Annotated in this window: 95 protein-coding genes (1 of these 95 running past the window's edge); 50 read left to right on the top strand and 45 right to left on the bottom strand. The window is 40.0% G+C overall.

Annotated elements, in window-relative coordinates; genetic code table 11:
- Nucleotides 1–314: 314 nt before the first annotated feature.
- Nucleotides 315–5,480 carry a S8 family serine peptidase gene (locus ACSSVW_RS00005; protein WP_454178562.1) on the bottom strand — a complete coding sequence of 1,722 codons (5,166 nt, stop codon included), beginning with the start codon at nt 5,478–5,480 and terminating at the stop codon, nt 315–317.
- 377 nt (nt 5,481–5,857) lie between these two features.
- Here ACSSVW_RS00005 and ACSSVW_RS00010 point away from each other — a divergent pair, with 377 nt between their 5' ends.
- The 5 genes from ACSSVW_RS00010 to ACSSVW_RS00030 all read left to right on the top strand — a co-directional run bounded on the left by ACSSVW_RS00010 (nt 5,858) and on the right by ACSSVW_RS00030 (nt 9,506).
- Nucleotides 5,858–6,742, top strand: coding sequence for a MipA/OmpV family protein (locus tag ACSSVW_RS00010; protein WP_421420036.1), 885 nt, complete (start codon nt 5,858–5,860; stop codon nt 6,740–6,742).
- Nucleotides 6,739–7,137 carry a DUF3019 domain-containing protein gene (locus ACSSVW_RS00015; RefSeq protein WP_421420037.1) on the top strand — a complete coding sequence of 133 codons (399 nt, stop codon included), beginning with the start codon at nt 6,739–6,741 and terminating at the stop codon, nt 7,135–7,137. Before ACSSVW_RS00010 ends, ACSSVW_RS00015 begins: the two co-directional genes overlap by 4 nt.
- Nucleotides 7,138–7,848, top strand: coding sequence for a response regulator transcription factor (locus ACSSVW_RS00020; RefSeq protein ID WP_421420039.1), 711 nt, complete (start codon nt 7,138–7,140; stop codon nt 7,846–7,848).
- Nucleotides 7,841–9,055 carry a sensor histidine kinase gene (locus ACSSVW_RS00025; protein ID WP_454178563.1) on the top strand — a complete coding sequence of 405 codons (1,215 nt, stop codon included), beginning with the start codon at nt 7,841–7,843 and terminating at the stop codon, nt 9,053–9,055. The genes ACSSVW_RS00020 and ACSSVW_RS00025 overlap by 8 nt, the downstream gene beginning before the upstream one ends.
- Nucleotides 9,056–9,170: 115 nt before the next feature.
- Nucleotides 9,171–9,506 (top strand): hypothetical protein, encoded by a 336-nt coding sequence (locus tag ACSSVW_RS00030; protein ID WP_421420042.1) that lies wholly within the window; start codon nt 9,171–9,173, stop codon nt 9,504–9,506.
- A 196-nt stretch (nt 9,507–9,702) separates the two neighbouring features.
- Here ACSSVW_RS00030 and ACSSVW_RS00035 read toward each other — a convergent pair whose 3' ends face one another.
- The 3 genes from ACSSVW_RS00035 to ACSSVW_RS00045 are packed head-to-tail and all read right to left on the bottom strand — an operon-like array spanning nt 9,703 to nt 13,394.
- Nucleotides 9,703–10,689 (bottom strand): HupE/UreJ family protein, encoded by a 987-nt coding sequence (locus ACSSVW_RS00035; RefSeq protein WP_454178564.1) that lies wholly within the window; start codon nt 10,687–10,689, stop codon nt 9,703–9,705.
- On the bottom strand, nt 10,686–11,555 hold the full coding sequence (locus ACSSVW_RS00040; protein WP_454178565.1) for a peptidylprolyl isomerase: 870 nt from the start codon (nt 11,553–11,555) through the stop codon (nt 10,686–10,688). The genes ACSSVW_RS00035 and ACSSVW_RS00040 overlap by 4 nt, the downstream gene beginning before the upstream one ends.
- A 9-nt stretch (nt 11,556–11,564) precedes the next feature.
- A complete protein-coding gene (locus ACSSVW_RS00045) occupies nt 11,565–13,394 on the bottom strand; it encodes a DUF3604 domain-containing protein (RefSeq protein WP_036972394.1) in 1,830 nt (609 codons plus the stop codon).
- 363 nt (nt 13,395–13,757) lie between these two features.
- On the opposite strand from ACSSVW_RS00045, the gene ACSSVW_RS00050 reads away from it, so the two are divergent.
- From ACSSVW_RS00050 to ACSSVW_RS00060, 3 genes are read left to right on the top strand one after another with little or no spacing between them, the layout of a single operon-like run.
- Nucleotides 13,758–14,453 (top strand): HupE/UreJ family protein, encoded by a 696-nt coding sequence (locus ACSSVW_RS00050; protein ID WP_454178566.1) that lies wholly within the window; start codon nt 13,758–13,760, stop codon nt 14,451–14,453.
- A gap of 21 nt (nt 14,454–14,474) precedes the next feature.
- On the top strand, nt 14,475–15,005 hold the full coding sequence (locus ACSSVW_RS00055) for a hypothetical protein (RefSeq protein WP_454178567.1): 531 nt from the start codon (nt 14,475–14,477) through the stop codon (nt 15,003–15,005).
- 52 nt (nt 15,006–15,057) lie between these two features.
- Nucleotides 15,058–15,393, top strand: coding sequence for a DUF6488 family protein (locus ACSSVW_RS00060; RefSeq protein WP_454178568.1), 336 nt, complete (start codon nt 15,058–15,060; stop codon nt 15,391–15,393).
- Between the two features lie 518 nt (nt 15,394–15,911).
- Here ACSSVW_RS00060 and ACSSVW_RS00065 read toward each other — a convergent pair.
- From ACSSVW_RS00065 to ACSSVW_RS00105, 9 genes are all read right to left on the bottom strand, one after another.
- Nucleotides 15,912–17,618 (bottom strand): hypothetical protein, encoded by a 1,707-nt coding sequence (locus ACSSVW_RS00065; RefSeq protein ID WP_454178569.1) that lies wholly within the window; start codon nt 17,616–17,618, stop codon nt 15,912–15,914.
- A complete protein-coding gene (locus ACSSVW_RS00070) occupies nt 17,602–19,338 on the bottom strand; it encodes a hypothetical protein (RefSeq protein WP_454178570.1) in 1,737 nt (578 codons plus the stop codon). Before ACSSVW_RS00070 ends, ACSSVW_RS00065 begins: the two co-directional genes overlap by 17 nt.
- 280 nt (nt 19,339–19,618) lie before the next feature.
- Complete coding sequence (locus ACSSVW_RS00075; RefSeq protein WP_454178571.1) at nt 19,619–19,993, bottom strand: cation transporter; 375 nt, start codon at nt 19,991–19,993, stop codon at nt 19,619–19,621.
- A 39-nt stretch (nt 19,994–20,032) separates the two neighbouring features.
- Nucleotides 20,033–20,389 (bottom strand): cupredoxin domain-containing protein, encoded by a 357-nt coding sequence (locus ACSSVW_RS00080; RefSeq protein ID WP_454178572.1) that lies wholly within the window; start codon nt 20,387–20,389, stop codon nt 20,033–20,035.
- Between the two features lie 11 nt (nt 20,390–20,400).
- The gene (locus tag ACSSVW_RS00085; protein WP_454178573.1) at nt 20,401–22,644 is read right to left on the bottom strand and encodes a heavy metal translocating P-type ATPase; all 2,244 of its coding nucleotides are present in this window, start codon (nt 22,642–22,644) and stop codon (nt 20,401–20,403) included.
- 142 nt (nt 22,645–22,786) lie between these two features.
- Nucleotides 22,787–23,302 carry a DUF411 domain-containing protein gene (locus ACSSVW_RS00090; RefSeq protein WP_454178574.1) on the bottom strand — a complete coding sequence of 172 codons (516 nt, stop codon included), beginning with the start codon at nt 23,300–23,302 and terminating at the stop codon, nt 22,787–22,789.
- Between the two features lie 10 nt (nt 23,303–23,312).
- Nucleotides 23,313–23,801, bottom strand: coding sequence for a YybH family protein (locus ACSSVW_RS00095; RefSeq protein ID WP_074988538.1), 489 nt, complete (start codon nt 23,799–23,801; stop codon nt 23,313–23,315).
- 22 nt (nt 23,802–23,823) lie between these two features.
- Complete coding sequence (locus tag ACSSVW_RS00100) at nt 23,824–24,729, bottom strand: copper resistance D family protein (RefSeq protein ID WP_454178575.1); 906 nt, start codon at nt 24,727–24,729, stop codon at nt 23,824–23,826.
- A 15-nt stretch (nt 24,730–24,744) separates the two neighbouring features.
- Nucleotides 24,745–25,152 (bottom strand): copper resistance CopC family protein, encoded by a 408-nt coding sequence (locus ACSSVW_RS00105; RefSeq protein WP_454178576.1) that lies wholly within the window; start codon nt 25,150–25,152, stop codon nt 24,745–24,747.
- A gap of 226 nt (nt 25,153–25,378) precedes the next feature.
- On the opposite strand from ACSSVW_RS00105, the gene ACSSVW_RS00110 reads away from it, so the two are divergent.
- The 3 genes from ACSSVW_RS00110 to ACSSVW_RS00120 all read left to right on the top strand — a co-directional run bounded on the left by ACSSVW_RS00110 (nt 25,379) and on the right by ACSSVW_RS00120 (nt 29,095).
- Nucleotides 25,379–26,065 (top strand): heavy metal response regulator transcription factor, encoded by a 687-nt coding sequence (locus tag ACSSVW_RS00110; protein WP_421420059.1) that lies wholly within the window; start codon nt 25,379–25,381, stop codon nt 26,063–26,065.
- Nucleotides 26,055–27,455, top strand: a complete 1,401-nt coding sequence (locus tag ACSSVW_RS00115) for a heavy metal sensor histidine kinase (RefSeq protein ID WP_454178577.1) — start codon at nt 26,055–26,057, stop codon at nt 27,453–27,455. The genes ACSSVW_RS00110 and ACSSVW_RS00115 overlap by 11 nt, the downstream gene beginning before the upstream one ends.
- A gap of 341 nt (nt 27,456–27,796) precedes the next feature.
- Nucleotides 27,797–29,095, top strand: a complete 1,299-nt coding sequence (locus ACSSVW_RS00120; protein ID WP_454178578.1) for a methyl-accepting chemotaxis protein — start codon at nt 27,797–27,799, stop codon at nt 29,093–29,095.
- 699 nt (nt 29,096–29,794) lie between these two features.
- On the opposite strand, the gene azu is transcribed toward ACSSVW_RS00120, so the two are convergent.
- From azu to ACSSVW_RS00155, 7 genes are all read right to left on the bottom strand, one after another.
- Complete coding sequence (gene azu, locus ACSSVW_RS00125) at nt 29,795–30,250, bottom strand: azurin (RefSeq protein WP_454178579.1); 456 nt, start codon at nt 30,248–30,250, stop codon at nt 29,795–29,797.
- A 327-nt stretch (nt 30,251–30,577) separates the two neighbouring features.
- Nucleotides 30,578–31,384, bottom strand: a complete 807-nt coding sequence (gene nagB / locus ACSSVW_RS00130) for a glucosamine-6-phosphate deaminase (protein ID WP_454178580.1) — start codon at nt 31,382–31,384, stop codon at nt 30,578–30,580.
- The gene (locus tag ACSSVW_RS00135) at nt 31,372–32,256 is read right to left on the bottom strand and encodes an ROK family protein (protein WP_454178581.1); all 885 of its coding nucleotides are present in this window, start codon (nt 32,254–32,256) and stop codon (nt 31,372–31,374) included. Before ACSSVW_RS00135 ends, nagB begins: the two co-directional genes overlap by 13 nt.
- Nucleotides 32,257–32,261: 5 nt before the next feature.
- Complete coding sequence (locus ACSSVW_RS00140) at nt 32,262–32,963, bottom strand: N-acetylmannosamine-6-phosphate 2-epimerase (RefSeq protein WP_055022397.1); 702 nt, start codon at nt 32,961–32,963, stop codon at nt 32,262–32,264.
- 14 nt (nt 32,964–32,977) lie between these two features.
- The gene (locus ACSSVW_RS00145) at nt 32,978–35,323 is read right to left on the bottom strand and encodes a sodium:solute symporter (RefSeq protein WP_454178582.1); all 2,346 of its coding nucleotides are present in this window, start codon (nt 35,321–35,323) and stop codon (nt 32,978–32,980) included.
- A 141-nt stretch (nt 35,324–35,464) separates the two neighbouring features.
- Entirely contained in the window at nt 35,465–36,169 is a 705-nt protein-coding gene (locus ACSSVW_RS00150) for a transcriptional regulator NanR (protein ID WP_054562596.1), read from the bottom strand.
- A gap of 82 nt (nt 36,170–36,251) precedes the next feature.
- Nucleotides 36,252–37,217 (bottom strand): DUF4862 family protein, encoded by a 966-nt coding sequence (locus tag ACSSVW_RS00155; RefSeq protein WP_454178583.1) that lies wholly within the window; start codon nt 37,215–37,217, stop codon nt 36,252–36,254.
- A 139-nt stretch (nt 37,218–37,356) separates the two neighbouring features.
- On the opposite strand from ACSSVW_RS00155, the gene ACSSVW_RS00160 reads away from it, so the two are divergent.
- From ACSSVW_RS00160 to ACSSVW_RS00225, 14 genes are all read left to right on the top strand, one after another.
- Entirely contained in the window at nt 37,357–38,133 is a 777-nt protein-coding gene (locus ACSSVW_RS00160) for an alpha/beta hydrolase (RefSeq protein ID WP_454178584.1), read from the top strand.
- A gap of 165 nt (nt 38,134–38,298) precedes the next feature.
- Nucleotides 38,299–41,205, top strand: a complete 2,907-nt coding sequence (locus ACSSVW_RS00165; RefSeq protein WP_454178585.1) for a TonB-dependent receptor domain-containing protein — start codon at nt 38,299–38,301, stop codon at nt 41,203–41,205.
- 123 nt (nt 41,206–41,328) lie between these two features.
- Entirely contained in the window at nt 41,329–42,429 is a 1,101-nt protein-coding gene (locus ACSSVW_RS00170) for a cyclically-permuted mutarotase family protein (RefSeq protein ID WP_454178586.1), read from the top strand.
- Nucleotides 42,430–42,611: 182 nt separating this feature from the next.
- Nucleotides 42,612–44,864: an exo-alpha-sialidase gene (locus tag ACSSVW_RS00175; protein ID WP_454178587.1), complete on the top strand. Its 2,253-nt coding sequence runs from the start codon at nt 42,612–42,614 to the stop codon at nt 44,862–44,864.
- A 202-nt stretch (nt 44,865–45,066) separates the two neighbouring features.
- Nucleotides 45,067–47,901 (top strand): TonB-dependent receptor domain-containing protein, encoded by a 2,835-nt coding sequence (locus ACSSVW_RS00180; RefSeq protein WP_055022404.1) that lies wholly within the window; start codon nt 45,067–45,069, stop codon nt 47,899–47,901.
- A gap of 55 nt (nt 47,902–47,956) precedes the next feature.
- The gene (gene nagA, locus ACSSVW_RS00185) at nt 47,957–49,087 is read left to right on the top strand and encodes an N-acetylglucosamine-6-phosphate deacetylase (RefSeq protein WP_454178588.1); all 1,131 of its coding nucleotides are present in this window, start codon (nt 47,957–47,959) and stop codon (nt 49,085–49,087) included.
- A 12-nt stretch (nt 49,088–49,099) separates the two neighbouring features.
- Nucleotides 49,100–50,020 (top strand): dihydrodipicolinate synthase family protein, encoded by a 921-nt coding sequence (locus ACSSVW_RS00190; RefSeq protein WP_454178589.1) that lies wholly within the window; start codon nt 49,100–49,102, stop codon nt 50,018–50,020.
- 14 nt (nt 50,021–50,034) lie between these two features.
- Nucleotides 50,035–51,567: a sialate O-acetylesterase gene (locus ACSSVW_RS00195; RefSeq protein ID WP_454178590.1), complete on the top strand. Its 1,533-nt coding sequence runs from the start codon at nt 50,035–50,037 to the stop codon at nt 51,565–51,567.
- 344 nt (nt 51,568–51,911) lie between these two features.
- On the top strand, nt 51,912–52,319 hold the full coding sequence (locus tag ACSSVW_RS00200) for a CRISPR-associated ring nuclease (RefSeq protein ID WP_454178591.1): 408 nt from the start codon (nt 51,912–51,914) through the stop codon (nt 52,317–52,319).
- Nucleotides 52,320–52,405: 86 nt separating this feature from the next.
- Nucleotides 52,406–55,102: an AAA family ATPase gene (locus ACSSVW_RS00205; RefSeq protein ID WP_454178592.1), complete on the top strand. Its 2,697-nt coding sequence runs from the start codon at nt 52,406–52,408 to the stop codon at nt 55,100–55,102.
- A 10-nt stretch (nt 55,103–55,112) separates the two neighbouring features.
- Nucleotides 55,113–56,399 carry an McrC family protein gene (locus ACSSVW_RS00210; RefSeq protein ID WP_454178593.1) on the top strand — a complete coding sequence of 429 codons (1,287 nt, stop codon included), beginning with the start codon at nt 55,113–55,115 and terminating at the stop codon, nt 56,397–56,399.
- Nucleotides 56,400–56,947: 548 nt separating this feature from the next.
- Nucleotides 56,948–59,464: a hypothetical protein gene (locus ACSSVW_RS00215; RefSeq protein WP_454178594.1), complete on the top strand. Its 2,517-nt coding sequence runs from the start codon at nt 56,948–56,950 to the stop codon at nt 59,462–59,464.
- 79 nt (nt 59,465–59,543) lie between these two features.
- Nucleotides 59,544–60,518, top strand: coding sequence for a helix-turn-helix transcriptional regulator (locus ACSSVW_RS00220; RefSeq protein WP_454178595.1), 975 nt, complete (start codon nt 59,544–59,546; stop codon nt 60,516–60,518).
- A gap of 63 nt (nt 60,519–60,581) precedes the next feature.
- Complete coding sequence (locus ACSSVW_RS00225; RefSeq protein ID WP_454178596.1) at nt 60,582–61,682, top strand: cell division protein FtsZ; 1,101 nt, start codon at nt 60,582–60,584, stop codon at nt 61,680–61,682.
- Nucleotides 61,683–61,753: 71 nt separating this feature from the next.
- Here the strand turns inward: ACSSVW_RS00225 and ACSSVW_RS00230 are convergent, their stop codons facing one another.
- Nucleotides 61,754–62,116, bottom strand: coding sequence for a hypothetical protein (locus tag ACSSVW_RS00230; RefSeq protein WP_454178597.1), 363 nt, complete (start codon nt 62,114–62,116; stop codon nt 61,754–61,756).
- 381 nt (nt 62,117–62,497) lie between these two features.
- On the opposite strand from ACSSVW_RS00230, the gene ACSSVW_RS00235 reads away from it, so the two are divergent.
- Nucleotides 62,498–62,752, top strand: a complete 255-nt coding sequence (locus ACSSVW_RS00235) for a YfhL family 4Fe-4S dicluster ferredoxin (RefSeq protein ID WP_421420121.1) — start codon at nt 62,498–62,500, stop codon at nt 62,750–62,752.
- A gap of 64 nt (nt 62,753–62,816) precedes the next feature.
- Here the strand turns inward: ACSSVW_RS00235 and ACSSVW_RS00240 are convergent, their stop codons facing one another.
- Together ACSSVW_RS00240 and ACSSVW_RS00245 are read right to left on the bottom strand one after the other, a co-directional pair.
- The gene (locus ACSSVW_RS00240; RefSeq protein WP_036972356.1) at nt 62,817–63,068 is read right to left on the bottom strand and encodes a TIGR03643 family protein; all 252 of its coding nucleotides are present in this window, start codon (nt 63,066–63,068) and stop codon (nt 62,817–62,819) included.
- Between the two features lie 45 nt (nt 63,069–63,113).
- Nucleotides 63,114–63,998 carry a LysR substrate-binding domain-containing protein gene (locus ACSSVW_RS00245; RefSeq protein ID WP_454178598.1) on the bottom strand — a complete coding sequence of 295 codons (885 nt, stop codon included), beginning with the start codon at nt 63,996–63,998 and terminating at the stop codon, nt 63,114–63,116.
- Nucleotides 63,999–64,100: 102 nt separating this feature from the next.
- Between ACSSVW_RS00245 and ACSSVW_RS00250 the strand changes: the two genes are divergently transcribed.
- The 3 genes from ACSSVW_RS00250 to ACSSVW_RS00260 all read left to right on the top strand — a co-directional run bounded on the left by ACSSVW_RS00250 (nt 64,101) and on the right by ACSSVW_RS00260 (nt 66,531).
- Nucleotides 64,101–64,730 (top strand): NAD(P)-dependent oxidoreductase, encoded by a 630-nt coding sequence (locus ACSSVW_RS00250; RefSeq protein ID WP_118845147.1) that lies wholly within the window; start codon nt 64,101–64,103, stop codon nt 64,728–64,730.
- 62 nt (nt 64,731–64,792) lie between these two features.
- Entirely contained in the window at nt 64,793–65,815 is a 1,023-nt protein-coding gene (locus ACSSVW_RS00255) for a Kelch repeat-containing protein (protein ID WP_454178599.1), read from the top strand.
- Nucleotides 65,812–66,531, top strand: coding sequence for an SIR2 family NAD-dependent protein deacylase (locus ACSSVW_RS00260; protein WP_454178600.1), 720 nt, complete (start codon nt 65,812–65,814; stop codon nt 66,529–66,531). The genes ACSSVW_RS00255 and ACSSVW_RS00260 overlap by 4 nt, the downstream gene beginning before the upstream one ends.
- Nucleotides 66,532–66,571: 40 nt before the next feature.
- Here the strand turns inward: ACSSVW_RS00260 and ACSSVW_RS00265 are convergent, their stop codons facing one another.
- From ACSSVW_RS00265 to ACSSVW_RS00300, 8 genes are all read right to left on the bottom strand, one after another.
- Nucleotides 66,572–68,167, bottom strand: coding sequence for a carboxylesterase/lipase family protein (locus ACSSVW_RS00265; RefSeq protein ID WP_454178601.1), 1,596 nt, complete (start codon nt 68,165–68,167; stop codon nt 66,572–66,574).
- A gap of 179 nt (nt 68,168–68,346) precedes the next feature.
- Nucleotides 68,347–69,342, bottom strand: coding sequence for a DUF4382 domain-containing protein (locus ACSSVW_RS00270; protein ID WP_074988705.1), 996 nt, complete (start codon nt 69,340–69,342; stop codon nt 68,347–68,349).
- A 280-nt stretch (nt 69,343–69,622) separates the two neighbouring features.
- On the bottom strand, nt 69,623–70,138 hold the full coding sequence (locus ACSSVW_RS00275; RefSeq protein ID WP_180311718.1) for a GNAT family N-acetyltransferase: 516 nt from the start codon (nt 70,136–70,138) through the stop codon (nt 69,623–69,625).
- A 4-nt stretch (nt 70,139–70,142) separates the two neighbouring features.
- A complete protein-coding gene (gene astB / locus ACSSVW_RS00280) occupies nt 70,143–71,486 on the bottom strand; it encodes an N-succinylarginine dihydrolase (RefSeq protein WP_454178602.1) in 1,344 nt (447 codons plus the stop codon).
- 49 nt (nt 71,487–71,535) lie between these two features.
- A complete protein-coding gene (locus tag ACSSVW_RS00285; protein WP_454178603.1) occupies nt 71,536–71,766 on the bottom strand; it encodes a helix-turn-helix domain-containing protein in 231 nt (76 codons plus the stop codon).
- A gap of 395 nt (nt 71,767–72,161) precedes the next feature.
- The gene (locus ACSSVW_RS00290; RefSeq protein WP_454178604.1) at nt 72,162–73,781 is read right to left on the bottom strand and encodes a methyl-accepting chemotaxis protein; all 1,620 of its coding nucleotides are present in this window, start codon (nt 73,779–73,781) and stop codon (nt 72,162–72,164) included.
- 576 nt (nt 73,782–74,357) lie between these two features.
- Nucleotides 74,358–75,368 carry a zinc-binding alcohol dehydrogenase family protein gene (locus tag ACSSVW_RS00295; RefSeq protein ID WP_036972344.1) on the bottom strand — a complete coding sequence of 337 codons (1,011 nt, stop codon included), beginning with the start codon at nt 75,366–75,368 and terminating at the stop codon, nt 74,358–74,360.
- 93 nt (nt 75,369–75,461) lie between these two features.
- Complete coding sequence (locus tag ACSSVW_RS00300) at nt 75,462–75,893, bottom strand: MarR family winged helix-turn-helix transcriptional regulator (protein ID WP_036972343.1); 432 nt, start codon at nt 75,891–75,893, stop codon at nt 75,462–75,464.
- 121 nt (nt 75,894–76,014) lie between these two features.
- Here ACSSVW_RS00300 and ACSSVW_RS00305 point away from each other — a divergent pair, with 121 nt between their 5' ends.
- Nucleotides 76,015–76,443: an organic hydroperoxide resistance protein gene (locus ACSSVW_RS00305; RefSeq protein ID WP_036972342.1), complete on the top strand. Its 429-nt coding sequence runs from the start codon at nt 76,015–76,017 to the stop codon at nt 76,441–76,443.
- A 38-nt stretch (nt 76,444–76,481) separates the two neighbouring features.
- Here the strand turns inward: ACSSVW_RS00305 and ACSSVW_RS00310 are convergent, their stop codons facing one another.
- Genes ACSSVW_RS00310 through ACSSVW_RS00320 form a run of 3 tightly spaced genes read right to left on the bottom strand, consistent with a single transcriptional unit; the run spans nt 76,482 to nt 81,655 of the window.
- Nucleotides 76,482–78,452, bottom strand: coding sequence for an alkyl/aryl-sulfatase (locus ACSSVW_RS00310; RefSeq protein ID WP_180311714.1), 1,971 nt, complete (start codon nt 78,450–78,452; stop codon nt 76,482–76,484).
- A gap of 25 nt (nt 78,453–78,477) precedes the next feature.
- A complete protein-coding gene (locus ACSSVW_RS00315; RefSeq protein ID WP_180311713.1) occupies nt 78,478–80,196 on the bottom strand; it encodes a GMC family oxidoreductase in 1,719 nt (572 codons plus the stop codon).
- Nucleotides 80,197–80,221: 25 nt separating this feature from the next.
- A complete protein-coding gene (locus ACSSVW_RS00320; protein ID WP_421420142.1) occupies nt 80,222–81,655 on the bottom strand; it encodes a coniferyl aldehyde dehydrogenase in 1,434 nt (477 codons plus the stop codon).
- Between the two features lie 106 nt (nt 81,656–81,761).
- On the opposite strand from ACSSVW_RS00320, the gene ACSSVW_RS00325 reads away from it, so the two are divergent.
- The 6 genes from ACSSVW_RS00325 (at nt 81,762) to ACSSVW_RS00350 (ending at nt 89,533) form a co-directional block, all read left to right on the top strand.
- The gene (locus tag ACSSVW_RS00325; protein WP_036972338.1) at nt 81,762–82,772 is read left to right on the top strand and encodes an AraC family transcriptional regulator; all 1,011 of its coding nucleotides are present in this window, start codon (nt 81,762–81,764) and stop codon (nt 82,770–82,772) included.
- An 84-nt stretch (nt 82,773–82,856) separates the two neighbouring features.
- Nucleotides 82,857–83,210 (top strand): metalloregulator ArsR/SmtB family transcription factor, encoded by a 354-nt coding sequence (locus tag ACSSVW_RS00330; protein ID WP_036972337.1) that lies wholly within the window; start codon nt 82,857–82,859, stop codon nt 83,208–83,210.
- 13 nt (nt 83,211–83,223) lie between these two features.
- Nucleotides 83,224–84,225, top strand: coding sequence for an ArsJ-associated glyceraldehyde-3-phosphate dehydrogenase (locus ACSSVW_RS00335; protein ID WP_065978938.1), 1,002 nt, complete (start codon nt 83,224–83,226; stop codon nt 84,223–84,225).
- Nucleotides 84,226–84,234: 9 nt separating this feature from the next.
- Entirely contained in the window at nt 84,235–85,452 is a 1,218-nt protein-coding gene (arsJ, locus tag ACSSVW_RS00340) for an organoarsenical effux MFS transporter ArsJ (RefSeq protein WP_036972334.1), read from the top strand.
- Between the two features lie 89 nt (nt 85,453–85,541).
- Nucleotides 85,542–87,665, top strand: a complete 2,124-nt coding sequence (locus ACSSVW_RS00345) for a methyl-accepting chemotaxis protein (protein WP_065978940.1) — start codon at nt 85,542–85,544, stop codon at nt 87,663–87,665.
- 350 nt (nt 87,666–88,015) lie between these two features.
- Nucleotides 88,016–89,533: a DUF3360 family protein gene (locus ACSSVW_RS00350; RefSeq protein ID WP_036972331.1), complete on the top strand. Its 1,518-nt coding sequence runs from the start codon at nt 88,016–88,018 to the stop codon at nt 89,531–89,533.
- Between the two features lie 62 nt (nt 89,534–89,595).
- Here ACSSVW_RS00350 and ACSSVW_RS00355 read toward each other — a convergent pair whose 3' ends face one another.
- Nucleotides 89,596–90,120, bottom strand: coding sequence for a hypothetical protein (locus ACSSVW_RS00355; protein WP_065978941.1), 525 nt, complete (start codon nt 90,118–90,120; stop codon nt 89,596–89,598).
- Between the two features lie 51 nt (nt 90,121–90,171).
- Between ACSSVW_RS00355 and ACSSVW_RS00360 the strand changes: the two genes are divergently transcribed.
- Entirely contained in the window at nt 90,172–90,531 is a 360-nt protein-coding gene (locus tag ACSSVW_RS00360) for a DUF1294 domain-containing protein (protein ID WP_036972329.1), read from the top strand.
- A gap of 38 nt (nt 90,532–90,569) precedes the next feature.
- Here the strand turns inward: ACSSVW_RS00360 and soxR are convergent, their stop codons facing one another.
- Nucleotides 90,570–91,031 carry a redox-sensitive transcriptional activator SoxR gene (soxR, locus tag ACSSVW_RS00365; protein ID WP_036972328.1) on the bottom strand — a complete coding sequence of 154 codons (462 nt, stop codon included), beginning with the start codon at nt 91,029–91,031 and terminating at the stop codon, nt 90,570–90,572.
- Nucleotides 91,032–91,108: 77 nt separating this feature from the next.
- Between soxR and ACSSVW_RS00370 the strand changes: the two genes are divergently transcribed.
- From ACSSVW_RS00370 to ACSSVW_RS00380, 3 genes are read left to right on the top strand one after another with little or no spacing between them, the layout of a single operon-like run.
- The gene (locus ACSSVW_RS00370) at nt 91,109–91,573 is read left to right on the top strand and encodes a flavodoxin family protein (RefSeq protein WP_421420152.1); all 465 of its coding nucleotides are present in this window, start codon (nt 91,109–91,111) and stop codon (nt 91,571–91,573) included.
- 48 nt (nt 91,574–91,621) lie between these two features.
- On the top strand, nt 91,622–92,146 hold the full coding sequence (locus tag ACSSVW_RS00375; protein ID WP_421420154.1) for a DsrE family protein: 525 nt from the start codon (nt 91,622–91,624) through the stop codon (nt 92,144–92,146).
- On the top strand, nt 92,146–92,766 hold the full coding sequence (locus ACSSVW_RS00380) for a GDSL-type esterase/lipase family protein (RefSeq protein WP_454178605.1): 621 nt from the start codon (nt 92,146–92,148) through the stop codon (nt 92,764–92,766). Before ACSSVW_RS00375 ends, ACSSVW_RS00380 begins: the two co-directional genes overlap by 1 nt.
- Nucleotides 92,767–92,820: 54 nt before the next feature.
- Here ACSSVW_RS00380 and ACSSVW_RS00385 read toward each other — a convergent pair whose 3' ends face one another.
- Nucleotides 92,821–95,079 carry a TonB-dependent receptor gene (locus ACSSVW_RS00385; RefSeq protein WP_180311705.1) on the bottom strand — a complete coding sequence of 753 codons (2,259 nt, stop codon included), beginning with the start codon at nt 95,077–95,079 and terminating at the stop codon, nt 92,821–92,823.
- Between the two features lie 260 nt (nt 95,080–95,339).
- Here ACSSVW_RS00385 and ACSSVW_RS00390 point away from each other — a divergent pair, with 260 nt between their 5' ends.
- From ACSSVW_RS00390 to ACSSVW_RS00405, 4 genes are all read left to right on the top strand, one after another.
- Nucleotides 95,340–96,347, top strand: coding sequence for a LacI family DNA-binding transcriptional regulator (locus ACSSVW_RS00390; RefSeq protein WP_065978945.1), 1,008 nt, complete (start codon nt 95,340–95,342; stop codon nt 96,345–96,347).
- Nucleotides 96,348–96,455: 108 nt separating this feature from the next.
- On the top strand, nt 96,456–97,706 hold the full coding sequence (locus tag ACSSVW_RS00395) for an MFS transporter (RefSeq protein WP_180311704.1): 1,251 nt from the start codon (nt 96,456–96,458) through the stop codon (nt 97,704–97,706).
- 9 nt (nt 97,707–97,715) lie between these two features.
- The gene (locus tag ACSSVW_RS00400) at nt 97,716–99,224 is read left to right on the top strand and encodes a trehalase family glycosidase (RefSeq protein ID WP_454178606.1); all 1,509 of its coding nucleotides are present in this window, start codon (nt 97,716–97,718) and stop codon (nt 99,222–99,224) included.
- Nucleotides 99,225–99,442: 218 nt separating this feature from the next.
- Nucleotides 99,443–100,648, top strand: coding sequence for a sugar efflux transporter (locus tag ACSSVW_RS00405; protein WP_454178607.1), 1,206 nt, complete (start codon nt 99,443–99,445; stop codon nt 100,646–100,648).
- A gap of 65 nt (nt 100,649–100,713) precedes the next feature.
- On the opposite strand, the gene ACSSVW_RS00410 is transcribed toward ACSSVW_RS00405, so the two are convergent.
- Both ACSSVW_RS00410 and ACSSVW_RS00415 read right to left on the bottom strand, forming a co-directional pair.
- Entirely contained in the window at nt 100,714–103,113 is a 2,400-nt protein-coding gene (locus ACSSVW_RS00410; protein WP_454178608.1) for a TonB-dependent receptor, read from the bottom strand.
- A gap of 152 nt (nt 103,114–103,265) precedes the next feature.
- The gene (locus ACSSVW_RS00415) at nt 103,266–104,486 is read right to left on the bottom strand and encodes an MFS transporter (protein ID WP_074988710.1); all 1,221 of its coding nucleotides are present in this window, start codon (nt 104,484–104,486) and stop codon (nt 103,266–103,268) included.
- Between the two features lie 138 nt (nt 104,487–104,624).
- On the opposite strand from ACSSVW_RS00415, the gene gtfA reads away from it, so the two are divergent.
- Nucleotides 104,625–106,097: a sucrose phosphorylase gene (gene gtfA / locus ACSSVW_RS00420; RefSeq protein ID WP_065978950.1), complete on the top strand. Its 1,473-nt coding sequence runs from the start codon at nt 104,625–104,627 to the stop codon at nt 106,095–106,097.
- On the opposite strand, the gene ACSSVW_RS00425 is transcribed toward gtfA, so the two are convergent.
- Nucleotides 106,094–107,125 (bottom strand): LacI family DNA-binding transcriptional regulator, encoded by a 1,032-nt coding sequence (locus ACSSVW_RS00425; protein ID WP_036972316.1) that lies wholly within the window; start codon nt 107,123–107,125, stop codon nt 106,094–106,096. The genes gtfA and ACSSVW_RS00425 overlap by 4 nt on opposite strands.
- A 128-nt stretch (nt 107,126–107,253) precedes the next feature.
- Between ACSSVW_RS00425 and ACSSVW_RS00430 the strand changes: the two genes are divergently transcribed.
- On the top strand, nt 107,254–107,916 hold the full coding sequence (locus ACSSVW_RS00430; protein ID WP_036972315.1) for a YoaK family protein: 663 nt from the start codon (nt 107,254–107,256) through the stop codon (nt 107,914–107,916).
- 1 nt (nt 107,917) lies between these two features.
- On the opposite strand, the gene ACSSVW_RS00435 is transcribed toward ACSSVW_RS00430, so the two are convergent.
- Nucleotides 107,918–108,826, bottom strand: a complete 909-nt coding sequence (locus ACSSVW_RS00435) for an AraC family transcriptional regulator (RefSeq protein ID WP_036972314.1) — start codon at nt 108,824–108,826, stop codon at nt 107,918–107,920.
- A gap of 162 nt (nt 108,827–108,988) precedes the next feature.
- Here ACSSVW_RS00435 and exaC point away from each other — a divergent pair, with 162 nt between their 5' ends.
- Entirely contained in the window at nt 108,989–110,509 is a 1,521-nt protein-coding gene (exaC, locus tag ACSSVW_RS00440; RefSeq protein ID WP_074988712.1) for an acetaldehyde dehydrogenase ExaC, read from the top strand.
- Between the two features lie 124 nt (nt 110,510–110,633).
- Complete coding sequence (locus ACSSVW_RS00445) at nt 110,634–111,119, top strand: GNAT family N-acetyltransferase (protein WP_421420169.1); 486 nt, start codon at nt 110,634–110,636, stop codon at nt 111,117–111,119.
- 446 nt (nt 111,120–111,565) lie between these two features.
- Here ACSSVW_RS00445 and ACSSVW_RS00450 read toward each other — a convergent pair whose 3' ends face one another.
- Nucleotides 111,566–112,039, bottom strand: coding sequence for a hypothetical protein (locus tag ACSSVW_RS00450; protein WP_454178609.1), 474 nt, complete (start codon nt 112,037–112,039; stop codon nt 111,566–111,568).
- 236 nt (nt 112,040–112,275) lie between these two features.
- On the opposite strand from ACSSVW_RS00450, the gene ACSSVW_RS00455 reads away from it, so the two are divergent.
- Nucleotides 112,276–112,494 (top strand): ParD-like family protein, encoded by a 219-nt coding sequence (locus ACSSVW_RS00455; protein ID WP_036972307.1) that lies wholly within the window; start codon nt 112,276–112,278, stop codon nt 112,492–112,494.
- Complete coding sequence (gene map, locus ACSSVW_RS00460) at nt 112,475–113,266, top strand: type I methionyl aminopeptidase (protein WP_074988715.1); 792 nt, start codon at nt 112,475–112,477, stop codon at nt 113,264–113,266. The genes ACSSVW_RS00455 and map overlap by 20 nt, the downstream gene beginning before the upstream one ends.
- On the opposite strand, the gene ACSSVW_RS00465 is transcribed toward map, so the two are convergent.
- The 3 genes from ACSSVW_RS00465 to ACSSVW_RS00475 all read right to left on the bottom strand — a co-directional run.
- The gene (locus tag ACSSVW_RS00465) at nt 113,263–113,724 is read right to left on the bottom strand and encodes a hypothetical protein (RefSeq protein ID WP_036972305.1); all 462 of its coding nucleotides are present in this window, start codon (nt 113,722–113,724) and stop codon (nt 113,263–113,265) included. The two genes, map and ACSSVW_RS00465, sit on opposite strands and share 4 nt — an antisense overlap.
- 127 nt (nt 113,725–113,851) lie before the next feature.
- Nucleotides 113,852–115,021 carry a BamA/TamA family outer membrane protein gene (locus tag ACSSVW_RS00470; protein WP_244223161.1) on the bottom strand — a complete coding sequence of 390 codons (1,170 nt, stop codon included), beginning with the start codon at nt 115,019–115,021 and terminating at the stop codon, nt 113,852–113,854.
- Nucleotides 115,022–115,077: 56 nt separating this feature from the next.
- A protein-coding gene (locus tag ACSSVW_RS00475; protein ID WP_454178610.1) for a hypothetical protein crosses the window boundary here: on the bottom strand, nt 115,078–115,343 show its 3' end. Its footprint extends 529 nt past the window's final position; only the last 266 of its 795 coding nucleotides appear in the window; its start codon lies off the right edge, out of view; the stop codon is at nt 115,078–115,080.

The following is a 115,343-nucleotide window of genomic DNA, read 5'->3' on the forward strand; positions in this document are numbered from 1 at the left end:
AGACCACATCATTATAATGCTGGTTTAGCGCCGAATGAATCTGAGGTTAGATATCAAGATTCTAAAACTGTGGCCAAAATTAGTTGACCACTACACAATGTGTATTTTGCTAATTCCAACGTAAATAAAAACAGTTTTTCATTTCAGTAAAGCGAGTAGCTCATTGAAAGAAAATAAAGTCTCAGATAAGTGTTAGGTTTTGGTCCCTGGGTTGATCTAATATTATTGGTTAGGGTATTTATAAAGCTAGGTGATGAGATATGAAAAAAGCCGAACTTAGTTCGGCTTTGGTGTGGAATGTCAACTTCCTTCACTTACTTTTTGCGTCTGAACACAAAAGGTAATCCTAGTAGTAACCAAGCTAATGAACCTGAAGAATTTTTCTTCGTTTCAGGCTCAAGCTCTGGTTTTGACTTAGCAGGTTCAGCGATGTTTAACATGAAGCTAGTCGTGGCAAAATCTTCAGGGTTTGCACTGTCTGATACCATTATGGTGATTTCAGTTTCGCCCGCCCAACCTTGCTCAGGTGTAATAGTAACTTTGGCACCTGATTCATGATTATCAATACGTGCGCTGATGTGATCACCTGCAACGGTAATGATATTGGCATCGTTTTGCATGTCAGTGTATTCAACATTAATATCAAAGCTCATGTTGTCTGTCATTGTCATATTTTGCATTGGCTTTAACTGAATATTGTTTAAGCCATCAGAGGTAACTGTAAGCATAAATGAAGCGCTAGCCACGTCGTTGCTATTTGTTGCATCTGCAACCGAAACGGTCACTAAGGTGTCACCATACCAATTTTGTTCAGGTATGATGTCGACTAAAGCCCCAGAGGTATTGCCATCAATATTTGCTGTGACATGTTCACCGGTTACCGAAATCACTTTTTCGGTGCTATTTGTTGCAGAGAAAATAACCTCTAAACCTTCTAGTGCTGTGTTTTCGTCGATTGTTGCATCATTAAATTGCCCAATCTTGATATTGCCATTGCCAGCAAGCACTAAGGTTTCAGTGACTGTCTCAGAATTATCATATGCACTTGATACAGAGATAGTTTGGTCCTGACCTGATGCGCTATTATTAACAAGTGCTTTGAAATTAAGCTTTATAGTAGAGCGTTCAGGGCCCGAGTAATCACCACACACGAGAACATTTGGCGCAACAGTGTCATCGACATTGTTGTAAGCAAGTGTTTGTGCGATATAGCCTTCATTAGGTCCAAATGGGTTTAAGAAGCCATGATAACCTCGAGTTCCAATGGTGCCATTACCCTGTAATGATTCGTCAATGCGATCATAGCCAAATAAAATCTCATGTTGCCCTTCATCAAAATCAGGTTGTGATTTCATAATCATTTGAGTGCTATAAGAGCCGCTGGTCCATGTCCAAAAATCGAAAGCGTATGCGCCATTCCACTGCACAATGAGTTCGTTATTAATGGTATTTGCTACAAACAGACCATTAACTTTACCTGTCATAAAGTCGATACCTGGTGTGATTGAAGCGGCAGCATTCCATAGCGGTGCAACCATCGTTGTCGGGAACTGTAGGAATTCCATAGGGGTGTGTGTGTAGTTTTGATAGAAACTACCCGATGGCGATACAAAACCTGCTGGGTTAATCGTAAATACATCGTTATATTCGTTACCATAGAACGACATACCTTCTAAGCCTAGCTGCCAATACTCAACATAGAAGTCATTCCAAACGTTACCTTCAATCGCTGTTGGGTTATAGAAGTAATAGCTTAGGTCAAACCAATTCTTTTTGCTATCCCCATCGTCGTATGGCATCCGACACATCGCATTGTCTTCACTTGTTGACCAAATATATTGACGTGGTGTAAGCGCTTCAGAAGGCTGAATGCCACTGATGGTAATGGTATTGCCATCAATTTTTGTCATCTCAGCATACATGCCTTCTACATCAATACTTTCTTTTGATAGGTTCATTCCCGAAGGCAAAGTTGCAGTGAGTGTGAAATTACGATCGCTGAGAGTCATATTTGGCTGGGCTTCGATATAAAAGTCAACAACATCACCTGTCTTAACTTTATCTTGGCTTGCGCTCACATTAAAATCAGCACCTTGTCTTTCAAAACGCAGGCCCATAACACCTACATCACCTGGATTGCTAGCATCACGGCCCATTTCAAGTGTTGCAAAGTACACGTCGTGTTCTTTAGCATCGTCTAGCTGCCAGTTCATGTTTAGACGGTAACCGTCGATACCGTTGGCTTCTCCTTCGATATTGACGTTAACTGATTGATTGTTCTCCTCAGGTATAATGGCTAGGTTTGTTACCATTTCAACTGGTTTATCTAAACCACGCGGATTGTTTGGATCATACAAAGTATAGTTACCTACCATCGCCCAGTATTGGCCTGGCTCAGGGTTATCAATCGCACAATAATTATAATCATAAGTGAATGAATAGCAGATAGCTTCGTCTAACCATTGCACTTTTCCATCACCATTGATGTCTTTACCAATATCCATTGCAACTTCAGTAAAGATGGTGCGGTCTACAACCTCACTTATTTCAAAAATAACTCGTTTGGTACCTTCAGGAACTGTAAATGGAATGACCTCAATACCTTCAGAGTTTTCTACTGCTATTGGGTCTAAAATACCATTGTCAGTATGTGGAACTAAAGAATGGTAGCGAGCTTCACCTTTTGTTAAACCATTTATGCGAATATCTCCGACTTCTTTTGTATATAAAGCCGGTGTTACGACACTGCCTGTTTGGCGATGCATGACTGTATTTAGATTATTTGGTAGACCATCACCACCAAATTGTAAACGCATAGGTAGTTTTTGTATCGGCATCTGTGAGTTATCAGGCGTGATAGTAACCATACCTTCAAACAAAGCATCTTTAGTTGAATTTATTGGATTAGAAATATCTTTAACTGACGCTGTAAACATGACGCTGCGTACTTCGCCTTTTTTCAGAGTGAAGTGTGCTGGATGAGCTTTTAAGTCGAGTAATTCAAGACCATTGGCATCGTTCTCCATCATATCGATAGACCATGTACCATCTTCAGTTGCCCTAAATGTTCGAACCCAAGTGCAGTTGAACTCACAATTCATATTGAATAAGTAAGCATCATTTAATGCTGAAATATCGCCACCATTATTAGGGTTTGCAGCACGATAGTTCTCAGCCGTTTCATCCATAACTAGGCCTACTCTCGCGGCTTTTTCAACGTCAATAATACCGCTACCAAAGTCATCAATACCTGCTGGACCTGTTTCACCCCAATAGTTGATAGTTGATGTGCCACCATGCGCTGTTGTCATTAATGCTGATTGAATTTCAGCTGGAGTCCAATCCGGGTGTAATTGGGTTAAGAGTGCCATTGAGCCTGCGACATGAGGCGCAGCCATTGAAGTACCAGACAGCAGAGAGTAATCAGAAGTGAATGGTGACGTTGTAAATGGCTTATCATCAGCAAATGCGGCAAATACGTTAACACCAGGTGCCCCGACATTAGGGACCATTGAACCCGGTGTTGTGCGACTTGGCCCGCGTGATGAGAAGTCAGCCACAAAGTCAGCTGTTCCTTCACTTACGTCCATTGATGACGCTGAAATGGTTGCCATGTGGCCATTGCCACTTGCTAGCCAATTCACCAGTGAGTAGCCTGCATTCGAGTCAATTAAAATACTTGGAATTACGTAAGGGTCGGTTGGCATAACACTGTCTTCTGTGTAGTCGCCGTTGTATAGAACCATTGCGCCAGCTCCACCAGCTTTAACATTAACGGCTTTTTCTACTCGAGCAATAGTACCTCGTTTACAAACCACAATTTGATCGTCAGTGAATGTTCCTTCAGGGAATGGGCTGTTACAGTTTTCATCACCAAACATACTGGCTAACACTAAATTGCCTGTGAATGCTTCAGTAAAGCCTTTGCCAACAATATCTGTAGGTGGTGTTGTATCGCCACCACTCATAGCTTCAAGGCGTTTTTCGCTATAGGCAATTTCACGACCATGCGTCGTTGCTGCAACCGTTGTTACCCATGGTGATACATGGTCAATTACTTCCCAGCCACTGTTACCTGCTGCCAATGCCGCAGAAATACCTGCTTCACGCGCAGATAAAAAGGCCATTTCGACAGGATCTTCCCACGGTGAGCTTTCACCGCCACCAATTGAAAAGTTAATTACATCAACACCATCTTGGATTGCATCTTCTAGCGCAGCGATTAATGCTTCAGCTGGACAGCCTTGCCACTGTGCTGTTGGCGAGCTTTCAGTGCCAAATGAGCCGTCATTGGCAAAACAGGTTTGATATGAAATGATATTTGCGCGAGGCGCAACCCCCGAAATATGGCCAAAAATTAAATCTGTTGGGATACCATCTGATGTTTCTGCAAATTCAGAAATATGGTACGGCACATTGAATAATTCATTACCAGCCGCAGTCGATGCAGTATGTGAACCATGTCCCTGATAGTCTTCACCGTTTTCAGGGCGAACTGGGTGTTCAGGTGTTTCATACCACTCATATTCTGGTTGGTAAGCTGATGACCAATAAGTATCGGTAATCACATCATAAGAGCGAACACCAATCAGTTTATCGTTACATAACGATGCAAATTCTTCGACTTCACAGTCGCCATAAACACGACCGCGCGGGTTAGTATGTACATAGCCATCACCTGCTACTGACGCAAAGGAAGGGTGATCGGTATTTACACCCGTATCGATGATCCCCATGATCACACCTTCGCCTTTAGTGCTTAGCGTTTTATTATTAGCAAGTGGCCATACTTTATCTGCCTTAATGTGTTTAGGGCCGACATCCGTCATTAGTTGATAATTTTTAGACGCTTTAACACTGCGAACTCCATCAAGGGCTGCAACACGTTGCGCTTGTGCTTGAGTCATAACCATAGATGCGCCATTAAGTGCGAACTTATAGGTATGTTTAGGTTTTACTGTCTGACCAATAACCTGAGAAATTTGTGCAAGTTGGGTATGTTGTTTTTGTGCTAAGTAGTTGTTGTACTCAATGACTTGTGGATCACTTGTATTTATTTTATACGCATTTGGGTTTGCAAGTGTAACCGGCACTTTTGGCATAGAGCGCAGGTTCGTTGCTTTAAGCCCTGGTACTCGACCATCATAAGTACTGATTGGCTGATCCATGAATTCAACGATAAAGGTATGTTCACCTTGAATAGCGGGATCCCATGTAAATGGAACTTTGCTGGGGAGTGCACGATGAATATTGACATTAGCTGCAGGTGATGAAATCTCAACTTCACCTGTAAAACGATTACGTTTTTTTTCTCTCGCTTTACTACTTTCAACCATTTCTGGCGTGATTTTAACCTCTTTTAAAAAGTCAGGAATTTGTTTTGTTGTTTGTGAAGATGTCTGCGCTATGGTACTTGCCGCTAAGGTCGCAGTACACAAAGCAGCTGCTACTGATATAGCTATCTTGCTTTTATTATTCATTTTTTAGCTCCTAGTTTTATGTGTACCCAAATCAAAATGTAAATTTTAGGTAAATTCAACGAGGGCTATTAATGCATATTTGTTAAAAGATAATTGTCCAAGTTTGTGTAATTTTTTTTCAAAAAACAATGAATAGCTTGTTATTTAAGTCATTGAGGGGGAGGTGTGTAATTTTGTACAAAAAGACAAAGTTATATCGTGCTATTTTGGATTGTTATACCTTTTAATTGTATTGTTTTGAATAAATTATATTGTCAATCTGCTGATTGTCATAATGACAGTGTTGTTAATAATGTTAGGTTATTTTTAAAAAAACGCAGCAATAGGTATAATTAGTACTTAATTATTGCTTCGATGACAAAGTGATGAAGTAGCATATGATGAAGTTTAAACAAAGCATTCTGGTGATATTCATTGTGTTTTTTTTCATAGTGGGTTTGCCTATTCATGCTGATGATAGTTTTAGGGTTGAGACAGTTCCGGTAAATAGCTGGCAGCTGAGTGCAGCTATAGGCTATGGAGAAATTAGTTCACCGATAATAACGGATGATGATATTCATTTATTGGTGTTACCTGATATACGTTACTACGGAGACTATCTGTATATCGAAAATACGACTGTAGGTTGGAATCTGAAAGAGACACCGCGTTATGCCTTTGGTTTGGTATCTATGCTGAATATGGACGGCTTGTATTTTTCTCCAAAATACCGCTCATTAGCGGCTGCACTCTCTCCACCTCTTACTATTTCTGCACACCCTGATCCAGAGACTGATGTGAGCGATTCTGATGATGAAAAAAAAGATAGTAACGCTATTTTGGTTGAACAGGAACAGACAAAGCTTACCTATAATGCGGGATTTGCATGGCGATATTATGGTCCGATTGAGCTAAGAGTCGCGTTGTTGAAAGATGTTTCTGTGGGTCACAATGGTGAGGAATTGCATGCGCTTGCTAAAACTAATTATCAGTGGCAGCAATTGGCGTTAGAGTTTGAGATGGGTGCAACCTTTAAGTCATCAGAACTTGTCGACTACTATTATGGGATAGAATCTACGGATACAGAACAAGTAGGTTACGCACCTAAAAGCAGCATAAATGTTCATAGCCAACTACAATTAGCCTATCCATTATCAGCTCAAGCATGGTTAGTGGCAGCTTTTCGATATGAATATTTGGGAGCAGAGATACGACATAGTCCAATTGTTCATGATGTAGCGGTAAGATCCTATTTTTTAGGTGTTAAGTGGAGGTTTAAATGATTAAACCTGATATTTTTTTAGCTAGAGGCCTACTGTTTATAGTTCTGATTATCAGCTTTAAAGTCAGTGCAGAAAATACACCTCCTATAAAAACGTTTGTCATTAGACCTGCTACTTGCCTGACAGAAAAAGACACTAACTGCAAATCATCGTTTGTGTTTAGTTGGCAGTTAAATTACCCCACAGAAGTGTGTTTGTCTGAAAGAGACACAATGTTGGTGTGCAGTACCCAGCTCTCGTATTCCGAAGTACGGCAAATAAGTTTAGCGCAGAGTAGGCAATATAATTTAATCCCGACAGACTTTCCGAATATGAAAGAAACGCGTCATATTGAACTTCAAAGGCTTAATAAAGACGTGAGAATCGTTAACCGACGCGTTTGGAGTGTATTTTAAATGAAGTATAAAAATGCCCATGTACTCCTTATAGAAGATGATTTGCGGCTTGCGTCTTTTATCATTAGCTACCTACAAACAAATGGCCTTTTAGTGACGCATTTTAGCCGTACGGAGCATATGGATTTAGAGGCGCAATTACTCAATATTGATGTAGTCGTATGCGACATTATGTTGCCAGGTACTACTGGATTTAAGTTGCTAGAACAGGTTCGTATAAATTATGATGGACCTTTTATCTTTTTATCTGCATTGAGCAAAGATGAACATCAATTGCGTGGTTTTGAGCTAGGGGCGGATGACTACATCATCAAACCAATTAAACCAGAATTACTGTTAGCCCGAATTAATGCTGCCTTACAACGCAGTCATATACCACGTGTCGATAAGTCGCAAGAAGATATGCATCTTGGCAAACTCATTCTAAATAAAGCGACACGTCGCGTTGTGTTAATTGATGAGACTGTGCGTTTATCTCGTTATGAGTTCGATGTTTTATGGTTATTAGCATTGAATAAAAACAAAGCCTTATCGCGAGATTATCTCTACATCAACCTTACTGGAAAACCGCACGATGGGTTAGATAGAAAGATAGATGGCAGAATCAGTCGCTTGAGAAAGAAGATTAACTCTAAAGTAGATTTAGGATGCAAGATAAACACACTTTGGGGACAAGGTTACATGCTCGCTGTTGAGAAGGTTGATGCTTAGTTATTATAGCCGCTATGCGGTCGTGGTAATTGCATTGGTGTTTAGCTTTATATTATATGCAGACTATTGGTATCAACGTTATTCGCCAGTTCAAGTCCCTCATACTGAAGTGAATAGTATGATGCAAGCTTTATGTAAAGAGCACACATGTAAACAAGGCATGCAGCTTGCGAATGCGAGGGTTATGTCTTCAGACGAATTAGCCCTAACCCCCTCGATATTATCTCAACTTCGTGCAGGAGAAGTCATAGCAATGACTGGTGATCATGGTCATTACTATTACAGTGACTTACCCTCAACACCCTTTATATTGCGGCTTGGTCCTTATTCTATTCAACCTAAATTTATAAACTCTAGCTACACTATCGGCTTTTATATTTTGATGGGGATATTAATACTTGCAGGCTTCTATCCTTTGTTTAAAGAAATGAATAAGTTAAAAGGTGCCGCAGAGGTTTTTACACAAACAGGTGATATAAACTCTTTACCCACTTACAAAGGGCGCTTTTTTAAACCGGTGAATCATGCATTTTTTAATATGGTTAATCAATTAGCACGTTTAATGGCGTTACAAAAGGAGTTAGCTGATACCGTATCTCATGAGGTACGAACTCCCATTTCAAGGATCCGTTTTGCAATCGAAACACTCGCAAATAGCGATCCAAAAAAAATGGTTTCTGAAATAGAGTTAGATCTAGATGAGATGGAGTCTTTGGTTGAAGAATATCTTTCATTTTCATACTTAGATCATGAACAACCGCATATCGTAACAAAAGTGCATGATATTTCTTTCATTGCTGAAAAACTGGCAAGTTACTTTCAAAGCTTTACCGCGAAGAAGATTACGGTTGATTTCAATCATGTGCAAAAAGTTGAAGCATGTGTTGATGAGAAGCTTTTCACACGAGCGTTGAAAAACTTGATTGATAATGCCTGTAAGTACGCAAAAAATGAAGTGAATATACTATTCGAACAAACACCTTCATTACTTTATATTCATATCGATGATGATGGTGCAGGTGTTACAGAGCAAAAGATAGATAGTTTGTTTTTGCCTTATACCCAGTCGCAAGGTAAAAACGCTGCTGGCTGGGGACTGGGGCTGGCTATCACTCAGAAAATTATTACATTGCATGGGGGGGAAATAATTATTTCACATGCGACAACGCTTGGTGGAGCGCGATTTAGTATTTGTTTGAACAGATAGTTTGTGCGGTAAGGTTGACCCTAATTCAGAAGCTGTATTTACACAAAGCTGCACAGTTTATGATGTTTTTTTGTGCTTTAATATTTTTCAGTTCTAACTGGGGGAGCGCAAAAAAATGATAAAAATTACAGCTTTACTATGCATATTAGGCTTCGCTTTAGCATTTGCTTATGGACTTATTTTTGGAGGCAAAATATATGCTAAAGGTTATAAGGGGGAAGGTGAAATAAAAGGGCTTAATTCAAACAACGTTATAATGTATAACCAAGCTAATAAACGACGTTTTCAGCGACGAGATGCAAGCAATCTTTATAAGCAATGTATATCGACAAGTGAAAATGAATTTAAGCCAGAAAAGGGGTGTGTTGTGTGCAACAACTTAGCTAAATCAGAAGCAAAGCTTTGTATGCTCAAAACAATCAATTTTATAAATAATAGATCTAGACTTTAACGCTCACTCTTTATAACCGAGTTGTTTAAACTTTTATATCGCTCTGTTAGTTGCATTGTTATACAACTAAAAAGTTATCTATTAGGTAAGCCACAAAGTTTTAACCACCGTGAATAATGATTGATGGGTGCACGTAAGGCATTTTATTTATTCTCGCTGAGAGAGTGGCAAATAACATGCCTTACGTTAAACACGATTAAAAAAACATACCTTCAATACGCTCAATAAGCCAAAAACAGGCAAGGCTACCAATACCGTATGCCGCAAACGTAGCCGCGGGTTTTGGCACTTTAATAAGGTGCTTAGTAATGGCAACTGTGCCTAAAATAGCGGTAATGAAAAACAATTGGCCAAGCTCAACCCCTAAGTTAAAAAACAAGAGAGCTGCAGGCACATCGACTTGTGGTAAGCCAATGTCTTTTAGTGCTCCCGCAAAACCAAAGCCATGCAATAAACCAAATATAAATGCGACTAACCAAGGCCATTTTGTTGTTAGGCTGTGTTGATTGTGTCTAATACGTATTGATTCAGCTGCAATCAGTAAAATACTCAATGCGATGAGTGCCTCAACGGGAGGAGGTGGCAGTGATACATAACCAAATGTTGCTAAACCGAGCGTGATTGAATGTGCTAATGTAAACGCGGTGATTGTTTTAAATAACGTGACCCAGCCTCTAACAATTAACATCAATGCTGCAACAAATGCCAGGTGATCCCAGCCCTCTAAAATATGCTCAATTCCGAGTTTTGTATAAGAGGTGATGATTTGCCAAATACTGCCTTCGCTTGGAATCGAAAGCGTATTTTCATTCGGCTTCATTAATAAACTATATTGACTCCCGTTCAACAATTTTATGTTGATTAAAGTATCGATAGTGGTGCGGTTTAGGTTTTCAATTGTCAGTGTTGTTCCTGCAAGTTCTGTATCGGCAGTTAACCGATATTGAAACAATACAAATCCATTTATTACCATGTGATTCGGTAATGGAGAAAGTGAAAACTGAGGCTCGAAAACAGGGCGTATATTCTGCACTAAGTTATTGTTAGTGGGTACTTTCCAAAGTAAATTATACTCGTGTTCAGTCACTTGATTAATTTGTAAATACGCGGGGCGAATTTCATGTGCAAACCCTGAACTTCCCCATATTAATAGCAAGGTAAAACAAAATACTTTCATTCTCATAATGCGGCAAACTCTTGCTCTATTTCCGTCGGAATGGTGTCAGCTTCCAATCGAACGCGATACTTTTTAAGCAACGTTTCGAACATTTTTTGCTGTGATTCGATGACTGCATAGTATTTATACTGCTCTAAAACATAGTCTTTAATATCACTGAAAGGGGCTAAATGTTCGGGGGTATTATTGGCAATTTTAACGAGGTGCAAACCAAAACCAGACTCAATGGGCCCAACCCATTGCTCTGTTGGCTGCTTAGCGAGTTGCTCAACAAAGGTGCCTCCAAATGCATTCTTGAGGGTGTTTTCAGGCATGAGTGGCCAGTTGTTAGGCACTGAACGGCGATTCTCAAAACTGTTTAGTGTATTTGGATTTGCTATTAGCTGGGCGCGAATTTCACTCAGTTTTGGCTCTTGAGCCTCTTGTGGCGTTAATATAACTTGCTCAAACGCGAATGATTGCGCAATGGTAAACAGTTCTGGGCGAGCTTGATGAAACTCTTTAAGTTGTTGCTCAGAAGGGAGCTGCATTAAATTACTGAGATCGCTGGCAACTGCTTCCATTTTCTGTGCAAGTCGCGTACGAATTATTTCATCACTTTGATCAAGACCCATGGTTAACGCTTCACGGTAAAATACCTCTTTGCGAATATGTCGCTCAAGAATGGCAGCAATATCCTCATTCGAAGGTTCATGTTTCCACTGCGCTTTCCAAAGGGTTTTTAGGTGATCAAACTTAGCTTGATCGACCACTATTACATACTCATTGTTTTCTGATTCTTGCGAAGGTGCAAGGTAATTCCATGCTGCAAATAAGAGTGAGCCTAATACCAGAAAATGAGTAATAGGCTCTTTTAAAATACGTTTAATCATTAATTATACTTACTCTACTTCGTACCAAATAGGTGAGGCCCATGCGCGTTCTACAATTTGACGTTTTACATCATCTGGGTATTTAACACCGGCATTTATTTCGTCATATAACGTCCAACGTGCTGTTGGCAGTTGCAAAACACGCACATAATAAAATGCTTCTTGATTTGGGTCCCAGTCAGGGTCTGTCCATACTGACATAAGTTCAACAGCCCCTTTTACTTGATTGAATTCACCCGTTTTAAGATTTATAGGGGCATCAATAGGGGTAACACTTCCATCTGCTTTTAGGCGATCTCCCGAGGCTACAACGTCATAAACGTGGTCTTTCATCTCACCGTTTTCGTACCACCCTTTAATAATCTGGATACGATCTAAGTTTGGGCCAATAGGATCTTTGATTGCCCATACTAAAAACTCAGGGGCTTTTTTACCTTTGTAGTCGCCGCCCATCGGCACGCCCTTTTCATAACCATCTTTTACAAGGTCGGTGTAATTTTTGTAACTTTTATTGAACCCTTGGCCTGCAAAAAAACGGACTTTCATACGTGGGCCGCTGGTGGCAAAGGTTTCTTTTGCTTGCATTGAATCCCAAATCGCACTGCGCGTATTTGAATTAGCCCACACAGCAGTCAACGCGCCAGGACTGGAGTCTGCAATCAGCATTTCGCCTTCAAGCATTGCCTTAGAACGTACATCGGCTGTTTGGTCGGCATAGCCGTGACTACCGACAGCGTAATTGTCTTCTTCAACGTTACTTGGTGTGCCATTATGGCTGTCTGTTCCGCCAACAAACCCATATTTAAAAGGGTTAACTCCAAGCTCTGCATGATATTTAATGCCGCGTCCTAGTCCATAACGCACATAGTTTTCTTTTATGAACGCACGACCATTAAACTTTTGAATTGACACTGCATTTTCAAAGTCTGCAAATTCGTCATTGGGCCAAAAGTTGGGTATAACTTCTGAATTACCCTTAACTTGCATCATTTCTATGAGTGGCTCCATACTGGCCCGTTTTTCAGCATATTCTTTGTTTACGGGTACGCCTGAAAGACTTGCTTCAGCAAATAATAAGCCTTTCGATTCATTTGAGTTATGTGGTATTGCGAACACTTTTTTGCCACTGTCGCGTTGTGTTTGCATCCATGCCCATAGCTGCTCAGGATCGGCCCCTTCGTTTGATGAAAAAGGCATATCAGGGACATTGTTATCTCTAAAGAAAACATTGCGATGTTGGTTAGCCCCCCCAGGAGCAGATGTCCACTCGTAGGCATGTATGGTAGTGAATTTACCTGGTTGATAATGCTTTTCAGTGGCTTCTATATTTTTTTGCCATGTAGATTTAATGGCTTCTTGGCCTTGAAAAAATGCAGGGTGAGGTTCTCCACCGCCTGCTAATGGGGCTAATACGTACTTATTATAAAGTTTTAATGCCGTTTCTAAATCTGGAGCTTCACGAAAAGCAACGGCTATTTCGTGGTCGTAACCAGGTGCCCCTTCATTCATTAGGCTAAAGGCTTCTCCCATAAACTCTGAGTGATCTGTAACAGCAACAAAATCAAGTGGTCGTTTTATTTTGTGGAGACTGCCATTCACCATCATTTCTTCGCCTTTAGCAAAGCGATAGGCGTCATCAGGCGTTAGTCTATTACCCGCAATAAACGCATCCATAGACACACCTGTATGGACATGTTGCTCACCGAAGAACGCTTCTTTTAATGGGTAGACCTTGGCATTGTTAGGTTTTTGTTCGGCTTTTGCAGAAAAAGCTAACGGCAAAGAGCAGGCTAAAGCGATTGAAATAGTTGTAGATATAAGTGAAATCCGTGCACACATTTTGAGCACTCCTCGCAGTAAATGTGGTGATGTATATTTTTTGGATACTAACTGATTAAAAAATAGCAGGCTTTGTGTAGAAGAACCATCAAAAGCGGCTTTTTTTTGCACGATTAAGGAGTGCTGAACTTTTGTTTGATGAAGGAAATTATTTCTAAGTCGGTTGAATTAACAGTCATTACTGCAAATGATGAAGATAACGTTATAAAGGAGAAAACGTAAATCAAACGTTGCAATTAATGTTAAACCACTTAAGTATAGATAACAGTTTAGTTGGCCAAGCAGGCTTATCTGCGTTTTATAACATGTGATAAAAATTGAAAGGCGTATTACTTGAAAGAATTAGATGTACAGGAAGTTGGAATGCAAAATAAGCTATTAAAAATGAGCTTACTCTTTTTGATTGCAGTGCTTGGGCTCGTCAGTATTGATGTGTTGGCACATGGTGTAGATGACAACACCCGTGCATTTTTAGAGCAAAATCAGGGAATACAATTTGTCCCGTTTTTGTATATTGGTGCAAAACATATGATCACAGGCTATGACCATTTATTATTTTTAGTCGGTGTGACTTTCTTTTTATATCGCAGTAAAGATGTGTTGCTCTATGTGACGATGTTCACTCTTGGTCACAGTACGACGCTTTTGCTCGGTGTACTGGGTGATATTAACGTTAATGCTTACTTAATTGACGCGATTATCGGTTTTTCTGTTATTTACAAAGGGTTTGATAACCTAGGTGGGTTTAAACGCTGCTTTAACTGGCAACCCAATACAAAAGCAGCGGTGCTGATTTTTGGCTTGTTTCATGGTTTTGGTTTAGCGACGAAGTTACAAGAGTTTCAATTACCAGAGGATGGTTTATTAGTTAACTTAATTGCGTTTAATATTGGTGTTGAATTGGGGCAATTTGCAGCGCTTATCTTTATTTTAATTGCCATAAATGCGTGGCGACATTTTCCATCATTCCAACGTTTTTCGACCTTAACAAATACAGCACTCATGAGTGCTGGTGTGATGTTAGTTGGTTTTCAATTAACGGGTTATTTCGTTAGTTAACACATAAAAAAAGAGATGAGTATGCAACACACAGTGAGTTTAAAGACCTTAATTATAGCGAGCGTATCGTCAACGGTTGTTGCGGCCATTGCTCTGGTGACTTTAATTCTTCCGGCCGAATATAACATTGACCCAACGGGTATTGGCCATAAGCTTGGCCTAACCAGCATTGCGATAGCTGCAGAGACAGACGCACAACCAAGTCAATCACCGACAGGGAATAAAGGCAGCGATGAATTTCAGATCATTGAAGTAATCGTTCCTGCAGGTAGAGGAGTTGAATATAAGTTTGCAATGCCCCAACATGCCAAAATGACCTATGAATGGTTAACAGAGGGTGAGCCATTGTATTTTGATTTGCATGGTGAACCAGAAGGTGACACAACGGGGTATTTTGAAAGCTATACGATTGCCACCAGTAATGAAATGAAAGGAAGCTTCACCGCTCCCTTTGCCGGTTCACACGGTTGGTACTGGAAAAATAAAACAGATAACCCAATTGCCGTACAGCTCCTTGTTAAGGGTGAATATGAAGTGATTGGCTTAAAATAATAAACGGCATAATTAAACACATGGTAAAAGTAAGAACCAGGAGAGAAAAGTAATGAATCGATTAATTACAACAGCGTTAATCTGCATTGCATTATTGAGTTTTGGGGCGTTGGCGCACAGTGGCCATGACCTTATTAATGACCAAAAAGCAATGAATATTACTGCCAAGTCAATCAAGAAAATGACTTTTAAGGATTATGGGTTTGAAGTTGGTAAACTCGATGCTTCATGGAAAGAGGTAGCAAACGATAAGCTCTCAATAGTCCATGTTGAAGAGGGCTATTATGTTGTCAAAGCAGAAAACAAACAAAATGAGAAAAATATCTTCTTTAAGATAGCTAAGACTGGCGAATTGTTAGATGTGAAGTCCAATCATGATTTTGAATAGCTGAAAGCCATCAGCGTGTAATATAAATGAGCCACTCTGATAACTTGCTGTGCAATTCATCTATCAATAAACATGACCTTAATTTAGATAAGTGTTGTGGGGCTACTTTCAGGTATACAGTGGAGAGGTGGGGAGCAATACATTTCAATATTTTTTATTGAAAATGATGTTTTTACCTTGTTTTCACTTCATGCATAGATAATAAATAAGCCAAAAAGTGGCAGGAAACGTGTCCTCAATTTGGTTCTTATTTATACTGGGATTGAACTGCTACTGTAATATCAAATATAGGAAGATGAAGGCAGTAAGGTATATTGCCAGTATGCGACCTATTAAAAAGTAAGTGACTGAACTTTAGAGTACAAAAGTCTCAAGCGAGCGTTCAAGAGACAATAACTCACTTTTGGACATATGAGTTATATGTTTTGCTTAACACCGATTAGTAGAAATATGGCTATCTCTACTAATCATGTATTTCAGTTCCGCAAAGAGAGCGCAAAAGCCTACTACTTTACTATTTACTCCGATGTATTGAGAAAATCCTCGATATAATGAAAAGGAACGGGGTATCTGTAGCAGCGACATGCTGTTAGTACCAAAGGAGCTTTACCCTTAGTAACAGCTGACATATTCTTGAAGGAATCAGCATTGACACACTCTTGTTTTATATGTTCTAGCGCCGCGCTTCCATTCATTGGAAAGTCTGTTGATGCTGAACCATGCGTACTTGAGTTAGAATACATAACTTGTTCACTATTTTGGTTCGGATACCAATACTGTAACGTGCTATGTATAAGATTATCTTTAGCAAACTTTTCTAAATCTTGGTTTACTGAATCTAGTTTATACAAAGAGCAAAAAACAGCTAACAGCGGGTATAAGACGCTAGCCTCAGTAACTTTATTCTTATAGTTGCTGTTGGTCTTATCTTTATTTCTATGCTCAAGCAACTTTTCGTAAGAGTTGTGCATTGTAGGATACATGCCATCACACTCGAAAGCGAAAATACACTTATCGACCACCGCCGATAGCCAGCTCTGCACAAAACCATCAAGTTCTGAATTATTTGAAAGCAAAGTTAAAGCTAAACCAAAATCAATTGCCTGTGAGTCTTTGTACGGGGACAACAGTATTGGGTTATTAATAGCTAAGAGATTAATTGCACTAGTTACTTCCCTAAGGCGAAGCCGTAATCTTTTCTGCTCTTCAGTCTCCCCATCTGTTGGTAGTTTTTTAGCATAACTCTTAGAGAGTGAATCTAAAACCCAATGACCTTTGACGGCCAAACGTCCTAGCACATCAAACAGCTTAATATTTACATCGATAGAACATGGCGAATGAACCGCATGAGAGAGCGCGTATTTAAGTCCAACATATGGAATTAAACATCGGTCGACATAACAGTCAGTAATTTGTTGATACGTATCCATAATACTATCGAATGATTTTGAGAGTTTGTTCCTTCCTGTGTAGTGACCTTTAACTTTATCCCAAGCCAGCAGTAATGTACGTTCCGATGAAAGATATGCTGCTTCTAAATTATCACCGTCACGACACCATGAAAATAAAACCCATAAACAAACGTTAATCCGAGTTATGGACGATGCAATAGAATCGGTATCAGTGGTATTTGACAAAACTTCATCAATCAATACTGAGAAATGGTTGCTTGAACTTTCGGGCTCTTCAAGTAAAGCCAAGGACTTTCTTAATAAAGCTTGGCTGGAGCTAGGCAGCAGCTCCTCTTTCAGCAAGTACTGTTGAATAAGCTCTGAAAGCTTATCGCCATTCCACTCTTCAAATCTTAATTTATCCCGGGAGTTATAATTTTCAAACCCAGTGACTTCTTGACGAATACCGGAATTAATATCCCCTCCAAAACATAAACAGATAACAATTGGCTTACTGCTATGTTGAGGAGGTATGCGTGTGGGAATAAATCCGAATAGGATTTCTTGTAGCGAAGGAAGCAATGACTGGTTAGATTGTCCACTCCAAGTTTCACGAGTCAGGTTTCCTGATTTCACAGAAAATAGATAAACCGACTCTTCTTCGTCATCTTGCAATTGACCAACTGCTGCAATATCAACACCGTACTCTTTAACCCCACGAGTCGGTGAAATGAACACGTTCATTCCCATACTACTCAATAAATCGGGTAAGACAGCATCTAATTCCTGGCGCTCTTTCAACGAGGCTAAGTATTGCTTAAGAATTAACTTCATTTTTCATTCTCTCACAACGGTAAACTCGTAAAATATAATCTAGTGACTCTGGATCTAAGACATTTAACCTTGGCATTTCAGTTGAATGGGAAAAAGACTGCATTTGCATCTCTTGTCGCACTTGCTCTCCATCCCCCTGATGTATGTAGTAAATTGAGCTATTACCGTATAATAGCGTCTGCCTCGTTGCTATCAAATCGATAATCGATCCCCTTGATGCATTTTCGTAGGCTGCCTGCATATTCTTGTTGGACTCTTTCCAATAAGCGCTTATATTTTCTCTGGGTGCCATCAACTCTTTTAGTCCAGAAACTTTATCAATATCAGAATGATAAGCCTGAAGCTTACCAAGTAACAGCTCATATGGGTGTTCTTGAAAGCCTATATCAATGCACGATTGGAAGAATCGCTTGAGCTCCCCTGGATAACTTAAAAGTAAGGGGTCATATAAAATCTGCTCAAGCTCTTTACGAGTAGATCTTGAAGCTGTTTCGTAAATAGATAAAATGAAGCTTGCCGCCACTACAGGGCACGTAAAAAGCCAACCGACAGCCTTATGGCTAACAAATATTTGCTTCACTTTATCACCCAGCAATGCCATTTCAGCCTTTAACTCGACATGTTTGTCAGTAAAGTCATGAAGTAGATCTGAAATACTATGGCAAAGTGAAGGATCACCAGACAAAAACCACTTTGTGACAATATGATTAAGTAGCTTTTGATGCTTGCTCAGTAGTTCACTGGAAAAGTAAGCTAGTTGGGGGAACTTCACGCCAGCAGTCAAAATCGATTCCAATAACTTCACGGCTTGGGGGAATTCTCCTTTTCCGACTAAGTTGACCAATATATGATCGATATTGTCTATGATGCCTTTGTGTTCAGTGGAAACATTGGCGAACTGCTTTAGCAGAAGCCTTAGAACACCCTCTGGTAATTCAACTCTCATAAAGGCGACAATATTTGATATCTCATAGAGAACCTCTGGAGGAGAATCCTCAACAAATATGAGTAGAAACTCTTCAATTCGCGGCCAGTAAGATGGGAATGCATCACCAAAGCTAATTGTTGCCCGTATTACCGAAGCACAACAGCCACTTTCACGTTCACCACTTCCACTAAGTAGCTCCCAAATGACATTAGCTTGATCTTCACCCACATCAAGCCTGCCCAAAATAAAATAGGCTTGGCTTCTCACCATCTCATTTTTATTCGCGATCAGGTTTTCTGCAGTTTGGATAGCATCGTTCACACAATTTGAGTCGTATGCGAGAATTGAACTAGAGAGAAAAGGGGCATATTGACTTAGGTCAGTTTGTGCAAGGATAAATTCAACACTATCTCTGGGGCGATGTGCTTCAACGCTACAGAAATGTTGAAAAGCCCTATAGACTCCACCAATAGCCAAGTCTCTACCAGCCTGTTGCGTGAGGTGTAGCAGGCAACGGAGGACATCTTCAATACTTGCATCTAATGAAGGTAGAACATTTTCAAAGACATGCAGAATTTTGAAAAAATCATGACCGCTGAAGCTTTTATCAACTCCTCTTACTAGCTTGATAAGATCAATCTCTCCTGCGTTGTGCAACTGAGTCAAAGCATCTTTCAAGACCTTCTCTTCAGACCGTGTTTCCTCAACATATAGATCATTAACCTGAGATAGCAGCTCTTCTGCTGTGTCATTTGCCGCTAGTAACCGAGCTTTTGTTTCTTCTAATGACATTGTATATCCCTTACTCAACAACGATTAAGCACTTTGCTGTAAAAGAAGAGCTAGGTCAAACTAAAAGATACTTGAGATAAGATCTGGAGATGTTCTAAAACGTTTTGGGGCATAAACGAGTTATGACTGAAGGTTCGCTTTTTGCACATTTGCGACGGTCAGATGTGACTAAACCCCATTTTCGAATTTGACAGACCAGATCAAGGCTTACTTAATTAGTAACGGTTACTCATTTAACAACATGTAAAAGTATTCACAGGTTTCCTGTCATGGGGAAACCTTACTCTTTATGTTTATTGTGCCTATTTGGTGGGGTTGCATGGCAACTCCAGGGTTTGTGAGTGACGTTATCTTTTATATTTTGATCGACAAATTGGTAGTAACTTTCTTTTGTGTGTGTCCACCAGCCATTGTGAAGATCGGCACCGTGTTTGCGAATAACGGTTTCGATCCCTTCTAAGTTTAGGTGGGTTGCGTCATAGGCCAAGTGTATTACGTTTTCACGAATATTGTAGCTCACTTCATCGATGCCAAAGAGTCTATCAATCTCTTCTATGAGTGCATCACAATTTCCATCTGTCACTTTACACAGCCGCAGATTGCGAACGACTAAGTTTGCTTCTTTTACGCCGACTCTATGTTCTAAATCACTCATAATAATCTCTCCAAGCTGTTTTATTTTCACCTCACAATCTCATTCGACTGCAGTGATAACACCTTTGTACATTTGCATTTGGCAGTGAAAAACATGTTCTCCCGGTGGGATATTTTGCAGGTGTATTTTTGTCACTTTGTTTAGGGTCAGTTGTTCACTTATATCTAAGGAGGGAATGAGCAGTGTTTCGGAGCAAGGTGACGGATCTTTTCGCAAAAAAGATAAGGTTATTGGGTGGTTAGCTGTAACTTGTAGAGAAGCAGGCGAATAAACCCCTTCTTTTACCTCAATGAGTACGTCGGTACTAGTTGCAACAACGTTGTTTGGTTTATACAGCCAAAACCACCAAATGATCAGCGCGATGAGTGAAATACCGATAACGTTAATAATTATCATAATGTGGCTCCTTAGTGATCTTGTGCTTTAAATAAACGAAGCCTGTTTGCATTCGTCACCACGGTAAGCGAAGAAAAAGCCATCGCAGCACCCGCGATAACAGGGCTCAGCAGTAGACCAAAAAATGGATACAGAATACCTGCCGCCACTGGAATACCTGCCACGTTATAGATAAATGCACCAAATAGGTTTTGCTTTATATTGCGTAACGTGGCTTTGCTCACTGCAATGGCATCAGCTAAGCCATGAAGAGAGCCTCGCATGAGTGTGATGTCGGCACTTTCAATGGCAACATCAGTGCCTGTTCCAATCGCAAAACCAACATCGGCGAGGGCAAGCGCGGGGGCATCATTGATCCCATCGCCTGTCATACCGACAATTTCGCCTTGTTGTTGGAGTTCGCGCACTTTATTGGCTTTGTCTTCAGGTAGAACGTCAGCAAAGAATTCAGTAATTTGTGCTTTTTTTGCTATCGCCGAGGCGGTTTCTTTATTATCGCCAGTAAGCATAATAACGCGGATACCATTGGCTTGAAGACGCTTGATTGCACAAAGTGAATCAGACTTCATCGGGTCCGCTACCGCGATAATTGCGGCTAGCTGACCATCAACAGCAAAATACATTGGCGTTTTTGCTTCTTTCGCTAAGGCCTGTGCTTTCGTTGTGAAGTCAGAGAGTTCAATTTCTTTCATTTTCATTAATTTACTATTGCCAAATAGCAGCGACTTACCATTACACGTGGCTTCGACACCATAGCCAGTAATTGCGTTAAAGGCGTCTATTTTCAGCAGCTCGATTTCTTGCTCCATGGCACTGTCGACAATTGCTTGCGCAAGAGGGTGCTCTGAGCCACTTTCTAAACTGGCTGCTAGCTGTAATATGGTTTTTTCATCACTCTCATTTGCTAAAATAACGTCAGTGACTTTGGGGGAGCCTTCGGTAATGGTGCCCGTTTTATCTAAAATCATGGCTGTAATTTTGGAAGCTGTTTGCAGTGCTTCACCATTTCGAATAAGAACACCGGCCTCAGCTGCTTTGCCCACACCGACCATAACCGACATTGGCGTAGCAAGTCCTAACGCACACGGACACGCGATGATAAGCACCGTTGTTGCAGACACAATTGCAAAGGCAAGAGTGGGCTCAGGGCCAAAATTTAACCATGCTAGTGCACTGACGATAGATATAATCATGACAACCGGCACAAAATACGCAGATATAACATCGGCTAGTCGCCCTATTGGGGGTTTTGAGTTTTGGGCACGTTTTACCATCGCAATAATTTGTGCAAGCGCGGTGTCTTTTCCTACCCGTGTTGCTTTAAATAGGATCATGCCAGATTTATTGAGCGTACCCGCGGTGACGTCGTCTTTTTCTGATTTTTCAACAGGCATGGGTTCACCTGTTAGCATTGATTCATCAATGCTGGTGTGGCCTTCGATTACTTCACCATCAACGGGGATTTTCTCACCCGGTCTGACTTTGATAATATCATTGAGCAACACTTGGTCGATATTTATTTGAACGTCTTTGTTATCTCTAACAACAGTGGCGGTTTTGGCCTGTAAGCCGATTAAGCGTTTGATTGCTTCTGAGGTTTTTCCTCGTGCTTTTAGCTCTAACGCTAAACCAAGGTTGATTAAGCCAATAATCATGGCGGTGGCTTCAAAATATACATGCCTTGCCATTAGCGGAATAGCATCGGGAATAAAGACAACCAGCATTGAGTAGACCCATGCGGTACCAGTGCCCAGTGCAATGAGGGTATCCATATTGGCAGAATGATTTTTAAAGCTTTTCCATGCGCCAATATAAAAATGTTTACCAGAGAAAAACATAACCGCAAGCGTTAAAAGACCAACAATTAACCACGCGAGCCGCTCAGTATTGGTTGCTACGGTCATCTCGCCAATAGCAATACCATAGATCATAAGAGGCACACCCAGTGAGAGTGCGATAATGGTGTCGCGCATCAGCTTTTTATAATATGCCCAATCGGCTGCTTCTTTTTCATCAAGGGAGTCTGTGTGCGAACTGTCATTGAACGGTTTGGCATTGTATCCAGCAGATTCAATGGCTTTAACTAGGTCTTGGGTATTGGCTGTCCCACTGACGAGTACGGTTCGGTCTGCAAAATTCATCTCTGCGCTGTTCACGCCAGGTGTATTTTGCAGTGCTGCTTCAATTTTCCCTACGCAACTGGCGCAGCCTGCGCCCTCAATGATTAGCTGCTGCTCTGTTCCGGCTTTATTCATGCGGTGTTCCTTTTTATTAAAGCCCTTAGCTTAGTGAGATGGTTGCTTTGGGCTTTATTTTCATTAATTTTACAGTGTCGTAAAAATGATGAAGTGAGGTACTATTTTTGTAATCACCTAGTTATAGCGTATGCCTAATTCATTAAAATTGCTCGGCATATTGTTCAATATATTGATAACTTACAGCGGGTGAATCTATTGTTAGTAAATTAATGTTGTATTTATGGAATACGTTCCCCATTTCCATCCCTGGCGTACCCACGGGCATGGCAGGAACACTTAAGCCTATCGTACCTTCAGGGTGTTGCTCTGATAAGAATTGCTTAACAAATTTAGCGGGAACATGCCCCTCAAAAATAAAGCCATCGGCTGACACCGCCGTGTGGCATGAGCGCTGATTTGGTTTTATCTGATAGTTATTTTTTATGGTGCCCATATCAACAACATCAATGGCTGTTGTATTAAAGCCATTTTTGTTCATGTGTGTGACCCACTCTTTGCAACAGCCACAACTTTTACTTTTATACACAGTGAGTTCACTATTTGAATCATGTGTGTGTTGATTGCTGTTATGGGTTAAGGGTTGATTACTAGTTGTTGCCATCACTGGCAAATTGAACACGAATAGTAGTAATGAAGCAAAGTAGGTTGTTCGCATGTTGTACTCCTTAATTAGACCAGTGGATATGAGTGATTTTCCATCCATTGTCGGTATTTTTGAGTGTTATTGTTTCCATTCCAATACTCTTTATTTCTTTCCCTTTGTAGCTGCCTTCGGTTGAGCTTCTGGCAATTGAGAAAGCTATATCGCCCTGCGTGAATACCTGATGCTCTAATAATGTGCTTTCAACGGCTTTTAAAAATGCCATATCTGCATGCATATGGTGATTTGCGTATTCATCTGCTGAGCGTTCAATACCGCCTCCTTCAAAAATAATAACATTGTCAGCGAGTAGTTTACGAGCTGTGACTTGATCACCCTGTTTTAGTGCTTTTTTAAACGCGGTTACAGTGTGTGCGGGTTCACTGTCGATACCAACAAATAAGGTGCTTTTGTTTGGATGAGCTTCATCACCGTGTGCGTTAACAGCAAACGAGCTGAGTGCACCTAAAAGTAGCAGTGATATCATTTTTAATTGTGATGTGTTTTTTAGCATGCGTTTTTTCTCTACTTCATAGTTAAATAGGAGGGCCAACAAGTGTGGTAAAAACACTTGTTGTGATAAGTACAAAAAGCGCTATGACCATTTCAACAGCGATAGAGCCTTTTAAGGTTTCAAAATACCGTTGCCGGTTAATATTAGGGACTAAAAATAGTTTATGCCATGCGCCAAGCAAAAGCATGGCGCTGACAAGCAGTAACTTCAGTAAAATTAATTGGCCATAAGTTGAAGTAAATAATGCAGAAAATGAGTGCAGATACTGTTGTAAAAGCGCCAAGCCAGACACAAACAATACAACCACAATAATGATGGCCATTTGTCCAAAGTGATGCATTATTTTTTCAACGTCGGTTCTGATAAGCAAGGTGCAGCTTTTAAGTAATGGCCATAATGCGCCTATCCAACAGGCTAAAGCCGCAAGATGAAAGGTCAAAATACTTTTTACTAGGCCATTTTCATTGGCACTGTGACCAGTAATAGAAAAACTAAACGCAATAAGAGCCGCTATGATTAGCATAAGAGCAAAGTTGAATTTTTCTGCGTTGTTATTTTCTGCCTTCACATTCCACAAGGAGGCAACCATAAGTGCGACTAAGAAACTAACAATCCTTAAACGCGCTTGCTCGCCAATTACCGAGTACCAAACAATCTCGAGCATTGGGCGATCTAACATTCCCATAAAACCTGATTCGGCAATGGCACCTGCCTCTATTGGTGTTTGCAAAATAGCCGCTATTAAACCAACCATTAAGCATTTGATTTGCCAGTGCTTCAAGAAATATAAAAACGCAGTATGCTGGTTTCCATTAAGGTGAAAATGGCTAATAAAACGTATCAGTAATGTACCTGCAAGTGCTGCTATAGCCGTATAGTTTGCTAGTTTCATTAACAGTAAAAGCAGCGACCACTCACTAAATTGCATTGTCATGACCTAAGGCTAGTGATTATGGTTACCGTGGCCATTTTCTGGCATTTTTGTTTTATTACTATGCTTTGTACCATGGATCATGAAAGTGAATTCCCCTGTCATTTTATGGCCATCACCACCGAGTGCGATCCATTTTACCGTGTAATTGCCTTGCTTTAAGTGCGGCAGTGGCCAACTAAAATCACTACTTGGAGCTGCTGTAGGCTTAAAATCGAAGTCGATAGGTTGTTTATGTGCATCTTGAACGACTATTTTTGCTAATCTTACTTTTCCGCTAAACGCGAGCGATAGCTGCTCAGGGCTACTCATTAACATTGCTTTATCTTGTGGCAGAGTGTGTGTTACTGAGACATGAGCCGATGCCATAAATGGCATTGTTAGTACGAAAATGAGTGCGACATACTTAAAAAATTTCATAATTACCTTCTTACTTGTTATTAAAAATCAAACAGATTGCAACAAAGTGTGACGTAATAAACGATTACTGACTCTGTTAATAAATAGAAAAACATGCCATAAGTTTAGAAAGTTGACCTGTCTTCAGCATGACGTGAACATGACAAAGTTGTAATCTTGGTGTCATGTTGCTGTTGTGATTAAAACACCATAATAATAACGGCTATGATTTTGATGAAGGATTGAAATGCGCTTACTAATAGTTGAAGACGAATTAAAAACAGGAAATTACCTAAAACAAGGTTTAACTGAAGCCGGTTTTCAAGTGTCACTAGCGCGAAATGGACTCGATGGTCATCATTTAGCCATGACAGAATTATTTGACGTAATAATTCTCGATGTGATGTTACCTGATGTATCTGGGTGGCGAATTTTACAATCACTTCGCGAAGCTAAAAAACAGACCCCTGTTCTTTTTTTATCAGCGCGAGACAGTGTCGATGACAGAGTTAAAGGGCTTGAACTAGGGGCTGATGATTATTTAATTAAACCATTCGCATTTTCTGAAGTGTTAGCAAGAGTGCGCACTTTACTTAGGCGAGGCGGCACACAAAAAGTAGAAGATGTCTTAAAAATAGCCGACCTAGAAATGAATATTCCAAAAAGAAAAGTTCAACGTGCAGGCCAACGCATTACCTTAAGTAATAAAGAGTTTAGTTTACTTGAGCTATTACTGCGCCGTGAAGGGGAGGTGCTGCCTCGTTCATTAATCGCTTCACAAGTGTGGGACATGAATTTTGATAGTGATACCAACGTGATTGATGTTGCAATAAGAAGGCTTCGCAGCAAAGTGGATGATGATTTTACAGTAAAGCTAATACACACCGTTAGAGGGATGGGATACAAGTTAGAGGCAATGTCTAATGCGAGTTAGCACTCGACCCTTGTCATTAACGATGCGAGTTTTGTTATTTGTAGCAATAACAATTATTGGCTGTTTCACCTTTGTGGCCTCACTCATAAATAGCTCAATAGAGCATCATTTTTTGCAACAAGACAGTGGCGAGTTACAGGTTATCACGCAATCAGTTGAGTCTGTATTATCACAGCCTTTTCAATCACAAAAACAGCTTGAAAACGCATTGTCGATTGCTGTTGTTGGGCATCATGGGGTGTACTACCAAGTAAATACGTTAGAGGGAGAGCTTGTATATCAAAGCTCCCATAATGATTTTACTGAATTAGCAATGCGCGCGAAAGCTTCTCAAGGGTTTAAAAAGGAGAACATAATTACATGGGATACAGGCAGTAAGGCGTATCGTGCATTAGTCAGTGAGCTAGAGACATCTAAACAGCATTATAAAATAGCCGTTGCGATTGATATGAGCTTCCATCTGCGCTTTTTAACCCAGTTTAAACAGAGTTTATGGGTCATTATGTTAGGCTCGGCTGTGTTAGTGTTGCTTGTCGCATGGATTGCTATACATCAAGGTCTTAACCCTTTACGTGGGTTAACTCAAAAAATGCTTGATATACAAACCAATAAAATGGATGTCAGGTTAGATCATAATAATGTTCCTGTTGAGCTTGAAAACATGGTGCAGTCTTTTAATGTGATGTTAGATAGGCTGCAAAGTGAGTTTATTCGCTTATCTAACTTTTCCAGCGATATAGCTCATGAGTTAAGAACCCCCTTAACAAATATCATTACCCAAACGCAGGTGGGCTTATCAAAATCAAGAGCGGTTGTTGACTATCAAGAGCTGTTATTCTCAAATCTTGAAGAGTTAGAAAGATTAACAAAAATGGTCAATGATATGCTGTGGCTTGCAAAAACTCAGAACGGTCTAATAAAGCCAAAACAACAAATTTTGCAAAGTCATGACGAGATAGCATCGCTATTTGACTACTTTGATGCGTTGGCGGAAGATGCAGGTATTTGTTTTAAAACAGAGGGTGAAAACCTGCGTTTTTACTGTGATCAGTTACATTTTAGACAGCTGCTATCAAACTTACTCTCTAACGCTATTAGGTATACCCCAAAAGGGGCTTCAATTTCAGTTAAAAGCGAAATAGTAAGCGCAAATACAGTGTGTATTTCGGTTGTGAATCCCGGTGAGGAAATACCCGCTGAACATTTACCGTATTTGTTCGACCGTTTTTATCGGCCGGATAAATCAAGACAAAAACACAGTGATGGTGTGGGTCTCGGTTTAGCCATTGTTAAAGCGCTCGCAGAGGCCAATGATGGCGCGATAAAAGTTTACTCCGACGAGCACGAAACGTGTTTTAGTGTGTATTTAAAGTCAGCTAAATTAACGTGAGCGCATCTATCTGAGGATATTAAAACGCAGCGCTCACTGTTAAAAGGTCATTGTAAAAATAAAAGCAAGAGTAAAATACTGTAATCAGTCGTGATCAAAACACTCCAGTTCTTCGTATAACACTTTTATTAATCGTTAAAGTTAATTAATTTCTCAATGTATGAAACAGCGTTAATCACATGGGGTCGTGTTTTACACGTATAACCTCATTTCACCCGACCTTTTACGTAGTCATGCCTTACCTTTATTAAATACAGTTATTGGCAAAAAACGTAATCTTCCTAGACACTTGATTCTGAGTGCTCTACTTTTAGCGTATGTAACCTAAAGGAAACCAGTTTATGTGGTTCACTAATCGCAAGTTGCTGTCTGAAATTGCTGAATTAAAAAAGCAAACAGTTGAGTTTGAAAATATGAAGCAAGAATTGAAAGAGGAAATGCTGTACTTTTTGCTAAGCAAAGAGGGCCGTATTCTCGAAGTTAATCAATTATTTGCAACCGCGATAGAATACAAAGAAAGTGAGCTTGTTGGTTTAAATTTCAATGACCTGATTGTTAAAAAGTCGCTCAAAAAACCTCACACACAAAGAATGCTTTCAGCCATAAAAAAAGTGAGCCATTGGCATGGCGCTTTGCAGCTCGTAACGCAGTCTGGGCGTGAGTTATGGCTTAGAAGTATTGTACAACCAATTAATAATGAGTTAGCTGTTTACTCAGCGGAGCTTACGCGCACTATTTCTCAATCAAGAGAAAAAGAAGATATGCTTGCGGCTTTGAGTCGTTCATCTGCGGTTATCGAATTCAGCTTAGACGGTATTATTTTAAACGCCAATGATAACTTTCTGACCTCTATGGGTTACTCCAAAAGCCAAATATTGGGTAAACACCACAGTATGTTCTGCGACCCTGAAGAAGCTAAATCGAACGCTTATAAACAGTTTTGGTCTGAATTAAAACACGGACGGTTTATTTCTGATCGTTTTAAAAGATTAGATAGTTACGGTAACGAAGTATGGTTAGAAGCCTCGTATAATCCAATTCATAACGATGATGGAGAACTCTATAAAGTCGTAAAGTTTGCAACAGTAATAACCGACCAGATGCAAAGAGAATTTGCAATATCTGAAACGGCTGGTATTGCTTATGATATTTCTAAACGAACAGATGCCGACGCTGAAATAGGGTTAGGTGTCGTAAAGCAAACAATTGTTACAGTGAATAACTTATCAAAGAAACTCGAAGTAGCCAGCGAAAGTGTTAATAACCTCGACGTACAGTCGTCTAAGATTGCTCAATTAGTCGAAAGTATTAAAGGTATTGCCGATCAAACTAATTTGCTGGCATTAAACGCTGCTATAGAAGCCGCGAGGGCGGGTGACCAAGGACGAGGTTTCTCCGTTGTTGCAGATGAAGTTAGGCAACTGGCATCAAGAACGAGTTTGGCCACAGAGCAAATAATCAACGTCGTGTCTGAGAATAAAGCGCTTACTCAAGATGCTGTAACCGAAATTGAGTCGAGTTTAGCAGAGGCCAAAGATGCCTTGGAGTTATCAAATAAATCAGGCTCTGTTATTAATGATATTCAAAAAGGGGCTAAGGAAGTTGTTGAGGCCGTCGGGCAGTTTAGAACCAGTCTTTAGGCACCAATGTGCCTAAAAACTGTGTAGGTCAGAAAATGATAAATTTTCACTCCTGCTGCTGTAGTAGCTAAGCACTGAATATGCATGAACGAAGCCGTTGTTTAAAAATAGGTAGATTAGCGCTTTAAAGCTATAAATCTAAAGTGGTTTCGTAATGCGAACGTAAAATTAGAATTACATTCTCATCTAGAGCGCTTTGCTGACTTATTCGATACTGATTTAAAGAATGAATTCGAAGACAGCTATGAATAAAAAGAATAAATTGAGCGTGAGTTCGAGCCTGAGCTTGAAAATGAGCACATTCAAAACTCCATAAAAGAGACCATATTGCAAATCAAACAAACGCATTCATAGAATAAATAAAGCTATTTTTGCATTTAAAAATAGCAGCCTAATCATAACTCACTAAATACGCCACGAGACGTTATTTGCCTGCTCACTACTCAATGTTTGGGTAGCCAGAGTTCACTCTGATAATAGGAGTGAGGGAATTGTACGCAAATATACTTTTCCATTGTGGTAATGCAAAGGCGTATTGCCAACGATAATGTAAGGCGAGGCTTAAGGGCAATGAAGGAGTAGCGTGCTACTCCTTTTTTAATTTATTTATTCACTTCATACAGTGATAATTTTAGAGATAGCGGATGCTTTAAATCATTAGATATAAAGGCACTTAAGTGTGGCTTAGTCATAGAATCATTATTGTACTAATTTGAATTTCCCTTGCATTATTGACCAATGACCAGGTGATGCGCAGAAAAAGACATATTCATCTTCTTTATTGAACAAATCGGTTTTAAAAGTCACTGAAGTAGACTCACCTCCACCAATAACCTTCGAAACCACAATTGCTCTCGAGTCATTAGGCTTTACATAATTATTCTTAAAACCAGCTTCAAAGCTATCATTCGTTAACCCTATTAAATCCTCTTTTTTGGAGATAACCAAATTATGTCCCATTAAAGCTGCGGGTAATTTCCCAGTGTTTTTTAAATTAACAGTGATTGTTGAGCATGTTGCAGGTACGGTTATTTCGTCCTTAGAAAATGTCATATTGTTAGTAGCTTCTATATCGACAGTACAATTGTCTTGTGCATGAGCAGCTGAAATGAACCCTGTAAAAAATAGACCAAGTAAAATGTTACGGATAGACATGTGACCTCATTTATAGTTGGAGAAATTAGAATTGAAATTATCAAGTTACGCCTTAACTCTCTAACTAATAAATTAAATCTATTTGATTGATAAAACAGATGCTTTAGAGGTAATAGATAAAGGTTTTTATTTAATAAACGTTGGTTTCATATTTTAAGAATGTAAGGTGAGAGAAGAGTGGGGAAAGCATTCAGACTGAGCTAAAAACTTACTCGATAAAGTAGGGATTAAATACATACTTTCAACGACAGATAAAAATGCTTACTCAAGAAGAGGACAGGATTAACTCATCAAGAGCAAGCATGACAACAAGTATAATTCTGTTTGTTATAAATCCTTAAAGTAACCATGTTTCTTTACGATGGATTCATTTTGATTAGCGACCCATTGAAGATATTCTTTATTATCTAGCTGACTCGCAGCTGCTTCATCTAAAAGAACAATTGTATTTGGGTGCATTTGCAGTGCTGACGCAGGGCAGTTTGCAGATAATGGGCCATTAACCATGTCTGATACGGCTCTTGCTTTTGCTTCGCCCGTGGCTAACAACACGATATACTTTGCATCTAAGATAGTAGCAATTCCCATAGTCATTGCTAACTGTGGTTGGCTTTCACCTTTCTCAAAAAGGCGGCTATTATCTTGAATTGTTTGAGGAGTTAGGGATTTTATTCGAGTACGCGATGCTAAACTTGATGTTGGCTCATTGAATCCAATATGGCCATTAGCGCCAATACCAAGTAGCTGTAAATCAATTCCCCCACACTCTTGGATTAGCGCTTCGTAATGTTTACCTTGCTGGCTAGGGTTTTGATATTGATTACAAGTTGGTAGGTATGTGTTTTTCAAATTTATATCGATTTTTTCAAATAACATGGAGTTCATGAAATAGCGATAACTGTTTCTATTACCTTCATCGATATCATAATATTCATCTAAATTAAAACTGGCAGCTTTGGAAAAACTGATTTCTTGTTTCTCATAAAGTTTAACTAATTCTTTATAAAGTTCAATTGGCGTACTACCTGTTGCTAGTCCTAACGTTGCTGCAGGTTTTAGTTGAAGTAACTCTTTAAAAAGTTGAGCTGCAAAAAATGCAACCTTTTGTTTGTTTTCAAAAATTAAGACTTGCATAGTTCAACTCCTTTCAGCTTTTGCGCGTAATAGTGAACACCTAGCATATCCGCGTTCGCACCTGTAACGGGTTTAATGAGAGTTACTTGATATAAACTTGAAGCTCTTTTGATTCTTTCATTTACCATTTCAAAAAAGAGTTCTGAGTTACCTACACTGCCACCAAGCACCACATGCTGATTACCGAGTGTAGCTTTCATATTGAAGATCAGTTCTGAAATTGCATCAGCTGCTTGATTGATTACTTCATTGACAGCTCTTAGCTGCGAAGAGTAGTCAAATGCAGTTTTACAATCGATAATTTCACCTAATACTGAGGAGGCATGTTTAGCGATGGCTGTTCCTGATGCTATTGCTTCTACACAGTTACTTCGCCCGCAGTGGCATGGATAAACGTTATTATTTTTAACGGGGACTGTAGTATGACCTAGATGAGCACAAAACCCATCTTGGCAAGTTATTAAGTTGCCATTACAGACAATGCCAGCACCTACACCTGTGGACACAGTAATGTATACAAAATCTTGTTTACTTAAGTTCTGGTTTAACTCGTATTCAGCCCAAGCTGCAGCTGCAGCATCATTAATAATAGTGACGGGCAAATTGGTTAACTCTTCTAAACGGGATTTCAGTGGTAACTTTTTGCCAGCAGAGAGAAAACTTACTGAATCTTGACTAACTTGCCCTGTGCAGGCAACGTTCACGCTACTTGATTTTGATAACCAATCTTTAATTAAATCAAATAGATAATTAGGTAGAGATTCAAGGTTTTGATGAATTATCGAATCGACTTTTTTACTCTTTAGAATTTGGTTTTCCTCTATAAGAGCACATGCGATTTTTGTTCCACCAACATCAATTGATATATCCATATTTGCTACGCTCTTGCTTGGCTTTCAATGCTATCAACAAACCAATTGGTTATGTGCTCAATACGTGTAATTGCAGATCCTACAGTGACGCAATGTGCACCCATTTGCATACCAATTGCAGCTCTCTCAGGTGTGTTATATCTACCTTCAGCTATTACAGGCACCCCGACTTCTGCAAGATCACTGACGAGCTTATAGTCCGGCTCGTTAGGCGTATTTGATAAATCTAGGTAGCCAGACATTGTGCTACCTATGAAGGTACACCCTGCATTGAAAAGTAAGCGGCCCATTTTATAATCCGCACAGTCAGCCATTGCTATACACCCCTGTTCATGAATAGTTGCGAGTAGGGTTAAGCAATCAACAGGGCGTGCTCTATCAGTGCCATCAAAAGCGATTATTTTTGCTCCTGCTTTAGCTAGCGCAATGACATCTTCAACATACGGTGTAATGCGTATAGGCGAATCGTTTAAATCACGTTTCACAATACCAACAATTGGAACCTTGGTTATTGAAGCAACCGCTCTTACATTTTCAACACCTTCAATTCTTAGTCCTTTAGCTCCACCTGCAACAGCTGCTAGTGCCATTGCTACAATATGTTCTACCTTATCCATTGGACCATTATCGACTGGTTGGCATGAGGCAATTAAGCTTCCCTTAAGAGAATTTAAGAGTTCGGCCTCGAGTTGTAGGTTCTTTGACATGATTTTCTACCTTGCTATTTGTTCATCGTGAATAGAGTTAAGCCATTTAAATCTTTCTGGTGCTTAGGGCTGATAAGGCTGACTACGTAACCAATAATCAAACAAGTCAAAATACCAATTGTTCCGTATAGGTAACCGTTAGCCCAACCAAATTGCCAAGCCGATATCATGACGAGTACACCACTTGTGAGGCCTACAATTGCACCTAAAGAGTTTGCTCTTTTAGTTAATGCCCCAAGTACAAATATTCCGCCTAATGCCCCCATGAACATACCTATCACTTTGAAGTATGCCTCCATTAATGAACGAATCTCAGGGTCGATGAAGATAAGACCGACGAGTGTTCCAAGTAAGCCAGATAAAAATGTTAATGCTCTAGCTACTTTCATGTATGACTTTTCATTTTTGACTAACTGAAACGGACGTACGAAGTCAGTCACAACAGTTGTTGCAATTGAATTCATACTGGTAGATACAGTTGACTGAGCTGCGGCAAAAATACCTGCGATTATTAAACCTGCTACTCCGATTGGTAGCTCATTTGAAATAAATGCCGGGAAGATTTGGTCGATTTGCAGGCTTGGATCAAGCTTTTCTGGGTGTTGTTGATAGAACACATACAATCCAGTACCAATACAAAAGAAGAGTAGTGCGCCGGGTGCTGCAAGCCATGCATTTGCCCAAATAGATTTAGTAGCTGCATTTGAAGATTCGGTTACCATGTATCGTTGCACTACTGCTTGATCCGCTGTATAGCTAGAAATATTTTGGCCAATGCCGCCGATTACTATGACCCAAATTGATAACGTTGTTATGCTATTAAGGCTAAAATCAACATTTGCAAATGTGAATTTATTATCGGCAATGCCTATTTCGATAAAGTGAGTAAATCCACCATCTAATCCCATTATGATGATTGCAAAGCAAGCAAAAGCACCTATTAGCAATACGATAGTTTGTACTGTATCTGTCCAAATAACGGCTTCAACACCGCCTAAAGTACAATAAAGTAAGCACAAGACTCCCATAATAAGAACACTTTCGGCCGCGCTAAGTGGAGTAACTGCGGATAATGCAAGTGCAGTAAGCGCCATTACAATACCCATCCTTCCAACATGGAATAACGTAAATAATCCGCTCGCAAATAATCTCACGGGTAGGTTGAATCTTTTTGATAAGTATTCATAAGCACTTGTTGCATCTAGTTGTCGGAAAAATGGAATCGCAACGTAAACTGCAATAGGAGCAACAGCAATGATCATCCAAATACCCAGTAATAACACCCAGTCGGAGCGATAAACGACAGCAGGTAATGCAATATAAGTAAGGGAACTTAGCATTGTTGCGTATATTGAACAGGCCGCTGCCCACCAAGGAATAGACTGACCACCTCGGAAGTAGTCATCTGTATTTTTATTTTTGAACATAAAGAACAAACCGACAGCTACAACAGCTAGCAAATAAACGACTAGCACTAACATGTTAACTAAACCAAAGTCTTTATTTGTGTTTTTAAGCTGTAATCTTGCAATTGAATCAGAACCGCTTTCACTATTGTTGAATGAAGCTACTAGTTCTGTGCCAACTAACTTTGCTTGAATAGTTCTAAGGTAAGGGCTTGCTTCATGATATTCACTCCAAGCCTTTGTTACAGTATTAAACCCAATTACCTGTGCTGATTGAGTCATTACTAAGATGTGTGATTGTGCAAAAGCAGAGCTAAATGAAATTGGGTCTAATACAGCTATTTGATTAGCTGGTGCTATAGATTTCCATCCACTTTCTTTTGATAAAAATTGGCTAACTTTTATTTTTTCCGTCGGCGAGCTTAGCTGGCTAATGCTATAAATCGCTATTTTTTCACCGTCACTTTGAGCTGCTAAATAAACGTTTTTTACAGCACTATTTGGTGACACAGGTGTCGGCAACGATTGCCATTGGGCTTGCTCTTCTTGTAAATCTAAAGAATAAAAGAGCCATTTTTTTCGGTAGCCAACAAGATATAGCTTATTCTCTAAGATAGTAGCTTGGAACTTATCAAAGTGATTAGGAAGAACAGAAAGCTTTTCAATTTCTTGCTGTGATGAATTTTGATTAAAAGATACCTTCTTGGTGACTAAATTATCAGCTTTGTTACTACTAATAACTATGTAACTATCACCGTAAAGTAAAATTAGAGATGAGGGGTCAACATCGAGTTCTGGCTGCTTTTCATTATTAAATATCTGAAAAGCTAATGGGTTGCTAATAATATCTGGCTCCACAGCTTGTGCGTCTTGTTGCCAAGTTGATTGTGTATTAGCTGATGTTGATGATACATACATGAATAATACGATGATAAATATAATTATTTTTTTCATAACAGCTTCTGTTTGTTATCCTGTATACCTGTTATACCAGTGGTGAGTCTAAAAATCCATCATTAATTTAAATTTCAGGCACAAAAAAAGGCTAATTTATAGCCTTTTAGGATGTTGCTTGTTCAACTTTATGGAGAGTTATTACCCGTAGTACTTATCGAAAACGTAATCTATATGGGCCATAAGCTGTGCATCAGCTCCTTCAACATCGCCATTCTTTATACATTCAAAAATAGCAACATGGTCATCGTAGCTGCGTTTATTCAATTCAGCAGTATTAACCCTGTCTGGGCGTGCATCGATCAACCAATCAACTAAAGCCTGATGCACCGCAAGAAAAATCGGATTGCCAGGTATAGAAGCGATAACTCTGTGGAAATAAATATCAGTTTTTCTAAATTGGCTGTCGTTTTCAATTGCTTTGCCATTTAATTCTAGTGCATCCTCTAGTTCTTTTATTTGACTTGGAGTCGCATAGGCTGCTGCATGCCTGACTAAGCTTGATTCAAAGAAACGGCGAAGCTGGTCAAAATACTTTAAACCATTTGGCTGTGCTAAAAAGTCTTTAGACATGCCTGAAAGCTCTGAGATGATAGTATCAGCAGAAGGGCGAGTTACTCTGGTTCTTTCACCACTGCTGATCTTAACTAAGCCTTTTCTCGCTAATGCAGAGAGTGCATCTCGAATTGATGGTCTGCCGACACCGAAAGCCGCCATCAAATCTCGTTCAGATGGAAGAGCTTCACCTTCAGCTATCTCACCCTGGCGGATCATGAGTTCTAATTCTTCTTCAACAGTCTCTGAAAGTTTCTTACGTTCTACAGGGCGTGTTACTTTTAACGACATGTCTTTAACCTATCCTCTATCAAGCTATCATCCTATCATACCGAAGGGTCTTAGATTAGCAAATTAACCAAAACAATTATTTTTAAATTCTATTTTCTAATACATTTTTTATCACAGCTACAGTGTCATGTATGCACTTTATTTTTTCTTCCGTAGCTCTAGATGTAGGTAACAAGGAAATTTTACAGCCAATGAAGTCAAGCGAGCTTGAGTTTAATTCGTTAATAGAATCTTTTATTGCTTGAGTATCTAATTCCGAGTCTTCTAATGTAGGGTCTTCCAAGGACTCCAAAGAGGGTGGCATATGGCTATCACGCCATTTTCCATATATGCCAGAACTTGCACTTGCTCCTGAAAAGATAAACCCATTGAGTAATTGTTTCGCATTACAGGCCTTTATATGCTCTATTGCTCCGAACTTACTTTGAAACTCGATCGCTGATCGACCCCAGTTTAAAGAAAAAGCTATCCCACATTTAGACTCTTGATTAACTTTACCTACAATTGCTAGTTCAGACTCTAAATCCATAAAGCCTTTCTCAAAAGGATTTTCTGGCTGCCATGCATCACAATGTTCGATTAGTAACTTGGCACCATGCCAATCATATGCACACAACTCTAATAAGGATTTTTCAAGTGCTTTATCACATCTATATAGTGGATTAGATGGAGCAGTATGAATTAATACATGAGTTACAGCCTGTTTCTTTAATTGCTTATTAATAGTGGCAATTGCTTCAGCCGCGCCTTTGTAAAATTGCATCGCCTTTTCTCGTCCAGCAGCTTGATTTGAAGCTAGGCCAAAAGACGCATCCTGATTGAGAGCCATCATTGTTCCAGGAATACAAGTCAGAACATATGTCCATCTTGCACTGAGCATGCTCAAATACCACTGCTCATCGAAGGAATGCAGTTTAGAAGTGAATGGTATTTCCAGCCCATCGATTGCATCGTTGCTTTTTAAAGCATCGTAATAGTTTGATTCTTCTTCTTTGTTCCATGTGTTGTTAGAAGGTGCAGATGCATAAGCGCCAACAATCAGTTTCATGTAAATCCCTCAGAATGAGTACTTTTAATGAAAACTCAAAAGTACATTTTTAAATTTTATTAATATTTAAATTATTATGTTGGTATAGCTGTTATACCAGTGGTATGGTTTTTACACAAGTTTAATTAGAGAAACAATCATGAAAATCTTCAAATACGGTGAAGACTCACAGCAATATTGCCAATTATATCGTCCTGATAATACACAAATGGTGCCAGTTCTTATCGTCATTCACGGTGGATACTGGAAAGATAACCATAGTTTAGATAGTTATGCGACTAAACGAATCGTTGAGTATTTTGCTGATAAAAATATAGCTGTCTGGAATATTGAGTATCGCAGAATGAATGCTTTTGGTGATAATCACAGTGCGCCTTGGCCAACTTCATTGCTGGATGTTGCAATGGCCGTTGATTATTTAAAAACGATCGAAAGAAGTGAGTATTTGGATCTTGAGAATATAACTATTGTTGGTCACTCAGCAGGGGGACATTTGGCTACTTGGTGTGCTTCACGAAAGAATATTAACAAAGAAAGTCCTTTATATCACAGTGAACCATTAAAAATAAAACATGTGATTTCTATATCAGGAGTGGTGGACTTGAGACGCTCTGAAGACTTAGGGCAACCTGAGCAAGTTACAAAGTTATTGTCAGGTAATAACTTTCAAATTGCATCAAGGCTAAGGGATAGCAATCCAGTAGAGCTGCTAGATTCTAAAGTAAACTACCATTTCCTCCATGGCACCGAAGATGAAGAAGTGAGTATTAATCAGTTATCAAGTATTGAGCAAAATTCAAATATCTTAATCGATAGATTGAAGGGTAAAGACCACTTTAACTTTTTTCCTGGTTTCACATCAGATTTACGTTGTTGGAACAAAATAACTGATTTAATTCAGTCAACTCTAACTTAGCTTCTTGTTAATATTCAATAATTTAGATATTTCCGAATAAGTTTATATCATTTTGTTATTACTTTTTTGTGAACAAAAATATTGCTGAAGGTATACTGGTATGATAGGTTGACTGGGTGATATTTGAGCTGTTGTCACTTTTTTACGATCACATAGAGGGAAACCATGAATAACAATAAAAGTATTTTTCACATGTCAGCGCTTGCGACATGTATTGCTGCGGCGATGAGTCAACAGGTTGTTGCAGAGGAAGCTAAAGCTGAAAAAGGTATTGAGCGTATAAATGTTACAGGCTCAAATATTTTCAAAGGTAGCGTAAATTTTACATCTTCATCTCCAGTAGTTGAGGTAGGTAAAGAAACAATTGAAGGGATCGGTGCAATTTCTATTTCAAATACGCTAAGCCGATTACCTTCTGTCACTGCAGGCACAAATGATGCGTCGAATAATCATGATGGTGGCGGTAGCTCAGGTATTAGTACTACTTCGTTACGTAATTTAGGTACGGCACGTACTCTTGTATTGGTTAATGGCCGTCGTTATGTATCAGGTACCTCTGCTGGTGATGGGTATGGTGTTGATTTAAACTCTATCCCTACATCTATCATCGAACGTGTTGATGTTCTAACTGGTGGGCAATCTGCAATTTATGGTTCAGATGCAATTGCTGGTGTGGTGAATATCATTACTAAGAAAAACTTTGATGGCGTAGAGATTAATGCTTTCGGAGCAGATTCAGATGCAGGTGGTGCTGCTCGTCAAAATATTGATTTTACATATGGTAAGAATTTTGATGGAGGCAATGCTTGGGTTTCTTTGGGACTTGCGAATCAAGATAACTTAAATGCTCGAGACCGTGACTTCTCACGAAATAGTATCAATGTACTAGATGATGATGGCGATGGTTTAAGAGAAACATTGCATGTTCGTAATGGGCCAATGCATGTTGATGAAGGTGCTTTTAAGTTTGGTGATTTAAGTATATTCGGTAACGGTGATCCATTTAGCCAAAATGCACCCACAATTACTTCAGATGGTCAGCTTAACGGTGAAAGTGATTTCTATAACCAGACTTATTATCGTAAAGCAATTGCTCCATATACACGCCAGTTTGCTGCTGCAGGTATGACTTTTGATATCTCTGATAAGTTATTTGCAGATCTTGAAATAAACTACTCAGAAGTTAACTCATCAACAAATATTGAGACAGCACCTTTAAGCGTCGTAAACGACGTTTTTGTCGTTAACCGTGGCGGTACGACAGGCATCGATGTTGCGAATAGCCCTTTCTTTAATGGCAGTAGTGCGCAGAGTCAGTTGCTTCCTTATCTATTAAATAGTGGTGATGGCAGTACTTCTTTAGATCGAGTAGAAACATTTCGACGTCTTGCTGAGTTTGACAATCTTGGTGTCGAAAATAGAAGAACAACTTTCCGTATCGCCGGTAGCTTAGATTATGAGCTAGACAGTGGTCTTCTGTGGAGTACATCTGCAGTTTACGGTACGACTACACAAGTTCAAAAAAATACTGGCGATGTAAATTTAGTTGCTCTTCGTTCTGCACTAAATATTGAAGAAGATGGAAATGGTGGCTATCAATGCGCTGATGTAACAGACAGATGGCAAGGTTGTGTGCCAGTTAACCCATTTGGTACTGTTGATAGTGAGCTAGGCCAAGCAGGAATCGTTGGTTTTTCTGATGAAGCAGTTGATTACATCTCTGTAGATACCGGTCAAAATGGCGTAATCAAGCAGTATGTTGTTAATAGTGCATTATCGGGTGAATTACCATTTACTTTAAATGATGAAAATCTAAGTTTTGCAGCAGGTATTGAATATCGCCGAGAAGAAGGTGCTGAAACTCCAGACGCTTTTAGACAAGCAGGTATTACCAGACGCCTACAGGTATTCCCTACAAAGGGTAGTTTTTATTCGTACGAAGCATTTGGAGAGCTTTTTGTCCCAGTTGCTGATTGGTTAAGCGTGAGTTTAGCATTGCGTGCAGGGGACTACTCTTCAATTGGCAGCACTTCCACTTATCGACTTGGTTTAGATGCCCCGGTTAATGATTACGTTCGTTTTAGAGCGAGTGTATCTAGTGCGGTTAGAGCACCAAACGTGAATGATCTATATTCATCAGGCTCTGCCAGTGCAACAGGTGGGCATGATGTGTGTGATGGCGTTGATGCAAGCACCACTGGAAATATTGCTGAAAACTGTCGCAGCATTGCTGCAATTTCAAACCGCATTGATTCTACCGGAGCATTTACATTGGTTGGCTCAGAAAGCCAGAATGAGCGCTTTTTACAAACAGGGTCAACGGACCTTAAAGAAGAAACCGCTGATACCTATACATTAGGTGCCATCTTTACGCCAGTAGAAGCATTCTCGTTATCTGTTGATTATTATTCGATTGAAATTGAGGATGCGATTTTAAATGTTGGTGCTGGTGAGATAATCAGTCGATGCTATGACGTTGACCCTAGTGAATTTGATCCAACCTGTGGTGGTAATGTTGTACGCGCAGTAAATGGCCCAATTCTTAATATTACCTCTCAAGCTATTAATGAAAGTGAAGTAAGAACTAGTGGTGTCGATATTGAAGCATATTATACATATGAAGGGTTCGACTTAAGCTTATCAGCTTCATACCTTGACGAGTATGTAACGACTAGTGCCGCAGGTGTAGAGCGAGATTATAAAGGTGAAGTTCTATACCCTGAATTCCGTTACACCTTACAAAGTACTTATAGTCTTACTGATGATATTAGCCTTTTTGCTCAACTCACTTATCGTGATGAAACGCAAAATGACGTTAATAATGATGTGAACCAAACATTATCAGACGATATTAATACCCTCGACTCAGTTTATTACTTAGATGTTAGAGCATCATACAATGTAACCGATTCATTGAATGTGTATGTTGGTACTAACAACCTATTTGATGAGCAGCCAGATATTATCCCACGCTTGACTGTGACCGGATCTGCGGCGGGTACCAATACAGAGCCGAGAGCTTATGACATTATTGGCAGACAATTTTTTGCTGGTATGAAGCTCAAATTCTAATTGATTCTTCCTGTGTTAGAACCAAAACCTAATCTTTAAGATTAGGTTTTTATATTTTAAAAAGGGTTAAAAGTGTTACGAATTATAATCTTAGGCTTTGCTTTGCTGATATCAAAGAATCTAATGGCAAAGGATTTATATAAGCAAACATTCGATTTACAGTGGCAGAAAGTAGCGGAGTTAGAAAGTAAAGATAGCCAAGGTAAGCCTATTGGATTATCCGCTATGTTTACAGGAATAATAGATCATTACTTAGTCATTGCAGGTGGAGCAAACTTTCCGAATGGACATCCTGTTTTTGATAAGGCAAACAAAGTCTTTCATAGCAACGTGTATGTGTATGATATTCAAAATGGAGCTTTTGACCTAGTTGCACAAGGCCAATTACCAGTTCCTCAGGCATATGGAGCGACGATCAAAACAGAGAATGGCTTATGGCTAGTTGGTGGTAAGAATGAAAATGGAGATATGAATGTCGTACTTGAGCTAACGCTTGATCGTCAGCTTCAAGTACATACTCGTCAAATTACTACTTTGCCGTTTACATGGTCAAATGGTGCGGCTGATATTTTCAATAATGAGTTATATTTGTTTGCTGGCAGTTGGGATGGAAAAGCCCAAGCACAAATGTGTCGTTATTCCTTCTCTAAAAGTGCTTGCGAAGTTACTTCTATTCCAGGCTTACCCCGAGTGCAATTTGCAAGCACAAGAATTGCTAACAAGTTTTATATTTTTTCTGGTATTGCCCAAACACCAAATGGTACTTCTCATGTACTAACAGATAGTTACAGTTTTGACTTCGAGCAACTCAATTGGCAAGCGTTATCTGAAATAACCTTTAGTGGAAAACCTTTCTCTGTGGCAGGGGGAAGCGCATTAGCTTTGGATGACCAGCATGTTTTGATCTTGGGTGGGGTGAATAAAAATGTATTTGATGATGCCTTAAAACAACTCACTACGTTGGAAGGTGAAGAGTTAATTAATTTTAAGAAAAAATATTTTGCAATGTCACCTGAGGAATTTAACTTCAGCCGCCAGCAATTTATTTTCAATATTCCAAATAATGAATGGCTTACTTTGAATAAACGTGTGCCATTTTATGGTGGCGCAGGGCCATTACAGACGGTTTTAGATCAGAAGTTTGTATATTGGTTATCTGGAGAGATTAAAGCTGTAGAGAGAACGCCGGCCATATATCGAGCATTAATAATTAACAAAAAATAAACATTAAGAGTTTTTTCGTATTCTAAAGGTGTAACTATTGACCTATCATACCAGTGTCTCATATAAAGGTTCACGCTTTTGCTGTTGTGATGACAACCACTTTGCGTAACTAATTTTGTTGTTTAGTCACGTAATAAAGTTACCCCTTCATTGTAAGGGCTTTATTAGAATGTGAGGAAAACATGAGAAATACGATCGGAGCTAGCTTTTTAACGACTAGCTTCTTACTCCTAAATAGCTCATTAGCTTATGCTGAACTTGTTAAGCAATGGGACACATCAACAACTAGTTTTAATGGATCTTCTACGTATGTATCACTTGATTCTGATTTAGATCTAGTTAACTCCTTAACTAAAGGCAGTATCTATTCAGCTTTTAAAGCAACAGGCACAACTGGAACATTATTCAGCGTATCCAATGCGAACGAGGCATCAAGCGAATATGCATTAGTAATCGACGGAGATGGTACATTACGCATCCATGCCAGAGAAAACGGCGCCTTCATAAATAACTTGAAAACAACAAAGGCGTTTAATGATAACCGTGAACATAAAACGGTGGTTTTAACTGATGAAAATGGTACTAGCATTCTCGTAGATGGTGAATTGCTAGCTCAAAACTCATCGACTTCATTTTTAAATAGTGTCGACAGCCTAAGTTCTATGAACATAGGTCGAAACGAAGATAATGGTGGCGGTCAATGGTATTTCTCTGGAGAAATATCAAGTACTGAAATCTATTCTTCTATATTAAGTAAAGCTGAAGCAGCCTTAAAAACTCGCCCAAATAATGTTGTTGCTCTATTTAATAGTAACTTAGATGCTTCGCCTGATTTGTTAGGTTGGACAAATGACTCCACCCTTCAAGGGCAAGGTAGTTTGCTAGATGATAATGGTGATACTGTATGGCAAGCCGATGGTAGTGCTGGTAAAGCCGAGTGGGAAGTTATTCCTGACTCACAAACAAACTTAGACGCGACAAATTATGGCTGGTCTATGTATAGTACAGTTAAAGTCCTGTCTGGTTCCTACATTACAAATTACTATGCAAATGGTAATAAACGTTACTTAGTTAATTTGAAAATTGATTCAAGTGGTGCACTCGTTGCTGATGTTGAGGGTGATGCACAATACACACTAGTTTCGCAGCAAGGCTCAGATCAATATCATGACTATGAAGTAAAATATGATGCAAGTTCTCAACAAGCCACTTTTTGGTTTGATGGTGAAAAAGTAACTAGTTGGTCAGGCTCAGCATCAAATCAAAATGTCATCGTCTTTGGCAATGGTTCATCAGGCACAAGTGGTGTTGCAAATTACAAAAATGTTCGCTTTGAAGTAACTGATAGCACTCAGCCGATAGCACTTAGCAGTGTATTCGTAGGTGGCGCTGAAGGTATAAATGGTATGTCTAACTACCGTATACCATCTATTGTTCAGTCTCAAGATAATACGCTTTTGGCTTTTAGTGAGGGGCGTCCTAATGGAGCTGATCCTGGTGCAAGTGGTTTAATAAATATCTCACTCAAGCGCTCTTTAGACTTAGGGAAAACTTGGCAACCGGTGCAAATTATCGAAGAAAGTTCACAATACGATTTTTCTGACCCTAGACCTTTAGTTGATGAGTCAACTAACACTATATTTGTTTTTTACACTCAGTGGCTCGATTTGTGCGCACAAAATGGCAACTGTACTGGTCCAGATGATCCTAACTACCTACTTTTTAAATCAAGCACTGACAACGGACAAACGTGGTCAAATACCGTTAACGTTAGTGATGAAGTTAAAGACCCTACTTGGCGTTCAATTAATGCCGGCCCAGGTCATGGTATACAACTAAAATGGCAGTCTTCAGCGCAAGGAAGTCATAATGGTCGGCTTATTTTCCCTGCTATTGTGCGTGCCTCTGATAGTTTATTTTATGTTGTGAGTGTGTTCAGTGATGATAATGGAGCAAGTTGGGATAAAGGAAACTTAACCCCAATTTCAGGGCCTACAGAAGCAGACTTTGTTGAGCTAAATGACGGTCGAATTTTGATGACAGCAAGAAATGATGGCTCTGCAGCCGGTACACGTTATCACTTTTTGAGTAATGATGGCGGAATTACTTGGCAGCAAACAACTCATGATCTTGTTGTGTCTAAAGTCGATATTGGTATTACGCGCTTTAGTTCGACTATTCAGGGAGATGCAGAGAATAAGATTTTAGTGTCGGCACCAATTGGTAACCCTGCAGGCGCTAATCGATATGATTTAGGTATCTGGGTGAGCGAAGACGAAGGAGTGAGCTTTAATTCTCCTACTCAAATCGTTTATGGCTTCAGTGCATACTCTGACATCATAACTCTAAGTGATGGAACAATAGCTGTTTTATATGAGGCTACAGGCAGCACTCATATTAAATTTATCAATTTAAATATCAACGCAGTTAATTAATCTTCCCCTTCCAGTAGGCTATCAATGGATTTCCTCCATGATAGCCTGCTTTTAAATTTCATATTTATCAATACATTACAAAAATATTGTATTTTTTCTGTTAGATCCTTTTGACAAAAACTGAACAGTTGGTATGCTGGTATAACAGGTTAACAACAATACAGCTTAAAGCTGATCATAATCTATCAACGGGGTACATCACATGAGTAATAAACTGACCACGCTATTTTCAAAATCGCTCCTCAGCATTTGTGTTGGAGCTGCAGCAAGTAACTTTGCATTTGCAGAGGAGCAACCTGAAGCAACAGCAGAGGTTGAAAAAATTCTAGTAACAGGTTCACACATTAGAAAAGGTGATTTCGAATCTCCATCACCTATCAAAGTTGTAGATTCTGATGATATCGAGGGGGTAGGTGCCGTTAACGTTGGTGACTTACTCGGTAAAATTCCATCAATTGTTGGTGATACAACATCTTCAAGTTCAAACTCAAGTGAGCAGGATGGTGGCCTGAATACTATAGCGTTAAGAAATTTAGGCTCTTCAAGAACGCTAGTTTTAGTTGACGGTAAACGTTATGTGTCAGGGATGTCTGTTGGTTCAGGGTATGGTGTAGATCTAAATACTATTCCTACAACAATGATTCAACGTGTTGAAGTATTAACCGGTGGTCAATCTGCAGCTTATGGCTCAGATGCAATCGCAGGTGTTGTGAATATTATTCTGAAAAAGAACTTTGATGGCGTAGCGGTTAAATTACAAAAGGGTGAAACAGAAGCCGGTGCCGCAGGTACTACAGATTTAGAGTTTACAGTGGGCCATAACTTCGATAGCGGAAACGCTTGGTTCTCACTAGGTTATTCTGATGATGAAGGTCTAAAAGCAACAGACCGCGATTATTCAAGTGTTCATTTAGACTCTGTTGACACCGATGGTGATGGTCTGGCTGATACGCCGCAGTTTGTTGGTTCATCACATATCCCTGAAGGCCGAATTGGTGGTTATAAAGGTGATGGCACTCCATTTGTACGAACTGGTGATGTTGAAACATCAGATGCATTCAATTTCCATGAATACCGCTCAATGATCACCCCATTGAATAGAACATTTGCGGCAACGGGGTTATCACTTGATTTGGATGATAAATCACGTCTTAACTTTACGGCAAATTACTCGCGAGTTGAGTCACGCACTCGCATGGAACCTATTCCTCTTGATACACGTAACGATATCTTCAAGTTATCACGTGGTGGCACTACAGGGATAGATATTGCGACGCACCCTTGGTTTGCAGGTACTGATTTAGGTAATGCCTTATTGCAAGATGGTATAACTAATCTAGACGATGTGAGCTTAACCTTCCGTCGCCTATATGAATTCGGTGATCGTGGTGCTGAAAATGTGCGTTCGACATTCCGCGTTGCAGGTGATTACGAATATGACCTTACAGATAGTATTTATCTTAATGTTAGCGCCACCTATGGTGTTACAGACCAAAACCAAAAAAATCATGGTGATATCAATCTTGAACGTGCTCGTTATGCTTTGGATATTGAAAGTGACGGAGCCGGCGGATATCAATGTGCCGATGATATTGCTCGCATTAGTGGCTGTGTCCCATTTAATCCATTTGCATATGATGGTATCTCGCAAGAGGCCGTAAATTATCTTGCAGCAGATACAGGGTTAAACGGTTCAATCGAACAATATGTTGTGACATCAGTCATTGCTGGCGATATTGATTTTGCTTTCAGTGATGATGTAAACAACCTAGGTTTTGCTGCTGGTGTTGAGTACCGTAAAGAAAAAGGTCAAGAGACTCCAGATCCATTAAGACAAGCAGGAATAGTGCGTGGCAGTCGAATTGCAAAAACAAAAGGGGAATTTGATGTTGTTGACGTTTTTGCTGAACTGCACGTTCCAATTTTAGAGCAACTTAATCTTGATTTTGCTGTACGCGTAGGTGATTACTCATCTGTTGGAACCACGACTAACTGGACTATTGGTATCGATGCTCCAATTTCAGATTCAATTAAATTGCGTGGTGCTTTAGCAACAGCAGTGAGAGCACCTAATGTGAGTGACCTTTTCGCAGGTGGTACCGCAACAGCAGCATTTGTTGTAGACCCATGTAATGGTATTAGCAATGCAGATACTGGCAACATTGCTGATAACTGTCGTTCTATAAGTGCAATCCAAAACCGTATTGATAGCGATGGAGCATTTGTTCTTACACAAGTTGAAAGCCAGAATACTTCAGGTCTATTAAGTGGTTCTGAAAACGTAAAAGAAGAGAAAGCTGACACGCTAACGTTAGGTATCGTATTAACACCTGAGTGGTTAGACGACTTACAGATGTCGATTGATTATTACGATATAGAAATTGATGACGCAATTGCTAAAACAGACCGTACAGTTATTTTAAATCGTTGTTACAGTGTTGACCCTAGTGAATTTGATGCAAATTGTGGAGGGTTAGTTCGTCGTGATGGCCGTTCAGGTGCCGCACTAGATGTTAACTCAGCTTCAGGTAATGAAAACATTATCAAAACCAGTGGTATTGATTTAGATGTTTCGTATCAAACAAACTTAGATGTCGGTGATTTATATCTTGGGTTAGCTGCCAACTACATCGATGAATACAGCATTACGGGTATAGAATCTGGCGATACACAGCATCTTGAAGGTGAAGTGTTATTTCCAAAACTACGCTTTAATATCAACGCTTCATATAGTATCGAAAACTTTAATCTTTATTGGCAATTACGTTATTGGGACAGCACTAAAGACCGTAACGACAACACCTTGATGACAGATGAGTTAAATGAGATTGAATCTCGTACATATCATGATGCGCGCATCAGCTATAGCTTCTCTGACTCAATTAACGCCTATTTTGGCATTAAAAATGTTTTTGATAAACAGCCTCCACAGCTTACGCAAACCCATAAGTATTATCAGGTTGGTACGCTAACTAACGGTACCGCTTATGACTTATATGGTCGTTCATTTTATGCGGGCTTAAAGCTTAACTTCTAACCTTGCTCAGTTCAGATGTGGGCGGTATGCCCACATTACAAATAATGGAAGACCGATGATTTTTAAACCTACTCAACTTTTTGATGGTGTGCAATTTCATGATGATAAAGCAATAAGGGTTGTTAATGGCAAAGTCGCAGAAATAGTTACTTACTACCATGAGCCTTGTATTGAGCTAGATGGTGTCATGGTACCGGGCTTTATTGACACTCAAGTTAATGGCGGTGGCGGTGCATTATTTAACCATGAAACAACGTTAGAGACCCTACAAAAAATGGTTAAAGCGCATGCAATGTTTGGCACAACAAGCCTATTGCCAACTTTGATCACAAGTGACATTGCAAAATTGCAAGAGGCTGCTGAAATTGTCAGTAAAGCTATTAAGCAAGAAATACCAGGTATCGCAGGTGTTCACTTTGAAGGCCCTCATTTAAGCATCTTTAAAAAGGGTATCCACAATAGTCAACACATTCGCAAGATCACAGAAGATGAGCTGAAGATATATTGTCGCAATGACTTAGGGAAAGTAATGGTAACTGTGGCTCCAGAATCAATTTCACCGGCCCAAATTAGTTATCTTGTCGAACATGAGGTCATTGTGTGCCTTGGTCACTCAAATGCTGAATATGAAGATGTTGTTAAATGTATCGAAGCAGGAGCTATTGGCTTCACACATTTATTCAATGCAATGTCGCAGCTAGCTTCACGAGATCCAAATATGGTCGGGGCGGCACTTAGTGATGACCGATGCTGGACTGGAATTATTTTAGATGGTCATCATGTTCACCCTGCAGTCGCGAAAGTCGCTTACAGAGCAAAGCCGAAGGGAAAACTAATTTTAGTCACAGATGCTATGTCGACTATCGGAAGTCAGCAGCAGGCCTTTCACTTTGATGGTCATCAAATTTCATTAGCACAAGACAAGCTTGTAAGTCATACAGGCCAATTAGCTGGTTCAGCATTAGACATGATTAGCGCTGTGAATAATAGCCGAAAAATGCTGAACACGTCTTTTGCTGAATCAATAAACATGGCAAGCCGTTACCCTGCACAACTCCTAGGATTAGCGACATCTATTGGACAAATAGCTGTTGGTGCTGATGCTAATTTTGTGTTGCTCGGGCAAGAAAGTAACGGTGAATATCACGTCAAAAATACCTGGATCCAGGGTGAACAGTTTTATTAATAAGGAAACAAAATGCAAAAAATTAATGGGTTAATCAATGCGCCATTCACAGCGTTTAACGACGATGGCAGTATCAACCTGTCAGTTATCCCTCGATATATTGAAATGTTGGTAAATCATGGAGTATCAGGTGTTTTTGTTAATGGCTCATCAGGCGAGGGGCATTTATTAACTGATGAAGAACGCATGGATTGTGCTCAAGCGTGGGTAAATGCCGCGCCTGAGAATTTTAAAGTTATCGTTCATGTTGGTAGTAATAGTGTTCGTACTAGCCAAAAACTTGCTATGCATGCAGCTGAAATTGGCGCGTATGCAACGAGTGTGATGGGGCCACTTTTTCCAAAGATCAATCGTGTTGAAGAGTTAGCAGCATACTGTGAGCAAATCGCTTCAGTAACCCCTGAACTGCCATTTTACTATTACCATATTCCGGCCTTTACCGGTGTAAACATCTCTATGCTTGCTTTATTAAAAGCTGTAGATAATAGAATTCTTAATTTTGCAGGTATTAAATATACTTTCGAAAGCTTATACGAGTATACACAGTGCAGACGCTATGAAGATGGCAAGTACGATATGCTTCATGGACAAGATGAAACACTGCTTCCTTCACTAGCCTTTGGTGGAGCAACTGGTTGTATAGGTGGCACATTTAACTATGCCGCTGACTTATATACAGGTATAAGGAAAGCGTTTGCTGAGGGTGACTTGGAAAAAGCACAACAGCTTCAATATCAGTCACTTGATTTAATTGATGTTATTGCAAAGTTTAGAGGCAATATCGTTGCTGGGAAACAAATTATGAAAGTAATAGGTTTAGATTTAGGTGGTAACCGTACTCCATTCCAAAACCTTTCTGATGATGAGTTTAAAGCAATGTCAGCCGAGCTTGAGGCGATTAACTTTAAATCATTTGCTAATAAAGTAAGTTAATACAGAGGCTTGGTGTGACTAAATTTAAAGTGATTTTGTATTTAAGTTTAATTATTAGCTCTATTACATCCGGGTTTTGTTTGGAAATGCCGAGTGTATTTAGTGACCATATGATTTTACAGCAAAAAAAATCCATACCTATTTGGGGCAAGGCTGAACCAGAGCAGGTTATTGAAGTTAGTTATGCCAAGCAATTGAAAACGACTAAAGCGAATGAGTATGGAGACTGGCAAGTATTACTTGATGCCATGGACGGTGGTTACGAGGCAAGTGATTTGACTATTACTACATCTAATAGTCATAAGGTCTTTAAAGATGTACTCATTGGCGAAGTATGGTTGGCAGCAGGACAATCAAACATGCGCTTTGAAGTTAGTAAAACTGTTGGTGCAGATAGTGAGTTAGCTAAATCGAGTAATAATGTGATTCGCTTGCTGGATTATTATAACGATGACTTTTACCCTGATGAGGTTGTTTTTTCTGTCGATAAATTAGCCAAACTCAATGAATCTAATTATTTAAAAACAGATGGTTGGAAACTGAGTTCGCAACAAAGCAATGCTACTTTTTCGGCTGTTGCTTTCTATTTTGCAGCTAAATTACAAAAAGAGTTAGATGTCCCCGTGGGTATTATAAATATATCCGTCGGCGGTACGATGACTGAAAACTTTATTAGTAAACAAACATTAGCCTCTATCCCTGAATTGGCACCTTTAGCTAACGACTGGATAAAGAGTATTATGCCATGGTGCAGAGACCGAGCACTCTATAATTTATCTTCATGGACAGAGCAGTTTCCTTTAAAAAAATTAGCGCATCATCCTTATGAACCTGGCTTTATTTTTGATTCAAGTGTTAAACCTCTTTCACCTTTTCAGATGAAAGGAGTTATTTGGTATCAAGGTGAATCGAATGCACCGATGACTGAAAAGCAAAAGCTTGAACCTTACTTTTCAAAAGATTTAAACAAACTAAAACTAAAAACACTGATTAAAGAATGGCGCCAAACCTGGGATGAACCTTCATTACCGTTTTATATAGTTCAATTACCTGGACTTAACCGCCCGTGGGCTGAGTACAGACAACTACAAAGCGAAGTCGCAAATGAACTATCGAATGTTTCTTTAGTTGTTAGTTATGATCAAGGTGAGGCCGAAGATGTTCATCCTAGGAAAAAGCACCCTTTAGCTGAAAGGATTGCAAGATCAATACTCTACAATATTTACGGAAACATAAATCAATATGTAGATGCGGCAATTGATAAGGTCAGCTTTAGATACACACAAGTTGTGATCAGATTCACAGATACAATAATGATAAATAAGTCGGTTGCAGCCAATGCCATTGGAATTGAGGTAGGGGACCAGCAAGGAAATTTTCACAGTGCGCAAACTAGGCTTATCGGTAACTTATTAGTCGCTTGGAGTGAGAGTGTTAGTAACCCCGCTGCTGTTAGATATGCGTGGTTTGATGACCCAAAAGATAAGGCCAACTTAGTTACAAAGCTAAGTGATCCTATTGCACCATTTATGTACTCCAAACAATAAATGTAGCCCCTTAATCGCTTATTCTAAATTCACTTCGAGCCGCACGTTGCCGGCTCACTACTCAATGCCTGAGTAGTCAGAGTTCACTCTGATAATACGAGTGAGGGAATTGTATGCAAATATACTTTTCTATTTTGGTAATGCAAAGCGTATTGCCAACGATAATGTAAGGCGTGGCTTGAGGGCAATGAAGGAGTAGCGTGCTACTCTTTTTTTAAATTTAGGTATTCAGAGAAGTTCGCAAAACATTTATCGTCAATAAGTCATAAAAATAGCATTCGTCTCATACTTTTTGATTTTATTTAATATTCAGATATTATTCAGTTTCATCAAAAGGAAATTGAATGAAACACATATTACTCATCATCACAGGGGCTAGCCCTCAAGTACTTACCGAAACCTTGTTTGCTATCTATAAGCAAGGCAAAGGTCTGCCAAACGAAATATATGTAATCAGGACTCAAAGTGCCAAACCTTTGTTGGTAGATGGGTTATTCAACCAAGGCCATTTTCAACAGTTATTAGCAGACTACAAATTACCAGAGATTGAGTTTTCTGAGAAAAATATTTGGCTTATTGAAGATCACAACGGTCAACCTGTTTTTGATGCCAGTACTGAGGTTAATAAAATCAGAGGCATGATGCACCGTAGAGGAAAAGTGATTACAACTGAGTTTGGGGGCATCAGCACCTATAAAAATGCACCAAAACACGAAGGTTGGTCAGCAGTTACTCCTCTAGATTATCCATAAGAGCAAGAGAACTAGCAAACTTAAACAAAGGACATTGTTTCATGAATTATAACTATTACCAAAAGCTAATTAACAGAGAGGTTTGAGTGTCATCTTATTTATTAAGTTGGAATCCTAAAAACTTTTTGTCAGGTGGAGAAGGCTCAGACCAAGGAACTTTAGACTACCAAAAAGATGAAATTGTTCGGTGGTCTTGCCACAGTAAACAAGTGTTAGAAGGTGATAATGTTTATCTAATAAAGCTAGGCAAAGGCACACGAGGCATTATCGCAAAGGGTGTCGTTACAAAAGCCAGTTATATAGATAAGTGTTGGAAAGACTTAACCAAAGAGCGTGCTTATATTGATTTTCGAGTTGAGGGTATAAGACATGATTGTAATGAAGGACTGGTCCCTCAAGTGCTGCTTCTAAAAGCCTGCCCCGAACAGCAATGGAGTCCACAGAGTTCTGGCATACTAATAAAACCTGAATATGAAGAAACAGTTAATAATCTTTGGCTACAGGGAGAGAGTGAGCATAGCTTAGCAATATTGTTTAAGTGGTTAAGTGCTTATGTTTTTAAAGAAGAAGGCTGGTATCAAAACTATAAAGCAACTTGTAGTTTAAAAAACAATATTACATTAGCCAAGTTGGTCACTGACGATTTACTACACAGTATGTGGCTTAAAAAAAGCAATGGTATTGCGAGCGTTGGTAATGGTTTTATGTACCAAAGAGAGATAGATGATAATAAAGCATTTCTTCAGAAACTTACATTAGAGATTTTGACTAAGCCAACAATAGCCACTTTTGATCAAGCATTTGATGATTGGAAAAGTCAGGAAGGTTTTTCAAGAATATTGTATTCGGTATTACATCGAGTATTTTCATTAGCTGATCCTGAACATTTAACTAACGTGGTGGGTAAGAAACATCTAAATGAGATAATCAAAGGATTAAATTTACATTTTGAACTAGACATACCCCAAAATAAGCATTGGTTTGAAGATAATTGTTCTTTAATAAATGCAGTTACTCCCTTCATAGAACCAGACACTGACGCATACAAACGTAATATTTTGATATGGCATACACATCAAATTTTTAACCAAAAAAATGAAGTTCACCCTTCCTCGCAAGTTATTGAAGTAAATGGAAAAGGAGCGGATCAAATTATGGGAAATCTAAGCAAGAATCAATCTCCCCTTAACCAAATTTTGTACGGCCCACCAGGAACTGGTAAAACTTACCATGCTATTGAAGCGTCAGTTAATGCTGCCAACCCAAACTTTGTTTGGCACACAAGAGGTGAATTAAGACTAGAATACGAGCGATTAGTGAAAGCACAACGAATTCGTCTTGTAACATTCCACCAAAGTTATGGTTATGAAGAGTTTGTTGAAGGGCTTAGCGCTAAAACTGAAAATGAGCAGCTAAGCTACTATGAAAAAGACGGTATATTTAAAGAAATATGTAACGATGCTAATAAACAAGTTGAATTAGATACACATAGCTTAATTGATCCTGATGGGAATGTTTGGAAAATATCAATAGAAAGTACAAACAAAAACCCAGCAAAAACTTATTGTTATGAAAATGATATCGCAGTCATAGGTTGGAGTGATACTGGTGACTTAAGTACGGGTGTGCGTAATGATTATTTTAATGGACTTGGTTCTAACAATCAGAACTCATTGACTTCATTTACTCAAGAAGCTGATGTTGGTGATTTAATTCTTTGTATAAATAGTAAATCTTCAATTGAAGCGATTGGTGTTATAACCGGAGATTACTTTTTTAATGAAAGAGGAGTGCCAACAAGGCCTGATTTTTGCCACCAAATTCCGGTGAAATGGTTAGCTAAAGATCTTTCGGTTGATTTAAAAAGCTTAAATGATAGTAAGAACTTCCACATCCCAACTTTTTGTTTACTTTCCAGGTTTAATGTAAATAACACATTATCATATTTACTAGAGCAGGGTATCAACGTAGAAACTGCACATAGAGTGAAACAAGCCGATAATTACGTTTTAATCATTGATGAAATTAACCGAGGAAATATTTCAAAGATCTTCGGTGAGTTGATCACTTTAATCGAGCCATCTAAACGTTTAGGAAACGATGAAGCCCTTGAAGTGAGGTTGCCATACTCTGGTGATAAATTTTCAGTACCAGAAAACCTTTATATCATTGGTACTATGAACACAGCTGACCGCTCATTAGCCATGATGGACACGGCACTGCGCCGCCGTTTTGATTTTGTTGAAATGATGCCTCAACCTGAGCTGTTTAAAGATAAAGTAGTTAAGGGTATTAACCTTGAGTTGTTACTTATATCAATGAATAAACGCATTGAAGTGTTATATGACCGAGAGCATACACTTGGGCATGCCTTTTTTATTCCTGTTTTAGATGCTTTGAATAGTGACGACGATGCTCAAAATAAAGCCTTTAGTGAGCTTAAAAATATCTTCAAAAACAAAATTATTCCGCTAATGGAAGAGTATTTTTTTGAAGATTGGAACAAAATTCGTTTAGTGTTAGGTGATAACCGCAAAGACAACATTGGGTTAAAACAATATATTTTTGTGGAATCTAAAAGCGAAAACTATAAAGATATTTTTGGTGAAAATCATGGTCTAGAAACTTATGAAGACCAAAAAACAACCTTTACCTTGAGTGATTTTGATGATCAAGAATCAGCTTGGAATAACCCCATAGCTTATCAAGCTATTTATGATCACAAGGTGATCACAAAACCTACACAAAGCATTGCAGGTGATACTCTTAGGGGAGTAGTTTGAGTGATTAGTAATGCATACAATTAAACATCAAATTACTGTATTTGAGTTTGGCTATTTAGGTTTTGGCGAAAGTGCTAGTCAATCTGAAAAAATTAAAGTCATACCCAAAAAATCATATTTGTATTTGCGTGGATTATGTTTATGTGATGACTCAGAAAGTCGATTTATGCGCTTGGGGCAAGTTGATAACTGTGAAGTATTACAAGTTAAAAACTATGCTGGTGTGATTTTCACACCCGATGGAACTCAAATAGAGGTATTGCCTAAAGTAGCTAAAAATAGTGATGAAAGCACCTCGCGTGCGTCATTACTAATGATGCTTAAATCACTCAAGCAGTTTAGGCACTTACAAACTAATAACGCTAATTTAGCTGAAAATAAAATACCTTTACTAGAGGTTTTTATAAGCCAGTTTTTAGCTTCTGTAAATACCTTAATAAAGCGCGGGCTTAAAAGTGACTATGTACTAAAAGAAGATAACGTTACCTTTTTAAAAGGTAAGCTTTTGGTAGGTAAGCAAGTTAAGCATAACTTTATCAATAAACATAAGTTTTATGTTGAGTACGAAGAGTATTTACAAGATAGACCTGTTAATCGATTAATACACACCGCACTTGTGAAGGTGAAAGGTTATAGCCGCTGTGCTAATAATCAAAAATTACTGCAAGAGTTATTATTCGCTTTCGCAGAGATTCCATTAAGTAATAGTGTTAAAAATGACTTTGCTAGCGTTAAGTTAGATAGAGGGATGAAGTATTACGAAGCTCCACTGGCGTGGACAAAGTTAATTATTGATGGTTATTCCCCGTTAACTTTGCAGGGAAAAAGTAATGCATTTTCGTTGTTGTTTCCAATGGAAGCGGTGTTTGAAAGCTTTGTTGCTCAGTATTTAAAAAAGCATATAACCGGTATTGGCGAGCTGTCTGCGCAGGTTAGCTCTAAATCGTTAGTTGATTACGATAGTATACCTTACTTTTTACTAAAACCCGATTTATACATATCACGTAAAGGGGATAGTGACATTGTTTTGGATACTAAATGGAAGGTAATAAACGAACAAAATTCAGCGCTAAGAGACAAGTTTGGTCTCTCTCAAGCTGACTTTTACCAGATGCTTGGCTATGGCCATACTTACTTAAAGGGTAAAGGCTTTCTAGTGCTTATTTACCCAAAAACGGAAGTGTTTACTAGCGCGTTCCCGCACAGTTTTAATTATGAAGGTGGCACGTTAAAGCTCTGGGTTGTTCCTTTTGATATTAATCCCAAAAGTGAAAACCGTATAGAGTTACCGTTTTGAGCGTTAAAAAGTATACAGTCATTTTACGTGTAAAAATTTAAGGTTAAGTTTTATGTTGATTGATAAAAATAGAATTAAAAACGGAGTTGTTGAAGAATATAAAAAGTCAGGAATTGATTAAAGCTAGGGCTTAGTGCATCTAGCCGTTCTTACGTTAAGTGCATTAGACACTTTAGGGAAGTTTGAAGAGTTATACGGCAATTTGTTTATGATCAAGTGTGGGAAAGAAAGGCCTGCTCTAAACTCGCATGAGTTTAGGTATTTGATTGAAGAAATAAATGAGTACTATGTAATAGTAATGGAATTTCCTCAGAACTTAAAAAGGGAATTATCTTTTGAGTTTTAATATGATATGTAGGATTTGGTTTGTTGGTTTGTTGGTTTGTTGGTTTGTTGGTTTGTTGGTTTGTTTTCAAGAATATTTTCGAAACACTATTAAGCGATATACCTTTTTTGGTGCGTAAAGGCTAAGTTAATAACTGATAATTTTTGGCTGTTACTTTGAAAGGTTATAAATATAAATTTTTTAACAAGGATGGAATAAACTCATGCCTAATTACATTTACCCAGAAGCAATTGAAGCTTATGCAGCATCTAAGTTTAAAAAGCTACCAGCGGACTACCGAGACTTAATCGTTTCTAAAACAGTTAAATATGCAAAAGCAAATGACTCTTTTGCTATCCAGTCCCAAATAAGTAAAGATCATTTACCAGACTGGGCGAATTCACTATTGAGTAAAGGTGAAGAGGTCCATCGCTTTAAACCAAATGAGCAACTAGAAAAAGACCTACATAAAATTACAAAGTTTATCAATGAACTCGTTGAAATTAGTAAAAAGAAAACTAAGGGCGATTTACATGCAAAAGCACTAAAAAACATGCGTTCCATTGAACACTCCCATTTTAAAGGCTTATTAAATCTTGCTGAAGATTGGTTTAGAAATATTGACCGCAAGGTGTTTTTAGAAAATACAAACGAAGCAAAGAAAGACTTGGACCTAGGGGATTACTTCTGGTCACCTGCAAGCCAAACTTCAGAAATAGAACGTTGGGGCCAGCGATTGGGAGGAAATTGCTTAGCAGATGGCCATTACCATGATGAGCTTGAAAATGGTGAAGTTGAAATTTGGGGGCTGTTTTCTCGTTCTGAAAATTTACTAGCTGTAGCTGCTTTTATGGATAATCAGTTAGCGGATTTTGAGAGCAGAGGTAAAGATGGCGATGAACGATTAGAAAATGCAGCTCAATATAGAGAACAGTTACTTGAGCTTATTAAGTTCAATAATTACAGCGCCACATCCGAAGATGCTACCGAGGTTTTGGAAATACACGGCCAAACAGATATAAAAATATATAACGACGATAGTCCGGCTTATGCCATGTTCGATGAAAAAGAACAGACACTGTTAATATATTCTAAATTACTTAAATGTATCATCCCCTTTCAGTTAGGCTCTATTTGTGAGCAAACATCACCTTCACTTCAGTTTGATATTGAATATGAACTAAATAGAGATGTTTCCCCTGAGGTAATAGATGAAATTTGCGTAGCGTTAATTCAAGCTTACGATAACAAAATCACGCCAGAGTGGTTTGATCTTAGCCAATTACAAGAGTTTTCAAGCAGTGGTTTATATTGGAAAGACCCAACAGCAAATAAATTTTCTACAGATTGTAACTTTGTATTTTCTGAGTTAGACGGTGAGCTATGGTATCAGTACTCTAAATGGGGGGTAAAAAAATTAATCAGTCATGACCTAGATGGCTCACACGTTGTCGATAATAGAAATAGATTTGCTCAAAGATTTGCAAGTAAAGAACAACGAAATAGAGAACTTAAATTTATTTGCAAACATATTGATGCGTTTCCTGATCTCATGCACAGTCAAACCGGAAATGTACACCTTACCCCTACTATCTCTAACGGAAAAGTTCTAAAACCAAAGCAAGGGTGGAAACTAATTGATGAATCAGAAGATCAACGAATTAAAGTATACGAAAGGGTCGTAGATGATTACTTTGAGACATTACAGACTAAACAAGTAATTTGCTCATATAACAGTAAACTCAAAGCTGGCTGCTTAGTAAGGCAGCTATCAGCAAGAAAGCATGACGTTAAAATTCAAGCGCCAGGTAATAGCCCTGAAGCATACGAATTTATGATGCAAAACATCCCTTGGAATAGCTATTCTGATGAGTACTCAGAGCATAGCATTCGACATAAAGACAATCACGTTAATGATAGTTTTTTAAATAAAAACGGTAATGGAATTATTCCTGATGAAAATGTTTTAGGAACTCCATATAAATATAAGGCTTACAAAAATAAAGCTTTAATTTTTGATGAAAACAACCTTCTTCAATTAGTTTTTTTATTGAAGGGTGACGTTATTACTCACGTTTACGAATTAAGAAAGAGCAAAAAATTAGCCAAAGACTTTTTTAAAATTATTGAAGTTCTTCATTATCAATTAGCAGACAGTATTAAAGAATTAAGAGTGTTGGGAATTAAAAATAATGTAGATGAATTAATTCAAACCATTAGATACGAAAGTAATACAATAGAAATTGTTAGATTTGATGACACGCTAGAAATAAACTACCAAAGTGAAGACGACGATGTTTGCCAAGTTGTTATTGATACTGATGAAATTTCTGTTTTCGGAAGTATTGCTTCGAAAGAGCAATATGATGATATGAGGCAGGCTTTATTATTTACCTTAAATTTAAAGCCATTAACTTTTTCTCATTGTAGCTTGAGCACATACGAAATTTTAGTGTTTTTTGGCATTACGCTTTGCTCAATAACAAACGAGTTTTTCCTTGAGGACCTTAATGAAGATGATACCCCACCAGAGGGGTGGATAATCAATCAAAACGGTATATCGAATAGATTATTTGATGAAGAGCAAAGCTTATTCTATAAAGATGGGCAATTTAATGTGAACTACCACAACATAGATTTGTTTACTAAAAATCAGCAGGCTATTAAAGAGCTTTTAAGTTGGTTTGAAAGCCGTATTGAACCATTAGAAGAGCACTTTGATTTAGTATTTAATGAATAATATTTTTAAAACTAGGTTGAGATATTTTTATAAAAACTCCGAAGATGATGAAATATAATTACATAATTAGTGTTTTACCATGAGCTCACAACGCCATTTAACAATTCTAGAGCTTTTGCCTTCACAGCCAAGCTCCATCTCTATAACCCAGTTAAAACATAAGCTTTTTGATAGCGGCATTAAGCTCTCTACTCGTATGCTACAACGCGATCTTCAATCACTTTACGATCAAGGCTGTTTTGGCCTTGAAAAAGACACGCGAACAAAGCCTTATGGTTGGTCTATTAATAAGGAATGGCGTGGAAATTCGACAGTGATGAGCACAGAGCTTGCTCAGCATTATTTATTGCTTGAGCAGTTACTGCCGCAAAATATTCCTGTAGATATTAAACAATCAATTCATGCAAAAGCAGATGTTGCGTTACAGCGTTTAAATGGCCATAAGCCCGAGTGGTTGAATCAAGAACATGGTTCTTCAATAAAGGTAAATCTTGACAGCAAGGTTGTTAAACAAATCGAACATGCAATAAAACATAAGCGCGTTGTTAGTGCTGAAATTTATCGCGTTTTATATGAGCAGGCACACTGGCTGGCCTTTTCTGAACTTAGTTTTTATGGACTTGAGGAAGATAATGGTATTTTAATGGCGCAGTTTATGGTGGGTGAGCTTCACGATAAATGCTATCAAACGCCAGTTTACCGCATCCGCAATGTACACATTTTGCAAAAAACACGGCGTGAACCAAATCTAGAGCAGTTAAGCTCATTACGATTGGCAATTAATAAAGGTAAACGCCAAGAGCCAATTAACTTGGTCATCAAAGTGCCTACTCAATCGGCTATTAATCAAGGGTTTATAGAGCTTGGAGAGCTAATCGAAAAGCAGCAATTAGACGCACAAACCTCCTTACTCACTTTTAAAGTAGATGATACTCAACAATTAATTGATGAATTGTTTAAATTAGCTCATTGGTTAGAGGTCATCGAGCCTGTGGTTATTCGTAACAGAGTCATTAATAAAATAAAGGCTGCCGCTAATATTTATAATCAGTAAGTTTAGGTGCGTCAAATATTGACGCACCCTATTGCTATGCTCTTTAAAAAATAAGGAGCTGCAATGTTTGAATTAGTTGAGAATTTAGATGGCTTGTCTATTGGCGTGTTTGGTATTGGCGGCTGTGGCTGTAACACAGTTAATACCATTTTTAATGAGGTTCAAAACCCACAAACGAAGTTTTATAACGTTAATACCGATAAGGTTGTATTAGAACACTCTCAAAGTGATGACTTTGTGTTGATAGGTGCAGAGCTTACAAACGGCTATGGTGCTGGTGCAGACCCAGCAATAGGGCTACTCGCCGCACAAGAAAGTGAAGAGCAATTATTAACGCTTATTAATAACTGCGACATACTTTTATGCGCAACAGGCTTAGGTGGAGGCACAGGTACAGGCGCAAGCCCATATATAGCTAAGTTAGCCAAAGATCTAAATAAGCCCGTAATCTGTATTGCCACTTTACCCTTTACCAGTGAGGGGGACTTTAGGCGAAAAGTAGCCGAGCAAGGGCTTGATGAATTAAAGCAATATGCTAATGCTGTAGTTACTTTGCCAAATGATCAACTTATTGAAGTGCTAGGCAATGACATAGGCTTATTTGATGCCTTTAAACACAGCAATCAAATTTTACATTCTTTAATTACGTCTCTTATTGATATGTTGTGTTATCAGGGATTAATTAACGTAGATCTGCGAGACTTTCAAAGAGTAATGGATGCACAAGGCGATGCCGTCTTGGGGGTAGGTAAATGCGCCGATGAAAGCGATTTACAAACAGCCCTTACGCAAGCCCTGAGTAATCCGTTGGTTAGTAGTGTTGATATGAGTACAAGCACAGGTGTTATTGTACAAATTAATTGTGTCGATGAGATCTCATTAGGCAGTTACAACACCATTATGGATACAGTACGCCAACAAGTGAGTCCGAATGCGGTGGTTATTTGCGGTGCTTCCAAAATAACTAGTCTTGCTAATAATTTTGAAATATTAGTGATTGCTACAGGTGCAAAAAGTAAGCTTATTAAATCTAATTTATGGGAAGAAACACCACCTCAAGCCGAACCAGAAAAAGCACCTAAACGTGTTGTATCTACTAAAAATGATATTTTTGATATTCCAGCATTTATACGTAGCCAATCTCCCGCACCTTCAGGTAAATAAATAGCTTTGTAAAGTTTAAGCGCTTATACACTGTGTATCAGCGCTCAGGTATAGGTAGTATTTAACTTTTACTAAATGCTAGCAAAGCAATGGTAATGAGGATCTGTAAAGAACTTGATGTTTGTATGCGCCAAAAAAAATTTAACTTTTATCTCATTTACTATGTGCTTTTTAAACAAGCTTTTGTCTAAATATACGTATGAGGTTTTTTGATCAACATTAAAAACAACTCGGCCTCTGGGAAAGTTGTAGTAGTCACTGTTGAATAGTGTTAACCCAAACAATTGGTAAATATTATTCTCCTCCCATTCGACTTGGTGTTGCAGTGGGCTATCGATAAAACCAAGTTGACCTGCCTTTAAGTCGATAGCATTTTGAGCTTTATAGACTAATGTGTTTTCAACGAACCAAAAAATACCAACTTTGCTATTCATATAGGACTCCTAAATTTATATCTCCCGACATTACTCGGTTAATTCCAATTTAGAACCCTTCCTCATAGCCACATTTCTGCGAAAAATTTGTTTTTTATGTGGAGTTTGCTAACAACGCTGGTAGGGATAAGCTAATTCTAAATATTATAAAACAGCTCACTAATCTCCTTACACAATTTGTGCTCAGTAGATAGTTGCTAACTACAGTTAATCATTCAATCTTGAATGATTAGAGAGTGATGCGGGTGTAGAGCTTGATCTAGATCAAAGAATGTTTGCTCATTGCAAACTATATTACGCGGCTGCAATTTTTGTTACGTTTTGAAATTTTCGGTGAAGGTTTTAAAAGCGGAACTTCTTTATCTTCCTGTAAGGTTTGTCATGGCATTACTCATCAATAACAAATGTATTAACTGCGATATGTGTGATCCAGAATGTCCGAACGAAGCTATTTACATGGGCGCAAAGATTTATCAAATTGATCCTAATAAATGCACTGAGTGTGTCGGGCATTATGATAACCCGACCTGTGTTAGTGTGTGTCCTATTGATTGTATTAAGCCTGATCCAAATCATCGCGAGTCACTCGATGAGCTTGCTGAAAAATATGTACGGCTAACAACTGAGGCAACATAGCTAAGTCTGTTTGGCGTTTTTTAACAACGAATCGCCTTCGTACTAAACCGATATGTATACAGGTTTACCTGTGCTTATATTGGGTCTTACAGTAACCTCTTGAGATATCGGGGTGGCGAAGTTTTAAATGTTTGGTTTGCCTGCCTGTTGCGCGTTTTCGCCAGAGTCTAAAGCTTGAGTTTGTTAGCTGCTGGCGCATTAAAGCGATCACGCTTTTTTCATTTAAGCCAAATTGTTGCTTTATTGCTTCGAACGGGGTTCTGTCTTCCCACGCCATTTCAATGATGCGTGATATTTCGTGGTCTAAGTGCTGCATTACGACTCCTTTTTGCTAGTTGTACGTGCCTGCAGCGCATTTAGATTACAAAATATCGTGATGCCACTGCTCTGCTAAAAAGTCGATAAAGGCTCGCACTACATTTTGTTGAAAATTTCGCGATAAATACACTGCCCATATATGTGAACCAACGGTTGTATACTCTGGCAGCACTTTTATAAGTTCACCGGATAACAAATGATCATTCGCTAAATCGCAGGGTAAGTGAGCAATCCCCATTCCTTGTTTAGCTGCTTTGAGTAATACGCCCATATCATTGGCGACTATGTTGCCCTTAACGGTGACCTTTTGTGTATTACCGTTACGTTGAAACTGCCACACGCTGTGTTTTTTATGGACAAGGCAATTATGCGTGGCTAAGTCATTGGGGTCGTTTATTGTATTGTGCTGTGCTAAATACGCCTTCGATGCGCATACCGCTGTTGCTATATACATAAGCTTGCGAGCAATTAACCCTTCATCAGGCTGGTGGATATAGCGCAGGGCAATATCTACGCGGTCATCAACAAGCTGCGATAGACTATCGGACAGTAATAACTCAAACCGAGTTTGTGGATGGCGCTTGGTAAATGCTTCAATGGCCTCAAACAGTTTATGTTGCCCAAGACCAATGGGAGATGCGAGTCGAATTGTACCGACTAATTCATTGTTATGACTGTGAGCACGGCTTTGTAAGTCAGACACTTGATTTAATATTTGCTGGCAATAGCTTAGCGCTTCTTCGCCTTGAATAGTTAAACTGACTTTACGCGTTGTTCGATGAAACAATCTTAAATTAAGCCACTTTTCAATATCTTGAATATGTCTTGATACTTGTAGTCGGCTTAAACCTAAGTGTTCAGCGGCCTGTGTAAAACTCCCTGTGCGCGCCACTTCGACAAAGCTTGTAATTGAATTGAGTTTATCCATTGGTATCTTAATATGAAACAATGTGTATCTATGTAGTGTATTTATCAGTAAATGGTGAACAAGTAAACTGCTGTTAATGAAACAAACAACGGAGTATTCCTCATGAAATTAGCAGTATTAGGCGCATCAGGCTGGATTGGTAGCCACATTACTTCAGAAGCATTAACACGCGGTCACCAAGTTAATGTGTTAGTAAGAGACGCAGGTAAAGTAACCCAAGATAATGTCACGATAACTGAATTTGATTTAACAAAAGACGATATAGCAAACGCCGCAGCAGGCAGCGATGCAGTAATTGTGGCTATTGGTGGTCGTGCTCTTGGTAATCATGAGATTGTGGCTAACAGTGCTCAACAATTACTGAGTGCATTGGCTGGCACTGGCATACGTATTTTATGGGTAGGGGGCGCCGGTAGTTTAGAGGTTGCACCGGGTGTCACGTTGATTTCTAGCCCTGATTTTCCAGCTGAATATAAAGATGAAGCACGTGCACAAGGTGAAGCGCTTGAGGTGTTTAGAGCATCAACCGCAGATACACCTTGGACCTTTGTATCCCCTGCTGCGGTAATTTATCCTGGTGATTCAGAGGGCCCTTATCGTGTAGGAGGCGACAGCTTCTTTACTGACTCAAACGGCGAAAGCAAAATATCAGTAACCGATTACGCTAAAGCCATGCTTGATGAAGCGCAATCTGCAGCACATTTAAATCAACGTATTAGTATTGCTTACTAGGCCTTTCCTCGGGCTCATAAAATGGTATTCTTAACGTCTGTTTTTAGTCGTTTATTCATCTTATGAGCCTGCTATTTTCTATTGCACTTGCAACAATTCCAGCCTTACCAGAACCGGTAGCCAATAATGCGGTTGCTAAAGTAGTTATTCATGAACAAGCTTACTTTTTAAGTTTTATGGGACTAGGTAAGGGTAAAGCACATCATGATATTCATAATAAAGTATGGGTACTTAAAGTTGGTGATGATTCTTGGCACGCAGCTAAAGGGGTACCGAGTACTCAACCTTTAGTGGGGCGTTTAGCCAGTACCGCAGTGGGGGTTGGTGAGCATGCTTATGTATTTGGTGGCTATACGGTAAGCCATGATCATCAAGAGGTATCGACCCCAGATGTGTATCGTTATGATGTGATTACTAATTCATACACCTCACTTACCAGCATGCCAGTGCCGGTAGATGACAGTGTCGCTTTGGCATATAAACAACGTTATATTTATTTAGTCAGTGGTTGGCATAACGATGGTAACGTAAACTTAGTGCAAGTTTACGATATTAAAACGGATACATGGCAACAGGCTTCACCATTTTTAGGGAAACCGGTGTTTGGTCAAGCGGCTGCCATTAGCGGCAATACTATGTTGGTTTGTGATGGCGTAGAAACCAAAGCGAATGCTGATAAACGTCGCTCGTTTGCTGCGGTTCCACAGTGCCTAAAAGGAACCATTGATGCTGATAACCCCTTAAAAATTGATTGGCGAACGATTCCTCATCCCACTGGCGTGGCACATTATCGCATGGCAGCAACCAGCTTTAATGGCGATATATATATGATGGGTGGTTCAGCGAATCCCTATAATTACAATGGCATGGGTTACGATGGTAAACCAGCCCCTGCAAGCGATCATGTGTGGCGTTTTGATGTCGACAGCAATGATTGGCACGCGATGCCAAAGGCAAATACCGCCAGTATGGATCACCGCGGATTATTAGAACATCAAGGCAGTTTGTATCGCATTGGGGGCATGAACAATAACCAGCAAGTAACACCCGATGCGCTTGGCTACAAGGTACAGTTATCATTATGAATACACTCTATATCACAGGCGCAGGGGTGAGTGCCGCAAGCGGGATCCCAACTTTTCGTGGCGAAGATGGATTTTGGACCATTGGCAGCAAAAACTACACGCCGATGGAAATGGCAACACGTGCGATGTATCAAAACAACCCACGCGAATTTTTAGCGTGGTACTACCATCGCTTTGCAACGTACCGACATCATGGTCCGAACGAAGTTCATCATTGGTTGAGCGATAAAAATCTTATAACACAAAACATTGATGGCCTTGATGGAAAGGCGGGTAACACCGATTACATTGCGATTCACGGTCGTTTAGATCAAATGACGGTCTTTCACAATCAAGGTGATGAAGTGATGGCCTTCAACGCTCCATGGGATAAAGTAAACGAAGATAACTTACACCATTCATTACTTGAGGTGTTCAACATTAGTAATGAAAGTCCTATTGTTAATCAATCGCTTAAGCCGTATGTGTTGTTATTCGATGAGTATTACACCGAACTTTATCGTATTTCTGAGGCGCAGCAACGTATGCTCGATGCTAATAAAATTGTATTTATAGGCACCTCGTTTAGTGTCAATATTACGCAAATGGCACTTGATATTGCACGAAGTCAGGGAACGCCTATCGAAGTGGTAGACCCAGAACCCACGCATGTGTTTCATCCTAATGTGACCTACAAAAAAATGACGGCACTTGAGTACGTACAGCAGCAAGGTTAAAAGCTAACGAGGCGCTTATATTACGCGCCTCGTCTATTGATTATTGTTGTTCTGCTTTTGCTTCGGTGATGTTTAACCGAGCTTGTAATGGGTCAGGTAAAAACTCTGCGGTACCTGTTTTATTCATTTGCAGTAAAAATGGCTCATCATGTTTAAACGCAGACCACTTCGGGAGTCCCGGGCCATTTGGCGTGCCTAATTTAATAAAGTTAGTAACATAACGGTGCATAATTTTAGCCGCTTGCTTGTCTTGTTCGGTGGTAACATGACCGTATTTTGCTTGCACCGTATTAAAGAAATACGGAATTTCGCTGGCATGCTCTGCTCCTGGTTTATCTAAAGTTTGCGCTACATAGCCAAAGCGGTATAAATAAGCCTGCTTGCCCATATCTGAAATGCGTTTAGCAACAAATCGAGCAGGTTCTTGCATTTGTGCATCTTGACCAATCTGATAATTAAGCACGGGCAGTGGAGTGTCGCCATTGGCGTCGTATGTCATTCTTGCCTGTGTGTTGTGCCCAGCAAAGCTGTCGAATAAAGCGTCTTTTGAAGCAAATCCTGCAAACCCTAAATCCCTGTCTGTAGTGCCAACCATGGCTGGTATGTGGCTAAATGTCCCTTTTCTTAAACGCGTTTCGGTTGATGCACTAATAATGGTGCCATCAATAATGGGGCCACCAACATAGTTTGGTACGTCGGTATTTTGTTGGTGTAGCGTGCTTAAGTTGAGGTCATCGATAATATCTTCGGCAGATAACTCACGAAGCGCAGCCAGCGCGTTTTCATCGCTGCCTAAAATTGTATGCTGCTTAGCAAAGTTTTCACCGATTTGTTCTGCGCTTAACACCGTGTCGTCATTACTGTGTAAAGGCCGTTGTTTAAATAGGTCTCGGCCACCAGCAGACATAATAATTGCTTGCTGAAATAAATTATTAGCAGCCGGCGTTTGCATCATCGCATGCACTGATGCACCACCTGCAGATTCACCCATTAATGTCACCTTTGATGCATCGCCACCAAATTGAGCGATATTTTTTTTCACCCATTCAAGCGCTGCAATTTGGTCCATTAATGCGTAGTTACCCAGTGCATCATTTTCAAATCGTGTGAGGGCAGGGTGCGCAAAAAAGCCGAATCGACCTAAACGATAATTAAAGCTGACAAAAATAACACCTTGTTTAGCAAAGCTTTCGCCAGAGTATACTGCTGGTGAAGCCCCACCGTTTACAAAGCCGCCACCATGGATCCAAACTACAACAGGGTAAGGGCTATCACTGTGCTTGGCGGGTTTAAACACATTCAAATACAAACAGTCTTCTGATGGCGTGGTTGCTAATGGCGCAGCATCACCAGCAAATGGTTTTTGCATGCAATCGGGGGCATAATTTTCCAATACCTTGACACCTTGCCATTTAGTAACCGGTTGAGGGGCTCGCCAGCGTAAGTTTCCCACAGGGGGCGCTGCATAGGGAATGCCTTTATAGGCAATAACTCGCCCTTGCTGTTGTCCTTGAATAAGGCCGCCACTCACTGCTACATGGTCGGATTGTGGTTGGTCTTGGCAGCCTTGTAGAAACAGGGCTGAGCCTAACATAAGAGAGGAATAGAAAATCGATTTTAAAATACGCGATGTCATAACATAGCCCAGACTGTTTTGGTAAGGCTTATAATATTAACATATTCAAATAGTCACAACGAGAAAACCAGCACAGCAACAAGGGAAAGACTATGCTGGTTTAGTCTTTGGCTGTTTCATATGATAAAGAATAGAAAAGCCCGCGCAAAGCGGGCTTTTAAGTGGGGTATTAACCTTTATTACTCAGGTAATGTGAATGACACTGTTAGGTCTTCACCCGATGTAACGGTAACAGGTTTAATTTGATGAAGCGTAAATGCTTGGTCTTCTGCCTCTGCATCATCGATGTGTGCAGCGCATGTGTAAGCAAGTTGGTAATCACCAGGTTGAATGAACGCAAGTTCGAACTCGTATTGATTATCTTCACTATCAAAAACCACATTAGCCGTTGCGAGTGGTGCATCAGCCGGTGTTTCGTTCTCATTTACTTCGTAGTTGTCCATTGGTGTTTCTACGTCACTGCTATACAGGTAAACAGCGTGGCCAAACGAGCCATCTTCAGCAGCAATAGCAATATTATCGGTTTCGCAGTTAGCAATTAATACGTCGCTTACTGTGCCTTCAATATCTTGCGATTCAGCCAAGTTCTCTAAACGAACACCACGAGGCTTAAGCACAATTTCAGAACTATTTTGCGGGTCAACTAATGATTTTTTAAGGTCAAATTCAATAACAAATTCGTTACCAGCTTGATTAAGCGTGAAGCCATCAAGTTGAATTTCACCCACACCGTCGTTGCCTTTACGTTTAACGATTAATGGTTCAATGCTGTCATCTTCATACACAACATGTGATGTCATTGTTAAGTCGTTTGTATCACCATTGATAACATCAGCACGGATCCACTGATACTCGCCTGCAGGCACTTCTTCATCTTCTAAAAGAGCGAAAACATCGTCGCCTGTGTAGTCAAGTAAGTTGACCATTTCAGGTTTTGTTTCATCATCGTCTTCACGCGTTTCAAAAGTGAATTCTTCACCGCCTTGCGTTCTCAGTGTGATTGAATCAAATACCACATTGACAGCTTTTAAGCCTGTTACTGGCGCATCAGATACACCCAGAGTGAATTTAGCCATTTGCGGCTGAGCTATGTTGTCATTTTTGTCGTTGTCTGAGCCACAACCAACGAGAGCAAGTAAGATAGCGCTGCTAAGCATTGTTGATTTAAAGTTCATGATTCATTCCTTTAGTGTGTTATGTGTATGCTAGGAAGTATAAGTAACGAAAACTTAATAGAACTTGAATTGTTATTAACTCGTTGCGTTTATCAAAAAAGCAGAATGAAATATGCAGCTATCTTACATATAAAGTATATTAATTTAACAACTTATAATAACTTTTCTGCTTTCGCTGAATTTAGAGTGTGCGGTTTTTTACTATTATTGAAAAAAGGTGAACATTCTCACCCAGAACAATAATGAAAAATTATGTCATCAGTGATTGAATTCGGCCCCATCAACGAGAGCCGATTTGCTTATAGAAATACACTGTTGCATCAAACGTACCCGCGGAACTTTTTGCAAAACCTGGGATTGAGCCCGCTTCAATGTAGTTAAGCTTACGATATAGAGTGGATGCGATATCCCCCATACGGGTATCAAGTACTAATAAACTAATCCCCATTGCGTTAGCGTCGGTTTCTAGGGTGTTCATTAATTGTTTTGCAATGCCTTGGCCTTGATAGTCGGTGTGCACCATCAGTTTTTCTACTTCACCTCGGTGCATTCCGTTTGCTTTTGAACACAAAGATAATTGAACAGAGCCAATCACTTGCTCACCTTCCATAGCTAAATAAAGGCGTCGATATGGCGTGGCTAAGTCAGTATTAACGCCTTGCCAATAGTCATGAGCTGCGTGTAATGATAACGGTGCAATAAACCCGATGGATGCACCACTTTCTACACTATTAATGAGCAGGGTATTTAACGAACTGGCGACCCCTTTTATTGAATGTACTGCTTTAATTTTCATGACGTTATTGTTGTTGAAATGGATAAACAGAGCCTAAATTAAGTAACGAGGTAAGCTCATCAAGTGCTTGATAGCTTTCAGTTAAAAGCTGAGGATCAGCAAAGTCATTGCTCGTTAATGAATCGCGATAATGTGTGTTAGCCCAATTGACTAGTTGGTCATATTTGTCGTGACTAAAGCGCACGGCAGGGTTTACCGCGTTAAGCTCGTTGGCGTTTAATGCAACACGCAAGCGTAAGCACGCAGGGCCTCCGCCATTTTGCATGCTCTGCCGTAAATCAAAAAAACGGACATGTTGTATCGGATTATCCGACAAAATTAATTCTTGAATATATTGATGCACAGCGGAGTTACGTTGGCATTCTTGTGGAGCGACTAACAGCATGCTGCCATCGGCAAGTGTAATAAGTTGGCTATTAAATAAGTAGCTGCTTACAGCATCGGTAATACTTACTTTTTGGGTCGGTACTTCAATAATATGCAGGGTTTTTTCACCGGTATAGGCTTTTTTTATTTCATCTAAGGCATGCGCTTGGTTTAAAAAAGCTTGCTCATGGCACAGTAAAACATTGCCATTTGCGACTGCAATTACATCGTTATGAAACACACCTTGGTCAATCACAACAGGGTTTTGTTGAATAAATAGCTGGCTGTGGGGTTTTAATTGGTGCAAACGAGCAACAGCCTGTGATGCCTCGAGTGTTTGCCGTGCAGGAAATTTACTTGGTTTGGGGAGTGCATTATTAAAGCTACTCGCCCCAAATACAAATACCTCTAACCCCGTATCTGCATGGCTATCGCATAAACGATTATGATTGGCAGCACCTTCATCACCGAAAAAACCTTGGTCAGGCAAGTGACAGTGATGGCTAAAATAGTGGTCGTTGTTAAACATGGCTTTCAACAACGCTGTTGTCGTTGTCGGTTCTAATGAGCGGTGAAATTTGTTGTTTAAGTTTGCAGCTGTAAAATGTACTTTGCCATCAAGCGTATCAGCAGAGGGAGACACGGTTGCTGCGTTTGCAGTCCACATAGCAGACGCACTGTAACAGGCTCGCAGTAAAATGGGATCGGCTTTAAATGCTTTTTCAATAATTTGCCTGTCGCTGCCAGTAAATCCCAAACGTTTTAATACGTTGAGATCAGGACGAGCATGGGGTGCAAAAATACCTTGTTCTAAGCCGAGCTCATGCATTGCCTTCATTTTTTCTAACCCTTGCAATACGGCTTCTCTAGGGTTTGAATGTGATGAGGCATGACTTAATGAGGCAACATTGCCATACGATAATCCCGCGTAATTGTGTGTTGGCCCCACTAAGCCATCAAAGTTTACTTCTACTGCGTGCATACTCATTCCAATTTGTTAAATGCGTGTTTTTAAACCATACAGACTTTTTTTAAACGAAGCGAGCCAACTCCATTTCAACATTACGAAGGTGTTGTTTAAGCCGTTTTTGTGTCGCAATTAAATAAGCTTTTTGCTTATTTAATTTTGCATGCTGTTGCCTTACAGCGTTGTAAAGCGTTCTTTTGGGAATGTCATACTGTTCAGCGGCTTCGGTAATTGTAAGGTTATGAACAGATACCTTTTGCAGTGCTTCTATAAATTCAGGATCGTTATTTAACATAGCGACGCTCCCTATCTGCAGTGGTATGTGGATCGTTCGGTTCATGCACATGCCATGTGCTAATATCTAAACGCCAAAGTAAGTAAAGAGTGTGATAAAAGTTAGTCACGTTCGTCTCCTTTTAGGTGCAAGTTCCTTTTTCACTATTGGAAGAACTGTGCCACTCTTTATTTTTATTTTAAATTATTTAAAATCAGTGACTTATTTTTTGTGGGAATATTTGTAGCAATCTCTAAGCACTAAAATAGTGAAGCAAGTCTTAAAAACTGCACTTTTATGATGCGGTGGGTTATATACTCACTCTTATATAATTTTGCGATAACACTGCTAGTGATGACTGAGCTGGCGAAGTAACGTTAAATCTCTTAGCCAGCTTAGCGTTAAATGATGTATAGCTAGCGTTTAAAGAAAGCTAATAGTTGCTTTTGTTGTTGTGCCTCTTGTAATAAACGGGTGCTGGCCTTCGCACTATTAGAAACACCTTCTACATTTTCATTTACCATGGTTACACTGGAGAGGATATTTTTTGAAATTTCTTCTGTCACATTCGACTGTTCAGTGGCGGCAGTGGCAACAATTGAATTGATATCAGAGATGGCTTTTACTGAGTTAAAAATACCTGAAAATGCATTGCTTACGCTTTCAGCACTGCGCTGTGAAGAAATAATAAGTTCAAGATTTAATTGCATATTTTCGTCTGCAAGTTTTGTTTGGTTTTGTAGCTTAGTAATAATTTCTTGAATATTAATTGTAGATTGTTGTGTTTTTGCTGCAAGAGCTCGAACTTCGTCTGCTACTACAGCAAAACCTCGGCCAGCCTCACCCGCGCGGGCGGCTTCAATAGCTGCATTTAATGCTAGCAAATTAGTCTGCTCAGATAAGCTATCAATCACATCAACAACGGTTCCAATCTCGGCAGAATATTCCTTTAATTGGTTAACTATTGATGCCGATTCATTTATAGCATTACTGATATCATTACTAATTTTACCTGCTAAAGATAAGGATTGATTACCTTGTTCAACATTACTGATCGCACTGTTAGCATTTGTATCGGCAGTAACGGCATTTTGACTCATTTCGTGAGCTGTTGTAGTCATTTCAGTAAGTGCAGTCGCTATTTGCTCTATTTGCTCCAACATCATTTTTGAATTTAGCTCAATTTGATGCATAGTACACGCAAGGCTGTCAGCAGATGTTTCAGTATAATCTGCTACGGTAAATAATTTATCAGTGAGCGTACATATATTATTCACTGATTGATTAAAGCTTTGCGCTAAAGTTGTCAGCTCATTCCTGCCAGAGTCATCTAAACGAATAGTCAAGTCGCCGTCAGCCATTTTGATCATGGCATCACGAACTTTAGTTAATGATCTGGTTAGGTAGCGAGTAAATAGTAGTGAGCTACCTATAACGACAATTATGACAAAGATGACTAAAGTTGTTAATAAGTTCATTGAGCGTTCGTAAACAAGATCACCGTATTCACTAGCCTGTGAGGCACTTTTTTCATTCAGCTCTGATAACGCTAAAAGAATATTTGAGTACTCCTGATAAGCTTTCTGAGAATCAGTTAAATAGAGTGAACGAGCCTGTTTATTCTCATTTTTTCTTGAAAGCGCAAGTAATCGTTGTTGAATGGTTAAATACTCTTGGTATTCTGATTGAAATTTTGCCATCAGTACTTGTTCATCTTTACTGCTAATTAGCTGATTATATTGTTCAATACTGAACTTTATATCTTTTAGCATTTGCGCAATATCTAAGTCTGCCTTTGCTATTTCGCTCGCATCAGTTGAGATAATATGTTTTGCTTCTTCGTTTCGTAAATCCGCAGTTTGGGTATTTATTCGTTCAACATACCTTACAGAAGGAAGCCAGTTGTCAGAGATTATCGTTGATTGCTCGTTTATGGTTTTCATTTTGTTTGCAGAAAGTAAAGCTAACCCGATAATTGCTATTAATGGAATGGAAAAAGCAGCAAAGAGCAATTGACTAATTTTTAGATTTTTCATGTTAATAATACTCAATTTATAGGTTTTTCATTCTTTAGCTTGAAAAGCTTGTCGCTATAGATATGCCAAATGAGAAATTTGGTTGCTGCTACTGTAAATTGAAAATCTAAGAATAGTTGCTTGAAATTGTACAAATTAATACAAACTTTATTTTTATCAATCTGTTAATGGCGGAATTTAGCTAATATTGGCAGTTAAAGAATAGTGAAATTTAGGGCGAATTAAGATGTTCTTTTAGCTCATTTAGAGAAGATTGATGTAACTCTTCCTCAATGTACTTTAAATGCTAATCTAAGAAGGTAGCGTTAACTTTATAATATATAACGTATTATTGAGCTTGTTAATAAATTGCCTTGCTTTTGGCATGTCTGCACTGGCGATATGTCAAGAAACAATACTAGATTGTTATATATTTTTATTTCAATAGGTGCAGCTTCGGCAGTAGATGGTTGTATTTAGAGTACAAAGCGGCATACCACAAAAAACGGGCCGAAATAGTATAGACTTGTCCTTTAGAGAGATTTACGCCAGAATTTTTTCTGGCGTTTACATGTATAAGTGCTAAAGCTATATATTTTAAAATCCTTCAAGCACTAACTTACCGCGTGCTTGATGCGATTCTAAAATAGCATGGGCTTTGAGTATGTTCTCGACATTTATTTTTCCTAAATGCTCACCCAAGGTGGTTTTAATGATGCCTTTATCAACAAGCTCTGAAAGTGTTGTTAGTAGTTGATGTTGAGCAATCATATCGTCGGTTTGAAACATTGAGCGGGTATACATAAACTCCCAATGAAGCGAAATACTTTTGCGCTTAAGCTTTAAAATATCGAAGCTTGCGGGGTCATCAATCAGTGCTAATTTACCCTGTGGTTTAATTACCTCTACAATACTGTCAAGGTGCTTATCGGTATGCGTTAAACTGATTACATAATCAAATTCATCAAGTTCTGCGTCAATACGTTGTTGATTGAGATCTTGGCTGTGATCTAGCACATAATCTACGCCTAAGTCGGTTAGCCATTGTACACTTTGCTGACGTGCCGCTGTGCCAACAACTGTTAAGTTTGTTAGCTGTTTAGCAAGCTGCACTAAAATTGAGCCAACCCCACCCGCTGCACCAATTACCAATACTGAGGCGGGTTTGCTGTCTTTTGATTGCGTAATTTGCAGACGGTCAAATAACAATTCCCATGCTGTAATACTGGTTAGAGGGAGGGCGGCGGCTTCTGCATTGGTTAAGCTTGCGGGTGCTTTACCAACAATGCGTTCGTCAACTAGTTGCAACTGCGCATTACTGCCTTGGCGAGTTAAATCGCCAGCATAATAGACTCGGTCGCCAACGTTAAATAATGACACGTTTTCACCAACGGCTTTTACTGTGCCTACTGCATCCCAGCCAATGACTTTATAGCCGCTTTGGGGAGAAACGTTTGCGCGGATTTTAGTGTCAACAGGGTTGACTGAAATAGCCTCAACAGCAACTAAAATATCGCTGCCCGTTGCAACTGGATCTGGTAATTCAATTGCTTGTAAGGAATGTTCACCAAGCGTTGGGGTGGCTTTGCTATAACCAAATGCTTTCATAATCGTGTCCGTTTTAGTGGGTTTTACCCACTATAACGCATTTAAATCTATTAAAAAGCGGTGTAATCGAAATTCACTTTCAAATAATTTTTGTTAATCAAGATCGCTATTTACCAAATCGAGAAGCTGAATAAGTTGCAAAGCCTGTTGCTCATTGATGCTAGGAAAGCGACAACGAATTTGTTCAGGAATACTGGCAGCGTCATCTTGTAAGGCCTTACCCTTGGCTTCGAGTTGAACTAGGCGTTTACGTTTATCTTGGCTGTCTTGGTAAATACTCAATAACGACTTTTCGCTCATCTTTTTTAAAATTTGCGTCATAGCACCGCCATCAATGGCTGTTTTTTCGAGTAATTCAGCTATGCTGATCTTGTCTTTTTCCCATAATGCCATCATCACGACGTACTGTGGGTAGGTCAAATTTAACTGGTTGAGTGAATCACGGTACGCGCGAGCAATGCTATTCGATGCCATATATAAGCGATGGCAAAGTTGGTTATCGAGTTTTAATTGCGGGTACTTCATAGTGGATTCCTTATGATCAGTGAGTGTATTTTAATTTGCATACAAAATATTTGCAATATTCAAAAAGCTGTTCTAATATATTTTGCATGCAAAATATATTCACTCACAAAGGAGAGTAATCATGAAAGAACTACAAAGCGTTGCCTATACTGCAAAAGCCACAGCAACAGGTGGCCGTGAAGGTACTGCAAAATCAGATGACGGTCGTTTAGATGTCGCATTATCAACACCTAAAGGGTTAGGTGGTGATGACGGTCAAGGCACAAACCCAGAGCAATTATTCGCAGCGGGCTATGCTGCATGCTTTATTGGTGCACTAAAATTAGTGGCAGGCCAAGCTAAAGTTAAACTACCGAGTGATACACATATCAACTCTGAAGTATCAATTGGTCCAATCGAGGGCGGGTTTGGTATTGCTGTTAAATTGGCGGTGTCAGTGGGCGATTTAGACAAAGAAACTGCGCAAACATTAGTCAATAAAGCACACGAAGTGTGCCCTTACTCAAATGCAACGCGCGGCAACATTGCTGTTGAATTATCAGTGATTTAGTACGCTGATAGGTGGGCTTAAATAGCCCACCTTCTTCGTTAAGGCTTTACTATTTCAAACCAATAGTCAAAGTTGTCAATTAAGCTAATCAATAAGGCAAATTTTTGGATATCACCTTTGAAACTGGCTTTATTGCTTTCAAGTAAGCGCTTAAAGTCGACCTGTTTCATTAAAAGTAAATCTAAATCTGCACGATTAAGCGTTAGCGTTAAATCAGCATGCTCACTTTGTGTGTTTGCTAAGTTGTTTAAGTGGGCGTTGTTTAACTCAATAACGAACTGTTCTTGGGTATCCGGTAGCTGAATATTGATAATAAACTGATGTTGAGCCGCTTTTTCGGCATTTAATCGCACACCTAAATAGTCAAAGACGAGTTCAGTACTCATTGCTTTGATGATGTCTGGCCCAATTTCTGTTTTATTTACACTGCTTGGCATGCCATTTCTAAGCTCATAAGCTGCAGATAAGTATGCATTTCTCCAACCTGCATTTTCAGCTTGGTAGCCTAATTGTTCTAATGTATCAGCTTGTAATGCAATGGCTGCTTGATTCTCAGGTTCCGCATAAACTAAGTGATTTAGCAGTTCTGCTACCCATCTATATTCACCATTATTAAATGCCGTTTGTGCCTCGTTTAGCATTGCCTTGCTACCGCCTGCGAGTTTTACGTATCGTTTTGCAGAATCGGCAGGGCTGAGTTTATTAAGTGTGGCAGGGTTCATATCAAAAAAGCCAAGATACTTATTAATAATGCCTCTTACGTTGTGGCTAACAGAGCCATGATAGCCGCGGTTAAACCATTCGTTCGATAAACTTTCCGGTACTGTAAATTGGTTATGGATTTCGTTTATCGTAACCCCTTGATTGGCTAAATTGAGAGCCTGATCATGCATGTATCCGTACATATCACGTTGTTTTTCAAGGTAATGAACAATATTCTTATTACCCCATCGAGGCCAATGGTGTGAAGCAATTAGTATGTCGGCTTGCTTACCAAACTGTTGTAAAGTTTGGTTTATTTTTTTGCTCCATTGTGATGCATCCCTCGTTTCTGCCCCACGAATTGTATAAATGTTGTGCATACCTGCGACCGTGTTTTCGGCCATCCATAAAGTTTTAAATTGAGGAAACCAGGTATTCATTTCTGAAGGCGATTCGGTGTTCGGTGTGTTTTTCATTACCATTTCAATGCCGTCGACAACAATGGTTTCTTGAGGCTGTTCAATAATACGGGTAGGCGCGATTAAGCTAACATAGCCGAACGCAATCCCTTTACCTAGCGCACTATCAACTGTAGATAGTTCATTTTTACCAATAATACTTCCATATTGATACCCAGCGCGACGCTGCATTGCATTGCCAGCCAAAACAGACTCTTTTACAACGTGTTCCATAAAGTGCGCGGGGGCAATTACCTGTACGTCGTTATTATCGACTTGTTGTTGACTAATTATGCCTTTTACCCCGCCAAAATGATCGGCATGTGCATGGCTGTAAACAATGGCTTTAATGGGTCTATCACCTAGGTGCTTTGTTATTAAATCGTGTGCTGCTTTGGCTGTTTCAGGAACGGTAAGGGGGTCAAATATAATCCATCCGGTATCGCCTTTGACATAAGTGACATTCGCTAAATCAAAGCCTCTTACCTGATATATATGCTCAGAAACTTTAAAAAGCCCGTAATTTAGATTGAGTAACGCCTGGCGATGAAGGCTTGGGTTTATGGAGGGGATAAAGTCGTGTTCTTTTAAAAAATCAAATTGATTGAAGTCCCAAATAACCTCACCATTTGCATTTAATATGTGCTTATTTTGGGGTTTAGCAATGAGCCCTTTACTGGCAAGTGCAAAGTCAGTTTTATCATTAAAAGGGAGTGTTTGTAACAACTGTTGGTTTTTTTGAACGGTGAATTTACTTGCAGGTTTACTCGTTAGGTCACTTTCTGCTTGTGTGTAATGAGTACACATTACACACGCTAATAGGCTGAGATTTATTAATTTTGTTATCATTTTTGTGTCCTTGGTGTTGTTCTTTTTATACATTTTTTATTTGTGCCAATAAATCACCCGAGCCTGTGAGTGATGATGTTTGACCGGCTAAAGGTTCGCTGAACGAAATGGGCTTGATTGTTTTTGCGCGTTGCTCATCAAAAACAGGTATTTGGCTCATCGCAAACTCAGAGAGGGCAGTAATGGTTAAAGAAGGGTTAACGCCTAAGTTACCCGGAATAATTGAACCGTCGATAACGCGTAGGTTTTTGTAACCGAAAACTTCACCAGAGGTGTCGACCACGCCTGTTTGCGCATCGGCACCCATAGCTACGCCGCTCATGATATGTGCCGTCATGGGGGCTCCAAATAACACTTCGGTTAATGCTGAACCGGGTACGCCGCCGAGTTTCTCCGCATAGCGTTTGGTGGCTTCTTCTGCTTTTGGAAATGAGACTGTCAGTGGGGTATCTTCGGCTTTTTGTACTGCGGTGATACCCTTTTTAAATAATCGATACCATTTTCGACGCCACTCAAGGTGGATAAAAGCTTCTGATTTTTGCATCACTAAGAACAAAATAGAGCTGCGAGCTTTTCCCTTCGGTCTGAGTACTTTGGCGGTTTTAATTGGATGGCGTACTGTGTTTAGTAAAAATTTTGCAATACGTTTAACTCCTGTGCCTGTCACCATTGGTACGTAGGGCAAATAGAGCCAGGTACCATCTGAGCCTTCTCGAAAACGACAAATCTCAATATTTGTGTCTTTATCTACAGAAATAAACGAACTGATTGCAACGCCGTCATCCACTTTTTTAGTTGTATTGTTTGCGGTTGTGAGCGTTTCTGAGTTAGTGCGAATTTGTTGCCCAAGCCATGGCGAAATATGGGGAAGTGTTTTATCTTGGTCGCGCATTTTCAATAGCAACGGTACTGTGCCCATTACACCTGCACTTAGCACTACTCCGCGGGTTTTTAGGGTGTAGATATGGCTGTTTTTATGGCTCGTATCTTTTATTTTAATTTTATAGCCTGCACTGCCATCGTCATTAAGAGGGGTGATTTTAATGACTTCGGAGCTAGGTCTAATTTCAACCCCGTTTCGCTCAGCAAAAAAGAGGTAGTTTTTCATTAGCGTATTTTTGGCATTGTTACGACAGCCAATCATACAACTGCCACAGTAGTTGCAGGTGTGACGACGTGGACCATCGCCATTAAAGTAAGGATCGGGTACTTCTTTATTGTACGCTTCACCGGGCTTGGCAAATAGCACTCCCGTATTGACGGTTTTAAATGAGCTGCCTTGGCCCATTTCTTCTGCCACATGTTTGAGTGTGTCATCGGCGACATTGGTGTAGGTGTTTTTGGCACTGCCGAGCATACGCTGAGCAAGCCCATAATAGGGCATTAAGCTTTCTTTCCAGTCTGGCTTTATACGTGTCCATGCAGGAGATTGAAATACTTCGTCATCCGGTATTAAATGCACATTAGCATAAATTTGCGAACCTCCCCCGACACCCACACCGTGTAACACAGTGACTTTATTGGTAAACGAAAATTGAATACAGCCTTTTAAACCAATTTCGGGTTGCCACATGTAGTTTTTAATATCTAAATTGGTTTTTGGGAATGCTTTATCATCTCGGCGTAGGCCTTTTTCGAGTACTAAAACCCGATTGCCTTTTTCACTTAAACGCAAGGCACTCACGGAGCCACCAAAGCCTGAACCAATAACTATTTGGTCAAAATCAAAATTATCTTGCTGCATTGTTGTCACCTGTTGGGGTTTATTGTTATGAGTTTATTCGGGTTAAAAAGGCTAATAGCCGGTCAGCAAATTTACCGTACGGAGGTGCTAAAAACTTAATGCTAGTAAATCTGGCTTGATAAAACACCGGGCGTAATTTTGAGAACGTTAAAAACCCTTCGTAGCCATGATAATGCCCCATACCACTGGCACCGACTCCCCCAAAAGGTAAGTCATGTTGCCCAACATGAAATAACGCGTCGTTGACGCTAACACCACCAGACATAATGCTATCAATATAGTAGTTGATTAATGACTTGTCGTAGCTAAACGGGTAAAAGGCCAACGGTCTATCTCGTTCGCTGACGTAATCAACCACCTGTTGGGGAGAGTGGTAAGTTTTGAGCATTAAAATAGGGCCGAAAGTTTCGCGAGTATCAATGTGCATATTGTCATTACTATGCATAATGATCGTGAGCGGGAACTTTCGTGTTTTTGCATCGGCAGCTTGTTTACCCAGTGTGATCACTTTGGCACCGAGTTGCTGAGCGTCAGCAACGCAATCAACTAAACGCTTAAATGCGCGGTCATCAATAATGGCTGTGTAGTCTTCACTGTGAATATCGGGTAGGTGTTTTTTTGCCCAATGGGTCGCTGTTTCTATAAAGTGCTCACATTGCGATTGATGCACAAAAACATAATCAACATTAGTGCAAATTTGCCCCGCATTAAGCTGTTTAACATACATTATTCGTTCTACAGCCTTTTGCATTGGGTAATCCTTTGCGATGACAGCAGGCGACTTACCACCTAACTCTAAGGTAACTGGGGTCAAGTTTTTTGCCGCCGCTGCCATTACTTTTTTACCCGTTTCGCCGGAACCGGTAAACATTAAGTGATCAAATGGCAACTTTGAAAAGGCAATCCCTACTTCACCTGTTTCACAAAAAAAGGCTAATTTTTCAGGTTTGAAATAATGACCAACAAGCTCAGCGAGTAGGGCACTTAAATGACGGGAATTCTCTGACATTTTAACCATGGCTTTATTACCCGCGGCAAAGGCAGCTGCCAACTGACTAAATGCCAAATTTATTGGGAAGTTCCACGGAATGATCAACCCAACCACCCCTAGTGGCTGTGGTATCACTCGGTTTTTAGCTCCAAAGTACATGCGATGATCTACATGACGTTTTTGTACTTTCATCCACTTTTTTAGTTGCTTGAGTGTACTGTTAATATCGGCACAGGCATTGATGATCTCTGCAAGCAGCGTTTCGTGGCGTGAACGATTACCATAGTCGAGATTAATAGCCTTAATAATACGTTCTTGGTTATTGGTAATTAAGGCTTTTAAAGCAAGTAAGTGCTCACGACGTTGTTCATAGCTTTCTATCCCTTGGGCTTTTGCAAATGCGCGTTGCTTTGCAAGTGTGGTGTGCAGAATGTCGTCGATAATGACTGGATGTTTTGCAATGTTCATGTCGGTGCTCTAATAGCAAAGGTAACTGATAGCTTAAATAAAATACTTGCAGTTAATTTGACTTTTTAGGACACTGAAATGACTCTTTGGGACATATGGTATTTTTGTGGAAAGTTTAATACGCTCATCAAGCTTGGCGGGCTTTGAAGGTTTGGTCAGGCGTTACGGGGTAAACCCAAATACGCTATTGGAACACGCGGGCATTTTACCTGCACAATTACGTGACCCCGACAGCTTTGTTGTTTATAGCCACTATTTACAGCTTTTAGAACTCGCTGCAGCAGCCTGTGACGAACCATGCTTTGGCTTAAAATTAGGGAGTCAACAAAGTATGAGCACCGTGGGCCTTATTGGGGCGTATATGTCGCGCCAGCCAACGATTCTTGATGCGTTAAACGTAGCCCAAAAATATATTTATCTACATGCAGAGGGCATTGTGCTTAACCTTGCTTTATATGGGCAAAATAGCTGCGAAGTACGATTTGTCCGTTTGTCTGATGAAAAGCAGGAATTTGTTCAAAAAGCGCAACTGGCTGTGTGTTTAGTCAATAAAGTAATGAAAGAGCTGGTGGGTCCCAAGTGGCGAGCCGATAAAGTATGCCTTCGGCAGTCGCCAGTGAGTGAACACACGGCCTTGTTTGCCAAGGTGCTTGGCTGTGAGGTTGAATTTAATGCTGATACTGATGCTATTTATTTTTCGAGTGCGTTTTTAACGTATAAACCAAAACTCAATGATGCCATTCTCGATACCCTCATTGCAGATCAGCTTGAGATGCAGCGTATAAATAAGCTCCCAGATGAAATGCTGCATATTGAAAGCGCCATGAAAATGCTATTGGCAACAGGGGACTGTAGTAAAGAAAACACAGCATTAAGTATGGGTGTTCACCCTAAAAAGTTACAGCGTATTTTAACTATGCATGAAACGACTTATCGACAACTGCTTGATGATGTTAGAAAGTCAGAAGCCGTTCGACTACTTCAACACGGTAATGTAAGTATGACCGATTTAGCCTTGCGGTTAGGTTATGCAGAATTGTCTATTTTTAGTCGTCGTTTTAAGGCCTGGTTTGGGGTATCACCAACACAGTGGCAAACACAGCACGGGGTGTCATAAAACTTTAATATATGTTTTTTCATATATGAGTTTTTTATATTCGTTTTTCCATATATAGTAGCGTTATCTAACGAAGGTGATGCTATGAATAACTTAGAACCTACGGCTTTTTTTAAATGCTTAGCAGATGAAACACGCTTAAAAACGTTGTTGCTGATCATGCATCAGCAAGAATTGTGTGTGTGTGAATTAGTGGCGGCTTTGGCATTGAGCCAACCGAAGATCTCTCGCCATTTGGCACTACTTCGAAAGTCAGGGCTATTATCAGATAGAAAACAAAGCCAGTGGGTTTACTACCAACTAAACTCAGATTTACCTAACTGGACGCAGCAAATTCTAAAAGCGACGTTAGACTCAAATTTTCAGCTAATCGACACTGACTTAACCCGACTTGAAACGATGGGGAATCGCCCCGAACGTCAAGCGCACTGTTGTTAAAGAGGACAGCACAATGACAATTAAAATAGGTATTAATGGTTTTGGCCGCATGGGACGCTTAACACTTAGAGCAGCACTGAATTGGCCTGAACTTGAATGCGTTCAAATTAACGACCCTGCCGGTGATGCAATTACCCATGCTCATTTATTTGAGTTTGATTCGGTGCACGGCCGATTACAGACGCCTGTCACGGTGGAGCACGATACCATTCGTGTTGCTCATCATACAATTGCTGTGTCTAACAACAAAACCATCGCAGAAACTGACTGGTCAAACTGCGATATCGTGATTGAAGCCAGCGGTAAAATGAAAACCAAAGCCTTACTCGATGAATACTTAGCGCAAGGTGTAAAGCGAGTGGTTGTCACTGCGCCGGTTAAAGAAGACGGCGTGTTAAATATTGTGATGGGGGTGAACGATCATCTTTATAATCCACAACAGCATCAACTTGTTACAGCGGCGTCGTGTACCACGAACTGTTTAGCGCCTGTTGTAAAAGTACTACAGGAAAAGGTTGGTATTAAGCACGGCTCAATGACCACCATTCATGACATAACGAACACGCAAACTATTATTGATGCGCCTCATAAAGACTTGCGTCGTGCGCGTTCTTGCGGCACAAGTTTGATCCCCACCACAACAGGCAGCGCTACCGCTATTACCCATATTTTCCCTGAATTAAAAGGAAAATTAAATGGTCATGCAGTGCGAGTGCCACTGACCAATGCGTCAATCACCGACTGTGTGTTTGAATTAAAAGAAAGCGTGACTGAAAAACAAGTCAATGCGTGGTTTAAAGAAGCCGCTGACGGTGAGTTAAAAGGCATTTTAGGTTACGAAGAAAAGCCATTAGTGTCTATTGATTATAAAACCGATCCTCGCAGTGGCATTATCGATGCGCTCTCAACAATGGTTGTTAACGATACCCAATTAAAGCTTTACGTTTGGTACGACAACGAGTGGGGTTATGCAAATCGCACTGCTGAGCTGGTTCGTAAAGTGGCATTGTCTTAAGGTATTTTGATGCGTGAACAATTGGCAGCTTTGCCAAACGAATTAAAACAATACCTAATAATAACCGGTAACTACTGGGCGTTTACCCTCACCGATGGGGCGCTCAGAATGCTGGTGGTGCTGTATTTTCATCAGCTTGGGTATGAAGCATTAGCAATTGCCATGCTGTTTTTGTTTTATGAAGTATTTGGTGTAATTACCAACTTAGTCGGTGGCTGGCTCGGGGCACGTTTGGGGCTCAATAAAACCATGAATTTGGGATTATTGTTGCAACTTGTTGCGCTCGCCATGTTGTGTGCGCCCAGTCACTGGTTAACGGTCGGGTTTGTCATGACTGCACAAGCGCTGAGTGGTATTGCTAAAGACTTGAATAAAATGAGTGCTAAAAGTGCGATAAAGTATTTGGTACCTAAAGGGCATGAGGGAGAGTCAACCCTGTATAAATGGGTTGCTATTCTAACTGGATCTAAAAATGCGTTGAAAGGACTCGGCTTCTTTTTAGGCGGCGTGTTACTCACATTATTTGGTTTCACAGGCGCTATTTTTGCCATGTTAGTGATGCTGGGAGTGGTTTGGATTTTAAGCCTGCTTACGCTTAATGCTGACATCGGAAAAGCTAAGAATAAGCCAAAATTCAAAACCTTATTCTCAAAATCGCGGGCAATTAATTTACTCAGCTTTGCCCGAATGTGCTTATTTGCTTCGCGAGATGTGTGGTTTGTAGTGGCACTGCCTGTGTATTTGGCAACGCAGTTTGGTTGGCAACACTGGTGGGTGAGTGGCTTTTTAGCGTGTTGGGTAATTGGCTACGGTTTAGTGCAAACTCAGGCACCGCGTATCACAGGCCATAAAAAAGTAGGTTTTTTGCCAACACGCCAAGCTGCAATGTGGGTAACAGCATTAACACTATTCACCTGTTTGTTGGCTACAACACTGACATTAAACGTGTTTATGCAACTAAGCTTATTGATTGGTTTATTGATTTTTGGCTTCATTTTTGCGGTCAATTCATCGTTGCATAGCTACTTAATTGTTAGTTTCGCTGACAACGATGGCGTGTCGCTCGACGTGGGCTTTTATTACATGGCAAATGCGTTAGGACGACTAGTGGGAACGGTGCTCTCTGGTTGGGTGTTTCAGGTGTTCGGGCTGGTTGCGTGTTTATGGGTGAGTGTGGCTTTATTAGCAATGGCATCTGTTACGACCTGGTCGTTGAATAAAAAGTAAAAACTCATACTTTTTTTATGTTTGTTGCTGTTAGTTTAGCAAGATAGTCTAAACTATTATCAAATAAACAATAAAAACGGGAATATTCAATGCGGCAGTTAGCATTAGCAAAAAAGCTTTTATGGCTTACCGTAGGAAGCATTTTTATTACAGTGTTTGTACTTTCTAGTGTGCTCTGGTGGCAGCTTTCACAAAGTAATGAGCAACTTGCTGGGCAGTCTGAAAAATTAATTGTTGCCGAGGTTGAAGATAAACTTTCTTCCAATGCGGCAGCATATGGCGAACAAGTCGCTGGCTTTATAAATGAAGCTTACCGTGTGCCTTATTCATTTGCAGCTATCCTCGGTGATGAACAAGCTGCAAATGCCATTACGCGTGATGCTGTGGTTGAATTAAACCGCGCATTATTAGAAAAAAATACACTTCTTTCATCTATCTATACCCAATTCGAACGCAATGGTTTTGATGGTCGTGATGCGAATTTTATAAGTGGTTATGATCATTCAGTTGCAGGGGCAGGTACCCTAGAAATTTATTTTACGCGTAATCGTGATGGTGCTATTGAGCAGCAAGTGGTTGAAGACGTAGAAGAAAAATATGTAGATAAACTGAGCGAATTCGGTCAACGAGAAGCCGAATGGTACCTTTGTGCAAAAGACACGAAAGTCCCGTGCATTATGGAGCCGTATCTATACGAAATTTCGCCAGGTTATTCAGAAATGATGACCTCACTTACGGTGCCTATTATTAGAAACAGTGAGTTCATTGGTGTTGCAGGGGTTGATTTAACGTTACCCGTGTTCCAAACAATGACAGAAAAACTGTCAAAAGAGCTGTATAACGGAAAAGCGCGCGTAACCTTATTAAGCTCGCTTGATTTGGTTGTAGGGAGCAGTCATTACAAAGATAAATTAGGCCGACCACTTAAAGAAGTCGTGCCTAAAAATATGCTTGATAACTACAACAGATTAAAAAAACAAAACGGAATTTTTAAGGTCGAGGACGAGTATTTAGTTAACTACCCCATCACCATTAAGCTTGCTAAAAAGCAGTGGAATTTATTAATCGAAGTGCCGACTGAACTTGCTCTTGAAGGGCCGCAAGCATTAGCTGACAGCATGAGCGAAAATGCTAATACGCTTGGAGGATTGATTTTAGTCACCGGAATTATTATCGCAGGCGCTGCTTTTGTGATCATGTTGCTGGTGATCCGTACGATCGTCGCTCCTCTTCAGCAGATACAGCAACGGGTTGATAATTTGGCAAGTTCAGAGGGCGATTTAACACAAACATTGCATGTTGATACCCATGAAGAGTTGATTGCGTTGGCAACAGGGTTTAATGCTTTCTTAGCTAAATTAAGAGATCTTATCTGTGAACTGAAAAATGTTTCTGCGCAGACAAAACAACAAGCTGAATTAGCGACGCATGTGTCGGTAGATACAAAACACAATGTTCAATCACAGTTCCAAGAGATTGAAAGCGTGGTTACAGCCATGAACGAAATGAGTGCGACTGCCCTTGAAGTGGCACGAGCTTCTGAGCAATCGGCACTGCAAGCAGACGAAATTAATAGCCTTGTTGTAAACAGTGAGTCGAGCTTATCGTCGGCGGTAACTCAAGTTAAAACGATGTCGAGTGAGATTAAACAAGCGAACCAAGCCGTTGAAAAAGTGGCTGCGCGAAGTAATGACATTACACAAATACTCGATGTGATCAGAACCATTGCAGAGCAAACCAACTTATTAGCGCTCAATGCCGCAATTGAGGCTGCGAGAGCGGGTGAGCAAGGTCGAGGCTTTGCTGTTGTTGCGGATGAAGTGCGTGCACTTGCGTCAAAAACACGCGCATCAACTGACGATATCAGTGGTTTAATCGACAGCTTACAGCTAGAGGTCGGTAATGCGTCAAAAGTCATTGAGCAAGGGGTTGTGCGTGCTCAAACTGCGGTAGACGAAACGTCTGTTGCATTTGATGCGCTGCATGAAGTAGTTGTTAAAGTGGATGAAATTACGCAACAGATCACCCACATTGCGACAGCAGCTGAAGAGCAAAGCTCAGTAACCGAGGAGATTAACCGTAATCTAACCCTAATCTCAGATGCTGCATCGCAACTAGCCGAGCTCTCGACTCAAGCCGGCGACGGTAGTCAAACGCTCAATGCGCTCGTGGCACAGCAGGATGATGAGCTTAATAAACTTAAAACCAAATAGCGGTTGAGTCGCAAACTTCAAGCCGTCAGATTACTGAGTAACTGACGGCTTTTGTTTTTATACCGTACTTTAGCGTTTACTATTTAGGCAATTTATTAGACTAATAGTTAATGCGTTCAATTCTGACTTTTTACTGGGTATTAAAATTTAAAAATACTGTCTCATATTAATTAAATTAATTAAAAATCAATTAATTACAATGTATTTACCTGCTGTGCTTTTCGCTTGAAAGGTGTTTTTCAAAATTCATACCCTACCTTTTGCCTAATCGTGTTTTGTGTCTTGCTGCTTTACCCTAAGTAAAAAATAAATACTCACACAATTTTTCAAGATAAGTAGTAGGAGAAGTCATGAATATGAGGCAGCATGAAGCGTCAAAAACGCCTGCTGATCAGGAATCAGAGACGCTTAGTGGACAAAAAAGCTATCAAGCACTTCATAAACCCAGCAGTGAATTTTCAAGTCGCGATGAATACCTAGAACACGAACTACAAATTATGCAGCCAAAGCGTTGGCGTCCTAACTTACCTTTTAGGGATTATCGCTTTGAGCTCGAAGATTCAATTCCAGCAATGGCCGGTACAATCGGTAAAGTAGTGATGGTGGGAGCCATTGCAGCTACGTTTGCAGCACCACTTGGTCTTGGCGAAGGTTTTATATTAGAAAATGTGCGCTACGAGCTATTAATTGTATCCATCTTTATTTTATTGTTTTCAGGATTCTTTTTACCAACGGCAAACTTAGCTGGAACGCATGGACCACTTATTCCTTTAATTCCAATTGTTGTTGCTGCGGGAGGTCATCCCATGGCATTTGGTTTACTAATTGGGGCGTTTGGCTTGCTATTAGCGCTCAGTAAAGGGGGGAGTTTACTCGCTGGGTTAACCAGTCGCGGTGTGTGCGGTGGTTTGCTTCTTTACCTTGGTTTTATTGGCACTATTTCACAGGTTAAAAAGCTGTTTGCGTGGGCCGAAGGCATTGATATGACTCATATCGCATTTATCGTGATCTTATCAACCATTGTGCTTTATGCATTACTTGAGCATTATAAAAAGCGTTGGCTTGCTGTGCCATTAAGCTGTTTATTAGGGGGGTTACTTGCCTTTTCACTTGGCGCACCTTTTGAATTTAAAACAGCGCCGGGCTTGCCGAATATGAACCCAATGTATTGGTGGGGTGAAAATACAGGCTGGATGTTAGGCCTACCCACACTCGAAAGTTTTGTGGTGGTATTGCCATTTGCTGTACTGGCTGTGGCGATGTGGTCTCCCGACTTTTTAGGTCATCAAGTGTTCCAAAAAATTAGTTACCCAGAACGTACTGAAAAAGTACAAATGAACATTGACGACACAATGTTCAGTGCGTCAATTCGTCAAACGTTTGGCTCGCTTCTCGGTGGTTCAAACTTTACCTCCTCATGGGGCACCTATATTGTGCCAGCAGCCATTGCGAAACGCCCAATCCCTGCGGGTGCAGTTTTAACTGCATTATTTTGTATTATTGCCAGTATTTGGGGTTACCCAATGGATTTAGCTATTTGGCAACCCGTATTGTGTGTAGCCTTGATTGTTGGGGTATTTATTCCCTTACTTGAAGCAGGCATGGAAATGACCCGAGAAGGTAAAACCACGCAATCAGCAGCCATAGTGGTGTTTTCATCAACCTTGGTTAATCCAGCATTTGGCTGGTCATTAACGATGTTGCTCGATAATTTAGGTTTAATTGGTTGTAAAGAACGAAGCGCTGAATTAAGCCAAATGAGTCGTTGGATTATTCCATTAGTGATGTTTATTATTTTAACGGGGGTTATGGCTCTTGTAGGAATGTTGCCTGGGATCCCTGCATTAATGGCTGATTTTAGACACTAACTGACTTACGGGGTAAGGCTAAGTCGCCTTACCCTAGTTTATTTTAAATACTTAAATACGCGTTACTTAAATACCACCTGTTTATTACTACGGGTATAAGTGCGTGTTTCAGGTTTAGTCCATTGCCCTTTCTTAAGGTACGATGTCGACACCACAAACTGGTTATCTTTAAATTCGCTGGTTGATTTAACTTTTGTAATTCCCTCTTTATTGCCAGTCACATTCTCGTAGGCAACAAACTGTGTCGGGCTCAAAACATTCATCGTACCTTGCGTGTAAAAGCCTGCGGTGGTGAAGTAATAAAAAACCAGCGATTGTTTCTTGCTGTCCCAGAAAATCATCGATTCGCCACCGTATTCACCCTCGTTAATAGAGTGAAGTGTTTTAATGGCGGTGCCGTTTAGTGCTCGTTGCCACGTACTTACATCTTGTACTGCTGGTTTGCCTGCTGTTACGTTGAAGTCTGATTGCCAAGTGCCTAAGTAAGGCTCAAACACTTTTAGTTTTTCATCGAGAGGTTGCTCTGTTGCAAGTGCTGTTAAAGAGCAAAAGCACAGTGATAGTAAAAATGATTTTATATATGCCATAATACAGCCTAATAAATTTCGTTCGTTTAGCTGAGTATAGGCGATAGTTCATTGATTAAGAAAACATTAATTACATTTTCATTGTTGTTTTTAGCATTGTTATGGCTCGCCTGTTGGCTGTTAAATATGCCATACCTTATCGCTGGGATTTACAGCGGTATAAGCTTAATTAGCTTTTTAGTGTATGGCTGGGATAAACGATTAGCAGTGCAACATGGTGAAGATGTGATCCGTGTGCCTGAACGCACATTACACCTCTTAGGTGTGTTTGGCGGCTGGCCTGGATCATTAATTGCGCAACAATGGTTCAGGCATAAATCAAAAAAGCGCAGCTTTATCGCCGTACTGTGGTTAACTATCATCGTTAACTGTAGTGCGCTGTTTTCACTGTATTATTTACAGTTAATTTAAATAGTTAGCCTAGAGAAAGACAATTGGCGTTAAAAACTTTAATCTCTTTCTAACAGCACAGCGCCGCTGTGCTCTTCGCCTAAATAATCATCTTTGTTGTAGATAGGGCATTTGGCCATTGATAAGCACCCACAGCCGATGCAGCCATTAACGCGTTCGCGTAATCGCTGCATGTATTGAATTTTTTCATCTAATTGAGTTTGCCAGACTTTAGAAAGTGCTGCCCAATCTTGCTTTGTTGGCGTGCGTTGTTCAGGTAAGGTGCTTAATGTTTGCTTGATGTCTTCAAGAGTAATCCCCATGGTTTGCGCTGCTTTAATAACCGCAATTCGGCGTAGTACATCGGGCTTATAGCGGCGTTGATTTCCATTATTTCGCCAGCTGCGAATAAGTCCTTTTGATTCATAAAAATGCAAAGTCGATACTTTTACACCGCTGCGTTTTGCTACAAAGCCAACGGATAGGTTCGCTTCAACAAGTTTTTTCTCACACCCTGACATATTTTACTCCTAAGTATTGACCTAAAGTTAGCTTGAGGTTTTACGCTGCACCCATCATAAAAAAAGGAGTGACAGTAATGCAAAAAAAACCGACTACAAACACGGTAATTATCTATTCAAGTGCCCGAAAACAAGGTAATACAAGTTTGCAAGTAAATGATTATAAAGCACAATATGGTGGCGATGTGGTTTGCCTTGATGATTATAGTATCTCGCCATATTGCTATGACAAGCAGTACAAAAATGATGATTTTTATGCGGTGTTCGAGGTGTTATTAAGGTACGAGCATTGGGTACTTGCATCGCCTGTTTACTGGTATAACACGACACCCCAGTTCAAAGCATTTTTAGACCGCATAACCGATTATATGGATGACGAAACACTCAGACCAAAACTGAGAACACTGCGTGAAAAACAGTTTTCACTGTTATCAAATGCAGGCTCTGCTAAAGCGCCGAATGCGTTTATTGACATGTTTAAAAATACCTTTAATTATTTAGGCATGAGCTTTAAAGCACATCAACATATTGAGGCTAGTTAAACGCAGATAAACAGGGTAGGCTAGAGTAAAAAAGTAACAGGATTCTTTATGAAATCAACGCTATTAGGCTTATCGCTTACCTTGTTAACCACGTTTAGCCATGCCGAGCAAACTAAGCCTGCAATTGAAGGTTTTGGTTTTTATTATGATGTACCAAATCATGCGCCTATCGCAGAGCAAGCGACCTTCAAAGTCGTGTTTGATGTGGCCGACGCTGCACAAAAGGGTAAGCAAAATAATAGTATTAACTCGTTAGCACGCTTTATTAATATGCATATTGCCCATGGTGTAAAACCTGAAAATATTCAACTGGCTTTAGTTGTACATGGCGGGGCAAGTGTCGATCTACTCAAGAACAGTTTTTACAAGCAGCGTTTTAATAGTGACAATAAAAACCAGCAATTGATTTCACAATTATTAGCGCATAATACGGTTGTCTATGTATGCGGCCAGTCGGCAACCCATATGAAAGTTAAACAAGAGCAGCTGATCCCCGGTGTACAAATGGCACTATCAGCCATGACAGCGCATGCACTCTTACAGCAACAGGGTTATACCCTGAATCCATTCTAATGGATATTCTCTGTTTTGGTGACTCAAATACGTATGGGATCTCGCCTGTAGATGGCAAGCGTTTCAACGATAATGAGCGCTGGCCAAGTTTGCTGGGCATTAAATTAGGGGCGGGGTATCAGGTTATCGAAGCCGGACAACCTAACCGTACACTGACCAATGAGCCCCCGTTTAGTGGTGATAAATTAGGTGTGAAATATTTAGAACCTTACCTACGAGCCTATCATGTTGATACGCTTATTATTCAACTAGGTACGAACGATTTAAAGCGCCGATTTGCATTGTCGGTTGCTGATATTGCAAACGCACTCGACACGCTAATTATCGAAATAAAAAATCACTATCTGCACCGTGAATTGCCAAAAATTGTGGTGTTGAGTCCGCCAAAGATTTACGAGGTAGGGGCTTATCAGTCTATTTATGCAGGGGCGAGTGCTAAAATACCCGTATTGTTAGATGCTTTTTCTAAAGTATGTGGGCATCACGGTTGTGTGTTTTTAGATATTACTGAGAATATAGCGCCATGTAAGAAAGAGGGTTTACATTTAACCGATGAGTCTCATAAACAATTGGCACATAAATTACATTATTTGCTTTGTGAGCAAAAAAGCCACAGGTAATGAAACACTGTGGCTTGGGCTTTAACCTTTTAATCAAGGGTTTGGGAGGTTATTTTAAAATGCGTAACTTACGCTTAAACGTGTAGTGCGAGGCATAATGTAACGACCATTTGGTGCATCAGCATTGCGGGGATCCCCCTCAGTGATGCCTTGTTCATCTGTTAAATTATCTACGGCTAATTGTATTTTTATACCTTCCATCGGCTCTACAATTAAACCTAGGTCAACTTTTTCGTAGCCTTCTAACACAACGGTATTTTCGTTGTTGCCGAAGCGGTCATCAACTGCTGATATTGTGCCGTATAGCGTTGCATACATGCCACTTACTTCAAAGTCATAGCTTGGTGTTACACGCACTTGCCATTTGGGCTGACGCTGGCTCTCGTTACCTTCATTGCTGGGGCTTTCAGTGATCTCAGTTTCTTGAAGAGTAGAGTTTAAGTTGACTGAGAAACCAGACTCGTGGTTATAGTTGTAATCAAGCTCAATACCGTATGCTTCGTTCGTTAAGATTTCAGCGGGAACACCTGGGCGACGAACAAACGTGTCACCTTTTACTTCATTGGTGAAAAGAGTTGCATAGAAATCAGTGCTATCAGTCAGTAACTTATAACCAAACTCTGCTTGGGTTACCTCTTTTATTAACTTTTCTCCTCCCTCGTAAGCTCCAAAGTTATCACGAAAATCATCGAAGTAAGGCATTTTGTAACCACGGTTCACGCGCGCAAATACACCCATATCGTCGTTAATTGAGTAATTTATGCCGGTTGTCCATGACGTTTTGCTTTCGTCATATTGCACGGTTTTGTTGATCACACCATCTAGCCCCTCATCAACACTGTATTCAACTTCATGGTTTTCAAAGCGAATACCCGCATCAAGTGTAAATGCTTCATTAAGTGTAAACTGAGCAGTGGTGTAGAAAGCATTGGTGCGTGCATCACCTGTTGAGTTTATGTCGTAATTAAAATCACAACCTTCAACACTTGCATTACACGCTATTCCATCTAGCATTTCGCCGCCAGCTTCAAGCACATGATAAGCAGTATTACCCAAGCTCCACCAATCATTGGCTGAAGTATTTGCTGTGTAGTAGCCAAATGCAGTAGAAAGATCACCAAACTTTTTAGAAAAAGCTAAGTCATTAGTAAATGAGCTAATCTCTTTTAAAACGACCCAGCGACCGAGTTGTTGTATAGGGGTGTCTGCGTCATACACCGTGCCTGTTGCCGCTCCCGTTGCAAATTCACCATTATCGGCAACGTCAGCAACAGTTGTTGCCGAGCCACTTGGTACTAAACCGTAGGTGTTTGCATCACCTTTGGTGATATTAAAGCGATCTGTGAAGTTCCAGCCGTTGTCAAATTCAAGTTTGATGCTACCGCCAGATACATGACCTTTCCAACCCCGACCATCACCAATATCTACTTGATGTGCTTCGTTATTGGGTCCTGTGTATATAATCGCTTGGCGATTAAGAGTGCCTAGCTGCGTGTATTTGGCGTCAATGCCATCAACATTAAGAGGTGTTGGTAAGTACCATGCACCGTGGTCATCAGTTTGGCGTGTATATACATTGATTTCGCCTTTTTCCAGCACTTTTGTGATGTTAATAGTGAATTGGTTACCTTTTTCTGAAGTAAAACCTGCGTCACGAATACCTGGCGAGCTTTTTACATAACCACCCACCATGAAATATAAATCATCAGAAATTTCACCACTTATGACTGCATCAACTCTTTGTAAATCGTAGTCTGATGTTGTGTATTTGAACATACCTTCGGTATCTTCATGACCTCGCTTAAGACGAAAGTTAGTGGTTAGGCCAGGCTGTCCATTCGATACAACAGGGTTTGGACCGCCACGCAATGCCTCCATTGTTTCAATGGTTTCGTCGATACGAAATAACGACGAGTTCTCAAGGAATGACAAGGTTGGAGCTGGGTAAATAGGTGAACCATCAAGGCTTAAGGTTAAAAATGGCGCATCACCCCCTCCAGGAAAACCACGCACAAATACGTTTGCACCAGACTCACCACCCGAGCTTTCTACCCACACACCAGGTACAGCTTTAAATAAATCTGCCGTGCTTTTTGGTGATAGTTTAATTATTTGCTCTGCATCAATATTTGTAACTGCATAGCCAGCATCAATTTTACGTACGCCTACACCCGCAGGTGTGCCTGATACAACAATGCGTTCTACTTTTTCTTTTGTTTGTTTTTCAGTTTGTTCCGCAGCCATTGCAGTTTGGCCACTAATTGCAAACAGTATAGCGCAGGCAACTGCACTGCGAGTGTGTGTTGTTGTCATTGTGTGTTCCCATTTTTTGTATTGTTGAATCCACAGCACTAACAGTATTTATGGAAATGTTAATGCGATGCTTTTTTAAACCTTAGAATGTTATGCAAACGTTTGCAATTATTTTTTGCAAGTTTTGCTTTATTTTTGAACACAGAGTCTGTTTGTTGATGTATCTATTGAAAAAATATTATCTATAGCCGCGCAGCGATTTATGCTAAATAATGATATATTGAACACTTAAGTAATAAGGAAGGCAGTGTTTTAACATCATGAACGATAGAAAATTAAAGTTAGCTGATCTTGCTAAGTTAGCGGGTGTATCTACGTCGACAGTATCCCGTGCGCTAAATGATAACCCTTTGATTAAAAAGGAAACTCGTGACAAGCTTCAGCAACTAGCTAAAAAGCATAACTTTAGTTTAAATACTGCCGCTAGTCGTTTACGTACGCAAAAAACGAATGTTGTTGCAGTCATAATCAACCTTGATGGCGATACCGAGCAATCTATCAATGACCCTTTTTTACTAAAAGTTGTCGGCGAGATTAATCTTGCACTTAATAACCACGGCTTAGAATTGTTGCTATCAAATTCATTTATGGCTAATGATGATTGGGCTAATTATTTTATTAATAGTCGTCGTGCTGATGGAATTATTGTTGTAGGACAAGGTAAAAGCCAAGTAAACATTGAAGCTGCAGCACGAGCTGGTGTGCCTTTAGTTGTTTGGGGTGACCCAAAAACACCCAGTAATTACCCTATAGTGGGCAGCGATAACTACTTGGGCGGGCGTCTTGCTACGGAACACTTGCTCGAAAAGGGGGCTAAGAACATCTTATTCTTAGGGGATCCTGATCATGCCGAAATAGGTGAGCGATATCGGGGTTATATGGATGCACTTAATGCTGCTAAAGCAATACCGCACGTGGTTTCTATTGATATTACGAGTAGTGCAGCTTACAAAGGGATAAACCAATTATTGGTTGAAAAAGGGCTATGCTTTGATGGCATTATGGCGTGTAGTGATATGGTGGCATTAGGTGCAATGAAAGCACTAAAAGAGCGTTATATTAGTATTCCTACCGATGTTGCCCTCGTTGGTTTTGACGATATTGCAATGGCAGATATTAGCCACCCTTCGCTTTCTAGTGTTAAACAAAACACGCAACGAGCCTCTGTTATCTTGGTTGAAAAATTATTAGCACAGCTCGCTGGTCAAAAAGTAGAATCTCAAGTTATTGAAATTGAATTAATTAATAGGCAATCAAGCCAACGTTAGCCAACTTTTATACTTATATATCGCTTTATTTTGGTTTTGCAAACGTTTGCATTTTATTTTGCACTAAACTAAACTAGACTGAATAAAAATAATCACAGGCTAGAGCGAATGACCCCAATAAGAATAACGATTGCATTGGCATGCAGCTATTTTGTGTTTGCTATTATGCTCAATAGTGTCGGCACTGTTATTTTACAGGCAATAAACAGTTTAGATGTCAGTAAAACAAACGCATCAGTTTTAGAAGGATACAAGGATCTCACAATCGCGATTGTGTCTTTTGTTGTGGCATCATTCATTCCACGATTAGGCTACAAAGTCGCGATGCTAGGTGCGTTAATATTAGTGGCTATGCTCTGTTTAATTGTACCGAGCATTGCAGAGTTTTGGGCTTTAAAAGCATTATTTGCAGCGATTGGGTGTAGTTTTGCAGTAATGAAAATTGCTGTTTACTCTGTTATTGGTCAAGTAACAGACACTGCAAATAAACATTCAGCGTTACTGAACACTATCGAAGGTATTTTTATGCTGGGGGTGTTATCGGGTTACTGGATTTTTGCTCTCTTTATTGATGCTAATAACCCGCAAAGTAGTCACTGGTTAAATGTGTATTATCTGCTGGCACTTATTATTGCTATTGCAGTGTTAGCCGTAGCCACAGCCCCCATAAAATCGCCGCCACGTAGTAATCAATCGCAGTCTCAAGTGCACGCATTTATTGACATGCTACAGCTCACTTATCAGCCTTTGGTGCTTATTTTCATTGTGAGTGCTTTTTTATATGTTTTAGTTGAGCAGGGGGTTGGAACCTGGCTACCCACTTTTAATAATCAAGTGTTAAAACTCCCTGTCGATGTCAGTATTCAGCTTGCCAGTTTATTTGCCGCCGCCTTAGCACTCGGCAGGTTAGTCGCTGGGCAATTATTGCGTTTTATTGGTTGGTTTAAATTATTACTGAGTTGTTTAATTGCTATGGCGGTACTGGTGTTATTGATTTTACCGCTAACACACGATGTTGATGGCAGTAAAATAAGCAGTGTATTTGATGTGCCTTTTGCCGCGTATATGTTGCCCTTGATTGGCTTTTTTATGGCGCCTATCTACCCATTACTTAATTCTGTGATGTTAAGTTCATTAGCTAAACACCAGCATGCAGCAATGACAGGGTTAATTGTTGTTTTCTCAGCACTTGGGGGGACAACTGGCTCGATTATTACAGGCTTTGTGTTTGATAAATTTAGCGGCCAGCACGCCTTCTACCTAACTCTTGTTCCTATTGCTTTATTACTAGTCAGTGTCGCAATTTTCAAAAAATTAACGTTAAAACCGCAGTATCTAGCAGCGTCTAACGCCTGCTAAAGGATGATTATGAGCTTTGTAAACAGCCAATTATTTAATGATGTTCAGCTGGCAGAAGTGTTTGCTGATTCAAAGATGTTCGCCGATGCTATACCGTATCAATCATGGCAAGTTGCTTGTGATCGTTATCAACAGATAGGCCCATTAAAAGGTGAGGAATTACATGCGTTTGTAATGACACATTTTACGTTCGCCGACCAAACTCTGCCATCTGCTAAGTTAGATTCTCTTTCAGTGAAGCAGTATATTGCAGATCTTTGGCCCCACTTACACCGTACAGCAGATACTAATGAATCAAGTTCATTGTTACCGCTTAACTATGACTACATTGTCCCGGGCGGGCGTTTTCAGGAAATTTACTATTGGGATAGTTACTTTACAGCGCTAGGCTTAGAAGATATTGGTGACTTAGCTACAATTGAAGCAATGGTAAATAACTTTATTGATTTGCAAAATCGCATTGGTTGTATTCCCAATGGCAATAGAAGTTACTACAGTTCTCGCTCTCAACCACCGGTTTTAGCGTTAATGATACATATGCTGTGGCAAGCAAAGTACCGACAAAATGCTGATTTTGTTTGGTTGGCAAAGGGGGTGACCGCACTTGAATTAGAGTATCAGTTTTGGATGCGTGATAGTGACAAGCTTTCATCAGAACATTTGGTTTCTAAGCGTGTGGTGCGAATGCCTAATGGTGCTTATTTGAATCGCTATTGGGATAGCGCTGCCACTCCTCGCCCTGAGTCATTAAAAGAAGATTTACATGACGCTAAAACGCTTGGTTCTAATCAGCAGCGAAACTACTTTCAACATATTCGAGCAGCCTGTGAATCGGGCTGGGATTTTAGCAGTCGTTGGCTTAAACACAGTGATGATTTAACAAGTATAGAAACGAGCAATATTCTCCCCGTTGATTTGAATAGCTTACTGTATAATTTGGAGAAGACGCTTGCGCATTATCATGACTTATTAGGGCAACATCAACAGAGTGAATATTATATTGATTTTGCAGCGCGACGTTTAAATGCGATAAATGAGTATTGTTGGAATGAGTCAGCAGGCGTATACAGAGATTTTAATATTCGATTAAAACGCCAAAACCAAGTGGACTCTTTAGCGATGGCTGTGCCTTTATTTGTTGGTGCTGCATCTAAACAGCAAGCCGCACATGTAAAGCAAAAATTGATGAATGAGTTTTTAAAATCGGGTGGTTTAGTTACCACGTTATGTACCACATCACAGCAGTGGGATAGCCCAAATGGCTGGGCACCGTTGCAGTGGTTTGCAGTAAAAGGACTGATTGATTATGGCTACCACAACGACGCACAAACAATAATGAAACAATGGTTAAACATGATTGAAATGCGCTTTGCTGAAGATAAATGTTTGCTCGAAAAGTACAATGTGTGTGATTTAGTAAGCCGTGCTGGTGGCGGGGAATACTCCGTACAGCAAGGCTTTGGTTGGACAAATGGAGTAACGTCTCGATTTTACACTTTGTTAGCTAATAATACGTAATACGAGAGGCTTAACGAAACGATGGTTACGTAGTAATTTCGTGAGCGTGCTCTTTAGTAACAGTCGTTCTTTATTCAATAATGTGGCCATAAGGTTCTTAATTTATTTGTAATACAAAATGAAATTCACCTAAAAGCCATGTATAATTTGCGCCCTTTAAATAACCTCTGTGGCTTGTGTAACGTCATAGTGGGTTTTTCATTATATGGGGTCTTTTCGTGAAAACGTTGCTCAAGCAGCATGGTGTTATTTTTATTCTTCTCAGTATGTTAACTGGCTTAATGGGCGCGTTTGTAAACCCATTAATGAGTTTGTTTATTGTTGAAGGCCTTAATTCGCCCCCTATATATTTAGGTGTTTACATGGTCGCGGTTACCTTAACGGGTATAGTGATTAGTCAATGGCTGGGCGATTTGGCTGATAAAGGCACAAGCGCACGTTCACTGTTTATGGTGGCTGTTTCAGGAATGATGTGTGCGCTCATTACATTTGCCAATGCAACTGCATTTTGGCAAGTAATGCTTGCTGGAGTGCTGTTTTTAGCGATGGGTAATGCTGCAATACCGCAAATGATGACAGTCGCTAGGCAATGGGCAGCTCGACAAGATAACATTGATATAACAAGCTTTAATTCGCGTCTGCGTGCTGCCATTTCATTTGCTTGGGTCGGTGGGCCGCCCTTAGGTTATTTGTTAGCGTCGGGTGGGCAATTTAGTTTGTCTTTTTATTTTGCTGCTGGGTGTGCATTACTCGCACTCATTTTTGCTTTTCTATTTATTCCAGACTACAACAACAAAAAGCGCACCGGCCTTGGTGAGCAAGCACCAGTGACCCCCAGTTCGTTTTGGTGTTTAGGTTTAGCTATTATGTTGGGTTCTACAGGCAACATAATGTATTCCTCTGCGCTGCCTCTTTACAGTATTAATGAACTGGGTTTTGCACAGCACACGCCAGGCATATTTATGGGGGTGGTGGCTTTTTTAGAAATTCCAATTATGTTGTATAGCGCTAAACTTGCTAGAACACACAATAAAATAACATTGCTTGCAGGGGCTTTTTGCTGTGCGATTGTGTTTTATGTCGGTGTATTTTTTGCCTTTGAAGTATGGCACTTAATCGTTTTGCAACTGTTAAATGGTGTGTTTTACGGTATTTTTGCGGGGATTGGTTTAACGGTTTTACAAGACCAATTACCAGATCGTATTGGCTTTACATCTGCATTTTATACCAATGCAATTAAGCTCGGGGTAATGTGCGGGGCGGGCGCTACAGGTATTATTGCACAGTTTTATAGCTTCCGGTTTGCAACACTTGGCTCCATTACTACCGCATTGTTTGCTATGTTATGCCTAGCGCTTTTTAGATTGCTGAAACAAAAAGAAGCGCAGGCCGAAAAGCGGTTTGTTGAACACTCAGCAATTTAGTTAAGTGTCATGGTATTAAACTGAAAAAGCCCAGTAAATACTGGGCTAAAACAAGGGAGTGTTTATTAATTAAATAAATATTTTAATGTTAGTGATGTTGTACGGCCATTGATTGTACGAGCACGAATAATGTCGTTATCAGGCACTGACCCTTCTTCTGCTTCAGTAATACCCACTGTATCAAATAGGTTATTTACATTTAGCGATAAGTTTAAGTTTTCAGATAAGTCATAGCTTACAAAGCCATTTACTTGCGTGTATCCATCAAACTTCAGGTCGTTATTATCTTGTGCGTACGCATCCGTTGTGCCGATAAAGCTTAAGCCAGCAGAACCTTTATCAAAGTTATAACGCGCCATTAAAGAGTAAATTAGATCTGCTTGGCGACGCGGTGTATTACCAACAAGTTCTGGCGAAAGCGCGTCTTTTGCAATTTCGGCATCAGTCCAAGTTAAATTACCACGGAAATCCCATGCATCGACAAAGTAAGTCGATTCAATCTCAATCCCTTTAGCCTCGTATTCGCGGTCAAAGAACTTTTGTGATGTTGCTTCAAAGTTTTGCTCTTCGGTTTCAGCATAGAAAGCGGTTGCAAAGATTGACAGTGAATCAAAACGTTTTTTAACACCGATTTCGTACTGGTTTACTTCATCAATCGCGTCTTCTTTTGCAACTGAACCATCAGCTTGAACCTTACCAAATAGTAGACGGTCAGCATTCGCACGTCCGCCTTTGCTCAGGCGGGCAAAAGTCGCAAAACTTGGATCAATTTGATAGTTCGCACCGACAGAATATGAGCTGTAATTCCAGTCATAGTTAACGATGCTTGGGTTTGCGTTATCGATACCCGCTACATTTTGTTCTGGAATCGAAATAACGCCGTCATTATTCATATCGACAGTAGATGTTACAGCGCCGGCATAGTTACCACGAGCTTCACCGCTGTCATAACGAGCGCTTGCGTCAATACTTAAATCACCGAACTTGGTAGCAACGTTTATATAAGGAGCACGTGTTTCGTACTCGGTATCGTAATTACGTTGGCAGCAATTTCCCCAATAGGGTGTCCCGTATGCGTATAACCCGTTTTCTGAGTAATTGTCGCCATTGGCTGCTACCACATCAAGCAGGGCTGCATTATCGCCTTTAAGCTCCATAACATATGAGTTCCAAAGCCACGACATGTCAATTGACTGGCTAGATGCAAAGTAACCAAAAGTAACACTGGTGTCATCAGAGAATGACTTCGTTAGTTTTAGGTCATTAACGATAGAGCCCATGTCGTTAAGCGTTACATCAAATGTGTGGATACGCATGGCCAGATTATCACCATAGTTTTGACCAGCTGAGCCACCATTAGCATAAATCAGTGATGCACCGTCACCTGCAATGCTTGAAGCGATTGAGCTTGCGCTGGCAACTTCGGCAGGAATAAGAGAAATAAAGTTACCGCTAACAGATGATTTTCTAAAGCGATTTTCAATACGCCAATCGTTTTCTAAATCGAATGCAGCTTCAAACCCTAGCGATGTTACTTCAGGGTTCATACCATTTGTCATGTCACCGGTGCTAATTTGGTTATCACCATTTAGGCGCAAGGTTTGTGTAAATAATGCTGAATGTGGTGTGTCTGATTGTGCGTCAAAGCCTGGAATTGAGTCGCCATTTGAATACATTGGCATTGGCAGGTAACCCACGCTTTTATCATCTAAGTGCTTAAAGTATACACGCACGTACCCTGTATCAAACTCTTTGGTTAGGTTAGCCTTGATTTGACCGCCTTTGTTTGATGTGTAGCCAGTTTCTCGCGGACCTTCACCTTGGCGAATAAAACCACCAATATGATAGCGAACACTGTCACTTAGATAAGTACCGTATTCAAAGTCTGTGCGAATAGAGTCGTAATCAAGACCCACTGTCGTTGACACGCTGCCTGACTCATTTTCACCTGTTTTAGAAATAAAGTTAATAATACCGCCAGGGGCGTCACTTGCAGCGGTAGAGGCTGAGCCACCACGGATAGATTCAACGCTTTGTACGGTAGAATCTAAGCGCATGAAAATGTCTGCGTTACCAAAGGCAATATCGCCAAACTGCATAACGGGTAAGCCATCTTCTTGTAGTTGTAAGAACTTAGCCCCCCCCGATGCGACAGGTAAGCCGCGAACTGCGATATTTGCATTACCTTCGCCACCCGTTGATTCAGAGCGCACACCCGGAATGGTTCTAAATGCTTCTGCTGTTGAGCGAGGTGTTGATACTTCAATTTCAGCCAATGAAACACTGCTGACCGAAGAGCTAGATGCCATGATGGTTGTGCGGCGGGGTACACCCGTCACAACAATTGTTTCAAGGCCTGTTTTTTTTGCTTCCTGCGGTGCTTGTTGCTCTTCAGCATACAGATTGTGGCTGATAGCAAGCGCTAAGGCGCTTAGAGTGTATAGGGCGTGTTTGTGTGTTGTCATAATGTGCCTCATCTCAATCCAAAGGTGACTTTGTTGTCTTAAAATTTAATCTTAATCGATTAAGTTAAGATAGCAATTAATTTACATAGTGCAAGTATTTTTAAACAAAAAGTTGCACGTTTTCTATTCAAACGTTGATTTTAAATAACTTTTTAATGGCTCAACGCGCTATGTTGAGTTAAAGCGTGCTCTGCAGGGTTGCGTAAATAGTTATAGAGCATGGCTAAAAATAGTAAGCATGCGAACCCTGTCGCTAAGTAAAAGCCATAGCGGATATGCCCGAAGTAATCACTGATCATGCCCATTAAAAGAGGGGCTGCGGCGGCTGACAGGGCGGTAAAGAATAAAATAACGCCAGCCACAGCTCCATGCTGCTGCACTGCAAAACATGAAATTCCCTTAGAGTTTAAAGTAGGGTAGATCATTGACATAAACAGGCCTGATAGTGGTAATAAAAACACAGCCCACTCAACGCCGCCTAAAATTAGCCCTATGTAACACAGCGCTATTCCTAAGCTTAAGTACAGCATAACTGCTTGCCAGCTAAAATGATTTAATAACCACACTGCCATAAAGCGCCCTGCGGCACGCAAAATAAAGAACAATGTAAGTGCATAGGTCGCTAACAATTGCCATGGACCCTGATAGTCACCTAAAAGTGTCGGCATCCAAACGTAAATCGCCACCTCGGTTGCAACATAAAGTGCAATCGCTAGCGAAAATCCTAGTGCGTATGGGTTTTTCATCATTTCCATGGTTGTCGCAAGTGAGGCTGGCTTTGCATGCTTGTCTTGCTTTTTAGGTTTAGGGTAGTCAGCTCGCCAAGCGGTAATCGTGAGTATTAAGCACATTATACCCGCGATAAGGTATAGATAGGTCCAACTGACTTTCTGGGTGATTAAAAAGCTAACTAACGCAGGACCGACAATGGCGCCAACACCAAAGAAACCTTCGACTAAATTCATTGTTTTGGTGTGTTCTAAATTATTTTTAGAAATATCACCTAATAAAGCCAGTGCACCTGTTTTAAATAAGCCTATGGCAAGGCCAATACAGCTTAACAACAGGACAAACACCATGAAATTACTACTCACTGCAAATAAAAAGCAGCTAATTGTAAACAAACCCAGTCCTAGCATAATTGTTTGTTTACGGCCTAAACTGTCGGCAAGAAAACCTAAAAACAGTCCGCTAAACGCAATTAAAGCCATCGGTGCATAATGAAAAGCACTGGCTTGCGTCATACTGAGATCAAATTCTTTAATAAGCTCTGGAATGATCATACCGACGGCATCTGATGTCATAGCAAACATAAAAAACATCATATATGTCAGCCATCTAATCGTTTGCAAAGGATCGTGTGTTCTATTCATGGTTGTATCCTCACATGAAGGCTTGCGCCTTTACTATGTATCTTAGTGTATAAAAGTTATAAAAACTGCTTGAATAATTTGCTGTCGTGGTTAAAGATATAACTTAATCGATTAAGTTTCAACTTGGTATTAACAATTATGATCAACAATAAAGTGCAATTAATCACCTACGCAGACCGGATTACTGGTCAAGGTATTGATGAATTAAGTAATTTATTAAATGGCCCACTTAAAGATGTGTTTGCAGGTGTACACTTATTGCCATTTTATAACCCGATTGACGGCAGTGATGCTGGTTTTGATCCCATTGATCATAGTGAAGTGGATTCACGCCTTGGCAGTTGGCAAGACATTCAAGCATTAGGTGCAAATTATGACTTAATGGCTGACCTAATCGTCAATCATGTGTCTGCTCAGTCATATCAATTTAAAGATGTATTAGCGAAAGGCAAAGAGTCTGAATTTTGGGATTTGTTCTTAACCAAAGACGATGTTTTCCCAAATGGAATGTCTGAAACAGAACAAAAAGCCATTTATCGTCCACGCCCTGGTAGCTGTTTCACACCTATTAAGTGTGGTGACGGTAATACGTATGACTTTTGGACCACGTTTACCGATAACCAAATTGATATAAATGTTAAGTCATTAGCAGGTATTGAATACTTAAATAATGTATTAACTAAGTTTTCAGAAAACAACGTCAATATCATTCGTTTAGACGCTGCAGGCTATGCAATTAAACAAGCTGGCACAAACTGCTTTATGCTCGATGAAACGTTTGCTTATTTAGACAAGTTGTCTGCTCAGGCAAATGATTTAGGCATGGAAACCATTGCTGAAATCCACAGCCATTATCAAACACAGGTTGAAGTCGCTAAACGTGTCAATATGGTATATGACTTTGCTCTTCCACCTTTGATTTTACATAGTTTATTCAGTAACAACGCTGATGCACTCGTAGACTGGTTGGCTATTTCACCGCGTAATTGTTTAACCGTGCTTGATACACATGACGGTATTGGCATTATTGATGCGGGTCCAATGGGTGAAAAGCCAGGGCTATTAGATGCTGAACAAATTGATAATCTTGTTGAAACGATACATGAAAAAAGCAAGGGTCAAAGTCGCTTAGCAACCGGTGCGGCTGCAAGTAATGTTGACTTGTATCAAGTGAATTGTACTTATTACAACGCACTTGGCGCAGACGATTTTGATTATTTACTCGCACGTGCCATACAGTTTTTTGCGCCGGGTATTCCACAGGTTTACTATGGCGGATTATTTGCGTGTGAAAATGACATGGATTTATTGGCTAACACCAATGTAGGCCGTGATATTAATCGCCCATATCTGAGCGCGGCTGATATTGATAAAGCACTCGCTAAACCGGTTGTTAACGGACTGATCAAACTGATTAAGCTGCGTAACGAACATCCTGCATTTAATGGTGAGTTTAATGTTAAAGGCGAAGGCACTAGTTGCTGTTTAAACTGGCATAAAGATGATAGTTCAATTGAACTTAAAGTGAATTTTGCCAGCCGAGAAGTCCTCATTATTGATCAGCATGATAATGAGCAAGTTTTAATTTCTCTGGCTGACTTTATCGCTTAACCGCTTTGGCCTATTTGCAGCTGGTAGTCAATCTGCGCTACTTGCTGTTCTTTTGATAAAAATAAGGTCGCTGCTAAGCGGCCTTTTTCTTCGCTATTTTGATGTACTGTTGTGAGTTTTGGCACAAATCGCTGGCCTTCATCAATACCATCAAACCCGACAATTCTGACATCGTTTGGAATAGAAAGCCCCATTTTGATAGCCTCACGCATGGCTGCTAAAGCAATTAAGTCACTCATGCATAACAAGACATTAGGTCGGGGAGTGCTGCTTAATGCCTCTTTAGCTGCAATACTGGCGAAGCGTTCACTGCTTTCAGGAATATTCCACGTCCTATCATCGCTAAGTGTGACGCCCGCTTCGTTAATCGCTTGGTGATAACCCCGCAAACGTTGGTGCGCGATAGATTGCCCTGCTTCAAACTCATGATGTTCATATACTCGGCACAACACATTATCATTAAGGAGTCTGAGCCCTAAAATTGCCACCCGATCATCACTATTTTCGAGGGCATGCATGGCAATATCAAAACTTGCTTGTTGATTATTCACATTGACCGACGCTTCACGGCCAATGTCAAAGTCTACAGTAACGACATGTTTTGGTACTTTTTTTAACTGTTCGACTAGCTGTTTATTTCGGGGTCTACCATAACAAATAAAGCCGTCAACAAAGTCAACGACGCTGTTAAGGTTGTCGCTGTTGCCAGAAAATAACAGCAAGTTAATGCCATTTTTCTCGAGTACCGATGACACACCGCGCATAAAACTACTCGCCACTGGATCTGACACCATATACTCAACGCTATCAGGTAGCACTAAGGCAACAATATTAAAGGTGCCACGGCGCAATGATTGCGCGGCTTTATTTGGCCCGAAATACCCGAGTTTTTTACACGCAGCTAAGATTTCTTCTCGGCGTGCTTTCGACAGTTGATCTGGACGATTAAACGCATTTGATACGGTGGCATTTGAAACCCCTAATTCATTGGCAATACTTTTTAAGGTCCAGCTTTTAGGTTTTGACATGGTGGCAACTTAATCGATTTACTTATCAGTAAATTACCATAGAAAGACCCGAAAAAAAGTGTTTTTAACGATAAAAATAAGCGTAACATACAGATTAACTGACTTTTTGTTTACGAAGGTGATGAGGTTTGATTTCAAAATTACCAAAATGGGTAGAAGTTGGCGCATTGATCCTTGCGTTAGTCGCGGGGTTTGTCAATGCGATTGGGTTGCTTAGTTTTGAACATCAGGCAGTCTCGCATTTATCGGGTACGGCCACCTTACTTGGTGTAGGTATGATTAAGGGCAGTGTATTGGGTCTTGTACATGTGCTCGGCGTACTTGTGTCTTTTTTAGTCGGATCATGCATTGCTGGTTTTTTACTGAACAGCTCGGCATTAAAGTTAGGGCGTCATTACGACACCGCGCTATTTATTGAAGCTTTTTTATTATTGGGAGCGTTATGGTTGTTGTCAGAGGGGTCTGGCTATGGGCACTTTTTGGCTTCGGCGGCGTGTGGTTTGCAAAACGCACTAGCGACCACTTACAGTGGGGCTATTGTTCGTACGACCCATGTTACGGGAATTTTTACTGATTTAGGTATTATGTTTGGGCGCTTTTTTCGGGGGGAGCCGTTAGATAAACGAAAAGCCAAACTGTTTTTGCTGATCATCGCAGGTTTTATCATCGGCGGCTGTTTAGGGGCCTGGTTTTTTATCCAGTTTGCCTTTTTAGCTTTGCTGGTGCCGAGTACGATTTGTATTTTGTTGGCAGTGACTTACCGAGTATATTCGCACCGTATTACAGAGTAACTTAATGACTGGCAATGCTTTTAGGTGTTGCCCCAAAGGTTTGTTTAAACAGCCTGCTAAAGTGACTAAGGTTATTAAAACCAAGTTGATAACACACACTACTAATAGACTCACCTTTTTCTAAGCGTTTATAAGCCTTCTGTAATCGCAGCTGCTGTTGCCAAAGTGCGGGAGTAGAGCCAAAGGCTAGCTTAAATTGTTGATAAAATTTACTGCGACTCATACAGGCAATTTTACACAGTACATCAATGTCGATAGTGTGCGCTAAATGTTGCTCAATATACTGGATAACATGGCTCAGTGGTGTTGCAAGCTTGCCCTGTTTGCAACTCGCAATCATTAAATCACGGCTTTGTTGTTGTAATAGTCGAGTGATAAGTTCATTCAATGAAAGATCGATTAAGTAGTCTCTGTGCTGCTCATTTTCACTAAATAAATTGATCATGCGTTCGAGTAGTTGTTGGGTTTGAATGTTGTGCTCTGCATGGACTAACTTAGGTTCATAATGAAAAAAATCATCATGGCTAATTTGCTGCTCAACATTCAATGCATCAACCACTTGGCTAATTTTGTCGGTACTAATTTCAATAGCTAAACAGGTCGTAGGCTGATTAAGAGATGCGTTTGGAAAATCAATTAATACCCCTTGCTTTGGCGCTAGTACAAACGACTGGTGTGGTAAAAACTCTTTGTGGTAGTCACTGTCGGCAACATGCATAATTTTTTTACCGCTGATCATGCCGCAAAATAATAGTTCGCTGGAATGCAGCGCGACTTTTTGTGCATCAAGGTAGGTGTCGTAAATGCTTAATTCGGCATGCTCACCGGCAAAACTTACCTTATTTTCAATTAGCACATCAATACGTTGGCGTTTTTTATCTAAGCGACTGTTGATTAGTGATGTGTTCATTGTTACCTCGTGTTTTCCCTTAAATTTGGACAAATAGTCAAAAAATCTGGACTGGGAATCAAATGTGTTTTGTTGAACTAGGCTAACTTCACTAGTTAGCGGTTAAATAAACAATAACCTACCGCCTAAATAAAATACAACAATTTGAAGAGAGAACACATTATGATCTATGCAAATCCAGGCAGTGAAGGTGCCAAAGTTAGTTTTAAAGCGCAATATGAGAACTATATTGGAGGGCAGTGGGTCGCCCCCGTTAACGGTGAATACTTTGACAATATTAGCCCAGTAAACGGTAAGGTATTTTGTAAAGTACCTCGTTCAAGTAAAGAAGACATCGAACTTGCACTTGATAAAGCCCACGACGCAAAAGCAGCATGGGGCACAACATCGGTGACAGAGCGTAGTAATATTTTGTTAAAAATTGCGGACCGTATTGAGCAAAACCTCGAAATGCTCGCAGTGGCTGAAACGTGGGATAATGGTAAAGCTATTCGCGAAACCCTTGCAGCAGATGTTCCGCTAGCGGCGGATCACTTTCGCTATTTTGCGGGGTGTGTGCGTGCTCAAGAAGGATCAATTGGTGAAATTGATGAAACCACAGTGGCGTATCATTTTCATGAGCCTTTAGGGGTTGTCGGGCAGATTATTCCATGGAACTTTCCACTATTAATGGCTGCGTGGAAACTCGCTCCAGCACTTGCAGCGGGCAACTGTGTTGTTTTAAAACCTGCCGAGCAAACACCCGCATCAATCCTTGTTTTGCTCGAAGTGATTGGTGATTTATTACCAGCAGGTGTATTAAATGTTGTGAATGGCTATGGTAAAGAAGCGGGTGAAGCGCTGGCAACCAGCACACGCATTGCAAAAATTGCTTTTACTGGATCAACGCCTGTTGGTTCACATATTTTAAAATGCGCCGCCGAGAACATTATCCCTTCGACTGTAGAGCTCGGTGGTAAATCGCCCAACATTTTCTTTAATGATGTGATGGAAAAAGATGATGCATTTTTAAGTAAAGCCATTGAAGGGGCTGTACTTGCTTACTTTAACCAAGGTGAGGTGTGTACATGCCCATCACGTTTGTTTATCCAAGAAGATATTTACGAGCAATTTATTGAACGTGTACTGGCGCGCACATTACAAATTAAACGGGGTAACCCGCTTGATACCGAGACCATGGTAGGGGCGCAAGCATCACAAGCGCAGTTTGATAAAATTTTAAGCTATATTGAAATTGGTAAAAAGGAAGGCGCCGAAGTACTTACCGGTGGTGAAGTAGAGCAGTTATCAGACGAGCTTAACGGGGGCTATTATATTCAGCCAACGCTATTAAAAGGCACCAATGATATGCGTGTATTCCAAGAGGAGATTTTTGGACCGGTGATTTCTATGTCTACTTTTAAAGATGAAGATGAAGCATTAGCGCTGGCCAATAGTTCTGAATTTGGTTTAGGAGCTGGTGTTTGGAGTCGAAATATGAACCGGGCTTATCATTTTGGCCGCAAGATTGAAGCTGGCCGTGTTTGGACAAATTGTTATCACATGTACCCGGCACATGCGGCATTTGGTGGGTATAAAAAGTCAGGGATTGGTCGCGAAACACATAAGTTAGCGCTTGACCACTACCAACAAACTAAAAATCTATTAGTAAGTTACAGTGAAAATCCACTGGGCTTCTTTTAAAAGCAATTTCTTATTGTTGTCGAAACTACCCAAACGCCACTTTAGTTAGTGGCGTTTTTTCATCTATTTGTAATGCGCTTTTTCTGCTATTAATCAATTATTAATAGCAGGGAGTAAGTTAATAATGATAAGAAAGACGACAATAGATGATAGCGAAGCGATTGCTGAAATTTATAATTTTTATGTTCTTAATAGCACCGTGACCTTTGAAGTTGAGTCGGTTACTGGGGTCGAAATTGCAAAACGTATACAGGCCAGTCTTGATTCTCATTTACCATGGTTAGTTGCTGAGGTTAACGGCAAGATCATTGGCTATTGTTATGCAACACCGTGGAAAGCGCGTAAAGCATATCAACACTCCGTTGAAGTCTCGATTTATTTAGATGCGCAGTGTCAGGCACAGGGAGTGGGTACACAACTTTACACTGCACTTTTCACACATTTAAAGACGCGTAATCTGCATGCTGTTATGGCAGGTATTGCACTACCTAATGCTGCCAGTATTGCATTACACGAAAAGTTTAGTATGAAAAAGGTTGCACATTTTCAACAAGTTGGAAAAAAATTTGATGATTGGATTGATGTTGCATATTGGCAGGTTATTTTATAGCTGACATAAAAAAGCCCAGCGAACACACAAGCTAGGCTTTCGACAACAATACGGTTGAGTAACCACGTGTGCAGTCACTCACAATAAAAAAGCTTAGAGAACACACAAGCTAAGCTTTCGACAACAATATGGTTGAGTGACCACGTGTGCAGTCACTCACAATAAAAAAGCTTAGAGAACACACAAGCTAAGCTTTCGACAACAATATGGTTGAGTCACCGCGTATGCACTGACTCGGTATAAAAAAGCTTAGAGAACACACAAGCTAAGCTTTCGACAACAATATGGTTGGGTGACCACGTGTGCAGTCACCCGGAATAAAAAAGCTTAGAGAACACACAAGCTAAGCTTTCGACAACAATATGGTTGAGTCACCGCGTATGCACTGACTCGGTATAAAAAAGCCCAGAGAACACACAAACTAGGCTTTTGTGACAACAATTCGGTTAAAGAGCTAAGTTTTGCTTAGCGCGGTTTAGGTTGTGATTAACTAAATCATTACCTGAGATTTTCACCGCTTCATAAAAATCTGCTAGAGCAGCCGTGTCGTTTTTCGACATAATGCGCGCAATACCACGGTTACTTAAAGCGAATGATGTAAGTTCACGGCGCTTATAGCCGCGTACTTCGCTTTTGTTAAGAAGCTCAATTGCTTCTGTGCAAAGTGATTCTGCGTGACTGAAGTTCTTTGACTTCACGCTTGCTGCACAACGATTAAATGCAAGTTCATATTGACGATTTAAGTCAGTTGATTGTGTTGTGTCTGCTAACACAGCATCATACTGGCCTTGCATAATGGCTTGCGATGAATCTGAGTCATTGATAACCATTAATTTATAGTCACTCTGATCAGCGATTGCGAAAGCTGAACAAGTAAGTAATGAGCTAAGGGCAAGTCGTTTTAAAAGTGGTTTAAACATGGTTAGTTTCCTCGTTAATCGCAGCATCATTTGTTGATGAGTTAACTTTAGAGTAATCCATCTAAACCGACAAACGATTAAAATAAACCTGATAGATGAATTTTTTTAACTCATAGCCTGTTTGTGTAAAAGGGCGAGCGACCTGAGTGTGTTTGATTTAAAGGTGAAATAAATAACGCTTGCAATTTCATATTTTAAATATACGATCCGTATATGTTTCATATATTGGTGATGTGATGGGTATTGTTAAAATTAGTGATGAACTGCATGAAGAAATCCGTAAAGCAAGCACGGCGATGGTGCGTTCAATAAACTCGCAATCAGAGTACTGGATTAAAATAGGTATGTTAGCCGAGCTCAATCCAACCATGACCTACAGTGACATTATTAAAGAACAGTTACAGCTAGCGGATGTTGCTGTTAAGGAAGGAATCGATGAAAAAAGTGGTAATTAAAACACAGGACGAGCTGGCGCTCATGCGTGAATCGGGGCGCTTATTAGCCAAGGTGTTCGCGTATTTAGACCCTCATGTCAAAGCGGGGGTAACCACAATGCAAATTAACAACCTTGTTGAGCGCTATATTGTTGATGAATTGCAGGCAAGGCCGTCGAGCAAAGGCCAGTACGATTATCCTTATGTGCTAAATGCCTCTGTTAACGAGGTGGTATGTCATGGTTTTCCAAATGAAAAGTGCGTTTTAAAAGATGGAGATATCGTCAATATAGATATCACACTTGAAAAAAATGGCTTTTTGGCAGACTCCAGTAAAATGTACATGATTGGGGCGGTTTCACCGCTGGCAACGCGTCTGGTTAATAAGACTCAAGAGGCGCTGTGGCATGCAATCAACATGGTAAAACCAGGTGTGCGGCTTGGTGATATTGGTAACGCCATTGCAAATTTTGCTCACCAACAAGGCTATAGCGTGGTGAAAGAATACTGTGGACATGGCATAGGGCAAGAAATGCATGAAGGACCCGATGTGCTCCACTATGGTAAAAAAAATACCGGATTAGTGCTTAAAGAAGGTATGACATTCACCATCGAACCTATGATTAATCAGGGAACGGCTAAAATAAAAACCAAACCAGATGGGTGGACGGTTGTTACTCGCGATAAAAAACTTTCTGCACAGTGGGAGCATACTTTGGCGGTGACATCTGCTGGTGTGGAGGTGTTGACCTTACGTGAAGAAGAGCAACACTTTTTAAATCGCCTAAGTTAGAACGACACTTCGGGTGTTGGCTCTTCGGATAACCAATTTAAGGCAGCCGTTTTTGATTTGAATATGTTCATTGTCATTCCGGCTTTTTTATATAAGTTGCGGTACGTTTCTCGGAGCAGGTTTGCGCCTTCAAGTTCATCTGAAATCACCAACGCGGTTTTTTTTGAGGCGACACCTTTACGTTTTAGTTCTGATAAATACACCATCAGTTTTTCAAGTGCCCCCGGTGTTGCCATACATGAGTTTTCAAATTCAACCAATTCATACCAGCCTCCGTAGGTATCAATCAATTTAGTAATGTAGGCTTGTTGAATAAATGAATGCGCGTCGATAATTTCTTCGTTAAACGGTCCAGTCGCTGTTGCAAAGAGTGTGTGCTGATGTTGATAAAACTCAACTAATCCATGAGGTTTAAAGTTTTTATACGGAAAATGTTTGGTCGAGGCTGTGCTGCGCATAAATTCAATCCCTGAAACACTAATATACTGATTTATTATTAGTTTATTGATAGTAGCAGTTAATTATCCAACTTCAACCTTTGTGATTACACCATTTTCAAATGTTAGATTTAAATTTTAGGTATAACTACCATGTTGAACCCGCCTGAATATAGATAGCATTTTGTTCTGGGCCATGCGCTACATCTAAGCCAATACTGATACCATAATGCTCGTCAATTAAGTAACGAAAGCCCGCGCCTACTGTATTTACGGTGTCTGCTTTTGATAAGTCAGAAAAATTGTCGGCAGCCCAACCCATACCCGTAAATGCATTTAGTTTTATTTTATGAGTGACCTTATAACTGGCTTCTGCTTCAGTGACAAATACATTAAGTCCTTGGTAACGCGTAGCCGATACACCGCGCAAACCAATACTGGGTGGAATATATACGGGTAAGCGTTTGTCGCCTCGGTTATTAACCGAATCGTATTGCATACGTAATGCAAAGTTAAACTTATCGGTATAACGCCAGTAATTAAGAGCGGTTAATTTTAAACTGGTGTAATCGACCTTACTGCCAATCGCCTCATCGAAATATAAGTACTCGGCTTTATAGTTAAAGCCACGCTCAGGGTTAAGCGGGTTATCTCGGCTATCGTACTCTAATAAGGGGCCAATACCTGAAGTATTTACATCGAGCGAAAGGTGTTCTTTGATGATGCCATTCTCAAGCAAAAAATCTTCAATGGGGTTCTCTGCCAAGCTAATGTCCACCTGACGATAAATTTGTTTGAAGCCATAAAAAAAGTTGCTGTCTTGATACCGAAGTTTTAAATTTTGAAATAGGGCTGGGCCTTCAATATTGAGAGAAAGTGGTGTAAGTAGTTTTATTTCGTCAAAGGTGTAAAAGTCGAGGTTTATACTCGCCCAACCAATAATACCTTGGTAGCGAATACGGTCTTCATCCCAAAAGGTAATATGCCCAACAGCCGCTCCTTTGGTGCCATTTTTTGTGCCCATAAGACCCACTAAGCTGATGCTTTGTGGCAAGGTCGACCCTTCTTTTTTCTGCTTTTTTTTCTTCTTTTCGTTATCGTGAAAAAATAGCCCAACGACACCTAATCCAGGCCCGACGGCAGGCTCTGTAATAAAAGTTGGAATAGGTAAAAAAGAAATCGGTTCATCCACTTTTTGTTGCTGATTACTTAATTGCGTTTCTGCTGGCTTTATCGCGTAGTCATCATAGCTGGAAGCAACACTATGGGTACTCACGAACCATGCAGCCGCTAAATTTATTAGTACAACGTTTCTCACTTCTTTTTTACCTCAGTTTTGTGTTTTGCTTCCTTGGCGTTCGATTATCAATGTTTTTATAGCTGGTAGTTAAACTCCAAGCGATGGTCACCGTCCATGAAATCGACATTTTCATTCCAGTTTGCAAAATACCGCAGATTCATGCGTGGATTAATTTGGTAACTTGCAGCAAATTCGTGGGTTAGGATATGACTTTGATCAAGGCCATAATAATGGTCTTTGTAGGTATCACTTCCTCCAATGGTTGTTAACCAGAAGGGGTTGTAGTTCAGCCAGATTTTGTCGGAGATAGTGACTTTCGCGTACATACCTATTAACCCAT

This window comes from Pseudoalteromonas sp. MBR-15 (assembly GCF_053628915.1).

Excerpts from the sequence above, each read along its gene's own strand:
- ACSSVW_RS00005 (WP_454178562.1), bottom strand. The coding sequence starts at position 5,480 with ATGAATAATAAAAGCAAGATAGCTATATCAGTAGCAGCTGCTTTGTGT.
- ACSSVW_RS00010 (WP_421420036.1), top strand. The coding sequence starts at position 5,858 with ATGATGAAGTTTAAACAAAGCATTCTGGTGATATTCATTGTGTTTTTT.
- ACSSVW_RS00015 (WP_421420037.1), top strand. The coding sequence starts at position 6,739 with ATGATTAAACCTGATATTTTTTTAGCTAGAGGCCTACTGTTTATAGTT.
- ACSSVW_RS00020 (WP_421420039.1), top strand. The coding sequence starts at position 7,138 with ATGAAGTATAAAAATGCCCATGTACTCCTTATAGAAGATGATTTGCGG.
- ACSSVW_RS00025 (WP_454178563.1), top strand. The coding sequence starts at position 7,841 with ATGCTTAGTTATTATAGCCGCTATGCGGTCGTGGTAATTGCATTGGTG.
- ACSSVW_RS00030 (WP_421420042.1), top strand. The coding sequence starts at position 9,171 with ATGATAAAAATTACAGCTTTACTATGCATATTAGGCTTCGCTTTAGCA.
- ACSSVW_RS00035 (WP_454178564.1), bottom strand. The coding sequence starts at position 10,689 with ATGAGAATGAAAGTATTTTGTTTTACCTTGCTATTAATATGGGGAAGT.
- ACSSVW_RS00040 (WP_454178565.1), bottom strand. The coding sequence starts at position 11,555 with ATGATTAAACGTATTTTAAAAGAGCCTATTACTCATTTTCTGGTATTA.
- ACSSVW_RS00045 (WP_036972394.1), bottom strand. The coding sequence starts at position 13,394 with ATGTGTGCACGGATTTCACTTATATCTACAACTATTTCAATCGCTTTA.
- ACSSVW_RS00050 (WP_454178566.1), top strand. The coding sequence starts at position 13,758 with ATGCAAAATAAGCTATTAAAAATGAGCTTACTCTTTTTGATTGCAGTG.
- ACSSVW_RS00055 (WP_454178567.1), top strand. The coding sequence starts at position 14,475 with ATGCAACACACAGTGAGTTTAAAGACCTTAATTATAGCGAGCGTATCG.
- ACSSVW_RS00060 (WP_454178568.1), top strand. The coding sequence starts at position 15,058 with ATGAATCGATTAATTACAACAGCGTTAATCTGCATTGCATTATTGAGT.
- ACSSVW_RS00065 (WP_454178569.1), bottom strand. The coding sequence starts at position 17,618 with ATGAAGTTAATTCTTAAGCAATACTTAGCCTCGTTGAAAGAGCGCCAG.
- ACSSVW_RS00070 (WP_454178570.1), bottom strand. The coding sequence starts at position 19,338 with ATGTCATTAGAAGAAACAAAAGCTCGGTTACTAGCGGCAAATGACACA.
- ACSSVW_RS00075 (WP_454178571.1), bottom strand. The coding sequence starts at position 19,993 with ATGAGTGATTTAGAACATAGAGTCGGCGTAAAAGAAGCAAACTTAGTC.
- ACSSVW_RS00080 (WP_454178572.1), bottom strand. The coding sequence starts at position 20,389 with ATGATAATTATTAACGTTATCGGTATTTCACTCATCGCGCTGATCATT.
- ACSSVW_RS00085 (WP_454178573.1), bottom strand. The coding sequence starts at position 22,644 with ATGAATAAAGCCGGAACAGAGCAGCAGCTAATCATTGAGGGCGCAGGC.
- ACSSVW_RS00090 (WP_454178574.1), bottom strand. The coding sequence starts at position 23,302 with ATGCGAACAACCTACTTTGCTTCATTACTACTATTCGTGTTCAATTTG.
- ACSSVW_RS00095 (WP_074988538.1), bottom strand. The coding sequence starts at position 23,801 with ATGCTAAAAAACACATCACAATTAAAAATGATATCACTGCTACTTTTA.
- ACSSVW_RS00100 (WP_454178575.1), bottom strand. The coding sequence starts at position 24,729 with ATGCAATTTAGTGAGTGGTCGCTGCTTTTACTGTTAATGAAACTAGCA.
- ACSSVW_RS00105 (WP_454178576.1), bottom strand. The coding sequence starts at position 25,152 with ATGAAATTTTTTAAGTATGTCGCACTCATTTTCGTACTAACAATGCCA.
- ACSSVW_RS00110 (WP_421420059.1), top strand. The coding sequence starts at position 25,379 with ATGCGCTTACTAATAGTTGAAGACGAATTAAAAACAGGAAATTACCTA.
- ACSSVW_RS00115 (WP_454178577.1), top strand. The coding sequence starts at position 26,055 with ATGCGAGTTAGCACTCGACCCTTGTCATTAACGATGCGAGTTTTGTTA.
- ACSSVW_RS00120 (WP_454178578.1), top strand. The coding sequence starts at position 27,797 with ATGTGGTTCACTAATCGCAAGTTGCTGTCTGAAATTGCTGAATTAAAA.
- azu (WP_454178579.1), bottom strand. The coding sequence starts at position 30,250 with ATGTCTATCCGTAACATTTTACTTGGTCTATTTTTTACAGGGTTCATT.
- nagB (WP_454178580.1), bottom strand. The coding sequence starts at position 31,384 with ATGCAAGTCTTAATTTTTGAAAACAAACAAAAGGTTGCATTTTTTGCA.
- ACSSVW_RS00135 (WP_454178581.1), bottom strand. The coding sequence starts at position 32,256 with ATGGATATATCAATTGATGTTGGTGGAACAAAAATCGCATGTGCTCTT.
- ACSSVW_RS00140 (WP_055022397.1), bottom strand. The coding sequence starts at position 32,963 with ATGTCAAAGAACCTACAACTCGAGGCCGAACTCTTAAATTCTCTTAAG.
- ACSSVW_RS00145 (WP_454178582.1), bottom strand. The coding sequence starts at position 35,323 with ATGAAAAAAATAATTATATTTATCATCGTATTATTCATGTATGTATCA.
- ACSSVW_RS00150 (WP_054562596.1), bottom strand. The coding sequence starts at position 36,169 with ATGTCGTTAAAAGTAACACGCCCTGTAGAACGTAAGAAACTTTCAGAG.
- ACSSVW_RS00155 (WP_454178583.1), bottom strand. The coding sequence starts at position 37,217 with ATGAAACTGATTGTTGGCGCTTATGCATCTGCACCTTCTAACAACACA.
- ACSSVW_RS00160 (WP_454178584.1), top strand. The coding sequence starts at position 37,357 with ATGAAAATCTTCAAATACGGTGAAGACTCACAGCAATATTGCCAATTA.
- ACSSVW_RS00165 (WP_454178585.1), top strand. The coding sequence starts at position 38,299 with ATGAATAACAATAAAAGTATTTTTCACATGTCAGCGCTTGCGACATGT.
- ACSSVW_RS00170 (WP_454178586.1), top strand. The coding sequence starts at position 41,329 with ATGGCAAAGGATTTATATAAGCAAACATTCGATTTACAGTGGCAGAAA.
- ACSSVW_RS00175 (WP_454178587.1), top strand. The coding sequence starts at position 42,612 with ATGAGAAATACGATCGGAGCTAGCTTTTTAACGACTAGCTTCTTACTC.
- ACSSVW_RS00180 (WP_055022404.1), top strand. The coding sequence starts at position 45,067 with ATGAGTAATAAACTGACCACGCTATTTTCAAAATCGCTCCTCAGCATT.
- nagA (WP_454178588.1), top strand. The coding sequence starts at position 47,957 with ATGATTTTTAAACCTACTCAACTTTTTGATGGTGTGCAATTTCATGAT.
- ACSSVW_RS00190 (WP_454178589.1), top strand. The coding sequence starts at position 49,100 with ATGCAAAAAATTAATGGGTTAATCAATGCGCCATTCACAGCGTTTAAC.
- ACSSVW_RS00200 (WP_454178591.1), top strand. The coding sequence starts at position 51,912 with ATGAAACACATATTACTCATCATCACAGGGGCTAGCCCTCAAGTACTT.
- ACSSVW_RS00210 (WP_454178593.1), top strand. The coding sequence starts at position 55,113 with ATGCATACAATTAAACATCAAATTACTGTATTTGAGTTTGGCTATTTA.
- ACSSVW_RS00215 (WP_454178594.1), top strand. The coding sequence starts at position 56,948 with ATGCCTAATTACATTTACCCAGAAGCAATTGAAGCTTATGCAGCATCT.
- ACSSVW_RS00220 (WP_454178595.1), top strand. The coding sequence starts at position 59,544 with ATGAGCTCACAACGCCATTTAACAATTCTAGAGCTTTTGCCTTCACAG.
- ACSSVW_RS00225 (WP_454178596.1), top strand. The coding sequence starts at position 60,582 with ATGTTTGAATTAGTTGAGAATTTAGATGGCTTGTCTATTGGCGTGTTT.
- ACSSVW_RS00230 (WP_454178597.1), bottom strand. The coding sequence starts at position 62,116 with ATGAATAGCAAAGTTGGTATTTTTTGGTTCGTTGAAAACACATTAGTC.
- ACSSVW_RS00235 (WP_421420121.1), top strand. The coding sequence starts at position 62,498 with ATGGCATTACTCATCAATAACAAATGTATTAACTGCGATATGTGTGAT.
- ACSSVW_RS00240 (WP_036972356.1), bottom strand. The coding sequence starts at position 63,068 with ATGCAGCACTTAGACCACGAAATATCACGCATCATTGAAATGGCGTGG.
- ACSSVW_RS00245 (WP_454178598.1), bottom strand. The coding sequence starts at position 63,998 with ATGGATAAACTCAATTCAATTACAAGCTTTGTCGAAGTGGCGCGCACA.
- ACSSVW_RS00250 (WP_118845147.1), top strand. The coding sequence starts at position 64,101 with ATGAAATTAGCAGTATTAGGCGCATCAGGCTGGATTGGTAGCCACATT.
- ACSSVW_RS00255 (WP_454178599.1), top strand. The coding sequence starts at position 64,793 with ATGAGCCTGCTATTTTCTATTGCACTTGCAACAATTCCAGCCTTACCA.
- ACSSVW_RS00260 (WP_454178600.1), top strand. The coding sequence starts at position 65,812 with ATGAATACACTCTATATCACAGGCGCAGGGGTGAGTGCCGCAAGCGGG.
- ACSSVW_RS00265 (WP_454178601.1), bottom strand. The coding sequence starts at position 68,167 with ATGACATCGCGTATTTTAAAATCGATTTTCTATTCCTCTCTTATGTTA.
- ACSSVW_RS00270 (WP_074988705.1), bottom strand. The coding sequence starts at position 69,342 with ATGAACTTTAAATCAACAATGCTTAGCAGCGCTATCTTACTTGCTCTC.
- ACSSVW_RS00275 (WP_180311718.1), bottom strand. The coding sequence starts at position 70,138 with ATGAAAATTAAAGCAGTACATTCAATAAAAGGGGTCGCCAGTTCGTTA.
- astB (WP_454178602.1), bottom strand. The coding sequence starts at position 71,486 with ATGCACGCAGTAGAAGTAAACTTTGATGGCTTAGTGGGGCCAACACAC.
- ACSSVW_RS00285 (WP_454178603.1), bottom strand. The coding sequence starts at position 71,766 with ATGTTAAATAACGATCCTGAATTTATAGAAGCACTGCAAAAGGTATCT.
- ACSSVW_RS00290 (WP_454178604.1), bottom strand. The coding sequence starts at position 73,781 with ATGAAAAATCTAAAAATTAGTCAATTGCTCTTTGCTGCTTTTTCCATT.
- ACSSVW_RS00295 (WP_036972344.1), bottom strand. The coding sequence starts at position 75,368 with ATGAAAGCATTTGGTTATAGCAAAGCCACCCCAACGCTTGGTGAACAT.
- ACSSVW_RS00300 (WP_036972343.1), bottom strand. The coding sequence starts at position 75,893 with ATGAAGTACCCGCAATTAAAACTCGATAACCAACTTTGCCATCGCTTA.
- ACSSVW_RS00305 (WP_036972342.1), top strand. The coding sequence starts at position 76,015 with ATGAAAGAACTACAAAGCGTTGCCTATACTGCAAAAGCCACAGCAACA.
- ACSSVW_RS00310 (WP_180311714.1), bottom strand. The coding sequence starts at position 78,452 with ATGATAACAAAATTAATAAATCTCAGCCTATTAGCGTGTGTAATGTGT.
- ACSSVW_RS00315 (WP_180311713.1), bottom strand. The coding sequence starts at position 80,196 with ATGCAGCAAGATAATTTTGATTTTGACCAAATAGTTATTGGTTCAGGC.
- ACSSVW_RS00320 (WP_421420142.1), bottom strand. The coding sequence starts at position 81,655 with ATGAACATTGCAAAACATCCAGTCATTATCGACGACATTCTGCACACC.
- ACSSVW_RS00330 (WP_036972337.1), top strand. The coding sequence starts at position 82,857 with ATGAATAACTTAGAACCTACGGCTTTTTTTAAATGCTTAGCAGATGAA.
- ACSSVW_RS00335 (WP_065978938.1), top strand. The coding sequence starts at position 83,224 with ATGACAATTAAAATAGGTATTAATGGTTTTGGCCGCATGGGACGCTTA.
- arsJ (WP_036972334.1), top strand. The coding sequence starts at position 84,235 with ATGCGTGAACAATTGGCAGCTTTGCCAAACGAATTAAAACAATACCTA.
- ACSSVW_RS00345 (WP_065978940.1), top strand. The coding sequence starts at position 85,542 with ATGCGGCAGTTAGCATTAGCAAAAAAGCTTTTATGGCTTACCGTAGGA.
- ACSSVW_RS00350 (WP_036972331.1), top strand. The coding sequence starts at position 88,016 with ATGAATATGAGGCAGCATGAAGCGTCAAAAACGCCTGCTGATCAGGAA.
- ACSSVW_RS00355 (WP_065978941.1), bottom strand. The coding sequence starts at position 90,120 with ATGGCATATATAAAATCATTTTTACTATCACTGTGCTTTTGCTCTTTA.
- soxR (WP_036972328.1), bottom strand. The coding sequence starts at position 91,031 with ATGTCAGGGTGTGAGAAAAAACTTGTTGAAGCGAACCTATCCGTTGGC.
- ACSSVW_RS00370 (WP_421420152.1), top strand. The coding sequence starts at position 91,109 with ATGCAAAAAAAACCGACTACAAACACGGTAATTATCTATTCAAGTGCC.
- ACSSVW_RS00375 (WP_421420154.1), top strand. The coding sequence starts at position 91,622 with ATGAAATCAACGCTATTAGGCTTATCGCTTACCTTGTTAACCACGTTT.
- ACSSVW_RS00380 (WP_454178605.1), top strand. The coding sequence starts at position 92,146 with ATGGATATTCTCTGTTTTGGTGACTCAAATACGTATGGGATCTCGCCT.
- ACSSVW_RS00385 (WP_180311705.1), bottom strand. The coding sequence starts at position 95,079 with ATGACAACAACACACACTCGCAGTGCAGTTGCCTGCGCTATACTGTTT.
- ACSSVW_RS00390 (WP_065978945.1), top strand. The coding sequence starts at position 95,340 with ATGAACGATAGAAAATTAAAGTTAGCTGATCTTGCTAAGTTAGCGGGT.
- ACSSVW_RS00395 (WP_180311704.1), top strand. The coding sequence starts at position 96,456 with ATGACCCCAATAAGAATAACGATTGCATTGGCATGCAGCTATTTTGTG.
- ACSSVW_RS00400 (WP_454178606.1), top strand. The coding sequence starts at position 97,716 with ATGAGCTTTGTAAACAGCCAATTATTTAATGATGTTCAGCTGGCAGAA.
- ACSSVW_RS00410 (WP_454178608.1), bottom strand. The coding sequence starts at position 103,113 with ATGACAACACACAAACACGCCCTATACACTCTAAGCGCCTTAGCGCTT.
- ACSSVW_RS00415 (WP_074988710.1), bottom strand. The coding sequence starts at position 104,486 with ATGAATAGAACACACGATCCTTTGCAAACGATTAGATGGCTGACATAT.
- gtfA (WP_065978950.1), top strand. The coding sequence starts at position 104,625 with ATGATCAACAATAAAGTGCAATTAATCACCTACGCAGACCGGATTACT.
- ACSSVW_RS00425 (WP_036972316.1), bottom strand. The coding sequence starts at position 107,125 with ATGTCAAAACCTAAAAGCTGGACCTTAAAAAGTATTGCCAATGAATTA.
- ACSSVW_RS00435 (WP_036972314.1), bottom strand. The coding sequence starts at position 108,826 with ATGAACACATCACTAATCAACAGTCGCTTAGATAAAAAACGCCAACGT.
- exaC (WP_074988712.1), top strand. The coding sequence starts at position 108,989 with ATGATCTATGCAAATCCAGGCAGTGAAGGTGCCAAAGTTAGTTTTAAA.
- ACSSVW_RS00445 (WP_421420169.1), top strand. The coding sequence starts at position 110,634 with ATGATAAGAAAGACGACAATAGATGATAGCGAAGCGATTGCTGAAATT.
- ACSSVW_RS00450 (WP_454178609.1), bottom strand. The coding sequence starts at position 112,039 with ATGTTTAAACCACTTTTAAAACGACTTGCCCTTAGCTCATTACTTACT.
- ACSSVW_RS00455 (WP_036972307.1), top strand. The coding sequence starts at position 112,276 with ATGGGTATTGTTAAAATTAGTGATGAACTGCATGAAGAAATCCGTAAA.
- map (WP_074988715.1), top strand. The coding sequence starts at position 112,475 with ATGAAAAAAGTGGTAATTAAAACACAGGACGAGCTGGCGCTCATGCGT.
- ACSSVW_RS00465 (WP_036972305.1), bottom strand. The coding sequence starts at position 113,724 with ATGCGCAGCACAGCCTCGACCAAACATTTTCCGTATAAAAACTTTAAA.